Source organism: Modestobacter lacusdianchii (assembly GCF_054177765.1).
Genome location: NZ_JBJJTJ010000016.1, coordinates 1 through 85,073 on the forward strand (window position 1 = coordinate 1; position 85,073 = coordinate 85,073).

77 protein-coding genes, 3 tRNA genes and 1 pseudogene are annotated in these 85,073 nt (G+C 74.8%); 50 read left to right on the forward strand and 31 right to left on the reverse strand.

The annotated features are described in order from the left end of the window. Window positions 1-582, reverse strand: a 582-nt coding sequence (locus tag ACJTNH_RS12830) for an amidase family protein (protein WP_458176223.1), incomplete at its 3' end; no start/stop codon positions are given. 142 nt (window positions 583-724) lie between these two features. On the opposite strand from ACJTNH_RS12830, the gene kynU reads away from it, so the two are divergent. Next, window positions 725-1,990, forward strand: coding sequence for a kynureninase (gene kynU, locus ACJTNH_RS12835; protein WP_458176225.1), 1,266 nt, complete (start codon window positions 725-727; stop codon window positions 1,988-1,990). Between the two features lies 1 nt (window position 1,991). On the opposite strand, the gene ACJTNH_RS12840 is transcribed toward kynU, so the two are convergent. Continuing rightward, a complete protein-coding gene (locus ACJTNH_RS12840; protein ID WP_458176227.1) occupies window positions 1,992-2,864 on the reverse strand; it encodes an SCO6745 family protein in 873 nt (290 codons plus the stop codon). Next, on the reverse strand, window positions 2,861-3,469 hold the full coding sequence (locus ACJTNH_RS12845) for an HNH endonuclease (RefSeq protein WP_439957949.1): 609 nt from the start codon (window positions 3,467-3,469) through the stop codon (window positions 2,861-2,863). Before ACJTNH_RS12845 ends, ACJTNH_RS12840 begins: the two co-directional genes overlap by 4 nt. Window positions 3,470-3,603: 134 nt before the next feature. On the opposite strand from ACJTNH_RS12845, the gene ACJTNH_RS12850 reads away from it, so the two are divergent. From ACJTNH_RS12850 to ACJTNH_RS12870, 5 genes are all read left to right on the forward strand, one after another. Next, window positions 3,604-5,682: a prolyl oligopeptidase family serine peptidase gene (locus tag ACJTNH_RS12850; protein WP_458176229.1), complete on the forward strand. Its 2,079-nt coding sequence runs from the start codon at window positions 3,604-3,606 to the stop codon at window positions 5,680-5,682. A 320-nt stretch (window positions 5,683-6,002) separates the two neighbouring features. Then, complete coding sequence (locus ACJTNH_RS12855) at window positions 6,003-7,265, forward strand: MFS transporter (protein ID WP_458176231.1); 1,263 nt, start codon at window positions 6,003-6,005, stop codon at window positions 7,263-7,265. Next, the gene (locus ACJTNH_RS12860) at window positions 7,262-7,693 is read left to right on the forward strand and encodes a globin (RefSeq protein WP_458176233.1); all 432 of its coding nucleotides are present in this window, start codon (window positions 7,262-7,264) and stop codon (window positions 7,691-7,693) included. The genes ACJTNH_RS12855 and ACJTNH_RS12860 overlap by 4 nt, the downstream gene beginning before the upstream one ends. 101 nt (window positions 7,694-7,794) lie before the next feature. Continuing rightward, the gene (locus ACJTNH_RS12865; RefSeq protein ID WP_458176235.1) at window positions 7,795-9,321 is read left to right on the forward strand and encodes a glycoside hydrolase family 13 protein; all 1,527 of its coding nucleotides are present in this window, start codon (window positions 7,795-7,797) and stop codon (window positions 9,319-9,321) included. Between the two features lie 155 nt (window positions 9,322-9,476). Then, complete coding sequence (locus ACJTNH_RS12870) at window positions 9,477-11,000, forward strand: ATP-binding cassette domain-containing protein (RefSeq protein WP_458176237.1); 1,524 nt, start codon at window positions 9,477-9,479, stop codon at window positions 10,998-11,000. Between the two features lie 198 nt (window positions 11,001-11,198). Here ACJTNH_RS12870 and ACJTNH_RS12875 read toward each other — a convergent pair whose 3' ends face one another. Then, the gene (locus tag ACJTNH_RS12875; RefSeq protein ID WP_458176239.1) at window positions 11,199-11,567 is read right to left on the reverse strand and encodes a hypothetical protein; all 369 of its coding nucleotides are present in this window, start codon (window positions 11,565-11,567) and stop codon (window positions 11,199-11,201) included. Window positions 11,568-12,130: 563 nt separating this feature from the next. Here ACJTNH_RS12875 and ACJTNH_RS12880 point away from each other — a divergent pair. The 4 genes from ACJTNH_RS12880 to ACJTNH_RS12895 are packed head-to-tail and all read left to right on the forward strand — an operon-like array spanning window position 12,131 to window position 14,620. Beyond that, window positions 12,131-12,694, forward strand: coding sequence for a biotin transporter BioY (locus ACJTNH_RS12880; RefSeq protein ID WP_458176241.1), 564 nt, complete (start codon window positions 12,131-12,133; stop codon window positions 12,692-12,694). Beyond that, window positions 12,691-13,434: an energy-coupling factor ABC transporter ATP-binding protein gene (locus ACJTNH_RS12885; protein WP_458176243.1), complete on the forward strand. Its 744-nt coding sequence runs from the start codon at window positions 12,691-12,693 to the stop codon at window positions 13,432-13,434. Before ACJTNH_RS12880 ends, ACJTNH_RS12885 begins: the two co-directional genes overlap by 4 nt. Further along, window positions 13,431-14,090, forward strand: coding sequence for an energy-coupling factor transporter transmembrane component T family protein (locus ACJTNH_RS12890; protein ID WP_458176245.1), 660 nt, complete (start codon window positions 13,431-13,433; stop codon window positions 14,088-14,090). The genes ACJTNH_RS12885 and ACJTNH_RS12890 overlap by 4 nt, the downstream gene beginning before the upstream one ends. Next, entirely contained in the window at window positions 14,087-14,620 is a 534-nt protein-coding gene (locus tag ACJTNH_RS12895) for an MOSC domain-containing protein (RefSeq protein WP_458176247.1), read from the forward strand. The genes ACJTNH_RS12890 and ACJTNH_RS12895 overlap by 4 nt, the downstream gene beginning before the upstream one ends. 21 nt (window positions 14,621-14,641) lie before the next feature. On the opposite strand, the gene ACJTNH_RS12900 is transcribed toward ACJTNH_RS12895, so the two are convergent. After that, window positions 14,642-15,058, reverse strand: a complete 417-nt coding sequence (locus ACJTNH_RS12900; protein WP_458176249.1) for an acyl-CoA thioesterase — start codon at window positions 15,056-15,058, stop codon at window positions 14,642-14,644. A gap of 224 nt (window positions 15,059-15,282) precedes the next feature. Between ACJTNH_RS12900 and ACJTNH_RS12905 the strand changes: the two genes are divergently transcribed. Next, complete coding sequence (locus ACJTNH_RS12905; protein ID WP_458176251.1) at window positions 15,283-15,654, forward strand: protein-tyrosine phosphatase family protein; 372 nt, start codon at window positions 15,283-15,285, stop codon at window positions 15,652-15,654. Between the two features lie 123 nt (window positions 15,655-15,777). On the opposite strand, the gene ettA is transcribed toward ACJTNH_RS12905, so the two are convergent. Beyond that, window positions 15,778-17,448, reverse strand: a complete 1,671-nt coding sequence (ettA, locus tag ACJTNH_RS12910; protein WP_458176253.1) for an energy-dependent translational throttle protein EttA — start codon at window positions 17,446-17,448, stop codon at window positions 15,778-15,780. A 116-nt stretch (window positions 17,449-17,564) separates the two neighbouring features. Next, window positions 17,565-18,083 (reverse strand): single-stranded DNA-binding protein, encoded by a 519-nt coding sequence (gene ssb, locus ACJTNH_RS12915; RefSeq protein ID WP_458176255.1) that lies wholly within the window; start codon window positions 18,081-18,083, stop codon window positions 17,565-17,567. 251 nt (window positions 18,084-18,334) lie between these two features. On the opposite strand from ssb, the gene ACJTNH_RS12920 reads away from it, so the two are divergent. After that, window positions 18,335-18,407: transfer RNA gene (locus tag ACJTNH_RS12920), tRNA-Arg, on the forward strand. Window positions 18,408-18,434: 27 nt separating this feature from the next. Beyond that, on the forward strand, window positions 18,435-18,932 hold the full coding sequence (locus ACJTNH_RS12925) for a putative immunity protein (protein WP_458176258.1): 498 nt from the start codon (window positions 18,435-18,437) through the stop codon (window positions 18,930-18,932). 117 nt (window positions 18,933-19,049) lie between these two features. Here the strand turns inward: ACJTNH_RS12925 and ACJTNH_RS12930 are convergent, their stop codons facing one another. Next, on the reverse strand, window positions 19,050-20,102 hold the full coding sequence (locus tag ACJTNH_RS12930) for an LLM class flavin-dependent oxidoreductase (RefSeq protein ID WP_458176260.1): 1,053 nt from the start codon (window positions 20,100-20,102) through the stop codon (window positions 19,050-19,052). Window positions 20,103-20,246: 144 nt separating this feature from the next. Between ACJTNH_RS12930 and ACJTNH_RS12935 the strand changes: the two genes are divergently transcribed. The 3 genes from ACJTNH_RS12935 (at window position 20,247) to ACJTNH_RS12945 (ending at window position 23,642) form a co-directional block, all read left to right on the forward strand. Further along, a complete protein-coding gene (locus tag ACJTNH_RS12935) occupies window positions 20,247-20,549 on the forward strand; it encodes a DUF427 domain-containing protein (protein WP_458176262.1) in 303 nt (100 codons plus the stop codon). A gap of 101 nt (window positions 20,550-20,650) precedes the next feature. Continuing rightward, window positions 20,651-21,028, forward strand: coding sequence for an STAS domain-containing protein (locus ACJTNH_RS12940; protein WP_458176264.1), 378 nt, complete (start codon window positions 20,651-20,653; stop codon window positions 21,026-21,028). Window positions 21,029-21,296: 268 nt separating this feature from the next. After that, a complete protein-coding gene (locus ACJTNH_RS12945; protein WP_458176266.1) occupies window positions 21,297-23,642 on the forward strand; it encodes a putative bifunctional diguanylate cyclase/phosphodiesterase in 2,346 nt (781 codons plus the stop codon). 93 nt (window positions 23,643-23,735) lie between these two features. Here ACJTNH_RS12945 and ACJTNH_RS12950 read toward each other — a convergent pair whose 3' ends face one another. Further along, the gene (locus tag ACJTNH_RS12950; RefSeq protein ID WP_458176268.1) at window positions 23,736-24,431 is read right to left on the reverse strand and encodes a hypothetical protein; all 696 of its coding nucleotides are present in this window, start codon (window positions 24,429-24,431) and stop codon (window positions 23,736-23,738) included. A gap of 79 nt (window positions 24,432-24,510) precedes the next feature. Next, the gene (locus ACJTNH_RS12955; protein ID WP_458176270.1) at window positions 24,511-25,341 is read right to left on the reverse strand and encodes an SGNH/GDSL hydrolase family protein; all 831 of its coding nucleotides are present in this window, start codon (window positions 25,339-25,341) and stop codon (window positions 24,511-24,513) included. 101 nt (window positions 25,342-25,442) lie between these two features. Here ACJTNH_RS12955 and ACJTNH_RS12960 point away from each other — a divergent pair, with 101 nt between their 5' ends. Further along, window positions 25,443-26,228 (forward strand): transglutaminase-like domain-containing protein, encoded by a 786-nt coding sequence (locus ACJTNH_RS12960; protein ID WP_458176272.1) that lies wholly within the window; start codon window positions 25,443-25,445, stop codon window positions 26,226-26,228. Between the two features lie 7 nt (window positions 26,229-26,235). On the opposite strand, the gene ACJTNH_RS12965 is transcribed toward ACJTNH_RS12960, so the two are convergent. Further along, a complete protein-coding gene (locus tag ACJTNH_RS12965) occupies window positions 26,236-27,222 on the reverse strand; it encodes an NAD(+)/NADH kinase (RefSeq protein WP_458176274.1) in 987 nt (328 codons plus the stop codon). Window positions 27,223-27,225: 3 nt separating this feature from the next. Then, entirely contained in the window at window positions 27,226-28,650 is a 1,425-nt protein-coding gene (locus tag ACJTNH_RS12970; RefSeq protein WP_458176276.1) for a dihydrolipoyl dehydrogenase family protein, read from the reverse strand. Between the two features lie 26 nt (window positions 28,651-28,676). Between ACJTNH_RS12970 and ACJTNH_RS12975 the strand changes: the two genes are divergently transcribed. The 4 genes from ACJTNH_RS12975 (at window position 28,677) to ACJTNH_RS12990 (ending at window position 33,534) form a co-directional block, all read left to right on the forward strand. Then, window positions 28,677-29,186 carry a flavin reductase family protein gene (locus ACJTNH_RS12975; RefSeq protein ID WP_458176278.1) on the forward strand — a complete coding sequence of 170 codons (510 nt, stop codon included), beginning with the start codon at window positions 28,677-28,679 and terminating at the stop codon, window positions 29,184-29,186. Window positions 29,187-29,260: 74 nt separating this feature from the next. Then, complete coding sequence (gene bla, locus ACJTNH_RS12980; RefSeq protein ID WP_458176280.1) at window positions 29,261-30,154, forward strand: class A beta-lactamase; 894 nt, start codon at window positions 29,261-29,263, stop codon at window positions 30,152-30,154. A 257-nt stretch (window positions 30,155-30,411) separates the two neighbouring features. Next, a complete protein-coding gene (locus tag ACJTNH_RS12985) occupies window positions 30,412-33,012 on the forward strand; it encodes a bifunctional FO biosynthesis protein CofGH (protein WP_458176282.1) in 2,601 nt (866 codons plus the stop codon). A gap of 78 nt (window positions 33,013-33,090) precedes the next feature. Then, a complete protein-coding gene (locus tag ACJTNH_RS12990; RefSeq protein ID WP_458176284.1) occupies window positions 33,091-33,534 on the forward strand; it encodes a cupin domain-containing protein in 444 nt (147 codons plus the stop codon). 9 nt (window positions 33,535-33,543) lie between these two features. Here ACJTNH_RS12990 and ACJTNH_RS12995 read toward each other — a convergent pair whose 3' ends face one another. Then, window positions 33,544-34,545, reverse strand: a complete 1,002-nt coding sequence (locus ACJTNH_RS12995; protein WP_458176286.1) for a class I mannose-6-phosphate isomerase — start codon at window positions 34,543-34,545, stop codon at window positions 33,544-33,546. Between the two features lie 252 nt (window positions 34,546-34,797). On the opposite strand from ACJTNH_RS12995, the gene ACJTNH_RS13000 reads away from it, so the two are divergent. The 4 genes from ACJTNH_RS13000 to ACJTNH_RS13015 all read left to right on the forward strand — a co-directional run bounded on the left by ACJTNH_RS13000 (window position 34,798) and on the right by ACJTNH_RS13015 (window position 40,187). Next, window positions 34,798-35,760, forward strand: a complete 963-nt coding sequence (locus ACJTNH_RS13000; protein ID WP_458176288.1) for an ABC transporter substrate-binding protein — start codon at window positions 34,798-34,800, stop codon at window positions 35,758-35,760. Window positions 35,761-35,790: 30 nt separating this feature from the next. Beyond that, window positions 35,791-37,341, forward strand: coding sequence for a sugar ABC transporter ATP-binding protein (locus tag ACJTNH_RS13005; protein ID WP_458176290.1), 1,551 nt, complete (start codon window positions 35,791-35,793; stop codon window positions 37,339-37,341). Continuing rightward, on the forward strand, window positions 37,338-38,357 hold the full coding sequence (locus ACJTNH_RS13010) for an ABC transporter permease subunit (protein ID WP_458176292.1): 1,020 nt from the start codon (window positions 37,338-37,340) through the stop codon (window positions 38,355-38,357). The genes ACJTNH_RS13005 and ACJTNH_RS13010 overlap by 4 nt, the downstream gene beginning before the upstream one ends. 150 nt (window positions 38,358-38,507) lie before the next feature. Then, window positions 38,508-40,187, forward strand: a complete 1,680-nt coding sequence (locus ACJTNH_RS13015; RefSeq protein WP_458176294.1) for a DUF885 domain-containing protein — start codon at window positions 38,508-38,510, stop codon at window positions 40,185-40,187. Between the two features lie 54 nt (window positions 40,188-40,241). On the opposite strand, the gene ACJTNH_RS13020 is transcribed toward ACJTNH_RS13015, so the two are convergent. After that, window positions 40,242-40,460 carry a hypothetical protein gene (locus tag ACJTNH_RS13020; protein WP_458176296.1) on the reverse strand — a complete coding sequence of 73 codons (219 nt, stop codon included), beginning with the start codon at window positions 40,458-40,460 and terminating at the stop codon, window positions 40,242-40,244. A 447-nt stretch (window positions 40,461-40,907) separates the two neighbouring features. Between ACJTNH_RS13020 and ACJTNH_RS13025 the strand changes: the two genes are divergently transcribed. Next, entirely contained in the window at window positions 40,908-41,234 is a 327-nt protein-coding gene (locus ACJTNH_RS13025) for a WhiB family transcriptional regulator (RefSeq protein ID WP_458176369.1), read from the forward strand. A 98-nt stretch (window positions 41,235-41,332) separates the two neighbouring features. Next, on the forward strand, window positions 41,333-42,346 hold the full coding sequence (locus ACJTNH_RS13030) for an NADPH:quinone reductase (protein ID WP_458176298.1): 1,014 nt from the start codon (window positions 41,333-41,335) through the stop codon (window positions 42,344-42,346). A 110-nt stretch (window positions 42,347-42,456) separates the two neighbouring features. On the opposite strand, the gene ACJTNH_RS13035 is transcribed toward ACJTNH_RS13030, so the two are convergent. The 4 genes from ACJTNH_RS13035 to ACJTNH_RS13050 all read right to left on the reverse strand — a co-directional run bounded on the left by ACJTNH_RS13035 (window position 42,457) and on the right by ACJTNH_RS13050 (window position 48,412). Beyond that, a complete protein-coding gene (locus ACJTNH_RS13035) occupies window positions 42,457-44,706 on the reverse strand; it encodes a metallophosphoesterase (RefSeq protein ID WP_458176300.1) in 2,250 nt (749 codons plus the stop codon). A gap of 262 nt (window positions 44,707-44,968) precedes the next feature. Next, on the reverse strand, window positions 44,969-46,123 hold the full coding sequence (locus tag ACJTNH_RS13040; protein WP_458176302.1) for an acyl-CoA dehydrogenase family protein: 1,155 nt from the start codon (window positions 46,121-46,123) through the stop codon (window positions 44,969-44,971). A 2-nt stretch (window positions 46,124-46,125) separates the two neighbouring features. Then, a complete protein-coding gene (locus ACJTNH_RS13045; RefSeq protein ID WP_458176304.1) occupies window positions 46,126-48,120 on the reverse strand; it encodes an ATP-binding protein in 1,995 nt (664 codons plus the stop codon). A 136-nt stretch (window positions 48,121-48,256) separates the two neighbouring features. Further along, on the reverse strand, window positions 48,257-48,412 hold the full coding sequence (locus ACJTNH_RS13050) for a hypothetical protein (protein ID WP_222193808.1): 156 nt from the start codon (window positions 48,410-48,412) through the stop codon (window positions 48,257-48,259). Between the two features lie 98 nt (window positions 48,413-48,510). Between ACJTNH_RS13050 and ACJTNH_RS13055 the strand changes: the two genes are divergently transcribed. Then, window positions 48,511-49,041 (forward strand): ferritin, encoded by a 531-nt coding sequence (locus ACJTNH_RS13055; protein WP_458176306.1) that lies wholly within the window; start codon window positions 48,511-48,513, stop codon window positions 49,039-49,041. A gap of 46 nt (window positions 49,042-49,087) precedes the next feature. Here the strand turns inward: ACJTNH_RS13055 and ACJTNH_RS13060 are convergent, their stop codons facing one another. Continuing rightward, window positions 49,088-50,692 (reverse strand): carboxyl transferase domain-containing protein, encoded by a 1,605-nt coding sequence (locus tag ACJTNH_RS13060; RefSeq protein WP_458176308.1) that lies wholly within the window; start codon window positions 50,690-50,692, stop codon window positions 49,088-49,090. A gap of 62 nt (window positions 50,693-50,754) precedes the next feature. Here ACJTNH_RS13060 and ACJTNH_RS13065 point away from each other — a divergent pair, with 62 nt between their 5' ends. Continuing rightward, a complete protein-coding gene (locus ACJTNH_RS13065; protein WP_458176310.1) occupies window positions 50,755-51,351 on the forward strand; it encodes an SACE_7040 family transcriptional regulator in 597 nt (198 codons plus the stop codon). Between the two features lie 61 nt (window positions 51,352-51,412). On the opposite strand, the gene ACJTNH_RS13070 is transcribed toward ACJTNH_RS13065, so the two are convergent. Together ACJTNH_RS13070 and ACJTNH_RS13075 are read right to left on the reverse strand one after the other, a co-directional pair. Next, complete coding sequence (locus ACJTNH_RS13070) at window positions 51,413-53,455, reverse strand: hypothetical protein (RefSeq protein WP_458176312.1); 2,043 nt, start codon at window positions 53,453-53,455, stop codon at window positions 51,413-51,415. Window positions 53,456-53,570: 115 nt separating this feature from the next. Continuing rightward, entirely contained in the window at window positions 53,571-54,794 is a 1,224-nt protein-coding gene (locus ACJTNH_RS13075; RefSeq protein WP_458176314.1) for a hypothetical protein, read from the reverse strand. 139 nt (window positions 54,795-54,933) lie between these two features. Between ACJTNH_RS13075 and orn the strand changes: the two genes are divergently transcribed. From orn to ACJTNH_RS13095, 4 genes are all read left to right on the forward strand, one after another. Beyond that, entirely contained in the window at window positions 54,934-55,614 is a 681-nt protein-coding gene (orn, locus tag ACJTNH_RS13080) for an oligoribonuclease (protein ID WP_458176316.1), read from the forward strand. A 62-nt stretch (window positions 55,615-55,676) separates the two neighbouring features. Continuing rightward, window positions 55,677-55,752 (forward strand) — tRNA-His (locus ACJTNH_RS13085). A gap of 229 nt (window positions 55,753-55,981) precedes the next feature. Next, a complete protein-coding gene (locus tag ACJTNH_RS13090) occupies window positions 55,982-56,554 on the forward strand; it encodes a TetR family transcriptional regulator (RefSeq protein WP_458176317.1) in 573 nt (190 codons plus the stop codon). Between the two features lie 45 nt (window positions 56,555-56,599). Beyond that, window positions 56,600-57,142, forward strand: coding sequence for a DUF1353 domain-containing protein (locus ACJTNH_RS13095; protein ID WP_458176319.1), 543 nt, complete (start codon window positions 56,600-56,602; stop codon window positions 57,140-57,142). Window positions 57,143-57,196: 54 nt separating this feature from the next. Here the strand turns inward: ACJTNH_RS13095 and ACJTNH_RS13100 are convergent, their stop codons facing one another. Then, on the reverse strand, window positions 57,197-58,390 hold the full coding sequence (locus tag ACJTNH_RS13100) for a L,D-transpeptidase (RefSeq protein WP_458176321.1): 1,194 nt from the start codon (window positions 58,388-58,390) through the stop codon (window positions 57,197-57,199). A 194-nt stretch (window positions 58,391-58,584) separates the two neighbouring features. Between ACJTNH_RS13100 and ACJTNH_RS13105 the strand changes: the two genes are divergently transcribed. Then, window positions 58,585-58,660: transfer RNA gene (locus ACJTNH_RS13105), tRNA-Lys, on the forward strand. 70 nt (window positions 58,661-58,730) lie between these two features. Here ACJTNH_RS13105 and ACJTNH_RS13110 read toward each other — a convergent pair. Then, window positions 58,731-59,099, reverse strand: a complete 369-nt coding sequence (locus ACJTNH_RS13110) for an ANTAR domain-containing protein (RefSeq protein ID WP_458176323.1) — start codon at window positions 59,097-59,099, stop codon at window positions 58,731-58,733. 324 nt (window positions 59,100-59,423) lie between these two features. On the opposite strand from ACJTNH_RS13110, the gene ACJTNH_RS13115 reads away from it, so the two are divergent. Both ACJTNH_RS13115 and ACJTNH_RS13120 read left to right on the forward strand, forming a co-directional pair. Continuing rightward, window positions 59,424-60,218, forward strand: coding sequence for an enoyl-CoA hydratase/isomerase family protein (locus ACJTNH_RS13115; RefSeq protein WP_458176325.1), 795 nt, complete (start codon window positions 59,424-59,426; stop codon window positions 60,216-60,218). A 14-nt stretch (window positions 60,219-60,232) separates the two neighbouring features. Next, complete coding sequence (locus ACJTNH_RS13120; protein ID WP_458176327.1) at window positions 60,233-60,601, forward strand: hypothetical protein; 369 nt, start codon at window positions 60,233-60,235, stop codon at window positions 60,599-60,601. A gap of 7 nt (window positions 60,602-60,608) precedes the next feature. Here the strand turns inward: ACJTNH_RS13120 and ACJTNH_RS13125 are convergent, their stop codons facing one another. Then, entirely contained in the window at window positions 60,609-61,784 is a 1,176-nt protein-coding gene (locus ACJTNH_RS13125; RefSeq protein WP_458176329.1) for an MFS transporter, read from the reverse strand. 57 nt (window positions 61,785-61,841) lie between these two features. On the opposite strand from ACJTNH_RS13125, the gene ACJTNH_RS13130 reads away from it, so the two are divergent. After that, entirely contained in the window at window positions 61,842-62,390 is a 549-nt protein-coding gene (locus ACJTNH_RS13130) for a gluconokinase (protein WP_458176331.1), read from the forward strand. A 107-nt stretch (window positions 62,391-62,497) separates the two neighbouring features. Here the strand turns inward: ACJTNH_RS13130 and pruA are convergent, their stop codons facing one another. Together pruA and ACJTNH_RS13140 are read right to left on the reverse strand one after the other, a co-directional pair. Next, window positions 62,498-64,123 (reverse strand): L-glutamate gamma-semialdehyde dehydrogenase, encoded by a 1,626-nt coding sequence (pruA, locus tag ACJTNH_RS13135; protein ID WP_458176333.1) that lies wholly within the window; start codon window positions 64,121-64,123, stop codon window positions 62,498-62,500. 53 nt (window positions 64,124-64,176) lie between these two features. Beyond that, complete coding sequence (locus ACJTNH_RS13140) at window positions 64,177-65,109, reverse strand: proline dehydrogenase family protein (RefSeq protein ID WP_458176335.1); 933 nt, start codon at window positions 65,107-65,109, stop codon at window positions 64,177-64,179. A 134-nt stretch (window positions 65,110-65,243) separates the two neighbouring features. Between ACJTNH_RS13140 and ACJTNH_RS13145 the strand changes: the two genes are divergently transcribed. From ACJTNH_RS13145 to ACJTNH_RS13155, 3 genes are read left to right on the forward strand one after another with little or no spacing between them, the layout of a single operon-like run. Further along, window positions 65,244-66,425 carry a PucR family transcriptional regulator gene (locus ACJTNH_RS13145; protein ID WP_458176337.1) on the forward strand — a complete coding sequence of 394 codons (1,182 nt, stop codon included), beginning with the start codon at window positions 65,244-65,246 and terminating at the stop codon, window positions 66,423-66,425. Next, the gene (locus ACJTNH_RS13150; RefSeq protein WP_458176339.1) at window positions 66,422-67,135 is read left to right on the forward strand and encodes a biliverdin-producing heme oxygenase; all 714 of its coding nucleotides are present in this window, start codon (window positions 66,422-66,424) and stop codon (window positions 67,133-67,135) included. Before ACJTNH_RS13145 ends, ACJTNH_RS13150 begins: the two co-directional genes overlap by 4 nt. Then, entirely contained in the window at window positions 67,132-69,513 is a 2,382-nt protein-coding gene (locus ACJTNH_RS13155) for a SpoIIE family protein phosphatase (protein WP_458176341.1), read from the forward strand. Before ACJTNH_RS13150 ends, ACJTNH_RS13155 begins: the two co-directional genes overlap by 4 nt. A 43-nt stretch (window positions 69,514-69,556) precedes the next feature. On the opposite strand, the gene ACJTNH_RS13160 is transcribed toward ACJTNH_RS13155, so the two are convergent. Both ACJTNH_RS13160 and ACJTNH_RS13165 read right to left on the reverse strand, forming a co-directional pair. Next, window positions 69,557-69,838, reverse strand: coding sequence for a hypothetical protein (locus tag ACJTNH_RS13160; RefSeq protein ID WP_458176343.1), 282 nt, complete (start codon window positions 69,836-69,838; stop codon window positions 69,557-69,559). Between the two features lie 36 nt (window positions 69,839-69,874). Beyond that, window positions 69,875-70,921 carry an FAD-dependent oxidoreductase gene (locus tag ACJTNH_RS13165; protein WP_458176345.1) on the reverse strand — a complete coding sequence of 349 codons (1,047 nt, stop codon included), beginning with the start codon at window positions 70,919-70,921 and terminating at the stop codon, window positions 69,875-69,877. A gap of 122 nt (window positions 70,922-71,043) precedes the next feature. On the opposite strand from ACJTNH_RS13165, the gene ACJTNH_RS13170 reads away from it, so the two are divergent. Continuing rightward, window positions 71,044-72,018, forward strand: coding sequence for an ATP-binding protein (locus tag ACJTNH_RS13170; protein WP_458176347.1), 975 nt, complete (start codon window positions 71,044-71,046; stop codon window positions 72,016-72,018). Between the two features lie 37 nt (window positions 72,019-72,055). Here the strand turns inward: ACJTNH_RS13170 and idi are convergent, their stop codons facing one another. Further along, complete coding sequence (idi, locus tag ACJTNH_RS13175; protein ID WP_458176349.1) at window positions 72,056-72,610, reverse strand: isopentenyl-diphosphate Delta-isomerase; 555 nt, start codon at window positions 72,608-72,610, stop codon at window positions 72,056-72,058. A 158-nt stretch (window positions 72,611-72,768) separates the two neighbouring features. Between idi and ACJTNH_RS13180 the strand changes: the two genes are divergently transcribed. From ACJTNH_RS13180 to ACJTNH_RS13200, 5 genes are all read left to right on the forward strand, one after another. Further along, on the forward strand, window positions 72,769-75,339 hold the full coding sequence (locus ACJTNH_RS13180; protein ID WP_458176351.1) for an EAL domain-containing protein: 2,571 nt from the start codon (window positions 72,769-72,771) through the stop codon (window positions 75,337-75,339). A gap of 36 nt (window positions 75,340-75,375) precedes the next feature. Continuing rightward, entirely contained in the window at window positions 75,376-76,239 is an 864-nt protein-coding gene (locus ACJTNH_RS13185) for an alpha/beta fold hydrolase (protein ID WP_458176353.1), read from the forward strand. A gap of 172 nt (window positions 76,240-76,411) precedes the next feature. Further along, the gene (locus ACJTNH_RS13190; RefSeq protein WP_458176355.1) at window positions 76,412-76,975 is read left to right on the forward strand and encodes an MFS transporter; all 564 of its coding nucleotides are present in this window, start codon (window positions 76,412-76,414) and stop codon (window positions 76,973-76,975) included. A 74-nt stretch (window positions 76,976-77,049) separates the two neighbouring features. Beyond that, window positions 77,050-78,810: a SpoIIE family protein phosphatase gene (locus ACJTNH_RS13195; protein ID WP_458176371.1), complete on the forward strand. Its 1,761-nt coding sequence runs from the start codon at window positions 77,050-77,052 to the stop codon at window positions 78,808-78,810. 29 nt (window positions 78,811-78,839) lie between these two features. Then, window positions 78,840-79,919, forward strand: a complete 1,080-nt coding sequence (locus tag ACJTNH_RS13200; protein ID WP_458176357.1) for an NAD-dependent epimerase/dehydratase family protein — start codon at window positions 78,840-78,842, stop codon at window positions 79,917-79,919. 67 nt (window positions 79,920-79,986) lie between these two features. Here the strand turns inward: ACJTNH_RS13200 and ACJTNH_RS13205 are convergent, their stop codons facing one another. Beyond that, a complete protein-coding gene (locus ACJTNH_RS13205) occupies window positions 79,987-81,144 on the reverse strand; it encodes an acyl-CoA dehydrogenase family protein (protein WP_458176359.1) in 1,158 nt (385 codons plus the stop codon). Window positions 81,145-81,283: 139 nt separating this feature from the next. Here ACJTNH_RS13205 and ACJTNH_RS13210 point away from each other — a divergent pair, with 139 nt between their 5' ends. Next, entirely contained in the window at window positions 81,284-81,844 is a 561-nt protein-coding gene (locus ACJTNH_RS13210) for a copper chaperone PCu(A)C (RefSeq protein WP_458176361.1), read from the forward strand. A 105-nt stretch (window positions 81,845-81,949) separates the two neighbouring features. Here the strand turns inward: ACJTNH_RS13210 and ACJTNH_RS13215 are convergent, their stop codons facing one another. After that, window positions 81,950-82,804: an aldo/keto reductase gene (locus tag ACJTNH_RS13215; protein ID WP_458176363.1), complete on the reverse strand. Its 855-nt coding sequence runs from the start codon at window positions 82,802-82,804 to the stop codon at window positions 81,950-81,952. Between the two features lie 160 nt (window positions 82,805-82,964). Here ACJTNH_RS13215 and ACJTNH_RS13220 point away from each other — a divergent pair, with 160 nt between their 5' ends. The 3 genes and pseudogenes from ACJTNH_RS13220 to ACJTNH_RS13230 all read left to right on the forward strand — a co-directional run. Continuing rightward, window positions 82,965-84,227 carry an MFS transporter gene (locus ACJTNH_RS13220; protein WP_458176365.1) on the forward strand — a complete coding sequence of 421 codons (1,263 nt, stop codon included), beginning with the start codon at window positions 82,965-82,967 and terminating at the stop codon, window positions 84,225-84,227. After that, a complete protein-coding gene (locus ACJTNH_RS13225) occupies window positions 84,220-84,819 on the forward strand; it encodes a histidine phosphatase family protein (protein ID WP_458176367.1) in 600 nt (199 codons plus the stop codon). Before ACJTNH_RS13220 ends, ACJTNH_RS13225 begins: the two co-directional genes overlap by 8 nt. 70 nt (window positions 84,820-84,889) lie before the next feature. Then, window positions 84,890-85,073, forward strand: a pseudogene (locus ACJTNH_RS13230) (IS30 family transposase); the annotation flags it as partial.

Genomic DNA, 85,073 nt, shown 5'->3' on the forward strand with positions numbered 1-85,073 from the left:
CCCCCCCCCCCCCCCCCCCCCCCCCCCCCCCCCCCCCCCCCCCCCCCCCCCCCCCCCCCCCCCCCCCCCCCCCCCCCCCCCCCCCCCCCCCCCCCCGCCACTGGAACCACCGGCCAGCAGCGTGGTGTCCCAGGGGCAGCGGGCGGGACCGACCAGGCCGTTGTCGGTGTAGCAGGGGAAGCCGAACTCGGGGGTGTTCGTCTTGCCCAGGCTGATCGTGCCGGCCGCGGCCAGCGCGGTGACCACGGCGTCGTCCACGGCCGGGACGAAGTCGGCCAGCACCGTCGACCCGAAGGTGGTGCGCACCCCGGCGGTGTTGGCCAGGTCCTTGATCGCCGTGGGGACGCCGTGCAGCGGGGGCAGCTCTGCGCCGTCGAGCACCGCCCGGTCGGCGGCCGCGGCCTGGGCCCGGGCCCGGTCCGGGGTCACGGTGAGGAACGCGCCGACGGCGGCGTCCAGCGCCTCGATCCGGGCCAGGGAGTGCTCGACCAGCTCGGTGGGGCTCACCTCCTTCGCGCGGACCGCGGCCGCCTGCTCCAGCGCGGTCAGGTCGTGCAGCTGCGTGCCGGTCGGAGAGGTCACCCGCCGGACGCTAGTGCTCTGCTGCCCCCCAGGCAGCAGAGCACCAGCGTCCGCAGCGATCACGTCGAGGCAGCCGTCCCACCGTCCCGGGGTGCGCACGCTCGACCCGAGGTGATCACCGCCCACGAGGCAGGATCTGCCCGTGGACCTCTCCCGCGACGCCGCCCTGGCCGCCGACGCCAACGACCCGCTCGCCGGTCTCCGCGCCCGCTTCACCGGCACGGACGACGACGGCCCCGACCGGCTGATCTACCTGGACGGCAACTCCCTGGGCCGGCTGCCCCGGGACACCCCGGCCGCGGTCGCCCGGGTCGTCGAGCAGGAGTGGGGCGCCGGGCTCGTCGGCTCCTGGCGGGAGTGGGTGGAGCAGTCCCGGCGGATCGGCGACGCGCTGGCGGCCGGGGTGCTCGGTGCCCGGCCGGGCGAGGTGCTGATCAGCGACACCACCAGCGTCGACCTCTACAAGCTGCTGGTCGCCGCCGTCGACGCCCGGCCCGGCCGGGACGTGCTCGTCTGCTGCGCCGACGACTTCCCGACCGACCGGTACATCGTGGCCGGGGTGGCCGAGGCCCGCGGCCTGACCGTGCGCGAGGTCGAGGCGCACATCGACGAGGGGCTGGACCTGTCGGTGCTCTCCGCCGCCCTCGACGATCGGGTCGCCGTCGTCGTGCTGTCCCAGGTGGCCTACCGCTCGGGCGCGCTGGTCGACATCGCGGAGGTGACCCGGCTGGCCCGGGAAGCGGGCGCACTGGTGGTCTGGGACCTCAGCCACGGGGCCGGGGCCGTCCCGGCGGACCTCACCGCGGCCGGCGCCGACCTCGCCGTCGGCTGCACGTACAAGCACCTCAACGGAGGCCCGGGCGCGCCGGCCTTCCTGTACGTGCGCCGGGAGCTGCAGGACCAGCTCCGCCAGCCGATCTGGGGGTGGTTCGGCCAGCGCGACCAGTTCGCCATGGGCCCCGTCTACGACCCGGCCGAGGGCGTCGACCGGTTCTCCGTCGGCACTCCCCCGGTGCTCGCGATGGCCGCGGTGGAGGTCGGCGTGCGGCTGACCGCGGAGGCCGGGATCCACCGGATCTGCGCCAAGGCGCAGGCGCTCACCGGCCTGGTGGTCGAGCTGGCCGACGTCTGGTTGGCCGAGCACGGCGTCACCGTCGCCAGCCCCCGGGACGCCGCTCGCCGCGGTGCGCACGTGAGCCTGGCCCACCCGGCCGCCTGGCAGCTGACCCAGGCGCTGATCGACCGCGGCGTCGTGCCGGACTTCCGCACCCCCGACCGGCTGCGGCTCGGCCCGGCGCCGCTGTACACCCGGTTCGTCGACGTCTGGGACGCGATGGACCGGCTGCGGACCGTGCTGTCGGACCGGTCGTACGAGGGCCAGCCGGTCGAGCGCGCCCGGGTGACCTGAGTCAGGACGTCGTCCACCTCGGGTCGGGGACGCCGATCGGGTTGCGCTCGGGCCACTCCCCCGCCGCCACGACCGCCCGGCGGACCGGGAGCAGCAGCTCGGCCAGCCGTTCGCAGCCACTGGTGCCGAGTGCCGCCCACGGTCCCCGCGCGAGCCGGTCGGTGTCTGCCTCGACCTCCGCGCGCAGCGCCGCTCCCGGTGCGGTGAGCTGCCCGTCGGCGAGCAGGCCGTCCGCAGTCAGCCGCTCCGCGCACGCCGCCCACTGCTCCGGTGACCAGCCGCGGGCGCGCTGCAGCCACGCTGCCTCCGTCGTCCCGGCCGCGGCGGCCAGCACCAGGGCCGGCAGGCCGAGCAGCTGCCGGTGCAGCAGTGCAGCCAGGTGGCCGTCGCCCCGGTGCTCGCGGAGCGTGGTCAGCGCCTGCCACAGCACCAGGTGCGGCTCGGCCGGCCAGGACGACCCGGCGTTGGCCGCCGCGAGGGTGCGGCCCAGGACGTCGGCCGCCTCCGCCGCACGCCGGGCGAGCTCGGCGGCCTCCCGCGCTGCGGCCGACCCGGCGAAGCCCGGGACGACCCGGTGGACCGCGGCGTCCACCCCGGCCAGCCGGGCGGCGAGGGCGTCAGCGGGCGAGACCGTCGCCCACACCTCGGGGACCCGCCGGGCCACGAAGTCCGGCGCGAACGAACCGAAGGTCGCCGTGACCACCTCGGCGCCCACGGGACCGAGCGGCGCGGCCCGCCCGGCGAAGTAGCCGGCCCAGAAGCCGGTCAGGCCGGCGTCGGCGAAGGCGGTGCGCGCCTCGCCGGCGGAGTAGGTGAGCGCGTGGAACGGCTCGCCCAGCACCCACAGCCGCCGGGCGGTCCCGGGCGCGTTCACGCGCTCACGGAGTCGGGCATGCCCAGCCACTCGTGCCATCGCGGGTCGACGGTGCGGTGGCCGAGCAACCGCCACGCCGCCCCGCTGGGCGCCCCGGGCGGGTGCGGCAGCGACCAGCCCATCTCCGCCAGCGACCGGTCGGCCTTGGTGTGGTTGCACCGCCGGCAGGCCGCCACGACGTTGTCCCAGGTGTGCGTACCGCCCCGGCTGCGCGGCACCACGTGGTCGATGCTGGTCGCCGATCCCCCGCAGTAGACGCAGGTCGACCCGTCGCGGGTGAACACCGCCCGGCGGGACAGCGGCACCTGCACCGGGTAGGGCACCCGCACGTAGCGGGTCAGCCGCACCACGACCGGGACGGCCACGGTCACCCGCTCGGCGTGCACCTCGTCGTCGGTGACGTCGACGGCCTCGGCCTTCGCCGCCAGGACCAGCACGATCGCGCGGCGGCTGGAGACCACGCACAACGGCTCGTAGGTGGCGTTCAGCAGCAGGGTGGCGGCGGTGGTGGACGACGCCGGGGCGGGCGCGGGCGGACCGGGGACAGGGCCGCGCCGCGCACCGGTCGACCCCGGCGCGGACGACCCCAGAGCGGTGATCGACACGGGACACCTCCGAGTGCCCGTGGCCACCGACGGCTTCGACAGCCCACGGGCACCCTCATCCTGCCCTGGCGACGGCGGTCTCGGCCATCGAGTGAGCCGAGCGGTCCGTCGGTGCCCGCAGCTACGGTCGGCCCGTGCGCTACCCCGACGCCCCCCGCCTGGACCTGGTCGACGACCTGCACGGTCACCTGGTCGCCGACCCCTACCGCTGGCTGGAGGACCCCGACGACCCCCGCACCGCCGCCTGGGCCGCCGCCCAGGACGAGCTGGCCGCCGAACTGCTGGCCGGGTTGCCGGCCCGGCCGGTGTTCGCCGACCGGCTCGCCCAGCTGGTGCACGCCGGCGCGGTCGGCGTCCCGGTGTGGCGCCGCGGCCGCGCCTTCTCCACCCGCCGCGACCCGGGCCAGGAGCACGCCGTCCTGCGGGTCACCGAGCCCGACGGCAGCACCCGGGTGCTGGTCGACCCGACCGCGCTGGACCCGGCCGGCACCACGACGCTGGACGCCTGGCAGCCCTCCTGGGAGGGCGACCGGCTGGCCTACCAGCTCTCCGTCGGCGGCGACGAGGAGTCGCAGCTGTTCGTGCTCGACGTGGCCACCGGCCAGGTGCTCGAGGGGCCGATCGACCGGTGCCGCTACTCCCCCGTCGGCTGGCTGCCCGGCGGCGAGGAGCTGTTCTACGTGCGCCGGCTGGCCCCGGAGCTGGTGCCCGCCGGTGAGGAGCAGTTCCACCGGCGGGTGTGGCGGCACCGGGTGGGCAGCGACCCCGACACCGACGTCCTGGTGCACGGCGAGGGCAGCGACCCCTCCACGTACTTCGGTGCCCGCACCAGCGCCGACGGGCGCTGGCTGGTCGTCTCGGCCTCGGTCGGCACCGCCCCGCGGGACGACGTGTGGCTGGCCGACCTGGCCGGTGACGGCGTGCTCCGCGAGCTGCAGGTGGGCGTGGACGCCCAGACGTCGGCCTGGGTGGCCCGCGACGGGCGGCTGTGGCTGCACACCGACCGGGACGCCCCGCGCAGCCGGCTGGTGGTCGCCGACCCCGCCGACCCGGCCAGCTGGGCCCCGTCGGCCTGGCGGGAGGTCGTCCCGCAGTCCGACGACGGGGTGCTCTCCGACGTGGCCCTGGTCGACGGCCCGGACGGCGACCTCCGGGTGCTCGCGGTGCACGCCGTCGACGCCACCGACCGGCTGTCGCTGTGGGCCGGGGACGGCAGCGGCCGGCTGGCCGACGTCAGCGACCTGCGCCCGGGCAGCGTCACGGCGGTGAGCGCCCCGCCGGAGGGCGGCAGCACGGCGTGGGTCGGGTTCACCGACCACGCGACGCCGCCGTCGGTGCTCCGCTGGGACGCCGCCGAGCCGACCGCCCTGACGGTGCACGAGCAGGCCCCGGTGGCCGGCGACGTGCCCACGGTCCAGGTCGTCGAGGCGCACGCGACCTCCGCGGACGGCACGCCGGTGCACCTGTTCGTGCTCTCCCCCTCCGGCCTGCCGGACACCCCGCGGCCGACGGTGCTCTACGGCTACGGCGGGTTCAACGTCTCGCTCACCCCGGCGTACAGCGCGCAGGCGCTGGCCTGGGTGGCCGCCGGCGGCGTGTGGGTGGTGGCGAACCTGCGCGGCGGCTCCGAGCACGGCGAGGAGTGGCACCGGGCCGGCATGCGCGAGCGCAAGCAGAACGTCTTCGACGACTTCGCCGCGGCCGCCGAGCACCTGATCGCCGAGGGCTGGACGACGCCGGCCCAGCTCGCGGTGATGGGCGGCTCGAACGGCGGCCTGCTGGTGGGCGCGATGACCACCCAGCACCCCGACCTGGTCGCCGCGGTCGTCTGCAGCGCCCCGCTGCTGGACATGGTCCGCTACGAGCTGTTCGGGCTGGGCCGCACCTGGAACGACGAGTACGGCACCGCCGCCGACCCGGTGGAGCTGGGTTGGCTGCTCGGCTACTCGCCCTACCACCGGGTGGTCGAGGGCACCGCCTACCCGGCGGTGCTGTTCACGACCTTCGAGTCCGACACCCGGGTCGACCCGCTGCACGCCCGCAAGCTGGCCGCGGCACTCCAGCACGCCACCACCGCCGACGCCCCGATCGTGCTCCGCCGTGAGCTGTCGGTGGGGCACGGCGCCCGTGCGGTCAGCCGCACGGTCGGGCTCGCCGCCGACCAGCTGGCCTTCCTGGCCGCCTACACCGGGATGACGCCCGTCCCCGAGTGAGGCGTGGGCCGGACGGGGGGCCCACGCGCCTGCCCCTGGGCGTCGCTGCCAGGGGCAGGCGCGTGGGAGCCGGAGCCGGACACGGGCCTCACCTGCGCACTCTCTGGTTCCGGAACGCCCTCCGCTCGCCAGCGCGTCGTCGCGAGAGGTCATCGACCGGATCAGTTCCACCTGCCACACTCCTGCGTCATGAAGCGCGCACGGGCGGTCACTGCGGCGTCGACCGCCGCCGGCTCGGACGCAGGTCCACGCTGAGCCGCCGCCGTCGGGGGGCCGCCACCCCGGGCAGCCGGCCGGCCACCTTCGGCCAGGTCTTCGCGGTGCGCGAGTTCCGCCCCCTGTTCGGCTCCTACCTGCTGTCGACGATCGGCGACGAGCTGGCCCGGGTCGCGCTGACCGTGCTCGTCTACCAGCGCACCGACTCGGCGCTGCTGTCGGCGGTCACCTTCGCGATCAGCTACCTGCCGTGGGTGCTCGGGGGGCCGGTGCTGGCCGCGCTGGCCGACCGGCTGCCCCGGCACCGGGTGCTGATCAGCAGCGACGTGGCCCGCGCCGTCCTGGTCGCGACCATGGCCGCGCCGGGCATGCCGCTGCCGGTGCTGCTGGCCCTGCTGCTGCTGGTCTCGCTGTGCTCACCACCGTTCGAGGCGGCCCGCTCGGCGCTGATGGCCGACGTGCTGGAGGGCGACCGCTACGCCGTGGCCACCTCGCTCACCGGCGTCACCGCACAGGTGGCCCAGCTGATCGGCTTCCTGCTCGGCGGTGCGCTGCTGCTGCAGTTCTCCCCCGCCGCGGCGCTGCTGCTCAACGCCGCCACCTTCGCGGTCTCCGCCGGCTGGTTGGGCCTGGGGCTGCAGCGGCGTCCGGCGCCGGGTCTGGAGGACGCCGAGGAGGAGGTGCGGTCGATCTGGCAGGACACCGCCAGCGGGATGCGCTTCCTCGCCTCGGCCCCGCGGCTGCTGGCCATCGTCGGGGTGCTGTGGGTCGCCGCCCTGTTCGTCAACGCCCCCGAGGGCATCGCCACCCCGCTGGGCCTGCAGCTGCAGGGCACCACCGCCGCCACCGGCGTGCTGCTGGCCGCAGCGCCGGCCGGCACCGCCCTCGGCGGCCTGGTCGTGGGCCGGTTCTGCCCGCCGCACGTCCGCGAGCGGCTGCTCGCCCCGCTGGTCGCCCTCTCGCTGGGCGGCGTGCTGCTGGCCGGTCTGGTGCCGCTGTGGCTGGGCACCGGCACCACCGCGTTCGCGGCGGTCGTGGCGCTGTTCTTCGTGGCCGGGGTCGGCGGCGCCTGCTCCATCCCGCTGAACGTGGCGTTCGTGCAGGCCGTGCCCAGTGCCTACCGGGGGCGCGCCTTCGGGGTGGCGGCGGCGGGCCTGGCCGGGGTGCAGGGCCTGGGCGTCGTCCTGGCCGGCCTGGGCGCGGAGGTGCTGCGGCCGAGCACCGTGGTGGCGCTGTGCGGCGCGATCGGGCTGGTCGCCGTCGTCGTCCCGCTGGTGGCGCTGCACCGCACCCGCTCCCGTCCGGAGCACGGAGACGACGCCCACGTGGCCCCGCAGGTCTCCGCTGAGGGAACATCGCAGGCATGAGCGAGACGAGCCGGCCGCTGCCCGACGCGGCCACCTTCTACGCGGAGATCGGCGGGGAGCCCACCTTCCGCAGCCTCGTCGCGCACTTCTACGCCGCCGTCCGGGAGGACCCGGTGCTGCGGCCGATGTACCCGGCCGACGACTGGGACGGCGCGGAGACCCGGCTGCGGATGTTCCTCGAGCAGTACTGGGGCGGGCCGCGCACCTACTCCGAGCAGCGCGGGCACCCCCGCCTGCGCATGCGGCACGCCCCGTTCGCCATCGACGGCGCCGCCCGCGACGCCTGGCTGACGCACATGCGCGCCGCCGTCGACTCCCTCGGGCTCACCGCCGAGCAGGACGCGACGTTGTGGGGTTATCTGGAGATGGCAGCGCGCAGCATGCAGAACCGTTGGTCCGAGGACGCCGGCGGCGCGCTGGCCCCCTGAGCCCGCACCTCCACCCGCAGGAGCCTCCGCTGAGCCAGCACCCGACGCCCCAGCCCGCCACGAGCCAGGCGGCGGCGACTGCCGACTGGTGGCGGGAGGCGGTGTTCTACCAGGTCTACATCCGCAGCTTCGCCGACGGCACCGGCGACGGGGTCGGCGACCTGGCCGGCATCCGCGCGCACCTGCCGTACCTGGCCGAGCTCGGCGTCGACGCGCTGTGGATCACGCCGTTCTACCCCTCGCCGATGCACGACCACGGCTACGACGTCGCCGACCCCCGTGGCGTCGAGCCGGTGTTCGGCGACCTGGCCGGCTTCGACGAGCTGCTGGCCGAGGCGCACGGCCTGGGCCTGCGGGTGACGATCGACCTGGTGCCCAACCACAGCTCGCACGACCACGAGTGGTTCGCCGAGGCGCTGGCCTCCCCGCCGGGCTCTCCGGCCCGGGCCCGCTACTTCTTCCGCGACGGGTCGGGCCCGGACGGCGCCGAGCCGCCGAACAACTGGCCCTCGGTGTTCGGCGGGCCGGCCTGGACCCGGGTGCCCGACGGGCAGTGGTACCTGCACCTGTTCGCCCCCGAGCAGCCCGACCTCGACTACTCGAACCCCGAGGTCGTCGCCGACCTCGAGGAGACGCTGCACTTCTGGCTGGACCGCGGGGTCGACGGCTTCCGGATCGACGTGGCGCACGGCATGGCCAAGCCGCCCGGCCTGCCGGACATGGTCCCGGCCGAGGACACCGGCCTGTTCGCCGACGACGGCCCCGGCGACCTGCGCTTCGACCAGGACCACGTGCACGCGCTGCACCGCCGGGTCCGTGCGGTGCTCGACCAGTACCCCGACCGGATGGCGGTCGGCGAGGTGTGGGTGTTCGACGACGAGCGGTTGTCGCACTACCTGCGCCCCGACGAGCTGCACCTGGCGTTCAACTTCCGGCTGCTCACCGCGGAGTGGGACGCCGACGAGCTGCGCGCGGCGGTGGAGCACTCGTTGAACACGGTGGCGCCGACGCCGGCGCCGGCCTGCTGGGTGCTGTCCAACCACGACCGGCCCCGGCACGTCACCCGCTACGGCGGCGGCGAGGTGGGCACCCGGCGGGCGCGCGCCGCGGCGCTGCTGCAGCTGGCACTGCCCGGCGTGGCCTACGTCTACAACGGCGACGAGCTCGGCATGCCCGACGTCGACCTGCCCGACGAGGTGCTGCAGGACCCGATCTGGGAGCGCTCGGGGCACACCGAGCGGGGCCGGGACGGCTGCCGGGTGCCGGTGCCGTGGTCGGGCGACGAACCGCCGTACGGCTTCTCCACCACCGCCGACACCTGGCTGCCGATGCCGCCGGGCTGGGGGCCGCTGACCGCTGCGGCCCAGACCGGGCACCCCGGCTCGATGCTGTCGCTGTACCGGGAGGCGCTGACGCTGCGGCGCGGCCCGGCGTTCCGCGGGGACGGCGTCGAGTGGCTCCCCGCACCGGACGGGTGCCTGGCCTTCCGGCGTCCCGGCGGTCTGGTGTGCCTGCTCAACCTCTCGCCGGCGCCGGTGCCCCTGCCGGAGGGGCAGGTGCTGCTGGCCAGCGCACCGGTCGTCGACGGGCACGTGCCGGTCGACGGCGCGGTGTGGCTGGGCGTCTGAGCGGGGGTTCGGGGGCCTCCCGGGACCGGTCGTCTCGGGAGGCGCGCCGCCCCACGACCGGTAGCATCGAGGTAGTTGCACAGCGTCGCGGGAGACGCTGAGACCGCCGTCCACCGGCTCCGTCCGGGGACACTTCCCGGGGAGGCCTGCCTGCCATGGCGTTGCTGCAGGTCGACGGCCTGACCAAGTCCTTCGGGGCTCGACGTGTGCTGCGCGACGTGTCGTTCGCCCTCGAGCCGGGCGAGATCGTCGGGCTGGTGGGTGCCAACGGGGCGGGCAAGTCGACCCTCGGCGACATCCTCGCCGGCATCACCGCCGCCGACTCCGGGGCGATGACGCTGGCCGGCCACCCCTACGCGCCGCTGTCGGCGGCCGATGCCCGCCACCTCGGGGTCGGGGTCGTCGAGCAGCTGGTCCGGATCGACCCCGGGCTCACCGTGGCCCAGGCGGTGTTCCGCGGCACGGTCCAGGCCGGGCGGCCGCAGGCCGAGCTGCGCCGGCAGTCCCAGGTGCTGCTCGCCGAGGTCGCCCTGGACGTCGACCCGGACACCCTGATCGGCGACCTGCCGCACTTCGTGCACGGGGTGGTGGAGATCGCCCGCGTGCTCGCCGAGGACACCCGGCTGGTCGTGCTCGACGAGGTCTCGGCCGCGCTGCTGCCGGTCGAGGTCGAGGGCCTGCACGCCGTCGCCGGCCGGCTCAGCCGCCAGGGCCGCGGGGTGCTGTACATCAGCCACCGGCTGCCGGAGATGCTGGCCGTGGTCGACCGCGTGCTGGTGCTGCGCGACGGACGGATCGCCCTGGACAGCCCGGCCGCCGCGCTCGACCCGGTGCGGCTCGCCGCGGAGACCGTCGGCGAGCCGGTCGCGCTGCCCGCGCCGCGGGTCACCACACTCCCCCGGCCGGACGACGCCCCGGCGCCCGCGCCGCGGCCGGTCGGCTCGGACGACGTGACGCTGCAGGTGCGCAACCTGCGGGTGCCCGGCGCGGTCGAGGGCGTCGACCTGATGCTGCACCGCGGCGAGGTGATCGGGCTGACCGGGCACCGGTCCTCCGGGCTGGGGGAACTCGTCGGCGCCCTGTCCGGCGAGCTGCCGGCGATCACCGATGAGCTGCTGCTGCACGGCGAGCCCCGGTCGCTGGGCCCGACGCCCGGCCCCGACGTGCTGCGGGTGCCCGCCTACCGCCCCGACGACGACGCCTACGGGGTCGACCCCGGCGAGACGATCGCCCGCACGCTGACCCAGGAGCAGTGGGGCGCGCTCACCGACATGCGCAAGGAGATCGCCACGCTGCGCGGGGTGATCCGCACCGTGCACCAGATGGACGTGAAGACGCTGAGCATCCGCACGGTCTTCGGCGCGCTCTCCGGCGGCGACCAGCACAAGATCGCCCTCGCCCGGTGGATGTCCGCCTCCGCGCAGGACGTCGTGGTGCTGCACGAGCCCACCCGCGGCCTGGACGTGCGCGCCCGCCACCAGGTGCGCCGGCTGCTGGACGACGCCACCGCCTCCGGGACGTCGGTCGTCGTGGTGTCCGTGGACCCCGACGAGCTCGCCGAGTGCTGCGACCGCGTCGGGATCGTGTCCGGCGGCCGGGTCGCCCGGTGGATCGACCCCGACGAGGTCGCCGCCGACGCCTTCCGCGACCGGATCGCCGCGGCCACCGCTGCGGCCTGACCGGTCGATCGGCCCGCTCGGCGACGCCGTCCCCGCTCGGGCACCGCATCGCCCGAGCGGCGCCGTCCCCGCTCGGGTACCGCGTCCCTCCCCCGCAGCGGGCGGCGGCACCGCCCGCGTGGGGCGGTGCCGCCGTGGGTCAGGCGCTGACGCCCGTGCCGACTGCCGCGCTCTCGTGGCCCGCGGCGGGGACGGCGGTCAGACGCTGACGCTGCCGGCGACCGCGCGCAGCTTGTGCCGGGCCAGCGCCAGGTTCGCCGTCGTCCGGTCGAGCACCAGGTAGATGAACAGGCCGGCGTTGCCCTGGCCCTTGAGCACGTTGATCAGGTGGTACTGGCTCGCCAGCGTGATCAGGATGTCCTCGACCTCGTCCTTGAGCTCCAGGTCGGAGATGGTGCGCAGCTTCGCGCGGACCACGTTGGAGTTGCCGGCGGCCGCGACGTTGAGGTCGAAGCCGGGTGCGCCGCCGGTCGCGAGGGCCATGCCGCTGTCGATGTCGACGATCGCGGCGCCGTTGGCGCCCTCGATCGCGAGCAGGTCGGCGATGACGTTGTCGAGCTGTGCCACGGGTGGGGCTCCTGTCGTTGTCGGGCGGGGACGCAGCGGGGTGCTGCGCTCCGGACCAGGGGGCGGACCGGACGTCGGGACGGGCACGGGACTCCGGGGCGGCGGGGCCGCCTCAGCCCGGTGCCGAGCCCCCTGGTCGTCGGCGGGCGGGGCGTCGGCCCCGGGCGGCAGGACGGGCCGGGAGCCGTCGTCGGGCGCCCGGTCCGGCTGCTGCGCCGGTTCCGGCGAGGCGGGCTGCGGCAGGGGTCGCGTCCACGACCACAGCGATGCCCACCACCCGGTTGCCATGCCCTTGTTCCGCCTTCGCCGAGGGGCTCAGGGCCCCAGACAACACGCCTCCGGCGGACCCGGCAAACCGGCCGGCGTACCTGCAGGTGAGCGGGCAGCCACCGAGCGCGATCGGTCTCGGGACGACGTCGCTGACACCCCCGACCACCCCAGCCCACCCGCGCAGCCCCGGCGGCGGCGCTGCGGTGCGCGCCCGGGCGGCGGCCCCCGCGCCGCCCTCCGGTACCTTCCGCCCGGAACGCAGGCCCCCCGGCCCGCTGCGTGGAGGAGACGACGTGAAGACCCGCGACCTGGCCTACACGGCCCTCTTCGCCGCCATCATCGCGGTGCTGGGCACGCTGCCCGCCATCAACGTCGGCCCGGTACCGATCACGGCGCAGACCCTCGGCGTCATGCTCGCCGGCAGCGTGCTCGGCGCCCGCCGCGGCTTCCTCGCCGTCCTGCTGTTCCTGGTGCTGGTGGCGATCGGGCTGCCCTTGCTGGCCAGCGGCTCCGGTGGCCTGGCGCCGTTCGCCGGTGCGTCGGCCGGCTACCTGTACAGCTGGCCGATCGCCGCCGCCGTCATCGGCTGGCTGACCGAGCGCACCTGGCAGCGCTACAACGTCGCCCTCGGCATGCTGGCCAACGTGCTGGGCGGCATCGTCGTCATCTACGCGATCGGCGTCCCGGTGCTCAAGGTCGTCGCCGGCCTGCCCTGGGACACCGCGCTGTGGAGCGGCGCCGCCGTCTTCGTGCCCGGCGACCTGGTCAAGGCCTTCGCCGCCGCGGCGATCGCCGACGTGGTGCGGCGCAGCTACCCGGTGATCGAGCGTCCGCGGCGGGCCGCCGGCGCCCGGTGAGGTTCCGCCGTCCTGGTGTCGACGCCGCCCTCGGTACCGACGTCGCCGACCCCGGCCGCGGCATCGAGCTGCGCGGGGTCGGGCACCGCTACGGCGAGCGGGTGGTGCTCGACGGCGTCGACCTGACCCTGACCGAGCGGCGGGTCGGCGTGATCGGCGCCAACGGGTCGGGGAAGAGCACCTTCGCCCGGCTGCTGAACGGTCTGGTCGTGCCCAGTGAGGGGCGGGTGCTCGTCGACGGGCTGGACACCGGCACCCAGGTGCGCGCGGTACGCCGCCGGGTGGGCTTCGTCTTCCAGGACCCGGACGCGCAGATCGTGCACCCCACGGTCGCCGAGGACGTCGCCTACGGGCTGGAGAACCAGGGCGTGCCGCCGGACGAGCGCGCCGCCCGGGTCGCCGAGGTGCTCGCCCGGTACGGGCTGGCCGGGCACGCCGACCACCCCGCCCACCTGCTCTCCGGCGGGCAGAAGCAGCTGCTGGCCATCGCCGGGGTGCTGGTGATGCAGCCGGCCCGCATCGTCTTCGACGAGCCGACCACGCTGCTGGACCTGGTCAACGCCCGCCGGGTCGCCGAGCTCATCGCCGGCCTGGCGCAGCAGGTGGTCGTCGTGACCCACCAGCTCGACCTGCTCGACGGCTTCGACCGGGTGCTGGTGGTCGACGGTGGCCGGGTGGTCGCCGACGCCGAGCCACGGGTGGCCGTCGCCGCCTACCGCGCCCTGATGGCCGACCGGTGACCCTCGCGCTGTACGTGCCGCGCGGCAGCCTCGTGCACCGGCTGCCCGCCGGGCTCAAGCTGCTGGCCCTGGCTGCGCTCGCCGTCGTCCTGTTCGCCCTGCCGACGCTCACCGCCGCCGGGGTGGCGCTGGCCGGGGTGCTCGCCGTGGGTCTGCTGCTGGCCCGGCTGCCGGTCACGGTGCTGGCCCGGCAGGCCCGGGCGGTGCGGTGGTGGCTGCTGGCGCTGCTGGTCGTGCACGCGCTGACCACCGACTGGCGCACCGGCGCGCACGTGGCGCTGCGGCTGCTGACGCTGGTGCTCGCCGCAGCGGTGGTCACCGCGACGACCCGGGTCAACGCGATGGTGGCGGTGGTCGAACGGCTGTGCGCGCCGCTACGGCTGGTCGGCGTCCGGCCGGCCCGGGTCGGGCTGGCGATCACCATGGCGCTGCGGTTCATCCCGGTGCTGGTGGAGCGGGCCGACCGGATCCGCGAGGCCCAGGCGGCCCGCGGCGGGTCACCTCGCGGCGTGCGGGCGCTGCGGACGACGATCGCCCCGCTGCTGGTCCAGGTGCTGCAGATGGCCCACGACGTGAGCGAGGCCCTCGACGCCCGCGGCGCCGACGACGTCCCCCCGCCGCGCCGCCGGCGCTCCCCCACCCCGGAGGCATCGTGACCGTGCTGGAGATCTGGCGGACGCCGACGGCGGCGGGGCCGATGGAACGGGTGCCCGGTGCTCGGCTGCTGGCCGGCCGGGGGCTCGACGGCGACCGGTACGCCCTCGGCGGGGGGACGTGGGCGCAGTACCCGGACCTGGAGAAGCAGCTCACGCTGATCGACCGGGACGACGTCGCCGCGGTGGCCGCGGAGGCGGGCGTGCCGCTGACGCCGGGCGACACCCGCCGCAACCTGGTCACGGCCGGGGTGGACCTGCCGGCGCTGGTCGGCCGGTGGTTCACCGTGGGCGACGCGCTGCTGTTCGGCATGAAGCGCTGCCCGCCCTGCGCCCACCTGGAGCGGCTGACCGGGGCGCGGCTGGTGAAGGCGATGGTGCGCCGCGGCGGCATCAACGCGGCGGTGTTCGGCGGTGGCGAGGTCGCCGAGGGCGCCGTCGTCCGGCCGGTGTCGGAGGAGGAGGCCGCCCGGCGGGGGGCGCCGACCGGCGCCGACCGTCCGGTGCCCCGGATCGTCCCGCTGCCCGACTGACCCCCGTCTGGCCGGGTCGGGTCAGCTGAGGGTCGGCTCGTCCAGGTACTTGTCGAGGAAGACCTTCTCCTCGGGTGTGAGCCGGCGGGGCCGGTTGAGCGCGAAGTCGACCGGCACCAGCAGGGTGCTGCCGGTGACGGCCAGCTGCCCGTGGTCGAAGAGCTCGTAGTGGCAGGTGAACGCGGCGGCCCGGATGCCCGACACCCAGATCTGCACCTCCAGCGGCTCGGCGTCGTAGACGACCGAGCGCTTGTAGGTGATCTCGTGGGAGGCGACGACGATGCCCCGGCGCAGGCCGGTCTTCTCGTCGTGGGTGGGCTGGTCGAAGAACAGGTCGACCCGCGCCATCTCGAAGTAGCCGAGGAAGGCCACGTTGTTGATGTGCTGGTAGGCGTCCATGTCCGACCAGCGCATCGGGACGGCGACGGTGTGCCTCACGGCGGCCACCCTGCCGCATGGGCCCGGGCGGCACGACCGCGGGTGGCGGCCCTCGCCCTCAGGACCTCACCTGAGGACCTCATCCTGGGGACCCTGCCCGGTGGGCTCTCCCCAGTGGCCCTGCCCGGTGGGCCGGCCGCGGCGCGGGCGCGCAGACTCCTGGTGTGGGCGGGGAGTGGCCGCACGAAGCCCCCGGCGTGCTGACGTTGCCGTCGGGTCGCCGGGTGCGAGGCCGTGGGCTGCGCGCGCCGCTGCCGCCCGGCCCGCTGCCCGCGCTGGGCCTGTACCTGCTGGGCCGGCGGCCCGCGCCGGTGCCGTGGGACTCGGCGTGGGTGCGCTGGCCGGACTTCCGGCTGCCCCGGGACCCTGCCGCGCTGCGCCGGGAGCTGGCCGTGGTGTGGGAGCGGTCGGCCGGGGAGCGGGTGGAGGTGGCCTGCGCCGGCGGCACCGGTCGGACCGGGACGGCGCTGGCCTGCCTCGCCGTCCTGGACGGCGTGCCGCCGGTGGAAGCGGTGGCGTTCGTCCGCGCCCGCTACCGGCCGCGGGCGGTGGAGACACCCGGGCAACGCCGGTTCGTCGCACGGTTCGCCCCCTGAGACGCCGACGGCCGGCCGGAGCAGGTGCTCCGACCGGCCGTGGTGACGTGCTGGAACGGCCCCCTCGCAGGGGCCCGGCACGAGCTCGCGAGTGCTGGGGGGCGAGGGGGTCCTTCGACTTCCTCAGTCGCGGGTCAGCTTGCGGTAGGTCGCGCGGTGCGGCCGGGCCGCGTCGGCGCCGAGCCGCTCGACCTTGTTCTTCTCGTAGTCGGCGAAGTTGCCCTCGAACCAGAACCACTTCGAGTCGCCCTCGTAGGCCAGGATGTGCGTCGCCACCCGGTCGAGGAACCACCGGTCGTGGCTGACCACCACGGCGCAGCCGGGGAACTCCAGCAGCGCGCTCTCCAGGCTGGTGAGCGTCTCGGTGTCCAGGTCGTTGGTCGGCTCGTCGAGCAGCAGCAGGTTGCCGCCCTGCTTGAGGGTGAGGGCCAGGTTCAGCCGGTTGCGCTCACCGCCGGAGAGCACGCCGGCCTTCTTCTGCTGGTCCGGGCCCTTGAACCCGAACGCCGAGACGTAGGCCCGCGAGGGCATCTCCACGTTGCCGACCTGGATGTGGTCCAGGCCGTCGGAGACGACCTCCCACAGCGACTTGGTCGGGTCGATCCCCGCCCGGGTCTGCTCGACGTAGCTGATCTTGACGGTCTCGCCGACCTTGATCTCGCCGTCGTCGGGCTTGTCCTGGTCGACCAGCATCTTGAACAGCGTGGTCTTGCCGACACCGTTGGGGCCGACGACCCCGACGATCCCGTTGCGGGGCAGGGTGAACGACAGGTCGTCGATCAGCACCCGGTCGCCGAAGCCCTTGGTCAGCTTGTTGGTCTCGATGACCACGTTGCCCAGCCGCGGGCCCGGCGGGATCTGGATCTCCTCGAAGTCCAGCTTGCGGAACTTGTCGGCCTCGGCCGCCATCTCCTCGTACCGGGCCAGCCGGGCCTTGCTCTTGGCCTGCCGGGCCTTGGCCCCGGAGCGCACCCACTCCAGCTCGTCGGCCAGCCGCTTGGCGCGCTTGGCGTCCTTGGCCCCCTCGACCTTGAGCCGGGTCTGCTTGGTCTCCAGGTAGGTGGAGTAGTTGCCCTCGTAGGGGTAGGCCCGGCCACGGTCGAGCTCGAGGATCCACTGGGCGACGTTGTCCAGGAAGTACCGGTCGTGGGTCACGGCGATGACGGTGCCGGCGTACTTCTCCAGGTGCTGCTCCAGCCACGCGACGCTCTCCGCGTCCAGGTGGTTGGTGGGCTCGTCGAGCAGCAGCAGGTCGGGGGCCTCGAGCAGCAGCTTGCACAGCGCGACGCGGCGGCGCTCACCACCGGAGAGGACACGCACGTCGGCGTCCCCGGGCGGGCAGCGCAGCGCGTCCATGGCCTGCTCGATGCGGTTGTCGAGCTCCCAGCCGTCGGCGTTCTCGATGACCTCCATGAGCTCGCCCTGCTCGGCCAGCAGCGCGTCGAAGTCGGCGTCGGGCTCGCCCATCGCCTCGCTGACCTTCTCGAACCGGGTGAGCGCGTCGCGCAGGTCCTTGACCGCCTCCTCGACGTTGCCGCGCACGTCGAGGTCCTCGTTGAGCGGGGGCTCCTGCTGCAGGATGCCGACCGTGGCGCCCGGGGCGAGCATGGTCTCGCCGTTGGACGCCTGCTCCATGCCGGCCATGATCTTCAGGACGGTCGACTTGCCGGCCCCGTTGGGGCCGACCACACCGATCTTCGCGCCGGGCAGGAACGCCAGCGTGACGTCGTCGAGGATCACCTTGTCGCCGTGCGCCTTGCGGGCACGGACCATGGAGTAGATGTACTGGGCCACTGTGGGTTGGAGCCTTCCGTCAGGTGCGCGAGCGGGGGCGGGGCGGGGCAGCCGTCACCGGCGTCCACGGCCCCGCCCCCGGCGTTCTCAGCTCCGATCCTCCCAGTCGGGGAGGCTCACGTCAGCGCCGGCACCGCGGTGCGCTCATCGGTGAGGTCGGAGTCTGCCTCGTGCAACGCCTCCTCCCCCACCTGGTAATCCGTGGACCGCTCGGCGTAGGGGTCCTCGGCCGGCGCCTCCTCCGGCTCCCCGGCGGGCTCGGTCTGCGGAACCGACCGGGCGGACCGGCGGAACTCGGCGACGCCCCGGGTCAGGTCCGGCCCGACGTGGGCGGCCCGGACCTGCGGCCGGCTGCGCCGCCCCTGGTCGCTGTCCCACTCGTGCGTGTAGATCTCGCCCTTGACGACCACCGGGTCACCCTTGCTCAGCGTGTGGGAGACGTTGCCGCCCAGCTCGCCCCAGCACTCGACGTCGACGAAGAAGGTGCGGTGGTCGGTCCAGGCCTGGGTCTCCCGGTCGAACCGGCGGGAGGTCGAGGCCATCCGGAAGTTGGTGACGCTGTCCCCGCTGGGCAGCCGGGTGCGCTGCGGGGAGTTGACGATGTTGCCGACGACGACGAGATCGGTCTCGTTCACGGTGCTCCTCAGGTGGTGTGACCGGCGCTCCGCCGGGCTGGGACCACCGTGCTGGGCCGAGGGCACCGCAGGACAGGCGTCGACCGCGGTTGTGGACGACGGGGCCGGCTGGGGACGCCCACCCCCGGGCGGGCGCCTGCTGGGCTACGCCGCCGGTCCGGCACGCCCCTCACCCCTGGCGCCCTCTCCGACCACGTGGCGGCCTGGTCACCGGCGGGGAGCCCCGGTCCGGTGCGATGATCTGGCTACGAGCGCCCGTAGCTCAGCGGATAGAGCAGGTGCCTTCTAAGCACTTGGCCGCAGGTTCGATCCCTGCCGGGCGCGCAGGCGGAGCCGACAGGAGGTGCGGCGGTGATCCTCCCGGCCGCCCGTGACCCGCGGCTGGTGACGATCCGTCGGGGCGGCACGCTCACCGACGCCGACCACCACCTGCTCGCCCTCTGGGCGGCGGCCTGCGCGGAGCACGTGCTCCACCTCTTCGAGTCGGCGCGGCCGGCTGACCCGCGCCCGCGGGCGGCGATCGAGGCGGCCCGCGCCTGGGTGCGCGGGGAGCTGCCGATGATGCAGGCGCGCGCGGCCGGCGGACATGCCATGGGAGCCGCCCGCGACCTGCGCGGCGCTGCCCGGCACGCCGCCTACGCCGCCGGCCAGGCCGGGGTGGTCGCGCACGTCGCCGAGCACGACCTGGGTGCTGCCGCCTACGCCATCAAGGCGGCTCGTGCAGCGGTGCCGGACGCCGAGCGCGAGGCGGCCGGGCGGGCCGAGTGCCGCTGGCAGCGCGACCGGCTCCCGGACGCCGTCCGCGAGCTCGTCCTCGACGACCAGCGGCGCCGCAACGACCTCTGCTGATCGGTCTTCGACTGCTGAGGGCTCCGGACACCTCCGGGGAGTCGGCAGCCGGCGCACAGCGGGCACCCCGGTCGCCGTCCTCGGCCGGTCCTGCGATCGGGACGGCGGACCCGCCGGTCAGCTCGTGGTGCGCTCCCCCGCCGGCACCCAGCCGATGGCCGGCGCGACGTGCCGGGCGACGGTCTCCAGCAGGTGGGCGTTGTACGCCACGCCCAGCATGTTGGGCACGGTCAGCAGCAGCGTGTCGGCGTCCCGGACGGCGGCGTCCTTGGCCAGCTCCTCGGCGAGCTGGTCGGGCTCCCCGACGTAGCTCTTGCCGAACCGGGCCCGCACGCCCTCGAGGACGCCGACCTGGTCACCGCTGCCCCGCTCACCGCCGAAGTACTGCCGGTCCAGGTCGCTGGTGATCGGCATGACGCTGCGGCTGACCGAGACCCGCGGCTCGTGCGCCCACCCGGCCTCGGCCCACTCGGCCCGGTAGAGCGCGATCTGTTCGGCCTGCAGCTCGTCGAAGGGCACGCCGGTGTCCTCGGACAGCAGCGTGGAGCTCATCAGGTTCATCCCCTGCCGCGCCGTCCAGACCGCGGTCTGCCGGGTGCCCGACCCCCACCAGATGCGCTGCCGCAGCCCCGGGGACTGCGGCTGGACGGCGAGCCGGCCGGTCGCACCGCCGGTCATCCGCGGGTCGGCGTCCACGACGGTGGCACCGCTGATCGCGGCCAGGAACAGCGCTGTCTTCTCCCGGGCCAGCTGCGCGTCGTCGGCGTCGGCCGGCGGCACGTAGCCGAACGCCTCCGCGCCGCGCAGCGCGGTCTCCGGTGAGCCGCGGCTGATGCCCAGCTGGAGCCGCTCGCCGGCGAGCAGGTCGGCAGCGGCGGCCTCCTCGGCCATGTAGAGCGGGTTCTCGTAGCGCATGTCGATCACGCCGGTTCCCAGCTCGATCCGGTGCGTGCGCATCGCCATCGCGGTGAGCAGCGGGAACGGCGAGGCCAGCTGCCGGGCGAAGTGGTGCACCCGCACGTAGGCGCCGTCCAGGCCCAGCTCCTCGGCGGCCTCCGCCAGCTCCACGCTCTGCACGAGCGCGTCCCGGCCGGTGCGCACCTGCGACCCCGGGATGGGCTGCCAGTGCCCGAAGGACAGGAACCCGATCCGCTTCTCCACTGCACTCACCTCTCGTCGTCTCGGTCGGTCGCAGCGTCCGTGCGGTCCGCGGTGTTCCCACAGTCCCCCGCCGGGATGACGGCGGGCGCCGGCCGCGTTGCGGCGTGTGTCGGGCGGCACACCCGCCGCTCTGCCGAGTCAGGAGGACTGGACATGCGCGCCACCGTGGACGGAACGGTCATCGCCGAGGCCCCCGAGGAGGAGCTGGTCCGGATCGAGGGCAACTGGTACTTCCCGCCCTCGGCCGTGACCGACGGCGCCCTCACCCCGAGCCCGACCGCCTACACGTGCCCGTGGAAGGGCCCGGCCCAGTACTTCCACGTGGTCACCCCCGCCGGCACCCGCGAGGACGGCGCCTGGAGCTACCCGGACCTGAAGCCCACGGCGGTCGACCGGGTCGGCCGGGACTTCGCCGGCTACGTCGCCTTCTCCCCCGGGATCACCGTCGCTGCCTGATCCGCGCAGCGGGCGTACGGTCGGTAGTTGGTCGAACCACCGGCCGTACAGCCCGATCCGGGGGCGTGCGCGTCGGCACGTGGGCCCCGTGGGGGACCACCATGTCGCTGCTGCTGAGCACCGGACCCACCCGCTCGTACGAACTGACCGTCTCGGTCGACTGGGTCCACGGCACGGTCGTGCTGCGCGGTGACCTCGACCGGGAGTCCGCGCACCAGCTCGCCGGCGCCCTGACGGCCCTGACCGCGACCGACCACCCGCGCTGGGTGGTCGACACGGCCGAGGTCAGCTGGTGCGACGCCGGTGGCCTCCGCGCCCTGGCCGCGGCGCACGCCCTCGCGGTCGCCTCCGGCCGGGAGCTGCGACTGGTGCGGCCCAGCCGCTGCGTGGACCGGCTCGTCCGGCTCAGCGGGCTCCACCAGCTGATCACCGAGAGCACCCGAGGGGCCGACCGCGTGGCCGCCGCGCGGCGGGGCTGACCGGGCCCGCTCCCAGGCGTGTCCCCGCCGGCCGACAGTCGGCCCCAGGCCGGGAGCACCGCTCCGCCGCCCCGCCCGTGACCAGCGGTGCGCGCCAGCCACCGCACCCGGACGCGGTACGCCCTCCCCCCAGTCCGGCATCGTCGGGTGTGGCGCACTGCGGGCCGTGTGACCGGAGGGGCACTCTGTCACCGAACGTGACGGCACGAACACGCGTCACCCGGCCGAGTTGCGCGGCTGGGCGGGCTCGATGAGCCACCCTGTCCGGGTGACACTCTCCGCCCCCGAGTCGCCGGGCGCCTCCGGGCCCGCCCACGGTGCCGGGCGACGGCTGCGCGCGGCCGACGTGCTGCTGGCCGACCGTGGCCAGCTGTTCCGCGCCCTCTTCCTCTCCGCGCCCGTGCCGAAGGCCGTCGTCGACCCCGGCGGCCGCATGCTGGTGGTCAACCCCGCGCTGTGCGAGCTCACCGGCCGCACCTCCGGCGAGCTGGTCGGCCGGCACCTGGACCTGCTGACCCACCCGGACGACGTCCCGCTGGAGGACCGGGCGGCCGAGCACCTGCCGGGCACCCCGCTGCTGGACCCGCAGCTGCAGGTGGTCGGCGAGCGGCGGCTGCGCCGGTCCGACGGCGAGAGCATCTGGGTGCACCAGACGCAGGAGCTGGTGCACCGCAGCAGCGGCGACCCGCAGTTCGTGCTGCTCACCTTGCTGGACGTGACCGACCGCCGGCGCGTCGAGGAGGACCTCGTCCGCCGCGCCTACACCGACCCGCTGACCGGCCTGCCCAACCGCCGGGCGCTCACCGAGCGGCTGCAGCACGCCCTGGCCGGCGCCGGCCGGCGCGGCACCTCGGTCGGCCTGCTGCACCTGGACCTCGACCGGTTCACCGCGGTCAACGACTCCCTCGGCCACGAGGGCGGTGACCAGCTGCTCTGCCAGGTGGCCGACCGGCTGCGCTGGAGCACCCGGGTCGAGGACACCGCGGTGCGGTTCGGGGCCGACGAGTTCCTGGTGCTGGCCGAGGACGTCGAGGACGTCGAGGGCCTGCGCACCCTGGCCGACCGGCTGCTCGGCGTGCTCGACGAGCCCTTCCACGTGCACGACCGCGAGGTCACCCTGTCGGCCAGCGTGGGCATGACCCTCGGGTCCGACCTCGCGCCCGAGGCGCTGCTCCGCCAGGCGCACAGCGCACTGGCCCGGGCCAAGGCCAGCGGGGGCCGGGGCCGGGTCGAGGTGCACGACGGCGCGCTCGGCGAGGGCTACGTCGACCAGCTGCAACTGGAGACCGACCTGCGGCACGCGCTGGAGGCCGGCGAGCTGCGGCTGTTCTACCAACCGATCGTCGCCCTCTCCGACGAGCGGCTGCTCGGTTACGAGGCGCTGATCCGCTGGCAGCACCCCACCCGCGGGCTGCTGCCGCCCGGCGCCTTCCTGGCCGCCGCCGAGGACAACCGGCTCACCTCCCGGCTGGGCGCCTGGGTGCTGCACCAGGCCTGCTGGGACGCCTCCGGCTGGCCGTCGGACCTGCGCGTGCACGTCAACATCTCCGCCCGGCACCTGGCCGAGCCCGGCTTCAGCGAGCTGGTCGCCGACGCACTGGCCGAGTCGGGCCTGGCCCCGGACCGGCTGGAGCTGGAGATCACCGAGTCGACCGCGCTGTTCGCCGCGGACGCCACGCTGCACGCCGTGGACACGGTCACCGAGTCCGGGGTGACCCTGGCGCTGGACGACTTCGGCACCGGGTACTCGGCGATCACCGCACTGCACCGGCTGCCGATCCACACGCTCAAGATCGACCGCTCGTTCGTCGCCGACGTGGTGGCCCAGCCGGCCACCGCCGCCCTGGTCCAGGGGCTGCTGCAGCTCGGGCAGGGCATGGGCCTGCAGGTCATCGCCGAGGGCATCGAAGACGGCGAGCAGGCCCGGTGGCTGCGCGAGCACGGCTGCGCGATGGCCCAGGGCTACGCGTTCGGCCGGCCGGCCCCGCTGCCGGCCCGGGAGCTGGACGAGCTGGCCGGCCCGCCGGACCTGACCGACCTCGGCGCACCGCCGGCGGACCGCGTCACCGGCGTGCGCGACCTGGGCGGTGACCGCTCCGCTCCGGAGCAGGGCCCCCGGGGGGAGCAGGCCGGCCCGGACGACGAGGACCTCGGCCGGCTGCCGTTCGACCTGGCCGACGCGCTGGCCGAGCAGGACCTCGTCGGGCCGGCCCCCTCGGTCGGCTCCGCCGCCGTCCCGCAGCTGGACGCCTTCACCCTGCCCACCGAGGTCGCGGACGACGAGCCGGTCTCCGCTGCCGCCTTCGTCGAGCCGGACGACGAGCCGGACGAGGACGCCGACGCCACGCCGGACACCGAGCCCGGCGCCGAGTTCGACCCCGGCGTCTTCCGGCCGTCGAAGGAGTTCCTGGAGCTGCGGGCGCTGCTGGCGGCCAACGGGGCCCCGGACCTGGCCGCCGTCCCGGAGCCGCGCGAGGCGGCCGAGCTGGGCGACCTCCGGTCGATGACGGTCGACCCGACCGACCTGTCCGGCCTGCGCCCGTGGCTGGAGTCCTTCCAGCAGCGGCTGGGGCAGCCCCGCACCGGTGACCTGCCCGAGGTCGGCCGCAGCTGAGAACGGCACGAGCCGACCGGCTGCGCGCCGGTCGGCTCGTGCAACCGCCCCATCGGACGGGTCACCGCCCCACGGGGCGGTGAGGGGCCTCCGTCAGGAGGTCTGGACCGTGATGGTCGCGGTGCCGATGACGAACTCACCGGCGAGCGCGTCGGTGCCGAAGGTCGTGTTGAGCAGCTCGGCGGCCTCGGCGGAGAGCTTGACCGTCGTGCCCTGGAGCACGGCGGAGCCGTCGGCCTCCGTGGTCGGCGGGTTCAGCGTGCTGCCGTCGAGGTTGAACAGCGGGGCGCTGGGCACGGCGAGCTCGCCGTTGACCGAGACGTTGCCGAACAGCCGCGCAGGCTTGCCCGGGTCGATGGTGAAGTCGGTCAGCTCGACCGTGGTGTCACCGGCGGTCAGGCTCAGGCCGCTGCCCTCGTGGAAGAGGGTGCCCTGGACCCACGGGCGGTAGCCGCTCTCCCGGTCGTACAGCGTGACCTCACCGCCGGTCAGCGGGAAGGTGACGGTGCCGGTGGCGCCGTCCAGGGTCGCCCCGCCGACGGTGCCCGGGGTCAGCCCGAGCTGGGTCAGCGCGTCGGTGAAGCCGGTGTCCAGGGCGACCGCGGTGGTGCCGCCGGGGATCGCCGGAACGGTGGCGACCGGCTCCGGGCGGCCGTAGGAGACGCTCGAGCTGGAGGTGTCGGCGGCCTGGGCGGTGTCCCCGTCGCTGCTGCTGCAGGCGGAGAGACCGACGACCGCGGTGAGGGCAGCGGCGGCGGCGAAGGTGCGGGTGACGCGCGTGCTGTTCATGAGATCTCCCAGTCGTGTGGATCAGTGGTGCAACGACTGGTCTTCGGGGCTCACCCGCCCAGCGGTTCGGTGCGCTGTGTCACGCTTCGGTAACGGACGATCCGGTGGTGCGCAACGGAACGGGCACCGGGTGCTTGGCGACCCGCCCGTCGCCGGAGGACTCCCCGCGCAGCCGGCGGCCGATCCAGGGCAGCACGAAACCCCGCACCCAGGCCAGCTCCTGGGCGGCGACCTCCCGGGCCGGGCGCGGCGGCGCCGGGTCCAGCGGGGTGCGCCAGCCGGTGTCCTCGCCGTCCACCGGGACGCCGAGCGCGGCGGCCGCGGCCAGCGCCGTCCGGCGGTGGCCCTCGGCGGTCAGGTGGATCCGGTCGCCCGGGTCCCACATCCGGGCGTCCTGCAGCCACGCGGCGCCCCACTGGTCGAGCACCACCGCGCCGTGCCGGCCGGCGATCGACCACAGGTGGGCGTTGAACACCGCGACCCGGCCGCGGGTGCGCCGGATGATCGGGGTCTGCCGCGGGTCGACGCCGGTGGCCAGCAGCACGTCCGCGCCGGCCTCGCGGAAGGCGACGACGGCGGACTCGAGGTCGGCGGCCAGCCGGTCGGGGTCGACGCCGGGGCGGAGCAGGTCGTTGCCGCCGGCGACCAGGCTCACCAGGTCGGGCCCGGCGGCCAGCGCCACCGGCACCTGCTCGTCGAGCACCTGGGCGAGCAGCCGACCGCGGATGGCGAGGTTGGCGTATTCGACCTCGCCGGCCGGGGAGGCGGCGGCCAGGTGCCCGGCCAGCCGGTCGGCCCAGCCGCGGAAGGCGTCCGGGGTGCCCGGATCGGGGTCGCTGAGCCCCTCGGTGAAGCTGTCCCCCAGCGCGATGTAGCGCTGCCACGTCCGACGGTCACTGCCCGGTTGCACGTCCCCTACTGCACCACGTGCCGCTCGGCCGGCCGTGCCGGGGGTGCACAGCCGGCCTGGCGGCGAACCTGGCGGTAACACGGGCCCGTCAGGATGCGGCCATGCGCACCGACGTCGCCTGCTCGCTCACCGTCTCCACCCCGGTCCCGGCGCCCGCGCTGCTGCAGGTCGCCGTGGCGGCCCCGGCCGGCGAGCAGCTCACCGTGCTCACCGACGGGCACCCGGTGGCCGCTGAGGAGATCGCCGTCCCCGGCGCCCGGGTGCACCGGCTGCAGCTGCCCGCCGGGACGACGGAGGTCAGCTACTCCGCGCACGTCGACACCGCGGGCGACCCACGGCCGGTGACGGCGGCGGAGTGGGCCGAGTTCGTCCGCCCCAGCCGCTACTGCCCGTCGGACCAGCTGGAGGGCTACGCGTCGGCGGAGTTCGACCGGTCGCTCCCCCGCGCCGAGCTCGTCGCCGCGGTGGCCGCCTGGGTGCACCGCCGGCTGGTCTACACCGCCGGCGCCAGCCGCTCGGTCGACACCGCGGTGGACACCCTGCTGCTCGGCCAGGGCGTCTGCCGCGACTACGCACACCTGACCGTCACCCTGCTGCGCGCCCTGGAGGTGCCGGCCCGCCTCGTCGCGGTCTACGCGCCGGGGCTGTCCCCGATGGACTTCCACGCCGTCGTCGAGGCCGACGTGGACGGGGTGTGGCAGACCGTCGACGCCACCCGGCTGGCCCCGACGTCGTCCCTGGTGCGCATCTGCAGCGGGAGGGACGCGGCGGACACCGCCTTCCTCTCGCTCTTCGGCGGCCGCGCCACGCTGGACCGGATGACGGTCACCGCCACCGTCGACGGCGACCTCCCGGCGCCGTCGGAGGAGCCGTTCCCCCTGCCGTGAGGCCGGCTCAGCCGACGGGGTCGCCGGGCCCGCGGGCGCCCTGCGGAGCGCGCACCGGGCCGGTGCCGGGAGCGGGCACGCCACCCGGTGTCCGGCGGCGCAGCTCCTCCGGCACCAGCTCCACCAGCTCCTCGGGCAGCAGCGGCAGGTCCAGCAGCGAGAGCTTGACCCGGCTGCGGTCGGCGGCCAGCCAGTCGTCCAGCCGCACCAGCAGCCCGGCGTCCTGGCGGGTCTCGACGTGCAGCTCGTCGCCCGGGCCCAGCCGGCCGACCACCAGGCCGTCGACCTCCACCGCCGGGTGACCCGCCGTCTCCGGCAGCGCCAGGTGCAGCGGCTCGTGCAGGCCCAGCACCACGGTGCGGTCGATGCCGTTCAGCGGCGCGGACGGCGTGACCAGCACCCCCTCGGCCCCGGGCGACATGACCGGGCCACCGGCGGCGAAGTTGTACGCCGTCGACCCCATCGGGGTGGCGATGATCAGCGCGTCGCTGCGGTAGTGGCCGTAGCGGCGGCCGGCCACCGACAGGGTCGCGTCGACCATGCCCTCCCCCGGCACCCGGGCGAGGACGACGTCGTTGAACGCCACCGTCTCCCAGCCCGGCCCGCGCACCACCAGGCAGCTGCGCGACTCGATCGTCGAGCGCCCCTCGGCCAGCGCGGTGAGCGCGCCGTCCAGCTCCTGGCCCTCGACCTCGGTCAGGAAGCCCAGCCGGCCGAAGTTGACGCCCAGCACCGGAACCGGGTCGGCCACGACCATCCGCATCGCGCCGAGCAGCGTGCCGTCACCGCCCAGGGCGATGATCCCGTCACAGCTGGCCGCGAGCTCCGCGACGTCGACCGACGTCACCCCGTGCAGGTGCAGCCGCTCCACGTCGGCGGCCGCGGCGACCAGCTCCACGCCGTGCGTCGTCGTCCAGGCGAGCACCTGGGCCGCCGCACCCGCGCAGTCGCGGTGCGGGTGCAGCACCAGGCCGATCCGGCTGCCGTCGTGCACCCCTCAGCCCCGGTAGGTCTCGAGCAGGCGCAGCCAGATCTCGCTGATCGTCGGGTAGGAGGGGACGGCGTGCCAGAGCCGGCTGATCGGCACCTCACCCGCCACCGCGATCGTGGCCGAGTGCAGCAGCTCGGCCACCCCGGCGCCGACGAACGTGACCCCCAGCAGCACCTCGCGCTCGGTGTCCACCACCGCGATCGCCGTCCCGGTGTAGCCGTCGGCGAACACGGACGCACCGGCCACGCTGCCGATCGGGTACTCCACCACCCGGTGCGGCAGGCCGGCGTCGGCGGCCTGGGCAGCGGTCAGCCCGACCGCGGCGACCTGCGGCTCGGTGAACACCACGCTCGGCGTGGCACGGCGGTCGGCGGTGGCCACGAACGGCGACCAGTCGCCCAGGTCGACCTGCTCGCCACGGGCCCGGGCGACGATCGCGGCGCCGGCCTGGCGCGCCTGGTACTTGCCCATGTGGGTCAGCTGCGCGCGGCCGTTGACGTCGCCCACGCCGTAGAGCCACGGCACCCCGGGCACCTGCAGCGACTCGTCGACGTCGAGGTAGCCGCCCGGCTCCAGGCCGATGGTGTCCAGCCCGATCTCGTCGGTGTTCGCCGCCCGGCCGGTGGCGACGAGCACCTCCTCGCCGCGCACCTCGTCACCGCTCTCGCAGACCAGCACCACCTCGTCGCCCTCCCGGCGGGCGCTCCGGACGCCGGTGCCCAGCTGGACGTCCACGCCCAGCGCCCGCAGCGACTCCGCCACCGCCTCACCGGCGGCCGGCTCCAGGTGCGGCAGCAGCCGGTCACCGTGCTGCAGCAGGGTCACCGAGGAGCCCAGCTGCTGCCAGGCAGTGGCCATCTCGCAGCCCACGTAGCCACCGCCGACCACCACCAGCCGGCGCGGGGCCTCCTTCGCGCTGGTCGCCTCCCGCGGCGTCCAGGGCTGCACGTCGGCCAGCCCGTCGACCGGCGGCACCGCCGCCCGGGAGCCGGTGCAGACGGCCACGGCGTGCCGCGCGGTCAGCGTCAGCTCGGTGCCGTCGGCCTGCGCGACGACGACCCGCTTCTCCCCCGCGAGGCGGCCGCGCCCGCGGACCAGCGCGATGCCGGCCCCCTCGACCCACTCCACCTGGCTCGCGTCGTCCCAGTGGCTGGTGAAGCCGTCCCGGCGGGCCAGCGTCGCGGCGGCGTCCTGCTCGCCGGTGACCGCGGCGGCCGCGCCGGACACGGCGCGGGCCTCGGCGAGCACCTCCGAGCCGCGGAGCAGGGCCTTGCTGGGCATGCACGCCCAGTAGGAGCACTCCCCGCCGACCAGCTCGCTCTCCACCAGCACCGCGCTCAGCCCCCCGCGGACGGCGATGTCGGCGACGTTCTCCCCGGTCGAACCGGCGCCCAGGACGATGACGTCGTACTCCTGCTCCGCAGTGGTCACCGGGCCATTGTGGTCGACTGACCCCCGTGCCTGTCGATGCCGCGGAGTACTCCGCCGCCCTGCGCCAGTACGCGGCCGGGGTGGTGCTGCTGACCGTCCGCGACGACATCGACGACGTCGGGACGACGGTGACCTCGCTGATGAGCGTCTCGGCCGACCCGCCGCTGGTCGCGATCGGGCTGGCCGCCGAGGGGTACCCCGCCGAGGTGCTGCAGTCGATCGGGTCCTGCGCGGTGAACGTGCTCGGCGCCGGTCAGGCGATCCTGGCCAGCCGGTTCGCCTCGGCCGGCCGACCCAGCGCCCGGCACCTGCTGGAGGCGGTGCCCTGGCAGCGCGCCCCGGTCAGCGACGCGATCGTGCTGGACGGCGCACTGGCGGCGCTGGACTGCACGGTGCACTCGGTCGTCGAGGCCGGCACGCACGTGCTGGTGCTGCTGCAGGTCGAGGGCGTGCCGGTGCTCGGCGACGGCGACCCGCTGGTGCGGCTGCGCGGCCGCTGGACCGACGGCGCGGGTGCACCGCTGCGCCGTCCGTGAACCGGGCCGTGTCGCGGGTGCGCACCCGTCGGGGTCCCGGCCAGACCGGGCTCCCCGGCTGGTGCGCAACGGCGGTGCTGCTGATCGCGCTGACCGGCTGCGGGGGTGGTGCTGAGCCGACGGCGTCGGCTCCCTCGTCGTCCGTCCCGTCCCCGTCGGCCCCCGCCGCGCCACCGGCGGCCGATCCCGCGGCCGCCGCGGCGTTCAGCGCGCTGGAGACGGAGTTCGACGCCCGGCTGGGCGTGTTCGCGCTGGACACCGGCTCCGGCCGGGTCGTCGCCCACCGGGCCGACGAGCGGTTCGCCTTCGCCTCCACCCACAAGGCGCTGTCGGTGGCCGCACTGCTCGCCGCGACGACGGCCGCCGAGCTCGACGAGGTCGTCCGCTGGACCGACGCCGACCTGGTCACCCACTCCCCCGTCACCCAGCCGCACACCGGCACCGGCCTGCCGCTGCGCGAGGTGGCCGCGGCGGCGGTGCAGCACAGCGACAACACCGCCGCGAACCTGGTGTTCGACCGGATCGGCGGGCCGGCCGGCCTGGAGCAGGAGCTGCGCGACCTCGGCGACGACGTCACCTCCGTCGACCGGGTGGAGCCCGAGCTGAACAGCGCCGTCCCGGGCGACGAGCGCGACACCAGCACGCCCCGTGCGCTCGCCACCGACCTGCGGGCCGTCCTGCTGGGCGACGTCCTCGACCCGGCCGACCGCGACCTGCTCACCGGCTGGATGCGGGACAGCGCCACCGGCGACACGCTGGTGCGGGCCGGCGTGCCGGCCGGCTGGCAGGTGGCGGACAAGTCCGGTGGTGGCGGGTACGGCACCCGCAACGACATCGCCGTCGTCCACCCACCCGACGGCGCCCCGATCGTGCTGGCCGTCCTCTCCAGCCGGGCCGAGCCGGACGCCGACCCCTCCGACGCGCTCGTCGCCCGCGCCACCGAGGTCGCCGTCACCACCCTGCGCTGACCCGCGGCTGGCCCTGTCCCAGCGTCCCCGTCCAGCCATGTTGGCCAACATGGCCGGACGGGGTGAGCACGGGAACTGGCGCACGGGTGTCAGCTCTCGTGCTCGGGCGCCGTCCGGGTTGACCCGGTCCAGTTGGGGTCGAGCCGTGCCAGGATGCGGCTCAACTCCAGCTCACCCGGGTTGACCCACCTCATCGACTGCGCGGGCCGGAGGCCACGGAACGCGGTGGTCACGCCGCGGGGCTAGCGTCGTGGCCGATGAGCCAGCCCATCCCCGCCCCGTCCGACTCCGCCCTCCGCCGTGCCCTGGTGCGCGCCGAGCGCGGGGTGACGCTGGACGCCACCGAGGCCGAGACCCTGCTGCACGCCCGCGGGCTGCGCGAGGGCGAACCGCTCGACCGGCTGCTGACCGCCGCCTCCCGGGTGCGCGACGCGGGGCTCGCCTCCGCCGGCCGGCCGGGGGTGGTCACCTACAGCCGCAAGGTGTTCATCCCGCTCACCCACCTGTGCCGCGACCGCTGCCACTACTGCACGTTCGTCACGACCCCCGGCCAGCTGCGCGCCGAGGGCAAGGCGCCGTTCCTCTCCCCCGACGAGGTGCTCGACATCGCCCGCGCCGGCGCCGCGCTGGGCTGCAAGGAGGCGCTGTTCACCCTCGGCGACCGCCCGGAGGACCGCTGGCCGGTGGCCGCCGAGTGGCTGGAGGCGGCCGGCTTCGACTCCACGCTGGACTACCTGCGGGCGATGGCTATCCGGGTGCTGGAGGAGACCGGGCTGGTCCCCCACCTCAACCCCGGCGTGCTGAGCTGGGAGGAGATCCAGCGGCTCAAGCCGGTCGCGGCGTCGATGGGGATGATGCTGGAGACGACGGCGACCCGGCTGTGGTCGGAGAAGGGCGGGCCGCACTTCGGCTCCCCCGACAAGGAGCCCGCCGTCCGGCTGCGGGTGCTCGAGGACGCCGGCCGCTCCGCCGTCCCGTTCACCACCGGGGTGCTGCTGGGCATCGGCGAGACACACGCCGAACGGGTCGACGCGATCGCCGAGATCCGCGCCTCCGCGCGGCGGCACGGGCACGTGCAGGAGGTGATCGTGCAGAACTTCCGGGCCAAGCCGCGCACCGCGATGGCCGCGCACGACGACCTCGCCCTGCAGGAGTACGTGGCCGCGGTGGCGGTCAGCCGGCTGATGCTGGGCCCCTCGGCCCGGGTGCAGGCACCGCCGAACCTCAGCGACTCCACGGAGCTGGCACTGCTGCTGCGCGCCGGCGTCGACGACTGGGGCGGGGTCTCACCGCTCACCCCCGACCACGTCAACCCCGAGCGGCCGTGGCCGAACATCGACAAGCTCGCCGAGCTGACCGCCGACGCCGGCTTCACCCTGCGCGAGCGGCTGGCCGCCCAACCCGGCTACGTCACCCAGCCCGAGCCGTGGCTGGACCCGCGGGTGCGCCCGCACGTCTCCGCCCTGGCCGACGACGACGGCCTCGCCGTCGAAGGCCGGCTGCCCGTCGGGCTGCCGTGGCAGGAGCCGGACGAGGCGTGGACCTCGTCCGGGCGCACCGACCTGCACACCGAGATCGACACCGTGGGGCGCACCGGCGACCGGCGCAGCGACTTCGACGCCGTCTACGGCGACTGGGCCGAGCTCCGCTCCCGCACCGAGGCGGCCCGCGACGGCCGCTCCACCGCGATCGCGGCCGGCGACCCCGACGTGCACGCGGCCCTGCGGCACGCCGAGACCGACCCGGCCGGGCTCTCCGACGCCGAGTACCTGGCGCTGCTGGGCGCCGACGGCACCGACCTCACGGCACTCGCCGCGCTGGCCGACGCCGTCCGCCGGGACGTCAACGGCGACGACGTCACCTACGTGGTGAACCGGAACGTCAACTTCACCAACGTCTGCTACACCGGCTGCCGGTTCTGCGCCTTCGCCCAGCGGCGCACCGACGCCGACGCCTTCACCTTGTCGATGCAGGAGGTCGGCGACCGGGTCGACGAGGCGTGGGCCGGCGGCGCGACCGAGATCTGCATGCAGGGCGGCATCCACCCCGACCTGCCCGGCACCGCCTACTTCGACCTGGCCCGGGAGGTGAAGTCCCGCCGTCCCGACATCCACCTGCACGCGTTCTCGCCGATGGAGGTCGTCAACGGGTCGGCCCGCACCGGGCTCTCCTACCGCGACTTCCTGATCGCAGCGAAGGAGGCCGGCGTCGACTCCCTGCCGGGCACCGCGGCGGAGATCCTGGACGACGACGTCCGCTGGGTGCTGACCAAGGGCAAGCTGCCCGCGGCGGCCTGGCTGGAGATCGTGCGGACGGCGCACGAGGTGGGCCTGCCGACGACCTCGACGATGATGTACGGCCACGTCGACACCCCGGCGCACTGGGTCGCGCACCTGCGCACCCTCGCCGCGCTGCAGGACGAGACCGGCGGCTTCCGCGAGTTCGTGCTGCTGCCCTTCGTGCACCACAACGCCCCGATCTACCTCGCCGGCGTCGCCCGGCCGGGGCCGACGAACCGGGAGAACCGCGCGGTGCACGCGGTCGCCCGACTGCTGCTGCACGGCCGGATCGACAACATCCAGACCTCGTGGGTGAAGCTCGGCGACACCGGCACCCAGGCGATGCTCACCGGCGGCGCCAACGACCTGGGCGGCACGCTGATGGAGGAGACGATCAGCCGGATGGCGGGCTCGGGCAACGGCTCGCTCAAGACCATCGCCGAACTCGAGGCGATGGCCGCCGCGATCGGCCGCCCGGCCCGCCAGCGGACGACGGAGTACGGCACCCCGAGCCCCGAACGGATGGCCACCGCCCGCAGCGACGAGGGCCGCCGCGCCCTCACCCTCAAGCTCGTCTGACCCGCTGAGCGTCGTCCGCACCTGATCAACGCTGCCCGGGCCGGACCGGCGGTGGGCTGCGGCGGTAGCCTGCCGCGCATGGCGGACCAGGGCTTCCCCGACGACTGGCACCAGCCGCTGCGGCACGTCCGCGCCGGAGAGCTCTCCGCGGAGACCGCGCAGACCTCCGGCATGACCCGGCACGAGGCGATCTCGGCCACCAGCGTCGGCGCGCAGCGGCTCTGGATGGGCGAGACGCGGGTGCCCCCGCACACCGGGTCCGGCGACCACCACCACGGCGACTCCGAGACCGCGATCCACGTGCTGCGCGGCCACCCGGTGTTCGTCTTCGCCGAGCACGGCGAGGAGGTACGGCTGCAGACCGGCCCGGGCGACTACGTCTTCGTGCCGCCGTACACCCCGCACCGCGAGGAGAACCTCAGCGGCGAGGAGGCCGTGGTGCTGATCGCCCGCAGCAGCCAGGAGGCCATCGTGGTCAACCTGCCCAGCCTGCTCCCCCAGCCCGACCGCGCCGACGACTGACCCGGGACGTCACCCGGCGGCCGGCGGGCGGCACCACAAGCCCTCGACCTGATCGCCGTCCAGGATCAGCGTGCCAGCCTCGTGGGGCACCAGGATCGTCTGCCCGGCGGTGACCAGCAGCTCCGCGTTCCCACGCTCGGCCCGCAACCGGCCGCGCCCGCCGGTGACGACCACGACGCCGAAGCCCGCGTCCAGAACTGTCCCGGAAGCGATCCGGTCGACCCGGAAGAACTCCGCTGCCTGCCCGGGGAGCACCGGTCCGCTGCCCTGTGCACGCCGCACGAGCCGGTCGACCTGCTCGGTGGAGCAGGCCGCCAGGTCGGCGGCGTCCAGCGCGAGGTCGAAGCCGAGGCCGAGGTGCCCCTCGCGCTGACCGTCGATGGCGAAGCCGCGCCACTCCAGCAGGATGGACAGGTCCTCCGGCTCCTGGACCTCCACGAGGAAGACGCCCTCGCCGATCGCGTGGGGCATCCCGGCGGGCACCAGGACCGCGTCGCCCGGCGCGACGTCGATCCCGTGCATGGCTGCCAGGAGCGGCTCGACGTCCTGGCGCCGCACCAGCTCGTGCACCAGGTCCCGAGCCAGCTCTCGCGCGAAGCCCAGGTGCACGCTGCCGCCGCGCAGGACCACCCACGCCTCGGTCTTGCCGTGGGCACGCCCGAGGTGCCGGGCGGCGAAGGTCCCGTCCGGGTGGACGTGCACCGGGAGCCGCTGACCGGCATCGAGCAGCTTCGTCAGCAACTTGGTGTCGGCGCCGAACCGCGTCACGTGCGTCTGCCCCAGCCACGCCACGGGGTCGACGCGCACCGCGTCGCGCAGCAGGCGCCCGTCGGGCAGGACCGACAGCCCCAACGTCTCCTCCCCGTGCAGGGTGGTGGTGGCGCCGATCCAGTCCTCCGGCAGGTGGCCACCGGTCCAGGAGAGGCCACGGAACTCGGCGATCTGCTCCCCGCCTGCATAGAACCGATCTGGAGGTCGGTTGTCGGGCAGCACGATCGGTGTGAGGGGCATCCGGTCTCCTCGGTGACGGTGGTGGCGGTGTCGGTCCGACCCCACGCTCGTCCCGCTGCCGAGCGCGACGAGCGTCTGCTGTCGATGACCGCCCCGGCCGGCGACACAGGCGGTTCTTCCCGCACATGACATCGTGAGCAAAGCTATCTTTCACCCGCGGCCGGCACCTGGTCAGCCCACGGTCCACGGACCGGGCGCGACCACCCGTCCCCCTGCACGACTCGAGTCGATCCAACGGAGGAACAGACGATGATGTCCATCTCTCGAGCCAGGACCACGTCCACGGCCCTGGTCATCCTGGGCGCGGTGGCGCTGAGCGGCTGCAGCAACGGCGACGCCACCACCGGCGGTGGCGGAGAGGGTGGCGGCGAGGTGGAGAAGGTCGGGCTGATGCTCCAGGACATCTCCAACCCGTTCTTCGCATCGATGCAGAACAGCATGGAGCAGGCGGCGGACGAGCAGGGCTTCGACCTCAACGTGCAGGACGGGCGCCAGGACCTGGCCGCGCAGAACGACCAGATCGACGCCTTCATCCAGCAGGGGATGGACCTCATCCTGCTCAACGCCGTGGACAGCTCCGGGATCGCCTCCGCGGTCGCCAGGGCCCAGGCAGCGGGCATCACGGTCGTCGCCGTCGACGTGGACGCCGAGGGTGCCGACGCAGCTGTCACCACCGACAACGTGGAGGCCGGTCGGCAGTCCTGCCAGGCGCTGGTGGACGCCCTCGGGGGCCAGGGGAACATCTTCGTGGTCGAGGGCACCCCGACGACGGCTCCGCAGGACCGGGTGGAAGGCTGCGAGGAGGTCCTCGCGGAGAACCCCGGGATCACCGTCGTGGCCCGTCAGGCCGGCAACAACGACCGCGCCAGCGGGCTGGCCCTGACCACCGACATGCTCACCGCCAACCGGGACGTCCAGGGCATCTTCGCGATCAACGACCCCGAGGCCCTCGGTGCCGACCTCGCCGTCGCCCAGGCAGGACGCAGTGGCGTGACGATCGTCGGCGTCGATGGCTCGCCCGAGGCGGTGAAGGCCCTGGAGGACCCGGCATCGAACTTCGCCGCCAGTGCCGCCCAGGACCCGGGTGGCATGGCGCTGGAGGCGCTCGAGGTCGGCAAGGACATCGTCGCCGGCAACTCCCCGGCCGAGCGGGTGACCTTGCTGGAGCCGACGCTGGTCACCAAGGACAACGTGAGCTCGTACGAAGGCTGGTGACGGTGGCACCGGCTGGGGAGAGGAACGCTCGTGACTGAGTCAACGGCTCCGCTGCTGGAGGTCGAGGGGATCAGCAAGCGCTTCGGCGCGACCCTCGCCCTGTCGAACGTGAGCTTCGACGTCCGGGCCGGCGAGGTCCACGCCCTGATGGGGGAGAACGGCGCCGGCAAGTCGACGCTCATGAAGATCATCTCGGGCAACTACCAGCCGGACACCGGCTCCGTCAGGATCTCCGGCTCCCCGGTGGCCATGGCCTCGCCCCGCGACGCCATGGCCGCCGGGGTGGCCATCATCCACCAGGAGCTCAACACGATCCCGGAGATGACGGTGGCCGAGAACCTGGCCACCGGTAACGAGCCACTGCGCTTCGGGATGCTGGATCGGAAGACGATGGTCACGCAGGCCCGGGAGAAGCTGGCCCGGGTCGGCGCGGACATCGACCCCAACCGGCCCATCGGCCGACTCAGCGTCGGCATGCAGCAGATGGTCGAGATCGCCCGCGCCGTGGCGGAGAACGCGAAGATCCTGGTCCTGGACGAACCCACGGCCGCGCTGTCCCGAACCGAGAGCCAGCAGTTGTTCGCCCTGATCCGGTCGATGCGCTCGCGCGGGATGGGCCTGGTCTACATCAGCCACCGCATGGAGGAGGTCTGGGAACTCGCCGACCGGGTGACCGTCTTCCGCGACGGGCAGCTGATCGGCACCCGGGACATGCGGGCGACCGGGCCGGACCAGGTGGGGCCTGGCGACATCGTGCGGATGATGGTCGGCCGCGACATCGACGACCTGTACGTGCGCACCGCTCATCCGGCAGGTGACGTCCGGCTCGCCGTGCGAGACCTGACCGGCGCCGGGGGCATCGGACCGGTCAGCTTCGACGTACGCGCCGGCCAGGTCGTCGGGATGGTCGGCCTCATCGGTGCCGGGCGGACCGAGGTGGCTCGCCTCGTCTACGGCGCGGACCGTCGCACGGGGGGGACGGTCAGCCTGGACGGAGAGCCGCTGGACGCCCGCAACCCCATCGAGGGCATCCGGGCCGGGGTGGGCCTGCTGCCGGAGAGCCGTAAGGACCAGGCCCTCTTCCTGGACCTGTCGGTGAAGGACAACATCGGCATGTCCACCTTGAAGGACCACAGCAGTGCTGGTGTCGTCCGCGGCGCCTCGCTGCTCAAGGCCGTGCGGGGCGTGATGGACCAGCTCAGGGTGCGGTCCAACGCGTTGAAGCTCGAGTCGCGGGCGCTGTCCGGCGGGAACCAGCAGAAGCTGGTGCTGGGGCGGTTGCTGCTCCAGCGGCCCAAGCTGCTGATCCTCGACGAACCCACCCGCGGCGTCGACATCGGCGCGAAGAGCGAGATCTACCGCCTGATCAACGAGATCGCGGGGACGGGGGCGGCCGTGCTGGTCATCTCCTCGGACCTCCCCGAGGCCCTGGGCATCAGCGATGAGCTGCTGGTCATGCGCACGGGCCAGATCGTGGCGACCCTCGACGCCCGGCAGGCCAACGAAGAGACCGTCATGCAACACGCCACGGGCGTCTACGCCGACGCCGCCACGAACGAGACCGCTGGGAACGCCCGATGAACCCGATGATGGCCACGACCCCGGAGAACCCCGTCCCGGACACGAACGTCGAGCCCGCGGTGGCCCGACGAGCCTCCGTGATCGCCCACTGGTGGGACCGGGTCGGCATCTTCCTGGTGCTCTTGATCCTCATCGCGCTGATGGCGGTCCTGGCACCGAACTTCCTGTCGGTCGACAACGCCATCAACGTGGCGCGGTCTGTCTCGATCAACGCGATCCTGGCCGCCGGGCTCACCGTGGTCATCCTGACCGCAGGGATCGACCTGTCGGTGGGGTCCATCCTCGCCGTTGCCGGCGTGGGCAGCGTCCTGCTCGCGGTGGATGGCGTGCCGACGCCACTGGCCCTGCTGGGGGGCATCCTCATCGGCGCGATCGCCGGCGCCCTCAACGGCGCTTTCGTCGCCTGGCTGGCGCTGCCCGCCTTCATCGTGACCCTCGGCTCGATGACCTACCTGCGCGGCCTCGCCTACTCGCTGCTGGACGGACAGCCGCTGGTCGCCAGCGACCTCGGCTTCCGCGGCATCGGCAACGGCAGCGTGGCCGGCATCCCGCAGCCGGTGGTCGTGATGCTCGTCGTCTACGCCATCTTCTGGTTCCTGCTGGAGCGGACGCGGTTCGGCCGGCACGTCTACGCCGTCGGCGGCAACATGGAGGCGGCTCGACTGGCCGGCATCAACGTGAAGCGAGTGCTGCTGTCGGCGTACATGCTCGCGGGAGCGGCCGCCGGCGTCGCCGGCCTCATCTTCTCCGCCCGGGTGCTCTCAGCCCAGCCGACCGCTGGTGAGGGCTACGAGCTCGACGCGATCGCGGCAGTCGTGCTCGGCGGCACGTCGTTGGCCGGTGGCCGCGGCCGGATCTTCGGCACGCTGGTCGGCGCAGTGATCATCGGGGTGCTGTCCAACGGGCTGATCCTGCTGGACGTGCCCTTCTTCTACCAGCTGATCATCAAGGGCGTGGTGATCATCATCGCCATCGCGCTCGACGGCCTGAAGCGGTTCTCCCGCGCCAGCGCTTGACGACGGGCCGGTGGCCGCACCGCCCTGCCACCGGCCCGCCCGCGCTCATCGACGACGCCCGTCCGGATCCGCCGATCCGGACGGGCGTCGTCGCCCACGAGACGCGGCGGTCCCCGCCGCTGGGGCGTCCTCCCCGGCTAGCGTGCCGGCATGAGTGAGCCCGTGCGTCCGCCGTCCCCCCTCGACCAGCTGGCCGACCGCTTCGTCGACGCCTACGCCGCCGACCAGCCGACCGTGGCCACCTACATCGGCGTCCCCGGCCACGACGACCGGTGGCCCGACCTCACCCCCGACGGGCACGCGGCCAGCGCCGAGCTGCTGCGCCGCACCGTCACCGAGGTCGAGCGGACCGACCCGGTCGACCGGCGGGACGACGTCGCCCGCAGCGCCATGCTGGAGCGGCTGGGCGCCGAGCTCGCGCTGCACGACGCCGGCTGGACGCAGGCCTCGCTCAACAGCATGGAGAGCCCGCTGCAGGGCTTCCGCAGCACCTTCGACCTGATGTCGGCCGAGACCGAGGACGACTGGGCCACCATCGCCCGCCGGCTCAGCCGGATCCCCGAGGCGCTGGCCGGCTACACCGCCGGGCTGGTCGACGCCGCCGGGAGGGGGCGGGTGTCCGCCGTCCGGCAGGTCCGGCTCTCCGCCGGCATCGCCCGCCGCTGGGCGGGCGCGGCCGGGCAGCCGAGCTTCTACGCCGAGTTCGCCGGCCGGGCACCGGTGGGCGACGCGCTGCGCGCCGACCTGGACCGGGCGGTGGCAGGCGCGAACGCGGCCCTGCTGACCTTCGCCGACACCGTGGAGCGCGAGCTGCTGCCGCACGCGCCGGAGGCCGACGGCGTGGGCCGCGAGCGGTACGCGCTGGAGTCCCGGCTGTTCACCGGCATGGACCTCGACCTCGAGGAGACCTACGCCTGGGGCTGGGACGAGCTGGCCCGGATCGTCGCCGAGAAGGAGGCGGTGGCCGAGCAGATCGCCCCCGGGCAGGGCATCGCCGGCGCGGTCGCGGCCCTGGACGCCGACCCGGCCCGCCAGGTGCGCGGCCGCGACGCCCTGCAGGCCTGGCTGCAGGAGACCGCCGACCGGGCGATCGCCGCCCTGGACGGCGTGCACTTCGACGTCCCCGGCCCGGTGAAGCGGGTCGAGGGGCGGCTGACGCCGACCTCCGGTGAGGGGGTCTACTACACCGGCCCGACCGAGGACTTCTCCCGCCCGGGCCGCATGTGGTGGTCGTTGCCCGACGGGGTCACCGACATGACCACCTGGCGGGAGACGACGACCGTCTTCCACGAGGGCGTGCCGGGCCACCACCTGCAGATCGGGCAGACCGTCTACAACGCCGCGCTGCTCAACCGCTGGCAGCGGCTGCTCTGCTGGTGCTCCGGGCACGGCGAGGGCTGGGCGCTGTACTCCGAGCGGCTGATGGGCGAGCTCGGCTTCCTCGACGACCTCGGTGACCGGCTGGGCATGCTGGACGCCCAGGAGCTGCGGGCCGCCCGCGTCGTCCTGGACATCGGGGTGCACCTGGACCTGCCGATCCCACCCGGCCGGGCCGCCGGCAACCGGTGGACCTACGACGTCGCGCTGGCGTTCCTGCGCACGCACGTGGACATGGAGGACGCGATGCGGGTCGACGAGCTGCACCGCTACCTCGGCTGGCCGGGGCAGGCGCCCTCCTACAAGGTCGGCGAGCGGGTCTGGCTGACCTGCCGCGACGAGGCCCGCGCCCGCGGCGGGGCCGACTTCGACCTCAAGGCGTGGCACCGGGCCGCGCTGGACCTCGGGCCGCTGGGCCTGGGCCCGCTGGCCGCGGAGCTCGCCCGCTCCTGACGCCGTCCGCCAGGGGGCGGTTCGGCGGGCGTGCTCGCCGGGCCGCTCCCCCGGTCAGGCCGCGTCGCGGCGGCCGGCGCCGTCGCGGTGGCCCCTCCAGCGGAGCCACTCCCGGACCGCCAGCCCCGCCCATGCGGCGGCGAGGAGCAGCGACAGCCAGCCCCAGCCCTGCTCATCGGAGCTGAACCGGCTCCCCGCCAGGAACACCCAGACGAGGGCCAGGAGGGCCCACACGACCCCGCGGGAGGCACTCGGCCGACGGTCTCCGGTCATCAGCCGATCATGCTGGACGCCGGCGGGCGGCGCAGCGGTGCGGTGACCTCCCGCGGGACCGGCCGCCCGCGGCGCGGGCCCGCCGGTGCACCGCGGCGGCGTGCGGTCGACGGGGTGTCCGGCCGGTGACGAGGAGTCGACGGACCCGTGCGAAGACGTCCAGAGCGGTCTCGGCGGACAACTTGATCTGGACGAACCAGGGGTGGTCCGTCGGCAACACCTGACGCCTGACACGGCGTGTCGGTGGCGCTGCACCGGCTCGCTGGGGCGCCTGCGGCGAGTGGTGCTCCTGTGACTCGGCGTAACACGGTGGACATTTGACCGGGGCCGAACACCACCCGTGTAATTCCCTCGTCGTCACGAACGGTGACGGCGCGGCCACCGCACCAGCGGAAGCCGGAACGAGACGCAGGGGGACGAATCGTGACCATCGCCGACGTGACGTGGATGGACGACTACCGGGCAGCTGCCGTCGAGGCGACGCCGGTGAACTACGGGCAGGACGTGCTGGGCCTGGCGGACGTCTACGACGCCGGCTTCACCGGTCTGGACGAGGAGCAGGGCTGGCAGGAGCGCGCGCTGTGCGCCGAGACCGACCCGGAGGCGTTCTTCCCGGAGAAGGGCGGCTCGACCCGCGAGGCCAAGAAGATCTGCACCGGCTGCGAGGTCCGCGCCGAGTGCCTGGAGTACGCGCTCTCCAACGACGAGCGCTTCGGCATCTGGGGCGGCCTGTCCGAGCGTGAGCGCCGCCGCCTCCGCCGCCGCGCCTCCTGAGGAAGGACCCCCTTCCTCCCCACCCTTCGCACGCTCAGGGCGGGTCCCGGGAAGGGGGCCGATGATCGGGGCGCGCTTCCCTGGGTAGGAGAACCATCGTGCGAGCGATCACCTACACCCAGCCCGGCGGTCCCGACGTCCTGCAGCTCGTCGCCCGCGCCACCCCCGAGCCCGGCCCCGGTGAGGTGCGGGTGCGCCTGGCCTTCTCCGGCGTGAACCCCACCGACTGGAAGTCCCGCAGCAGCGCGCAGCCCGGCCCCGAGGGGCAGGTCCCCAACCAGGACGGCGCGGGCACGATCGAGGCCGTCGGCCAGGGCGTCGACCCGGTGCTCGTCGGTGAGCGGGTCTGGGTCTGGGAGGCCGCCTGGCAGCGGCCGCACGGCACGGCGGCGGAGCACACCGTCGTCCCCGCCCGCCAGACCGTGCTGCTCGGCCAGGACCCCTCCTTCGAGCTCGGCGCCAGCCTGGGCATCCCCTTCCTCACCGCGCACCGCTGCCTGACCGTCGCCGAGTCGCTGCCCGACCGGCTGGCCCCCGGCTCGCTGAACGGCCGCACCGTGCTCGTCCAGGGCGGCGCGGGTGCCGTCGGCAACGCCGCCATCCAGCTGGCCCGCTGGGCCGACGCCACCGTGATCGCCACGGTCAGCTCACCGGCGAAGGCACAGCTGGCCGCCAAGGCCGGCGCCGACCACGTCATCGACTACAAGCAGCAGGACGTCGTCGCCGAGGTGCAGAAGATCGCACCCGCCGGCGTCGACACGATCGTCGAGGTCTCCGCGGCGCAGAACGCCGCCGTCGACGCCCAGGTGATCGGCGCGCACGGGGCCGTCGCCATGTACGCCGACGACGGCGGCGCCGAGGTCACCATCCCGGTGCGCGCCCAGATGGGGCCCAACGCCCGCTGGCAGTTCGTGCTCGTCTACACCGAGCCCACCCGCGCCAAGGACCTCGCCGTCGAGGACGTCAACGCCGCCGTCCTCGACGGCGCCGTCCGGGTCGGGGAGGACGCCGGGCTGCCGCTGCACGTCTACCCGCTGGCCGAGACCGCGGCCGCCCACCAGGCCGTGCAGGACGGCGCCGTCGGCAAGGTGCTCATCGACGTCACCGCCTGAGGGAGGACCCGAGCTCGCGGCGGGCCCCTGGAAGGGGGCCGGCCGGACAGCAGGACGCCCCCTCCCCCGGCACGGGCCGGGAGAGGGGGCGTCGACGTGCTCGGGTCAGCTCACCGCCCGCGGACGGTGAAGGGGACGCTCACCGGCTCGGCGGTCCGGCTGCCCATCGACTGCTGGGCGACCAGCTCGTGGGTGCCGGGGCGGAGCGTGCCGAGGTTGGCCCGCCACACGCCGTCCTGGCCGACGGTCACCGTGCGGGTGATGCCGGCCTTGACGGTGACCGTGGCGCCGGGGGTGCCGGTGCCGCTGGCCGTGACGGTCTGCGGCAGGGTCGCGTCGGCGGCCGGGGTGGTGACGGTCAGGCCCTCGATGTCCACCCGGGCGGTCAGCCACTGGTCCTGGCCGATCGGGTGGTCGACCACCCGGGTCTCACCGATGCAGCCGTTCCAGCCGTTGGTGGCCTGGTCGTCGACCCAGTCGGTGCCGAACAGCCACGGCATCGCGCCGTCCAGGCCGTGGCCCACGGTGTTGGAGGCGTTGCGCAGCACCGGCGCACCGTCGACGTACATGGTCGTGGTCGCCTTCACCGGGTCGTTGACCACCGCGACGTGCACCCAGGTGTCGACCATGATCTCGCCCGACCACGCGGTGCGGTCACCCTTGGCGGTGTCGATCGGCACCTCGGTCCACTGGAACTCCTTGAGGTTCGACAGGCCGAGGGCCACCGGGGAGGCGGTCCAGTCCCAGCGGGTGCGCGGCACGCCGATCTCCGAGCGGTTGCCCGAGCGCACGATCGCCTTCATCCAGGCGTTGTCGCTCTGGGTCCAGCTCTCGTCGATCTTGAGGAACGTCTCGATCGTGTAGCCGCCGGCGAGGGCGGCGGTGTTGACCGGGGCGTCCGGACGCGTCGTCAGGTAGCTGTACCGGTCGGTCTGCTTGCTCGCGTTGGAGAAGCAGACCGCCGCGCCGTCGGAGGAGAACGGGTTGGCGTCGTCGGTGAACCGGACGTCGCCCAGCTGGGCCGTGGGCGAGCCGGACTGCGCGATCGGCACCCGCGTCAGGTTGTTCCGGTTGTTGCCGGCGACGTCGCGGATGACGCCGCCCTGGGCCACCACGCCGTTGCGCCCGTTCATCCGCCAGTGGGCCAGGGTGCCCTCCACGACCGGGTAGTCGGTCGTGGAACCGGGCAGCGAGGTGGTGATCGGGTCCGGGGCGACGAAGCCGTCGAGCAGGATGTCGCGCGCCGCCTGGGTCAGCGAGGGCTCGTCGGCGGAGCCGGCGGTGAACGCGGGGTTGAACCCGCCGAACCGCTCCGAGAAGTCGATGTCGATGGTGAACTGCTGGTTCGGGCCCTCGAGGAACGCCTGGTCGTAGGCGGTCAGCTTCTCCGCCGGCTTGGCGACCACCCACGGCGAACCGGTCTGCGCCGTGATCGTGTCGTTGGTGAGGTCGAACTCGAACAGGCCCAGGTAGCCGTTCCCACCCTCGTAGGCCATCTGGTAGTCCATCAGGACCTGGGTCACCGCGTGCCCGAAGTCGTTCTGCTTGACCAGCTGCGTCGCGCCGTGGAAGTGGCCGTTCAGCGTCATGAAGACCTGGTCGTTGCTCTTGATGAGCTGGTTCCACAGCCGCAGGCCGTGGTCGGTCTCCTGCGGGGAGACCCCGTCGTCCTGGACGGCGATGATGTCGTGCGAGGTGAGGATGACCGGCACGGTCGGGTGCGCGTCGATCACCTCGTTCGCCCACCGGAGGGTGGCGTCCGAGGCGCGCCAGGACAGCGCCAGGACCATGAACTGCTGCCCCTCGGCCTCGAAGACGTGGTACTGGTTCATCCCCGTCGGGTCGCTGCCGCCGTAGGTCGACTGCTCGGCGGCGCGGTCGGGGCCGAACCAGCGGAGGAAGGGCTCGGCAGCCAGGTCGTACTGGTCGTCGTACCAGTTGCTCGCGGAGTTCCGGACGTCGTGGTTGCCGGCGAGGATCGAGTAGGGCAGATCGGCGTCGTCCAGGGTCTGCATCGCGGCGTCGGCGACGCGCCACTCACCCTCGGTGTTCACCTGGTCCACCACGTCGCCCAGGTGCGCGACGAACGGGATGTTCAGCTCGTCGGCGTGCTCGGCCAGCCAGCGGGTCTGGGCGGCGAAGGGGTTGTTCCCCTCGCCGTAGCGGTCGGGCCGCTCGAACTCGGACTTCGCGTAGCGGGAGTAGAACTGCGTGTCCGGCAGCACGGGGAAGGTGAACCGGGAGGCCGGCTCGACGGCCTGCGCACCCGTCTCCGGTGCCGCCTCGGCCGGCGCGGCGGTGGCCAGCCCACCCGCGGTGACCAGGGCCGCCGCGGTGGTGACCACCCCCAGGCCGGCCACGGCGCGCAGCCGTGACCTCCGTCCGGGTCCGTCCGCGCGGGGCGCGGGCCGTGAGCTGAGCAGGAGCATGGGTGCTGTCCTCCGACTGGCGTGGGTGCTGGTGGGTGGTCCCACCGCGCACGACGCTGTCGAGCGGCTGTGGCCGGCTGGTGTCGCAACTGTGTACGGCACGCCAGGCCGACGTGAAGGTGTAGTCACTCCACGTTTCGATCCTGATCAGGGTCGTTGGCCCCGCCCGGCACGCGCCCGGCGGGGCCGGCGCTCAGCCCAGGCCGAGGGAGCGGGCGATGAGCATGCGCTGCACCTCGCTGGTGCCCTCACCGATCTCCAGGATCTTGGCGTCCCGGTAGAACCGGCCGACCGGGAACTCGGTCATGAAGCCGTAGCCGCCGTGCACCTGGGCGGCGTAGCGGGCGTTCTCCATCGCCATCTCCGAGCTGTACAGCTTGGCGATCGAGGCCTCCCGCTTGAACGGCTCGCCGCGCAGCATCTTCTCCGCCGCCCGGTAGTAGGCCAGCCGCGCGGTGGAGGCCCGCACCTCCATGTCGGCGATCATGAACTGCACCGCCTGGTTGCGGCCGATGGTCTGCCCGAACGCCTCCCGCTCACCGGCGTACTTCACCGACTCGTCCACGCACCCCTGCGCCAGCCCGACGGCGAGCGCGGAGATGGCGATCCGCCCTTCGTCCAGGATCGACAGGAACTGCGCGTAGCCCCGGCCGCGCTCCCCCACCAGGTTCTCCACCGGGACCCGGACGTCGTCGAAGGCCAGCTCCCGGGTGTCCGAGGCGTTCCAGCCGACCTTGGCGTAGCGCTTGCCCACGGTGAACCCCGGGGTGTTCGACGGCACGATGATCGTGGAGATCTCCTTGCCGCCGTCGGGCTTCGTACCGGTGACCGCGGTGACGGTGACCAGGTCGGTGATGTCGGTGCCGGCGTTGGTGATGAACGCCTTCGAGCCGTTGACCACCCACTCGCCGTCCTCGAGCCGGGCGGTCGTCCGGGTGGCCCCGGCGTCGGAGCCGCCGCCGGGCTCGGTCAGCCCGAAGGCGCCCAGCGCCTCACCGGCGCACAGCCGGGGCAGCCACTGCTGCTTCTGCTCCTCGGTGCCGAACCGGTAGATCGGCATCGCCCCCAGCGACACCCCGGCCTCCAGGGTGATGGCCACCGAGCTGTCGACCCGGGCCAGCTCCTCCAGGGCGACGCAGAGGGTGAAGTAGTCACCACCCGAGCCGCCGTACTCCTCGGGGAAGGGCAGCCCGAACAGCCCCAGCTCGCCCATCTGCCGGACGATGTCGGTCGGGAACTCGTCGCGCTCGTAGAACCCGCCGATCTGCGGGGCGATGACCTCCACGGCGAACTCGCGGACCACCTTCCGCAGCGCCTCGGTCTCCTCGTCGAGCCGGTAGTCCAGCACTGTCACTCCCCCTCGCCGGGCGCCGGTGGGGTCACCACGGCCACCCGCTCGTCCAGCCGGACCGAGTGGCCGGCCGTCACCGCGAGCTCGGTGACCGTCCCCGCGACCGGGGCGGTCAGCACGTGCTCCATCTTCATCGCCTCGACGACCAGCAGCGGGGTCCCCGCGGCCACCTCGTCCCCGAGGGACACCTGCACCAGCGTCACGGTCCCCGGCATCGGGGAGGTGACGGCACCGTCGGCGCCGGCAGCCACCCCGGTCGGGGCGAGCCGCTCGTGCTCGCGCAGCGCGGCCACGTGGCCGTCCACGGCCAGCCAGACCGTGCCGCCGGCGTGCACCACGGTGTAGCGGGTGGTGACGCCGTCCAGCGTCACGCCCAGCTCGCCGCCGTGCCGCTCGACGCGGGCGGGCACCGGTGCGCCGTCCCCGACGGCGACCTCCGCGGCGTCGGAGCGGCCGCGGACCCGCACGGTGACCGGGTCACCGCCCGGCGCCTGCAGCCGGCGGACCGTCCAGGCCGGCTCGCCCAGCCGCCAGCCGGAGGTGTCCTGCCACGGGTCGACCCGCGCTCCCACCGGCTCGGACTCCAGCAGCAGGGCCAGGCCGGCCACCGCGTAGACGTGCGGCGGGGGCGGCTGCAGCTGGGTGAGCGCCTCACCGCGACGCTCGATCAGGCCGGTGTCCAGCCGGCCGGCGACCACGTCGGGGTCGTTCAGCAGGTCACGCAGGAAGGTGGTGTTGGTGACCACGCCCAGGACGGCGGTGTCGCCGAGCGCGGTGACCAGCCGGGCCCGGGCGGTCTCCCGGTCGTGGCCCCAGGCGATCACCTTGGCCAGCATCGGGTCGTAGTCGGCGCCGACGACGCCGCCCACCCGCAGCGAGCTGTCCACCCGGACGCCGGGACCGGACGGCTCGAGCAGCCCCACGACCTCGCCGGTCTGCGGCAGGAAGCCGCGGGCCGGGTCCTCGGCGTACACCCGGGCCTCGATCGCGTGCCCGTCGAGGCTGATGTCGTCCTGGTCGACCGGCAGCCGCTCACCGGCGGCGACCCGCAGCTGCACCTCCACCAGGTCCAGGCCGGTGACGGCCTCGGTGACCGGGTGCTCCACCTGCAGGCGGGTGTTCATCTCCAGGAAGAAGAAGTCGCCCGGCGAGTCGGCGTCGACGATGAACTCCACCGTGCCGGCGCCGGTGTAGCCGACCGCCCGGGCCGCGTCGACGGCGGCGCTGCCCATCGCCGCCCGGGAGGCCGCGCTCAGCAGCGGGGACGGCGCCTCCTCGATCACCTTCTGGTGCCGGCGCTGCAGGCTGCACTCCCGCTCGCCGAGGTGGACGACGTTGCCGTGGGTGTCGCCGAACACCTGCACCTCGATGTGCCGGGAGTGGCCGAGGTACCGCTCGACCAGCAGGGTGTCGTCGCCGAAGGAGCTGCGCGCCTCGCGCCGGGCGGCGGCGATCTGCCCGGCCAGCTCGGCCGGGCCGCGCACCACCCGCATGCCCTTGCCGCCGCCACCGGCGCTGGGCTTGAGCAGCACCGGGAAGCCGACCTCGACCGCGGCCCGGGCGACCGCGTCGTCGTCCATGCCGGGCTCGGTGCGGCCGGGCACGACCGGCACCCCGGCGGCGGCGACGGTCTGCTTGGCCCGGATCTTGTCGCCCATCGCCTCGATGGCGGCGACCGGCGGGCCGATGAAGACGATCCCGGCGGCGGCGCAGGCCCGGGCGAAGTCGACGTTCTCGGAGAGGAACCCGTAGCCGGGGTGCACGGCCTGGGCGCCGGTGCGGCGGGCGGCGTCCAGCACGCGGTCGATCGACAGGTAGCTCTGCGCGGCCGGCGCCGGGCCGATCGGGACGGCGACGTCGGCCAGCCGGGTGTGCAGCGCACCGGCGTCGGCGTCGCTGTGCACGGCGACCGAGCGGATGCCCATCGCCTTCAGCGTCCGGATGACCCGGACGGCGATCTCGCCACGGTTGGCGACCAGGACGGTGTCGAACACCCCTCAGCACCCCCCACCGACGGCGAGCGCACGCTTGTTCGCGCGAAACCGCGCGCGCGTGTTCGCGCGAGACCGCGCGCGCGTGTTCGCGCGAGACCGCGCGTGCTCTCGCGCGGACGAGCGCAAGGGTGCCGGGTCAGGCTGCCTTGGCGTCGACCTTGACCAGGCGGCGCTTCTTGACCGTGTAGCCGGGCGGGAGGGTGCCCTCGGCGAGCGCACGCAGCGGGCACCGGCCGCAGCGGGGCTTGTCGACGCAACACTTCTTCTTGGGCATCTTGGCCGACTTCCCCACGAGGTGAGGTTAGCCATGCCTTCCCCGGCCGTCCACGCGGCGGGCGTGTCGCCGACTACGGTGCGGAGGACGTCACCCAGCGACCCACGGGAGCCACGATGGCCGCCGAGCCCTTCATCGACCTGCTCAACGCCCAGATCGGCCACGAGTTCGCCGCCCACCAGCAGTACGTGGCGATCGCCATCTACTTCGACGACCTGACCATGCCGCAGACCGCGCAGCTCTTCTTCGACCAGGCCGCCGAGGAGCGGAACCACGCGATGATGATGGTCCGCTACCTGCTCGACGCCGACGCCCCGGTGCAGATCCCCGGCATCGCGGCGCCGATCAACCAGTTCGCCGACGTGGTCGCCCCCGTCGCCCTGGCCCTCGAGCAGGAGAAGCGGGTCACCGAGCAGATCAACCAGCTCACCGCGGTCGCCCGGGCGCACAACGACTTCGCCTCCGACCAGTTCATGCAGTGGTTCATCAAGGAGCAGGTCGAGGAGGTCAGCAAGATGAGCGACCTGCTCGCCGTCGTCAAGCGCTCCACCCACGACCTGGAGACGATCGAGGACTACGTGCTGCGCGAGGTCAAGCCCGAGGGCGCCGACCCGACGGCCCCCGCCATCGCCGGCGCCGCCGACTGACCCGCCCGTCCGGCCATGTTCGCCAACATGGCCGGACACGGGGGCCTCACATCCGGAAGACGCCATAGCCGACCTCCTCGAGCGGGGCGTTGGCGCACGCGGAGAGCGCGAGCCCGAGCACGGTGCGGGTCTGGGCCGGGTCGATCACGCCGTCGTCCCAGAGCCGCGCCGTGGCGTGGAACGGGTGGCCTTGCTCCTCGTACTGGGCCCGGATCGGCGCCTTGAACGCCTCCTCGTCCTCGGCGCTCCAGTCGTCGCCCAGCCGCTCGCGGCGCACCGTCGCCAGCACGGAGGCCGCCTGCTCCCCGCCCATGACGGAGATGCGGGCGTTGGGCCAGGTGAACAGGAAGCGGGGCGAGTACGCCCGGCCGCACATCGAGTAGTTGCCGGCGCCGAACGAGCCGCCGATGACCACGGTCAGCTTGGGCACCCGGGCGCAGGCGACGGCGGTGACCATCTTGGCGCCGTGCTTGGCGATGCCACCGGCCTCGTAGTCGCGGCCGACCATGAAGCCGGAGATGTTCTGCAGGAAGAGCAGCGGGACCTTCCGGCGGTCGCACAGCTCGATGAAGTGCGCGCCCTTGAGCGCGGACTCGGCGAACAACACGCCGTTGTTGGCGATGATCCCGACCGGGTGGCCGTGCAGCCGGGCGAAGCCGGTGACCAGGGTCTGCCCGTACAGCGGCTTGAACTCGGCGAACCGGCTGCCGTCGACCAGCCGGGCGATCACCTCGCGGACGTCGTAGGGCGTGCGGGTGTCGACCGGGACGACGTCGTACAGGCTCTCCGCCGGGTGCAGCGGCTCCTCGACCGGCTCGACGTCCCAGGGCCTGGGCTCGCGCGGGCCCAGGGTGCCGACGATCTGCCGGACGACCTGCAGCGCGTGCGCGTCGTCCTCGGCGAGGTGGTCGGTGACGCCGCTGACCCGGGAGTGCAGGTCGCCGCCACCGAGCTCCTCGGCGCTGACCTCCTCGCCGGTCGCCGCCTTCACCAGCGGCGGGCCGCCCAGGAAGATCGTGCCCTGCCCGCGGACGATGACCGCCTCGTCGCTCATCGCCGGCACGTACGCGCCACCGGCGGTGCACGAGCCGAGGACGGCGGCGATCTGCGGGATGCCGGCCTTGGAGAGGTTGGCCTGGTTGAAGAAGATCCGGCCGAAGTGGTCGCGGTCGGGGAAGACCTCGTCCTGCAGCGGCAGGAACGCCCCGCCGGAGTCGACCAGGTAGACGCAGGGCAGCCGGCTCTGGGCCGCCACCTCCTGGGCCCGCAGGTGCTTCTTCACCGTCATCGGGTAGTAGGTGCCGCCCTTGACGGTGGCGTCGTTGGCGACGACGACGACCTCCCGGCCGGCGACCCGGCCGATGCCGGTGATGATCCCGGCGGCCGGGGCCTCGTCGTCGTAGAGGCCGTGCGCGGCCAGCGGGGAGAGCTCCAGGAAGGGGCTGCCCGGGTCGAGCAGTGCGTCGACCCGCTCGCGGGGCAGCAGCTTGCCGCGCTCGACGTGCCGTTGCCGGGCCCGCTCACCACCACCCTGGGCCACCCGGGCCAGCTCGGCGGCCAGCTCCGCGGCCAGCGCCGCGTGGTGTGCGGCGTTGCGGGCAGCCGCCGACGGGTCGGTCGGCGGAGCGCTGGGGAGCACCGGTGCGTCCACGGAGTGAGGTTAACCACGGTTCACGCTGCCGGTCCATGGTCGGTCGCGATTAACCTCGCGGGGTGAGGTCGGAGCCGGACAGTGCGCTGCACAGCGACGTGGCGAACCCCTCCCGCCGCGAGCAGATCCTGCGCGCGGCCGCCCAGCTGTTCGCCGAGCGCGGCTCCCGGGCGGTCGGGGTGGACGACGTCGGCGCGGCCGTGGGCGTCACCGGGCCGGCGATCTACCGCCACTTCGCCAGCAAGGACGCGATGCTGGCCGAGATGCTGCTGCGGATCAGCGAGCGGCTGCTGGCCGGCGGCACCGAGCGGATCGCGTCGGCCGGCGACGACCCGGCCGACCAGCTGCGCGCCCTGGTCGACTTCCAGGTGGACTTCGCCCTGGACAACCCGGCGCTGATCACCGTGCAGGACCGCGACCTGGGAGCCCTCAGCGACCCGGATGCCCGCCGGGTGCGGCAGCTGCAACGCCGCTACGTCGAGGAGTGGGTGGCCGTGCTGGCCCGGCTGCACCCGGAGGCTTCCACCGCCGCCGTCCGGGCCCGGGCGCACGCCGTCTTCGGGCTGATCAACTCCACCCCGCACAGCGCCGGCCGGCTGTCCCGCCCGGCGACGGCCGCCCTGCTCGCCGACATGGCCCTCGCCGCCGCGACCGCCTGAGGAAGGACCCCACTGCCCCCCACCACTCGCGAGCTCGCGGCGGGCCCCTGCAGCGGGGCCGTCAGTCGCTGGTGGTGGTGGTGGCGGTGGGCAGCGACAGGGCCGAGCTGGCCAGGGCGTCGAGGGCGGACGTCGGGCCCGCCTCACCGGTCCAGGAGGTCTCCACGATGGTCACGGTGGTGTCCTGCTGGCCGCTGGCGTACTGGGCTCGGGACAGCGCGGTCGGGCCGCCGTCCCAGCTCACGCCCTCCCGGAGCAGGTCGCTGACGTTGCCGCTGCCGTTGGTGTCGGCGAGCGAGCGCAGCGCCTGGGCACTGGCGGCGTCGGGCATGGTCACCCGGGACAGCGAGACGACCGCGGGCTGGCCGCCGGCCTCCGCCGACCAGAGCGAGCGGTCAAGCCCGGCGCAGTCGGTGCGCTCGAAGAAGCCGGCGACCGCGCCGTAGGCGTGCTCCTGGCAGGTCGCGTCGACCTGGGTGGCCTGCAGGGTGAAGGGCACCCCGTTCACCACCTCGGTGCTCCCCACGGCCGGGCCGGCCGGGGTCGCGTCCTCGGCCGGGGCGCTGTTGCTGCTGCTGCCGGGGTCGGCGTCGGCGGTGCCGCCGTCGTCGCCGGCGAACGAGCGGACGCCGACCACGACGAGGACCGCGACCAGCACCAGGCCTGCCACGACCAGCGCGAGCACCCGCCCGCGACCGGTCCGCTCCCCGGCGTGCTCCGCGGCGCTGCTGCCCCGCGGCCCCGCGGCGACGGCGGACCGGCGCGGCTGCAGTTCGGGAGGGAGCTCGCGTCGCGGTGCCGGCGCGGCGTCGGGCGGGCCGCCGAGCAACCCGCCGAGACCACCGCCGGTGTCCTCCGCCGACGGCCGCGCTCGGTGCGGAGCGGCCGCCGGCGGTTCGGGGACGAGCGCCTGCGTGTCGCCGGCCCGCGCCGTCGGGAACACCGTGCTGCGCGGCTCGCCGGCTCCGGCGACCGGTCGGACCGTGGGGAGACCGGTGGCCACCGGCACCGCGGGCAGGCGGCCGGCCGGCTCCTGGGTCTCGGCCCGCTCCACCGCCTGGTCCGGTCCGGGGACGTGGGCAGGTCCGGATGCCTGGTCCGGTCCGGGGACGTGGGCAGGTCCGGGTGCCTGAGCAGGGACGGACGTCTGGGCAGGGATGGCTGCGTGGGCAGGGACGGATGCGGTGGCAGGGACGGATGCCTGGGGCCCGACCGGCCCCTGCGCCACGGCGTGCCCGTAGGCCTGTTCCTGCTCCTGCGCCTGCACGGCTGCGGCCGCCACCCGGGCCGCGGCCGCCGGGTCCACCAGCGGCACGCCGGGCGCCTGCCGCGGCAGCTCGGTCGCGGTCGCCGGCGCCGGCGCGACGGCGGGCGCCGCGCCGGTGGACGGTGCGGTGAGGCGGCTGGGTGAGGCGTTCAGCGCCGCGGGGGTCAGCAGGTCCGGCCGGCGGAGCACGTAGGGCGAGTACGGGAAGCCCTCGCCGTTGAGCTCCTCGACCGAGGGGGTGCGCCCACCCACGCCGAGTGCCTCGACCGCCGCCCGGACGTCGGCCGTCGTCCAGAGCCGGGGGTTGTCGGTGCCGGCGTGCCGGCTGGCCCGGGCCACGCCGAGCAGCAGCGAGCGCGGGTCGAGCACCGCCACCTGGTCGCCCTCGCCGAGGTCGCCGTCGGCGGGCACCAGCCCGGTGACCGCGCCGGTGAGCACGGTCAGCCGGGCGACCCGCCCCGGCTCCAGACCGGCCTTGCGCAGGGTGACCGCCACGTGCATGCCGGCCCGCATCAGCCCGTCCAGCGGGGTCGAGCCGCCACCGGCCAGCTGCAGGACGTCGCCGGGCCCGTCGCCGGAGCCGATCGTCCAGGCTCCCTCCGGGGTCGCGGTGACCACGCCCGACTGACGCTCGACCTCGACGACCCGGACGACGGCGACACCCTCGGGGACGAAGAGCACGGCGTCGGACTGCCGCCGCTGCATCGGGCCCTCGACGATGGGCAGCGCGGCCATCAGGGCGCCGCGCACGCCACCGCCGGTGTCCCAGCCGGCCAGCTCGGCGAAGAACGCACGCTCGGCAGCCGTCTGGGACGGCGTCGGCGTGAGGATCAGCACGGGCTCTCCAGGGGCAGGCGGCGGATCGCGGCGGGAGGGCGTCGACCGCGGCGGGCCGCGGCAGCGCGGCGGCGGACCCGCTCGACGTTACGTCATCGACCGGCCCGTCCCGGGTTCACCGCGAGGACGCGCCGCCGCCCACCAGGAGTCCCGGCGTGTCCCCCGGCTGTTCCCGCCCGGGCTCGTCCGCCGCCTGCCAGCGGGCGAACGCGGCGGTGCCGGTCACCCGGTCGAGCCCGGCCCACAGCGCGGCGAAGCCGACGGCGATGACCGGCAGCGCGGCCCAGTTCCACGGCGGGATGTCGCCGACCGCCGACTGCGCCAGGGCGGCGGCGACCACTCCCCCGGCAGCCAGCGGGCCGGCCAGCCAGCCGGGCACCCGCCGGGTGACGGCCAGGTCGACCAGCACCGCCCCGGCCAGCAGCATCACCGGCACCACCGAGGGCGGGAAGCCCGTGGCGGTGAGCAGCCCCCCGGTGACCAGGCGGTAGGCGAGGTACGCCCCGGCGATGACGGTGGCGGTCCAGCGCAGCCCGACGGTCCGGCGGGCGACCACCAGGGCGAGCAGGCCCGCGCAGATCAGCCACGCCGGGTGCACCCAGGAGGGCACCGGCAGCATGAACTGGGTCGGGGTCTGCCCCTGGGAGGCGGCGAAGTCCAGCAGCGAGGGCTCGGCGGTGGTCCGCCCGGCCCGGTAGTCGGCCAGGGCCAGCACGCCGTACTCCTGGTGCTGGTTGGGGAACAGCACGTTCTCCACGAAGAACAGCCACAGCCCCAGGGAGACCAGGTCCCGCAGGCGGCCCGGCGCGGCGTAGAGCCACCAGCCGCGGATCGCGCCGGCCAGCATGATCGCCGTCCCCAGGTAGAGCAGCGCGTGGCTGGGGCTCCAGCTGGTGATGTCCAGGCCGTTGATGCGGTGGTTGAGCAGGTCGACCGGGATGGCCACCAGGAACGTGGTGATGCCGGCCTGCATCAGCCGCAGCGCCCGCCGGTCGACCCCGTGACCGCTGTAGCTGTGGAAGACGACGAGGGCGACGACCAGCGCCGTCCCGGCGGAGTTGAGCAGGTGGGGCGGGGCGAGGTCGTCGCGCAGCCACTTGAAGTGCCAGGACACGTCCCAGGAGGAGCCGAGCATCTTGAGCCCGAAGGCGACCAGCCAGGCCGTGTAGATCCAGCGCAGCTCGTCGGAGCTGGTCGACCGCCCGGGGCGGCCCGGCGTCATGTAGGCCTGCCACAGCCAGCGCAGCAGCGCGACCGGGTGCCGGAGACCGGCACCGAGGGAGGACGGCGCCGGTGCGACCGCACCGGCAGGCGGCGCGAGGGGCGTGCTGGAGGACACGAGCGACTCCGCGGGGTCGGTGCAGGAGGCCTGAGCGTAAGGGCGCGGACCACCCGTCCGGGCGACTTCCGAGACGCGACCGGCGGTTCTGGGGCAGGTGGGACGGGTGAGCCGCGCCCGGGTGCGTAGGGTCGCCCGCGTGGCGGACAGCGCAGCGAACAACCTGGTCTGGATCGACTGTGAGATGACCGGTCTGGACCTCTCCAGCGACAAGCTCATCGAGGTCGCGGTGGTGGTCACCGACTCCCAGCTCAACGTCCTGGACCCCGGCCTCGACGTGATCATCCACGCCGAGGACGCCGACCTGGCCAGGATGGCCGGCGTGGTGACCGAGATGCACGCCCGGTCCGGCCTCACCGAGGAGGTGCGCGCCTCGACGGTGACCCTCGAGGAGGCGCAGGCCATGGTGCTGGCCTACGTGAAGCGGTTCGTGCCCGAGCGGCGCACCGCCCCGCTGTGCGGCAACTCGATCGGCACCGACCGGGGCTTCCTGGCCCGGGACATGCCCGAGCTCGACGACCACCTGCACTACCGGATGATCGACGTCTCCTCGATCAAGGAGCTCGCCCGCCGCTGGTTCCCGCGCGTCTACTTCGCCCAGCCGCCCAAGGGGCTGGCCCACCGGGCGCTGGCCGACATCCTCGAGTCGATCCGCGAGCTGGCCTACTACCGGCAGACGCTCTTCGTGTCCGCTCCCGGCCCCAGCAGCGACCAGGCGCAGGCCGCGTCGGCCGAGGTCGTGGCGGCTTTCGCCCCGGTGCTCGAGGCCGGCGCGGCAGGCGCCGGAACGGTCACCACCCCGGCCTCGTCGGAGGGCTGAGGGTCTCCGGTATCGTATGCTCGTCCACTGGGCCGGCTCTCGCCAGCCGCCCGGTGTGCATGGTGGGTGTAGCTCAGCTGGTAGAGCGCCAGGTTGTGATCCTGGATGTCGCGGGTTCAAGTCCCGTCACTCACCCCACCACGAGGCCCTGGTCAGTTCGCTGGCCAGGGCCTCGCTCGTCGGGCTCGGCTCGGCACCCTCGCGCCCGGCCACCCTCGCGCCCGACCCGCCGATGGCGCGGGGCCCGGCGTCCTCACCGGTCCGGTTGACGCGCACTCCCATCCACCTGGCCCAGTGGGTGCGAACACCGAGCATGACGGCGGCCAGCACAGGTGGCCGAGCCCGCGATCGAGCTGAGGTGGCTGCTGTGCGCGAACGGGACCCGGAGAGCCGGAAGCGGCTCCTGCTGGACGCTGCCCTGACCGAGTTCGCCGCCCGGGGCCTGGCCGGCGCCCGCATCGAGCGGATCGCCGCCGGAGCCCGGTGCAGCGCCGGCCTGGTCTACGCGCACTTCGGCAGCAAGGACGCGCTGTTCGACGCGGTGCTCGCCGACGCCGTGGACCGGACGCTGCACCAGGTGCCCGTCGTGGCCGACGACCTGCCCGGGTACGCGGCCCGCCTCTACGACGTGACCGCCGCCGCGCCGGACGTCGAACGGCTGCTCGCCTGGCACCGCCTGGAGCGGGAGCCGCAGTCACCGTGCCTGCCCGCGGTCACCGAGGCGACGCGGGCGACCGTGGATGCCGTCGCCGCCGCGCAACGGGCCGGGGCCGTGCCCGACCGGTTCGACGCCCCGGAGCTCGTCCTCGCCGTGCAGACGATCGCCCGGATGTGGATCACCCCGCCGGTCGGCGTCCTGCCCGCGGCCATCGTCACCGAGGACCACGGCCACCGCCGCCGCGCCGTGCACGCCGCCGTGTCGGCACTGCTCGCCGCCTGAGCGGCACGCCGTGTACCCCGCCACCCGGCAGGGCAGGTGCCAGGCGTGCCCTTCGACTCCCCCGACCTGACCGTCCGCCGGGTCACCGACCAGTCCTGGGAGGTCCTCGAGCCGCTGACCTACCGCGGGCGCCGGGACACCTTCGTCGTCCCGGCCGGCTTCCGCACCGACTTCGCCTCCGTGCCGCGGGTCGCGGTGTGGCTCTTCCCCCGGTTCGGCCGGTACACGCTGGCCGCGGTGCTGCACGACTGGCTGACCGACGTGGGCATCGCCGCCGGGGCGGTCTCCGCCCGGGACGCCGACGGCGTCTTCCGCCGGGTCATGCGCGAGCTCGGGGTCCCGCCGGTGCGCCGCTGGCTGATGTGGTGCGGGGTGCGCTGGGCCGCGCTCGCCAACCCGGTGCGCCGGCCCGGCTGGTGGCTCGACGCCCCGCGGCTGCTGGGCCTGTCGGTGCTGGCCGCGCCGCTCGTCGTCCCACCGGCTGCGGTGATCGCGGTGGCCCTGGCCGGCTACACCGCCGTCGAGGCCCTGGTCAGCCGGCTCGTCGCGGGCGAGGGAGGCCGACAGGACCGGGGGCTGCGGCTCTGAGACGCACGAGAGGCCGCGACCCGGCGTGGGTCGCGGCCTCTCGTGCTGGGCCGATCAGGACAGCGCGCTGCCGGCCGTCCACTCGTCCCACGGGATGGCCCAGTCGTAGATGTCGCCGTCGGCGGCGGTCAGCGTGCCCCCGATGGAGTTGACCACCTCGACCACGTCACCGGGCTGGGAGAAGTCGTAGAACCACCGGGCGTTCTCGGTGGAGAGGTTGATGCAGCCGTGGCTCACGTTCGCCGAGCCCTGGTCGGCCACCGACCACGGGGCGGCGTGCACGAACTCACCGTTGTTGGAGATGCGCGTCGCGTACTCGACGTCGGTGCGGTACCCGCCGGGGGCGTCGACGGCCAGGCCGAACGTCGAGGAGTCCATGGTGATGTCGGCGAACTTCTCCAGCACAACGTGCGCCCCGTTGTGGGTGGGGTTCTCCGAGCTGCCGGCGCTCATCGGCCAGCTCTGCACCAGCTGGTCACCGTCGTAGACGGTCAGCGTGTGCGCGGCGGCGTCGGCGACGCTGACGTGCTTCTCCCCCACGGAGAAGGACACGGTGCGGTCCTTCTCGCCCCACACACCCTCACCGAAGTCGACGCCGTAGAGGTCGGCCTCCAGCGTGACCTCCGAGTTCGCCGGCCAGTAGGTGGACGGGCGGAAGTGCACCTCGTCGTCGCGCACCCAGTTCCACACGCCGTCGGTCGGGACGGAGGAGGTCACCAGCAGGTGGCTCTCGACGGCGGCCTTGTCGGCCACCGGCTCGTCGAAGAAGACCCGGATGGGCATCCCCACGCCGACGGTCGTGCCGTCCAGCGGCCCGATGCCCGGGGTGGAGAGCGTGCCCGGGGTGACGGTGGTGAAGGTCGACTCGGCGGTGGCCTCGTCGTCGGTCTCGTTCGTCGCGGTGGCGGTGACCGTGTAGCTGGTGCCGTAGGCGAGGTCGGCCTCCGGCGTCCAGACGGACGCGTCTCCCTCGCCAGCCGCCACGCTGCCGGGCACCGCGGCGCCCGTGCCGTCGACGACGGTGACGTCGCCGAGCTCACCGCCGGTGACCGTCACCTCCAGCGGGGTCGTGGGCGACACGTCGACCGCCTCGTCGGCCAGGCTCAGCGCCAGCTCCGCCGGCGGCGCCGACGACGGTGCCGCCGCCTCGCCCCCGTCGTCGGACGACGACCCCGAGCAGCCCGCGAGCAGCGCGAGCAGGACGGCGATGAGCACTGCGGCGATCCGTCTCGCCTGGTGCGACCCCACGAAGACCCTGCCTCCTGTACCGGCGCGCACCCGACCCGGGACCCTCCCGGTGGATGCGCCGCACTCCAGTGAACACGCTCCCGCCGACGGTTGGGTGTGTCCGAGGACATGTCGCGATGTCCGGCCCCGCCTCATCGCGGCGCCGGATCGGCGTGTAGAGTCCTCTCCTGTTGCCCGGTCGTGCCGAGCGACACGCGCCATTAGCTCAATTGGCAGAGCAGCTGACTCTTAATCAGCGGGTTCGGGGTTCGAGTCCCTGATGGCGCACCACGATCGACCAGCGGCTCCGTCCTCCGGGACGGGGCCGCTTCGTCGTTCTCGGGCCCGGTGGGCGCGACGGTCAGGTGGGCAGCGCGCCGGTCAGGGCGACGTGCTCGGCGACGTGCCGCAGCTTGCGGTTCTGCCGTTGGCTCGTGTCGGTGAGCAGCTCGAACGCGGCCGCCTCGCTGAGCCCCCGCTGCGCCATCAGGATGCCCATCGCCATGCCGATGACCCGGGCGGTCTTCAGGGCGATCTCCAGGTTCTCCACCTGCACCAGGGCCGCCTCGGTCTCCCGCCGCGAGAGCGCCGTCTCGGCCCGGGACAGCGCCGTCTCGCTGCGTGCCACCGCGGTCTCCGAGCGGGACACCTGGGTCTCCGCCCGCGAGACCGCCAGCTCCTCGACCGTCTGCGCCAGGCGCGCCTCGATGGTCTCGTCCGGGTCAGCCACGGCACGCGCCCACGCGGCCGATCCTGGCACGGATGTGGCGAGGGGCGCGAGATCGCTCCACGCTCGTCGGGCCTGGTGCCCTGCCTCGTCCGTGCAGTCGGACGCCGCGGCGGCCCTGGGCTCCCCCGGGTCGAGACGGCGGCCCGGTGGAGCCGACCTCCGAGGGAGCTCGAGGGATCGCGCCGCCCTCCAGGGACAGCGGGGACGGCGCGACCGTCCGGTGTTCGCACCGAGCGGTGCCGCCGGATGGGTGTGCGCCGCGACTCGGGCGGCGAGTCGCCCTCGGCCTGACCGGCACCCCGGCGAGAGGGCAGGATCGCGGCCATGAGCGAACCGCAGCGCCGCGAGTCGGGACTGGTCACCGAGACCCGGGGGCACGTCCGCGTGCTCACCCTGGACCGGCCGGAGCGCCGCAACGCGCTCTCCGGCGCCCTGCAGGCCGACCTGGTCGAGGAGCTGCTGGCCTGCGGCGAGGATGCCGACGTCCGGGCGATCGTGCTGACCGGCAACGGGCCGGCGTTCTGCGCGGGCTTCGACCTCAAGGAGATCCGGGAGGCCGACCAGCGCGGTGAGCCCTTCCGGCCGCCGATGAGCCGGCCGGGCCGCAACCTCTTCGAGGTGCTCGGTGAGACGTACGTGCCGGTGATCGCCGCGCTCGGCGGGCACGCGGTCGCCGGCGGCTTCGAGCTGGCCCTGGCCTGCGACCTCCGGGTGGCCGCTCCCGGCATCAAGCTCGGTCTGCCGGAGGCGACGATCAGCATGGGCGCCAACTACGGCTCGGTCGTGCTGCCCAAGCGCATCCCGATGGGGATCGCCCTGGAGATGCTGCTCACCGGCGAGTACGTGACCAGCGAGGACGCCGCCCGCTGGGGTCTGGTCAACCGCGTCGTCCCGGCGGAGGAGGTGCTGCCGACCGCGCTGGCGCTGGCCGAGCGGATCGCGGCGAACGCGCCGCTGTCGGTGCGGCGGATGAAGGAGACCGCGGTCAAGGGCGTGGAGCTGCCGCTGTCGACGGCGCTGCGGCTGGACGTCGGCCCGAACCCCTACCTCAGCGACGACCGCCGCGAGGGCATCGCCGCCTACCTGGAGAAGCGGGCGCCACGCTGGTCCGGGCGCTGAGGGACAGTGGAGGGGTGACCGCACCGTCTGACTCCCCCGCCGACACCGGCGCCCGCCGCGCCGCCGAGTACCTGCAGCTGCTCGCCGACGGGCGCACCGACGACGCCGAGGCCCTGCTCGCCGACCTGTCCGACCCCCGGGAGCTGGCCTTCATCGGGGCCGCCCTGACCACCACCGCCCGCCGCACCGGCCGCACGCTGCCCACGGCGATGCGGGCGCAGTCCAGCAGCCGGCAGGTGCTGCTGGGTCAGCTGCGCGACGCGAACCGCCGCGACGTCGACGGGCTGCGCTCGTGGCTGCGGGCGGCCGCCGAGGAGGTCCGCACGGTCCAGCGGCTCGCCGAGACGGTGCGGGAGCGGCTGGGCGACCAGGCCGCCGGCTGAGCGCGGCTCAGCCGGCGGTGCGCAGGGCGCGCGGCAGGGTGACCGCCAGCGGCAGCGCCAGGGCGAGCAGCACCGCCACCAGCACGTAGCTCAGCGGCAGCCCGACCTGGGCGGCGACCGCCCCGACGGCGAGCGCCCCGATCGCGGTGCCGCTGTCGTAGCAGGCGTTCCAGACGGCGCTGACCGTGGTGGTCTGCCCGGCACCCGCCCGGGCCAGGGCGATGACCAGGGTGAGGTTCTGCACCGCGCCGTAGGCGATGCCCAGCGCGAAGGCCCCGGCCAGCACGGCCGCAGCCCCGCCGGCCCCGGTGGCGCGCAGCCCCAGCGCGAGCAGCAGCAGGCCGGCCACCCCGCTGGCCATCGCCGCGGGCATGAGCACCCGCGCCCCCAGCCGGTCGACCAGCACCCCGGCGCCCCACCGGCACAGCGCCGTGCTCACCCCGAACACCAGCAGCGCGACCACCGCCAGCGCGCCGTCGGGCAGCTCGATCGGCAGGAAGGTGACCAGGCCACCACCGGCCAGCGTCACCACCAGCAGCACCAGGGACGGCGCAGCGGCCGCCCACACCGCTGCCCGGGAACCGCCCGGCGCCGTCGCCTCCGGTGGGCCGAGCGCCCGCACCAGCCCGGGCACGAACACCAGCGCCAGCACCGGGGCGGCCGCCGCTGCCGCCACCACCGGGAAGTGGCCGGCGAGGGTGAGCGCCGTCCCGCCCGGCACGGCGGCCAGCGTCGGCACGGAGATCGCCAGCCCGTAGATGCCGATCGACTCACCCCGCCGCTCGGGCGGCACCGCCTGGGCGGCGACGGTGGACCCGAGCACCGTGAGCACCGCGAACCCGACCCCGCGGACCACCGAGACGACGGCGAACCAGCGCACGTCGTCGGCCAGCAGGTACAGCGGCGACGGCGCCCCGATCGCGACCAGCCCGGCGGCCAGCACCGGCCCGATGCCCAGCCGGGCGACCAGCGCCGGGACCGCCGTCTGGGCGAGCACCGTGGCGACCAGGAACACCGTCGTCACCGAGCCGGCCGCGGTCAGCCCGGCGCCGAGCGAGGCGGCATGGGCGGGCAGCGCCGACAGCAGCAGCGAGTAGCTCAGGAACCCCAGCGCGTTCAGCGCGAACAGCGAACGGACGGCCGGCAGTCGCCACAGCGAGGCCCGTCGTCCGACCGTCGTCACGCCCGCTGCCCCCCGCCCCGGTTCACGTCCAGGCCCACGACTGCCTACGGTCAGGCCATGGAATCCACGCCCAGCATCCCGGCGACCACCTCGATCGTCGTCATGGGGGTCTCCGGCTCAGGCAAGTCGACCACCGCCACCGAGATCGCCCGCCGACTGCAGTGGGAGTTCATCGAGGGCGACGACCTGCACCCGCCGGAGAACGTGGAGAAGATGCGCAGCGGCACGCCGCTGGACGACGAGGACCGCTGGCCGTGGCTGGCCCGCATCGCCGAGCTGATCGGTGAGCACGAGGCCGCCGGGACGTCGTTCATCCTCACCTGCTCGGCGCTCAAGCGCAGCTACCGCGACCGGCTGCGCGACGGGCACCCGTCGGTGTGGTTCGCCCACGCCAACACCTCGGAGGGGACCCTCACCGAGCGGCTGGCCAAGCGGAAGGGCCACTACATGCCGCCGTCCCTGCTGCGCAGCCAGCTGGACACCCTGGAGCCGCTGGGCGAGGACGAGCCGGGCGCCGTGGTGCCCGGCGAGGGCTCGGTCGAGGAGACCGTCGGCGACCTGCTGGCCGAGCTCTGCGCCGAGCGCCAGATCCCGCTCCCCGACTGAGCCCCGTGCCCTCGGTGAGTGGCGCAGACAGCCACTCACCGAGGGCGGCTCCTCGGCCCCCGTGCAGGGTCCCGCCACGAGCTCGCGAGCGGGGGCAAGGGGGGCCTTCAGGCCATGTGGGGGTAGCGGTGGTCGGTGGCGGGGACGAAGGTCTCCTTGATCGACCGCGCGCTGGTCCAGCGCAGCAGGTTCTGCGCGGCGCCGGCCTTGTCGTTGGTGCCCGAGCCGCGGCCTCCGCCGAAGGGCTGCTGGCCCACGACCGCGCCGGTGGGCTTGTCGTTGACGTAGAAGTTGCCGGCGGCGTGGCGCAGGAAGCGCTGGGCGTGCGCGATCGCCACCCGGTCCTGGGCGATCACCGAGCCGGTCAGCGCGTAGGGCGCGACCGACTCCATCTGCTTCAGCACGGTGTCGTAGTCGGCGTCGTCGTAGACGTGCACGGCGAGCACCGGGCCGAAGTACTCGGTGGTGAACACGTCGTGCCCGGGGTCGGTGCCCTCGATCACGGTGGGCCGGACGAACCAGCCCTCGCTGTCGTCGGCCGTCCCGCCGGCGACCACGGTCAGCGCGTCGTCGTCCTCCGCCGACTCCAGGACCTTCGACAGCTTGGTGAACGACTTCCGGTCGATGACCGCGCCCATGAAGTTGGCGAAGTCGGTGACGTCGCCCATCGGGATCTCCTCGACGGTGCCGATCAGGTCGTCGCGGACCTTCGCCCACAGGCTGCGCGGCACGTAGGCCCGGGACGCCGCCGAGCACTTCTGCCCCTGGTACTCGAACGCGCCGCGGATCATCGCGGTGCGCAGCACGTCGGGGTCTGCGGAGGGGTGGGCGACGATGAAGTCCTTGCCGCCGGTCTCGCCGACGACCCGCGGGTAGCCGCGGTAGCCGGAGATGTTCTCCCCCACCGTGCGCCACAGGTGCTGGAACACCGGGGTCGAGCCGGTGAAGTGGATGCCGGCCAGGTCGCGGTCGGCGAGCACCACGTCGGAGACGGCGACCCCGTCACCGGGCAGCATGTTGATCACGCCCGGGGGCAGCCCGGCGGCCTCGAGCAGCCGCATCGTGTACCAGGCCGCCAGCTGCTGGGTCGGCGCCGGCTTCCAGACCACCGTGTTGCCCATCAGCGCCGGCGCGGTGGGCAGGTTGCCGGCGATGGCGGTGAAGTTGAACGGGGTGACCGCGTAGACGAAGCCCTCCAGCGGGCGGTGGTCGACCCGGTTCCAGACCCCGGGGCTGCTCACCGGCTGCTCGGCCAGCACCTGCCGGGCGAAGTGCACGTTGTAGCGCCAGAAGTCGATCAGCTCGCAGGCGGCGTCGATCTCGGCCTGGTGGGCGGTCTTGCTCTGGCCGAGCATCGTGGCGGCGTTGAGCGTCTGCCGCCAGGGGCCGGCCAGCAGGTCGGCGGCCTTGAGGAAGACCGCGGCCCGGTCGTCGAAGGAGAGCTCCGACCAGCCCGGCGCCGCCTCCTTGGCGCACCGGACGGCGTCGGCGGCGTCGGCTGCGGTGGCGGCGGCCGAGGTGCCGAGCACCTGGGCGTGCCGGTGCGGGGCGACCACGTCGAACGCCGCACCGCCGGCCATCCGCTGCGCACCACCGATCGTGGCGGTCAGCTCGACCGGGGCGGCGGCCAGCTCGGTCAGCCGCTGCTGCAGCGCGGCCCGCTCCGGCGATCCGGGGGCGTAGTCGCCGACGGGCTCGTTGCGCGGCGCGGGTACCTGGGTGACGGCGTCCATGAGGTGCTCCTCGAGAGAGGGGCCAAAGTCGCGATTTTGGCCCTGGGGTGGGGTCAGGAACGGGTGGCGAGGGAGCGGAGGAAGAACTGCAGGTTGGCGGGGCGCTCGGCCAGCCGGCGCATGAAGTAGCCGTACCAGTCGGCGCCGTAGGGCACGTACGCGCGCACGGTGTGCCCGGCCCGGGCCAGCCGGAGCTGCTCGTCGGGGCGGATGCCGTAGAGCAGCTGGAACTCGTAGCTGTCGCGGTCGCGGCCGACCTCGGCGACCAGCGCGAGCATCCGGTCGATCATCGCCGGGTCGTGGGTGCCGGCCATCGGGTACCCGCCGCCGCGGACCAGCACCTCCAGGCTGCGGGCGTAGGCGGCGTCCACGTCGGCCTTGTCCTGGTGGGCCACCGAGGCGGGCTCCCGGTAGGCGCCCTTGACCAGCCGCACCCGCGACCCGGGGACGGCGAGGGCCCGGGCGTCGTCCTCGGTGCGGTGCAGCATCGCCTGCAGGACGGCGCCCGTGCCCGGGTGGTCGCGGCGCAGCTCGGCCAGCACACCGAGGGTGGAGTCGACGGTGCGGGAGTCCTCCATGTCCAGGGTCACCGTGGTGCCCAGCGCGGTGGCGGCCTCGACGACCGGGCGCACCAGCTGGAGCGCGACGTCGTCCCCGCCGACCGGCAGCGCCTGCCCGAAGGCCGACAGCTTCACCGAGACCTCCGCGGCCGGGCCCAGGCCCAGCGGGGCCAGCCCCTCGAGCGCGGCGAGGTAGGCGTCCCGGGTGCGCCGGGCCTCGCTGCGGTCGGTGACGTCCTCGCCGAGGTGGTCGAGGGTGACCGCGAGCCCGTCGGCGGACAGCGCGCGCACCACCTCGAGCGCCTCGGGCAGCGTCTCCCCGGCCACGAACCGGTCGACCACCCGCCGGGTGACCGGCGTGCCGGTGACCACCCGGCGCAGGCCGGGACGGCGAGCGGCGGCGAGCAGGGCCTTCTGGGTGAGCACGGCGCCTCCGCGGGCGACTGGTGACCGGTGGTGCCTGCGAACGCTAGGGACGCCCGTGCCCGGCGCACCAGCGACAGATGTCCGGACTCGCCGACCTCCTCTCGTACGATCGTCTGAACGGCGGGAGGAGCCCGGTGCGCGACGACCTGCAGGACCTGGTGGACGAGGTGTCGGCGCTGCTGGGCGCCCCCGCCACGCTGGAGGACCGCGACTTCACCCTGCTGGCCTTCTGCGCCCACGACGGCACCGGCCCGGCCACGCCCGGCGCCACGATGGACGCCGTCCGGGCCCGCTCGATCCTCGGCCGCAGCTCCACCCCCGAGGTGCGGGCCTGGTTCGAGAGCCACGGCATCGCCCGGGCCACCGCCCCGCTGCGGGTGCCCGCCGACCCCGCGGCCGGGGTGCTCACCCGGCTCTGCCTGCCGGTGCGTGCCGGCGACCGGCTGCACGGCTACCTGTGGCTGCTCGACGAGGAGCGCACCGACGTCACCGACCCCGACGCCCCGGGCCTGGCCGAGGCGGTCGCCTTCGCGGCGGAGGCCGGCCGGCTGCTCGCCGAGGGCCGGCCCGGCACCGCGGACCTGTCGGCCGCCCTGCGCACCGCGCTCACCGACCCGGCGCCGGGCCGGGCGGTGCGCACCCTCACCGAGGCGCTGGGCGCGAGCACCCCGGTCACCCTGGTCGCGCTGCTGCCGGCCGGGCCGGGGCTCCCGGCGGGGTGGACACCCCCGGGCGCCGGCGCCGTCCCGGCCGTGCTCGAGGACGGCGCCGTCGCCGTCCTGCTGCCGCTGCCCGGCCGCGGTGACCACCGGCCGGCCGGCGCGCTGAGCGGAGCGGCGCTAGGCGGCCTGCCGCCGGGCAGCACCGCGGGGGTGGCCGTCGCCCGGCACGGCTGCAGCGCGCTGACCGCCCAGTGGCACGAGGCCCGGACGGCGGCGCGGGTGGCCGCCGCCGACCCCCGGCTCGCGCCGGCGGCGTCGTGGGCGGAGCTGGGCGCCTGGCGGGCGGTGGCCGGCCTGCCCGGGCCGGACCCGGTGCTGGCGCCGCTGCTGGCCGACCCGGTGCTGACCGCGACGGCGGCCACCTGGCTGGACTGCGCCGGCAGTCCGCAGCGCGCGGCGGGCGAGCTCTGCATCCACCGGCAGACGCTGTACTACCGGCTCGGCCGGATCGAGCAGCTCACCGGCCTGGACCTCGCCGACGGGGCCGACCGGCTGCTGCTGCACCTCGGCGTGCGGGCCGCCCGACTGGCCGAGATCGGGTGGGCACCGCAACCGCCCCGGCCGCCAGGTGGCCTATCCTCGGTGCGCACATGACGGCAGGACAGAACGCGACACCGGCGCCCCGGGACGACGCGATCGACGACGGGGACCGGGTGGACGACCGAGACGTGCTGCGCCGCCTGCGCACCGACACCGCAGCGGAGCACCAGGCGGTCGAGGACACGCTCGACCTGCTCGACGCCGACCTGACCCGGGAGCACCTGGTCGAGGCGCTCACCCGGATGCACGGGTTCTGGCTGGCCGCCGAGGCCGGGCTGGACGCCTGGGCGCAGGAGCACCCGGCCGACGCCGTCGAGGTCGACTGGGCTGCCCGCCGCCGCTCGCACCTGTTCGCCGCCGACCTGGCCGCGCTCGGCGCCCCGGCGGCGGCAGACCGGCCCCAGCTCCCCGACGTCGCGGACACCGACGAGGCGCTGGGCCGGCTGTACGTGCTGGAGGGCTCGTCGCTGGGCGGGGTGTTCATCGACCGCCACCTCGCCACGCTCCCGCAGTTCGCCGACGCCGGACGGCTCGCCTGCTTCTCCCCCTACGGCGAGCAGACCGGCGCCCGGTGGCACGACTTCCGCACGGTGACCCGCGCCCGGGTGGCCGGGGGCGGGGACGCCGACCGGCTGGTCGCCGCCGCCCGCGAGACCTTCGGCACCCTGGCGCGCTGGTGCGGCGCGGCAGCACCCGAGCAGGCACCCTGGACACCGACGTCGTCCCGCGGGGGACACACCCGAGGGAACGAGGTCGTCGCGTGACGGACCAGTTGCAGGCCGGTCCCTGGCTCGCCCCCGGCGAGCCGGTCGACCTCACCAACTGCGAGCGCGAGCCGATCCACGTGCCGGGCAGCATCCAGCCCCGGGGCGTGCTGCTGGCGGTCAGCGAGCCGGACATGGTGGTCCGGCAGGTCTCCCGCAACCTCGCCGACCTGGTCGGCACGGCCTGGGACGACGCCCTGGGCCGTCCGCTGGCCGACGTCGTCGGAGTGGTGCCGGCCCAGGCGATCGCCCGCTCCGCCCGCGCCTTCGGTGACCTGCGCGAGCGCAACCCGGTCGAGCTGACGCTGGACTGCGACGGCACCCCCTGCCCGGTCGACGCGATCCTGCACCGCGCCGTGCACTCGGTCGAGGAGACCGTGCGGCCGTTCACCGAGCCCGGGCCACCGGTGAGCGGCGCCCGCCAGGCCACCGCGACCAGCACGCTGGTGGTGGAGCTGGAGCCGGCCTACGGCCCCCGCCCGTTCTCCTTCCCGAACACCTACCAGGCGGTGCGCGGCACGATCGGTGAGCTCAACCGCGCGACCTCGCTGCAGCAGCTCTACGACATCACCGCCGAGGCGGTGCGCACGCTGACCGGGTTCGACCGGGTGATGGTCTACCGCTACGACGCCGACTACAACGGCGAGGTGGTGGCCGAGGCCAAGCTGCCCGAGCTCAACTCCTTCCTCGGGCTGCACTACCCGGCCTCGGACATCCCGGCCCAGGCGCGGGCGCTGTACGAGAAGAACTGGATCCGGCTGATCTCCGACGTCACCTACACGCCGGCCCCGCTGGAGCCGGTCGACCTGCCGGCGACCGGGCAGCCGCTGGACCTCACCTACTCCACGCTGCGCAGCGTCTCGCCGATCCACTGCGAGTACCTGCAGAACATGGGCGTGCGCGCGTCGATGTCGATCTCGCTGCTGCGCGACGACAAGCTGTGGGGCCTCATCGCCTGCCACCACTACTCCGGCCCGCACGCCCCGCCGTACGCCACCCGCGCGGCCGCGGAGTTCCTCGGCTCGACCCTCTCGCTGCGGCTGGTCGACCGGGCCGAGGACGAGGAGCACCGCCGGGCGCTCCAGGTGCGCTCCACCATGGCCTGGCTGACCGCGGCCGCTCTGGACGAGGACCGCCCGCTGGCCGAGAGCCTGCTGGGGCACCCCGGCCTGCTCGACGTGCTGCCGGCCGACTCGGTGGTGGTGAACCTGCAGGGCAGCACCGGCAGCGCCGGGGTGCCGCTGCCCGCCGAGGTCGTGCGCGCCGTCGCCGGCTGGGCCGCCGCCCAGGGCGAGGACGTGGTGTGCACCGACCGGCTGCCGCTGGTCGCCCCGCAGCTCGACGTCCCGGCCGACCTCGCCTGCGGGGTGCTGGCGCTGCCGCTGCCCGAGGGGCAGTACGTGATCTGGACCCGCCCGGAGACGGTGCACTCGGTCGACTGGGGCGGCGACCCGCACAACAAGGCGATCGCCGAGCGCGAGGGCGACTCGGTGCGCCTGTCGCCGCGCAAGTCCTTCGACCGGTGGCGGGAGACGGTGCGCAACCGCTCGGAGGCCTGGACGCCGGCCCAGCTGGCCGAGGTCGGCGACCTGCGCACCAACCTGCTCGAGGCGCTCTACGCCCGGTCCCGCCGGGTGGCGCAGGCCGCGCTCACCCTGCAGCGCAGCCTGCTGTCCGAGCCCCCGGACCCCGACCACCTCGAGTTCGCCGTCCGGTACGTGCCGGCCGCCCGCGAGGCCCAGGTCGGGGGCGACTGGTACGACGTCTTCCAGCAGCCCGACGGGGCGACCGCGCTGGTGATCGGCGACGTCGTCGGGCACGACACCGAGGCCGCCGCCTGCATGGGCCAGCTGCGCGGGCTGCTGCGCGGGATCAGCTACGACAGCGCCGACAGCCCGGCCGGCGTGCTGTCCCGGCTGGACCGGGCGATGGACGGGCTCCAGCTGGAGACCCTCGCCTCGCTGATCGTGGCCCGGCTGGAGCAGACGCCAGAGGAGTTCGAGCAGGGCGTCACCCGGCTGCGCTGGTCGAACGCCGGTCACCCGCCCCCGGTGCTGCTGCTGCCCGACGGGTCGACCCGCGTGCTCACCGCCGACCGGGCGGAGCTGCTGGTGGGCGTGCACCTGGACGCGGTGCGCCGGGACCACGTGGTCACCGTGCCCCGCGGCTCGACGGTGCTCTTCTACACCGACGGCCTCGTCGAGCGGCGCGACCAGGTGTTCGACGTCGGCATCGAGGCACTGGCCGCGGAGCTCACCACCCTGGCCGGGCTGCCGATCGCCGAGCTGGCCGACCAGCTGCTGTCCCGGCTGCTCCCCGAGCGGGCCGAGGACGACGTCGCGCTGATCGCCGTCCGGCTCAACCCCCAGCACGACTGAGGGAGGGCCCTCCCGGCCATGTCGGCGACCCTGACCGGGTGGGTCAGCGGTCGGTGAACTCCGCGTCCAGGCCGTCGGCGTTGCCGCCGGCGGTGCCCTCGGCCGGCAGCGGTGCGTCGTCGGCCGCCGCTGCGACGACCGCCGGGGCGTCCTCGACGGCGGGCTCGGCGGTGCCCTCACCGGGCTTGCGCAGCTGCTCGAGCAGCCGCCGCTCGTCCTTGGCCAGCGGCCGGCTGTCGAGGTGGCCGGGCTCGCCCTCGTCGTTGCCGGTGGCCATGCCGGTGTCGGGCAGGCTCGGGTCGGGGTTCTCGGACTGCGCGCTCATGGCCCTCTCCTACCTGGTCCGGGCCTCGGACAACCCTCAGGCCGCGGCGTCGGCGGCCAGGGTGCGCAGCAGCTCACGGGCAGCGGACTGGCCGGCCCGGTTCGCGCCGACGGTGCTGGCCGAGGGCCCGTAGCCCACCAGGTGCAGCCGCGGCTCGGCGACCACCCGGGTGCCGTCCATGGTGATGCCGCCACCAGGGGCGCGCAGCCGCAGCGGGGCCAGGTGGTCCAGCGCCGGGCGGAAGCCGGTGGCCCAGAGGACGACGTCGGCGCGCACGTGCCGGTGGTCGGCGTCCCAGACCACGCCGTCGGCGTCCAGCCTGTCGAACACCGGCAGCCGGTCGAGCACCCCGCGGGCCCGGGCGGCGAGCACCGCCTCGGTCTCCACCAGCCCGGTGACGCCGACGACGCTGCCCGGCGGCAGGCCCGCGCGCACCCGCTGGTCGACCAGCGCGACGGCGGCCCGGCCGGCGTCCTCGTCGAAGCCGCCGGTGCGCCAGACCGGCTCCCGGCGGGTGACCCAGGTGGTGCTGGTGACCTCACTGATCTCGATGAGCTGCTGCACCGCCGACGTCCCGCCGCCGACGACCACCACGTGCCGGCCGCGGAACTCCTCGGCGCCGCGGTAGTCGGCGGCGTGCAGCTGCCGGCCGCGGAACAGCTCCCGGCCGGGGTAGGCCGGCCAGAACGGCCGGGTCCAGGTGCCGGTGGCGTTCACCAGCCCGCGCGCCGTCCACTCCCCCGCGCTGGTGTCCAGCACGAACCCGTCGTCGGCGCGGTGCACCGCCCGGACGGCGACCGGGCGGCGCACCGGCAGGTCGAAGCGGCGCTCGTGCTCGGCGAAGTACGCGGCGACCACCTCACTGGCCGGCGCCGACGGGTCGGCGTCGGGCAGCGGGAGGCCGGGGAGCGGGGCGATCCGGTGCGCGCGGTCCAGCCGCAGTGACGGCCAGCGGTGCTGCCACGCCCCGCCGGCGCCGTCCTCGGCGTCCAGCACGACGAAGTCCGCACCGGCCCGGCGCAGGCCGTAGGCGGCCGAGAGACCCGCCTGACCGGCCCCGATCACCACGACGTCGTTGTGCACGTGCTGCGCAACAGCGCCACCGGCTCACTCGTTCCGGGTGTGACCTCGGTGGCCGGATGTGTCCCGATCACGCTTCGGGGGCACAGGCACCCCGTCGGAGCAGACGACGAGGAGGTGCTCCCGTGACACAGCGCGTCGACGAGCACCAGCACCACGAGGAGCAGGGCTACCGCCACGTGGGGTACGTGCTCACACCCGGCGAGGACGTCGCGACGGTCGTGGGGCCGATCCTGCGCCGCGCCGTGGCTCAGGGCGAGCCGGTGGTGATCGCCTGCCCGGAGGCCGTCGCGTCGTCACTGACCGCCGTGCTCCAGGAGGCCGGCGACGTCCACCTGGCCCCCACCGAGCCACTGGCCGACCGCCCGCCCGCGGCGCTGGCGGCGATCGCCCGGCTGGTCGACGAGCGGGTGCCCGGCACCGGCCACCGCCTGCACCTGGTGACCGGTCCCGGCGGCCCGGACGCCGACCCGGCTGCCTGGGTGCAGACCGAGGCGCTGCTCAACCACGTGCTGGCCGAGCGGCCGGTCGACCACATCTGCCTGCTGGCCCCGCTGGCCGCGGAGGGCTCCGACCCGTGGGCCGTCGCGCGGGCCACCCACCCGTGGCTGCTCACCAGCGAGGGCGCCGTCCGCAACCCGGACTTCCGTCCGCCGGCCGAGCTGCTGCGCGAGGTGCAGCAGGCGAGCATCCCCGACCCGCTCGAGGAGACCGAGCCCACCCTGGCCATGGTCGACCTCGACGACATGCGGGCGCTGCGCCGGGCGCTGAACCGGGTGCTGGCCGAGAGCGCCCTGTCCGCCGACGCCGCCCAGGACTTCGTGCTGGCGATCGACGAGGTCACCGCCAACGCCACCGAGCACGGCGTCCCGCCGGTCGACGTCAAGCTCTGGTGCACGCCGGAGCGGCTGCTCTGCGCGGTGACCGACCGCGGCACGGCCTTCGAGGACCCGCTGGCCGGGTACGGGCCGGCGCACGGCGACATGGCGGTCGGCGGGATGGGCCTGTGGCTGGCCCGCCGGTCGGTCGACAGCCTGACCGCGGCCCCGGCGGACGAGTCCGGCGACGGCTGCACGGTGCGGCTCGTCGTCAACGCCTGACGGCCGCCCCCGCGCCGGCGGCGCCTGCGGCCGACGGTCAGGTGGCGGCCAGGCCCTCCAGCAGGCCGGCGGCCTCGATCAGCCGGGCCTGCTCCCGGCACCAGGGCGACCAGGCGTCGTACTGGGTGGTCTCCTGCCGGGCCCGGAACGCGGCCCAGTCCAGCAGCTCCCACTCCCCCACCTCGGTCGGGTCCGGGGCCGGGGAACCGGCGAACCGGCCCAGGTAGACCGGGCACACCTCGTTCTCCACGACGCCGCGGAACTCCGCCCGGTAGCGGTAGGAGGGCAGGGCCGGGCGCAGCCGGTCGACGGTCAGGCCCAGCTCGTAGTCGGCCCGGCGGGCGATGGCCTCGTCGTCGGCCTCACCCGGCCCCGGGTGGCCGCAGACGGTGTTGGTCCACATCCCCGGGAAGGTCGCCTTCGAGTCCGCGCGGCGGGTGACCAGCAGCCGCCCGGAGTCGTCGAAGAGGTAGGCGGAGAAGGCCCGGTGCAGCGGTGTGTCGCCGTGGTGGACCAGCGGCTTGGGCATGCTGCCGATCGCCGTCCCGTCCTCGTCGACCAGGACGATCAGCTCTGCTGCCGGAGACGCCACCACGGCTCCATCGTCCCCGACGCCGCCACCCGGTGCACCAAACACCCCGGCACCAAGATCGACTCGGATGGGTGAGGGGTGGTCGTCACGCTGAGCAACGGCCCACACACTGGCCGCGTCACCACGGACGGGGACCACGAGAGGCAGGCACAGCGAGGATGACCAGCACCGGGACGACGCTCGACGCCGCCCTCCCCGGCGGCGTGCTGCAGGTCGCGCTCACCGCAGAGCTGGCCCTGACCCAGACCGAGGCGACCCTCGGTTCGCTCGCACTGCCGGCACACCGGGTGCCGGCGACCACCACGATGGCGGCGCTGGACAGCATGTTCCGGCGCGATGCGACGCTGCGCTGGGTCGTCGTCGACGCGCCCGGCGCACCCCTGCTGGTCAGCCGGACGTGGTTCGAGGTGACCATGACCGGCCGGCTCGGCTACGGCCGCTTGCTGCACCAGCGGCGCCGGGTCTCCGACGGCGCGCCGCCGCCGGCCCTGGAGTTCCCGGTCGACTGCCCGGTGGCCCGGGTGGCCGCCGCGGTCATCCACCGCCGCGCGTCCGGTGACCACCTGCTCGACGGGGTGCTGGTCAGCTGGCCCGACGGGCGGCTCGGGGTCGCCCCGGTGACCGCCGTCTTCGAGCAGCTCGCCCAGCAGTACGCCTACCAGGCGCTGCACGACCCGCTCACCGGGCTGCCCAACCGGCTGTTCCTGCTCGAGCGGCTGCGCCAGGCCCACGCGGCGGGCACCCCCGGGGTGCTGTTCTTCATCGACCTGGACCGCTTCAAGGACGTCAACGACCACCTCGGCCACGGCGCCGGCGACGAGGTGCTGGTCGAGTTCTCCGCCCGGCTGCGCACCGTCGCCCGCACCGACGACCTCGTCGTCCGGCTCAGCGGCGACGAGTTCGCGGTGCTCACCGCGGCGCCGCTGACCACCGCGCAGAGCACGGCGCTGGCCGAGCGGATCGTGCTGACCGCCGCCGCGCCCTTCGTGCTCACCCCGCGCGGGACCGTCGAGGTCGGCGAGCAGCTGGTCAGCCTCGGCGCCAGCGTGGGCGTCGACGCCGGCGCGGACTCCCCCGACGCCCTGCTGCACCAGGCCGACCTGGCGATGTACCGGGCGAAGTCGCTCGGCCGGGGCCGGGTGGCCCACTTCGGCACCGAGCTGCTGGAGGACGCCGAGGACACCACCGCCGTCCGGGCCCGGCACGAGATGGAACGGCGGCTGCGCCAGGCCATCGAGGCTCGCTCGCTGGCACTGCACTACCAGCCGGTCGTCTCCCTGCCGTCGGCCCGGGTGACCGGTGTCGAGGCGCTGGCGCGCTGGGAGGACGACGAGCTGGGCCGGGTGCCCCCCGACCAGTTCATCCCGCTCGCCGAGCGCACCGGCCTGATCGTCGACCTGGGCCGCTGGGTGCTGCGCACCGCCTGCGAGGAGGCGGCCGGCTGGCCCACCGGCCCCTCCGGTGTGCCGCCGACCGTCGCGGTGAACGTCTCGCCGGTGCAGCTCGCCCAGCGCGGGTTCATCGACGACGTCACCCAGGCGCTCACCGACAGCGGCCTGGCCCCCGACCGGCTGTGCCTGGAGATCACCGAGACCGCGGCGATCACCGACCTCGCCGCCACCGCCGCCCGCCTTCAGCAGGTGCGCGACCTCGGCGTCCGGCTCGCGCTGGACGACTTCGGCACCGGGCACTCGGCGCTCAGCCTGCTGCGGGCCCTGCCGGTGCACCTGGTCAAGGTCGACCGCTCGTTCATCGAACGGGTCACCAGCGACACCGCCGACGCCGTGCTCGCGCGGCTGGTCATCGAGGCCGCGCACAGCCTGGGGCGCCGGGTCTGCGCCGAGGGCGTGGAGACCACCGAGCAGGCCCAGCAGCTGGTCGCGATGGGCTGCGACTCCGCGCAGGGCTGGCTGTTCGGCCGGCCCGAGCCCGCCTCCGCCCGGCTCACCGCCCTGCTCACCTCCCGGTCGCTGGCCGAGCCGCTGGCCGAGGGCGCCGTCCTGCCGCTGGGCGGCAACGACGAGCTCGTGCTCGTCACCACCCCCGAGCGGGTCATCACCTACGCCTCGGCCGGCAGCGGCCCCATCCTCGGCTGGCTGCCGCAGGAGCTGGTCGGCACGTCGGTGGCCCAGCTGCTGCACCCCGACGACGTGGCCCGTCTCGCCGTCGACCCGGAGTTCGCCGCCCGCCACGCGGAGGGCCGGGGCGTGCACCGGGCAGTGCACCGCGACGGCACGGTGCGCTGGCTGCAGAGCGAGACCCGCCGGCTGGTCGGCGAGGACGGCGCCGTGCGGGAGGTGCTGTCGGTGTCCAAGGACGTGACCGCCACGGTCGCCGCCCGCCGGGCCCTGGCCGACAGCGAGCTGATGTTCCGGCACGCCTTCGACGACGCCCCGATCGGCATGCTGCTGGCCCGCCCGGACGGCTCGCTGCTGCGGGCCAACCGGGCCATGGCCACCCTGCTGGGCACGCCCACCGAGCAGCTGCACGGCCAGCGGGTGCAGGACCTCACGCCCCTGCACGACCGGCCCACGCAGACCGCCGCCCTCAGCGAGCTGTTCGGGCGGGCGTCGGGCCGGACGCAGCTGTCCACCAGCTTCCGGCACGCCGACGGCTCGCAGGTGCCGGTCAGCGTGCGGGTCTCGGTGGTCCGCGACTCCGACGGGCAGCCCACGTCGGTCTTCGCCCACGTCGTCCCCGAGCCCGCGCCAGCGGTCGTCCCCGCCTGAGCGTGGGAGCTGCCCGGACCGGGCACACAGCCCGGCATGGACACCTTCCGCCGGGACGACCTGGTCTTCGACGTCCGTGACTCCGGCCCGGCCGGCGGCGAGCCGGTCGTCCTGCTGCACGGCTTCCCGCAGGACGGCGGGGCCTTCGACCGGCTGGCACCGGTGCTGCACTCGGCCGGGCTGCGCACCCTCGCCCCCGACCAGCGCGGCTACTCCCCGGGGGCGCGGCCGCCAGGACGGTCGGCGTACACGCTGCGCGAGGTGGTCGACGACGTGCTGGCCCTGCTGGACGCCGCCGGGCTGTCCAGGGCGCACGTGGTCGGGCACGACTGGGGCGGCGTCGCGGCGTGGGCGCTGGCCGCCTGGCACCCGTGGCGGGTCAGCACGCTGACCGCGCTGTCGGTGCCGCACCCGGCCGCCATGACGCAGGCGGTGCTGCACAGCGACCAGGGCCTGCGGTCGGGCTACATCGGGTTCTTCCAGCTGCCCGCCGTGCCCGAGGGCCTGCTGCTGGCCCGCCAGGGCGCGGTGCTGCGCCGGATGCTCCGCCGGGGTGGGCTGCCCGATGACCTGGTCGACCACTACGTCGACCGGATGCGGGAGCCGGGCGCGTTGACCGCGGCGCTGAACTGGTACCGCGCGTTGCCGCTGCCCGGCGCCCCGGTGGGCACCGTCACGGTGCCGACGCTGCACGTGTGGGGCGCCCGGGACGCGTTCCTCGGCCGCACGGCCACCGAGGCCACCCGGGAGTTCGTCACGGCCCGCTACGCGCTGGAGGTGCTCGAGGACGTCGACCACTGGCTCCCCGAGCTGGCCGCCGAGCGCGTCGGCGAGCTGGTCACCGCGCACGTGCGCACCGCGCAGCGGGGAGATGACCGACCCGACGCACCCCGCGGGTAGCGGCAGGCGATGAGCGCCGAACACCTCTCCGGCGACCCGCCGGCACTGACCCGGGCCGCCCGGCTCGACCGGCTGCCCTTCACCCGGGAGCACCGCCGCCTGGTCGTCGGGTCCGGGGTCGGGGGCGCTGTGGGCAGCGGGCACCGCGGGGCGCACCGCCGCGCTGTGGGGCGTGTGGTTCAGCATCAACTTCGCCTACTACGGGGCGTTCATCTGGCTGCCCACCCTGCTGGTGGCCAACGGCTTCTCGCTGGTGCGGTCCTTCGGCTTCACCCTGCTGATCACCCTGGCCCAGCTGCCCGGGTACGCCGCGGCCGCGCTGCTGATCGAGCGGTGGGGCCGGCGGCCGACCCTGGCGGTCTTCCTGCTCGGCTCGGCCGCCGGTGCGGCGCTGTTCGCCGGGGCAGGCGGGGAGACCGCGGTGCTGGTCACCGGGATGGTCCTGTCGTTCTCCAACCTCGGCGCCTGGGGGGCGCTCTACGCGGTGACGCCGGAGGTCTACCCGACCCCGCTGCGGGCCACCGGCGCCGGGGCGGCGGCGGGGTTCGGCCGGATCGCCTCCATCGCCGCGCCGCTGAGCGTGCCCCGGCTGCTCGAGGCCGGCGGCACGGGCCTGGTGTTCGGCACCTTCGCCGCCTTCTTCCTCCTCGGCGCGCTGGCCGCCTGGGGCCTGCCGGAGCTGCGTGGCAAGGTGCTGGAGGACACGCCAGCCGCAGCCGGCCGGGCTGCACCCTGACGGGCCTCCTACATGCTCGGCCCGGTTCGGCACGGTGAGCCCAGGCCCACCACCCCGACAGGACAGGAGCCGTCATCCAGCCACCCGCAACCGACTCCGTCACCGAGGACGCGCCCGCCGGCGGTGGTGCGCCGGCCTGGTTCCGCGCGCTCCACGACACGCCCCTGGCGCTGCTCGTGATCTGCCGCACCGACGGCACCCTCCTCGACGCCAACCGCGCGGCGTTCGAGGGCTGCGGGCTGTCCGCGACCGAGCAGATCGGCCGGCCGTTCTGGGCGACCGACTGGTGGGCCGGCGATCCCGCCGTCCAGCAGCAGGTCCGCGACTGGTGCACCCAGGTCGCCGCGGGAGGGCCTCCGGTGCGCGGCCGGACGCCGTACACCTGCGCCGACGGCACCGAGCGGCTGCTGGACCTGACCGTGCAGCTGGTGCACGACCAGGCCACCGGGGTCGGCTACCTGCTGCCCAGCGGCACCGACGTCACCGACCGGCAGGCCGCCGACCGCGCCGCCGCGCAGGCCACCGCCGCCGAGGCCGAGGCCGAGGCACTGCGCCGGCTGGACGCCGCCCGCTCCGCCGACCTGTCCGCCCTCCGCGCGGTGGAGGCGCAGCTGTCCCGGGCGCTGGAGCTGTCGGAGAAGGTGCTGGCCAACACCGCCGACGGCATCTACGGGCTGGACACCTCGGGCCGCGTCGAGTTCGTCAACCCCGCGGCGGAACGGATCACCGGCCGCAGCCGGGCCGAACAGCTCGGCGGCGAGCAGCACTCCCTGATCCACGGCCGCCGCCGGGACGGCTCCCCCTACCCGGTCGAGGAGTGCCCGATCTGGCGGGCGCTGCGCACCGGCACCCGGGTGGTGGCCGACGACGAGGTGTTCTGGCACCGCGACGGCACGCCGGTGCCGGTCGAGCTGGTCGCCGTCCCGACCGTCGAGGACGGCGCGGTGACCGGGGTGGTCGTCTCCTTCCGCGACCTGACCGACCGGCTGGCCGCCGCCGAGCAGGCCGCCGAGCTGCACCGGCTGGCCGAGCAGGCGGCCACCGAGCGGGCGCTGTCGGACCGGCTGCAGCAGGCGCTGCTCACCCCGCCGCCGGAGCCGGACCACCTGCACGTCGTGGTCCGCTACCAGCCGGCGGCGCACGGCGCCCAGGTCGGCGGCGACTGGTACGACGCCTTCCTGCAGCCGGACGGGGCGACCGTGCTGGTGATCGGTGACGTGGTCGGGCACGACAGCCGGGCCGCCGCGGCGATGGGCCAGTGGCGGGGGCTGATGCGGGCGCTGGCCTACGACCACGCCGGCGACCTGCCCGCCGTCCTCCAGCGGGCCGAGCGGACGGCGGAGGGCCTGGCGGTGAGCACCCTGGCCACCGCGCTGCTGGCCCGGATCGAACGACGGCCCGGCTCCCCGACCCGGCTGCTCCGCTGGGCCAGCGCGGGCCACCTGCCGCCGCTGCTGCTCTCCCCCGACGGCACGAGCACCCTGCTGGAGACCCGGCCCGACCTGATGCTGGGCGTGGCGCCGGACATCGTCCGGGCCGACCACGAGGCGCCGCTGCCCGACCACGCCACGCTGCTGCTGTTCACCGACGGGCTGGTCGAGCGCAGGGGATCGGACCTGGACGCCGGGCTCGCCGCGCTGCAGGCGGCGCTGGCCGACCTGGGTCGCGCACCGCTGGCCGAGCTCTGCGACACGCTGCTGACCCGCCTGGTGCCGGAGAACGCCGCCGACGACGTCGCGCTGATCGCGGTGCGGCTGTACCCGGAGGACCGGCCGCGCCCCGCGGAGGCCGGCCCGCGCCGGCTGCCGCCGACCCATCGGACCGGGGACGGGTGACTGCCGCGCCGCAGGGGTAGCGGTCCGGCATGGCTGAGACACCCAGCGGACTCCTCTCGGGCGCGACCGTGGCGATCACCGGCGCGAGCGGCAACGTCGGGACGGCGCTGCTGCGCCGGCTCGCCGACGCCGGCGTCACCGAGGTGCGGGGCCTGGCCCGGCGTCGGCCGCCGCAGACGGAGCCCTACGCCGGGGTGCGCTGGTACACCGCCGACCTGCAGTCCCCCGACAGCGAGGCGGTGCTGGCCGAGTTCCTGGACGGGGTCGACGCCGTCGTGCACCTGGCCTGGGCGCTGGTCCCCGACCGCGAGCCGGAGGTGCTGCACGCGGTGAACATCGAGGGCACCCGCCGGGTGCTGGCGGCCGCCGGCGCCGCCGGGGTGCCGCACGTGGTGCACATGTCCTCGATCGGCACCTACGCCGCCGGCCCGCAGACCCACCCGGTGGGCGAGGACTGGCCGGCCACCGGTGTGCCCAGCTCGCAGTACAGCCGGCAGAAGGTCGAGTGCGAGCGGATGGTGGCCGAGTTCGACGCCGCGCACCCCGACGTCACCGTCTCGGTGACCCGCCCGACGCTGGTGCTGCAGCCCGACGCGGCCAGCGAGATCGGCCGCTACTTCCTCGGCCCGATCGCCTTCCCGGCCGCCCGCGCGCTGCCCGGCGCCGTGGCCAGGCTGCTGCCGCTGCCGCTGCCGGGCTCGCTGCACCTGGGCTTCGTGCACGCCGACGACGTCGCCGACGCGATCGCCCGGATCCTCGACCGGCGGGCACCGGGGCCGTTCAACATCTCGGCACCGCCCCACTTCGACGCCGACGGGCTGGCCCGGGCGCTCGGTGTCCGGCGGGTGCCGGTGCCGGCCGCCGTGCTCCGGGCCGGCATGCAGGGGGCGTTCCTGGCCCACGTGCTGCAGATCGAGCCGGGCTGGCTGGACCTCGGGCTGGGCGTGCCGCCGCTGGACACCACGCGGGCACGCAGCGAGCTGGGGTGGCGGGCCACGCACAACGGCGGGGACCTGCTGCGCGAGTTCGTGGCCGCGCTGGGCAGCGGTCAGGGGCACACCGGCCCGCTGCTGCACGGCGGCACCGGCCCCGAGCACACCCCCGCCTAGCCCGCGGGCCGGCCCCCTCGCAGGGGCCCGCCGCGAGCCTGCGAGCGGTGGGGGGCGAGGGGGTCCTTCACCAGCTCCGGGGCATGCCGGCGGCGCGGAGCAGCGCGCCGCCGATGATCACCTTCTGCACCTCGCTGGTGCCCTCGTAGAGCCGGTAGAGCCGGGCGTCGCGGTAGAAGCGCTCGACCGGCGTGGTGCGCAGGTAGCCCAGTCCGCCGTGCACCTGCACCGCACGGTCGGTGGCCCGGCCGACCATCTCGCTGCAGAACAGCTTCGCCGCCGAGGGGCCCACCGAGGTGTCCTCGCCGGAGTCGTAGCGGGCGGCGACGTCGACGACCATGCTGCGGGCGGCCAGCAGCTCGGTGTGCATGTCGGCGAGCATCGCCTGCACCAGCTGGAACCGACCGATCGGCGCCCCACCCTGCTTGGCGGTGGCGGCGTAGGCGACCGACTCGTCGAGCACCCGCTGCGCCATGCCGACGCACAGCGCGGCGATGTGCAGCCGGCCGCGGGAGAGCACGGTCAGCGCCTTCGCGTAGCCGCGCCCCTCCTCGCCGATCAGAGCCGAGGCGGGCACCCGGGCCTCGTCGAAGAACACCTCCGCCGTCCAGGCGCCGGACTGGCCCATCTTCTTGTCCCGCGGGCCGACGGTGACCCCGGGGGCGGTGGCGTCCACGACGAAGGTGGAGATGCCGCGGCCACCGCGCTCGGCCGGGTCGGTGCGGGCGAAGACGACGAACAGGTCGGCGATCGGCGCGTTGGTGATGTAGCGCTTGCCCCCGCTGATCACCCACTCGTCGCCGTCCCGGCGGGCGGTGGTGCGCAGCCCGGCCGGGTCGGAGCCGGCCTCGGCCTCGGTGAGCGCGAAGGAGCCGATCAGCTCCCCGGCCGCCAGCCGCGGGAGGTAGGTCTTCTGCTGCTCCTCGTCACCGAACTTGGCGATCACCTGCCCGGCGATGCCGTTGTTGGTGCCGAACAGCGAGCGGAACGCCGGCGTCGTGTAGCCGAACTCGAAGGCCAGCTGCACGTCCTCGCTCATCGTGACGCCGAGCCCGCCGTGCTCCTCGGGCAGCGCGTAGCCGAACAGCCCCATCTCGGCGGCGGCGGCGTGCAGCTCGTCGGGGATGCGGTCGTGGAGGTCGATCTCCTCCTCGCGGGGGACGACCACCTCCCGCACCAGCTGGCGAACGGCGTCCTTGACCTGGCGGAAGACATCGGTGTCCACGCCGACATGGTGCCGCGCCGGCACCGGCGGCGCACCCGACCTTACGAACAGATGACGTCGGGGCTCCCGTCGCGCCGGCCGGCCACCCGCGGGTACCCCACGGGCAGCCGACCGACAGAGGACGACGAAGAGGACGACGATGAGCGAGCACACCGCACGCCGCTGGGCCCCGGTGCTGGCGCTGGCCGCCGCGCTGAGCACCGCCGCCTGCAGCAACGACGTGCCCAGCGAGACCCCGGGGGTCGAGGTGCCGGGCGGGAACGCCATGGCCGACGAGCGGGTCAGCGAGGACGTCAAGGTCACCGACGTCGAGCTGCCCTACCCCCCGGACGGCGTCTGGGAGGCCGGCGCTGACGTCGAGCTGCAGATGGCGATCAGCAACACCGGCCCGACCGAGGCCCGGCTGGTCGGGGTGACCGGCGAGGGGTTCACCGACGTGCGGGACGCCGACGGCACCACCGGCGTGGACCTCACCATCCCGGCCGGCGAGACGGTGCTGCTCGGCGACGACGGGGTCGCGCGGCTCACCGTGGTCGGGCTGACCCAGAGCCTGCGCTCGGCCCAGGCGGTGCCGGTGACGCTGGAGTTCGCCGACGCCGGCACGGTCGACGTGGAGGCCACCGTCTCACCCGAGGAGCCGGACCCCGGCGACGAGACGGGCGTCCCGGAGCCGGGGGGCGTGACCACCAGCGGCGGCTGACCCGCCCGAGGACGCACACCGTCCCGGTGCCCGCGGCAGGAACCGCGACCACCGGGACGGTGTGGGACCGCCCCGCCGCCGGCCGGTGGGCGGCGGGGCCGGCGCTCAGGCCAGGGCGTCCAGCCGGGCGACCTCGTCGGCGGAGAGGGTGAGCTGCGCGGCGCCCATGTTCTCGGTGAGGTGCTCGACCGACTTGGTGCCCGGGATGGGCAGGATGACCGGCGACTTCTGCAGCAGCCAGGCCAGCGCCACCTGCGACGGCGTGGCGTCGAGCTCCTCGGCCACCGCAGCGACCGGGCTGTCGGGCTTGGCCAGGTCACCGGTGGCGATCGGGAACCACGGGATGAAGGCGATGCCCTCGGCGGTGGCGTAGTCCAGCACGTCCTGCGACTGCCGGTTGGTCAGGTTGTACAGGTTCTGCACGCTCACGATCTCGGTGATCTCGCGGGCTGCCTTGAGCTCGTCGACGGAGACCTCGGAGACGCCGATGTGCCGGACCTTGCCCTGCTCCTTGAGGTCGGCGAACGCGCCGAGCTGGTCGGCCAGCGGCACCTGCGGGTCGATGCGGTGCAGCTGGATCAGGTCGATCCGGTCGACCTTGAGGTTGCGCAGCGAGAGCTCGACCTGCTGGGTGAGGTACTCCGGGCGCCCGCAGACCGGCCACACGCCGGGGCCGGTGCGGGTCAGCCCGGCCTTGGTGCCGATGACCAGGCCGTCGGGGTACGGGAACGCCGCCTCGGCGATGATCTGCTCGCTGACCTGCGGGCCGTAGGAGTCGGCGGTGTCGATGAAGTCGACGCCCTGCTCGAGGGCGGCCCGCACGACGGCCAGCGCGCCCGCGCGGTCGGCCGGCTCGCCCCAGACGCCGGGCCCGGTGAGCTGCATGGCGCCGTAGCCGAGGCGGTGGACGGTGAGGTCGCCGCCGAGGTCGAAGGTGAGCGGCGTGGTGGCGGTGGTCATGGGTCCTCCTGAGGTCGACAGCCCCCGGTCCGTGCCGCGGGGGTCCTGTTGCGCACAAGCGACCGAGCCCACCAGTCCTTCCCGACACCACCCGCTGTGACCGGCTGCACAGCCCGGCCCCGCCGTCCTGACCCGATCCGGCCTGGAGGAAGGTGGACCGGTGCAACGAGGACGACGGCCCGGGACGGCGGCCCTGCCGCTCCTGCTGCTGGCCGGCGTGCTGCTGGTCGCGCTGAACCTGCGGGGCCCGCTGGTCGCGGTCGCCCCGGTCACCGACGCGCTGCGCGCCGACCTGCGCATCGGGGCCGGCATCATCGGGCTGCTGACCAGCATCCCGGTGCTGTGCTTCGGGCTGGCCGCGCCCCTGGCCTCGCTGCTCATCGCCCGCACCGGCGTGCACCGGGCCGTCGTCGTCTCGATGGCCGGGGTGCTCGCCGGCACCCTGGTGCGCTCGCTGGGCAGCCCGGAGGCGGCGATCGCCGGCACGGTGGTCATCGGGCTGGCCATCACGATCGGCAACGTCGTCGTCCCGGTGGTGATCGGCCGGGACTTCCCCGGCGCAACCAACGTGGTCACCGCCGCCTACACCGCGGCCCTCAACATCGGCTCGACCCTGACCTCCGCGCTCACCGCACCCCTGGCCGACCTGGTCGGCTGGCAGGCGGCGCTGGCCGCCTGGGGGCTGCTGGTCGTCGTCGCGGCCACCGTCTGGACCGCCGGCCTGCGCCGCCAGACCGCCCGGGCCGCCGCCGCCGAGGCGGCCGGCACCGCGCCACCGCCGCCCGCCGCGGTCGCACCCGGCCGGTCGGTGTGGCGCCAGCCGGCGGCCTGGGGGCTGACGCTGGCCTTCGCCGGCCAGGCGTTCAGCTACTACGGCGCGACGGCCTGGCTGCCCACGTTGCTGGCCGACGAGAACGGGATGTCCCGGGCGGAGGCGGGCGTCAGCTCGTCGCTGTTCCAGGTGCTGGCCGTCGTGGGCGCGTTCTCCGTGCCGGCGTTGGTGGCCTGGTGGGGGCGTCCGTCGCTGGTGCTGCTGGCCGTCACGGTCGTGTGGGCGACCCTCCCGGTCGGGCTGCTCGTCGCGCCGGCTGCATGGCCGCTGTGGTGCGGCCTGGCCGGGATCGCGCAGGGCGGCGGGATCACCGTCGTCTTCATCGCCATCGTGCGCCGCTCCCGCGACCTGACCGAGAACCGGCGACTGTCGGCGATGGTGCAGGGTGGGGGCTACGCCGTCGCGGCGACCGGTCCGCTGGTCATCGGAGCGGCACACGAGGCGACCGGCGGTTGGACACTGCCGCTGCTGGTCATCCTCGGCGCAGTGGTCGTGATGGCCGTCGCGGGCACCACGTCCGCCGGCGGCCGCACCGGGAACGAGAACGCGGGGCCGGAACCGGTGCCCGCAGGGGAGGCACGTCGTGGGTGAGATCGTCGTCGTCCGGCACGGAGCGACGGAGTGGAGCACGAGCGGCCAGCACACCGGCCTGACCGACCTCCCCCTGCTGCCCGGCGGTGAGGACGATGCCCGCCGGGTGGCACCGGTGCTCGCGCAGCGGGAGATCACCCACGCCTTCGTCAGCCCGCTGGTGCGGGCCCGGCGCACCGCGGAGCTGGCCGGGCTGTTCGACGGCGGCATCGAGACCGTCATCGAGCCGGACCTGGTCGAGGTCGACTACGGCCGCTGGGAGGGCAAGACCACCCCGGAGATCCGCGAGGAGCTGGGGTCGTCGTGGTCGCTGTGGGCCGACGGCACGGAGCCCGGCGACACCCCCGGGGAGTCGCTGGCGCAGGTCGCCGAACGCGTCGACCGGGTGCTGGCGAAGGCACGCCCGCTGCTGGCCGACGGGGACGTCGCGCTGGTCGCGCACGGGCACCTGCTGCGGATCCTCACCGCCCGCTGGCTCGGCTTCGGCCCGGAGCGCGGCGCGCTGTTCCCGCTGGCCACCGGCCGGTACGGCGTGCTCGGCTTCGAGCACGACTGGCCGGCGCTCACCGGCTGGAACACCGGCTGCCCCTGAGCTGCGCGCTGGTGATCAGGTGACTCGAGTTCAGGCGGTGCTTGCAACACCCTGATGGAGGGGTGTGCTGGTGGCGGTCACGCGGGAGAAGGAGCGGGCGTTCTGGCGGGCGGTGGTCTGGGAGGGCGCGTCGACATCGGCGGCTGCTGCTGCGGCGAGGGTGACGGGGTCGACGGCGCGGCGGTGGTTCCGGGACCGTGGTGGGGTGACGCCTTTGGACCTCGATGAGCTGTCCGGCCGGTATCTGTCACTGT

What these genes read in the sequence shown, in the direction of transcription:
- ACJTNH_RS12860 (WP_458176233.1), top strand. Translation starts at nt 7,262, where the DNA reads ATGAGCGAGACGAGCCGGCCGCTGCCCGACGCGGCCACCTTCTACGCG.
- ACJTNH_RS12870 (WP_458176237.1), top strand. Translation starts at nt 9,477, where the DNA reads ATGGCGTTGCTGCAGGTCGACGGCCTGACCAAGTCCTTCGGGGCTCGA.
- ACJTNH_RS12935 (WP_458176262.1), top strand. Translation starts at nt 20,247, where the DNA reads ATGCGCGCCACCGTGGACGGAACGGTCATCGCCGAGGCCCCCGAGGAG.
- ACJTNH_RS12940 (WP_458176264.1), top strand. Translation starts at nt 20,651, where the DNA reads ATGTCGCTGCTGCTGAGCACCGGACCCACCCGCTCGTACGAACTGACC.
- ACJTNH_RS12950 (WP_458176268.1), bottom strand. Translation starts at nt 24,431, where the DNA reads ATGAACAGCACGCGCGTCACCCGCACCTTCGCCGCCGCCGCTGCCCTC.
- ACJTNH_RS12960 (WP_458176272.1), top strand. Translation starts at nt 25,443, where the DNA reads ATGCGCACCGACGTCGCCTGCTCGCTCACCGTCTCCACCCCGGTCCCG.
- ACJTNH_RS12985 (WP_458176282.1), top strand. Translation starts at nt 30,412, where the DNA reads ATGAGCCAGCCCATCCCCGCCCCGTCCGACTCCGCCCTCCGCCGTGCC.
- ACJTNH_RS12990 (WP_458176284.1), top strand. Translation starts at nt 33,091, where the DNA reads ATGGCGGACCAGGGCTTCCCCGACGACTGGCACCAGCCGCTGCGGCAC.
- ACJTNH_RS12995 (WP_458176286.1), bottom strand. Translation starts at nt 34,545, where the DNA reads ATGCCCCTCACACCGATCGTGCTGCCCGACAACCGACCTCCAGATCGG.
- ACJTNH_RS13000 (WP_458176288.1), top strand. Translation starts at nt 34,798, where the DNA reads ATGTCCATCTCTCGAGCCAGGACCACGTCCACGGCCCTGGTCATCCTG.
- ACJTNH_RS13010 (WP_458176292.1), top strand. Translation starts at nt 37,338, where the DNA reads ATGAACCCGATGATGGCCACGACCCCGGAGAACCCCGTCCCGGACACG.
- ACJTNH_RS13015 (WP_458176294.1), top strand. Translation starts at nt 38,508, where the DNA reads ATGAGTGAGCCCGTGCGTCCGCCGTCCCCCCTCGACCAGCTGGCCGAC.
- ACJTNH_RS13020 (WP_458176296.1), bottom strand. Translation starts at nt 40,460, where the DNA reads ATGACCGGAGACCGTCGGCCGAGTGCCTCCCGCGGGGTCGTGTGGGCC.
- ACJTNH_RS13025 (WP_458176369.1), top strand. Translation starts at nt 40,908, where the DNA reads ATGGACGACTACCGGGCAGCTGCCGTCGAGGCGACGCCGGTGAACTAC.
- ACJTNH_RS13055 (WP_458176306.1), top strand. Translation starts at nt 48,511, where the DNA reads ATGGCCGCCGAGCCCTTCATCGACCTGCTCAACGCCCAGATCGGCCAC.
- ACJTNH_RS13115 (WP_458176325.1), top strand. Translation starts at nt 59,424, where the DNA reads ATGAGCGAACCGCAGCGCCGCGAGTCGGGACTGGTCACCGAGACCCGG.
- ACJTNH_RS13130 (WP_458176331.1), top strand. Translation starts at nt 61,842, where the DNA reads ATGGAATCCACGCCCAGCATCCCGGCGACCACCTCGATCGTCGTCATG.
- pruA (WP_458176333.1), bottom strand. Translation starts at nt 64,123, where the DNA reads ATGGACGCCGTCACCCAGGTACCCGCGCCGCGCAACGAGCCCGTCGGC.
- ACJTNH_RS13150 (WP_458176339.1), top strand. Translation starts at nt 66,422, where the DNA reads ATGACGGCAGGACAGAACGCGACACCGGCGCCCCGGGACGACGCGATC.
- ACJTNH_RS13160 (WP_458176343.1), bottom strand. Translation starts at nt 69,838, where the DNA reads ATGAGCGCGCAGTCCGAGAACCCCGACCCGAGCCTGCCCGACACCGGC.
- ACJTNH_RS13180 (WP_458176351.1), top strand. Translation starts at nt 72,769, where the DNA reads ATGACCAGCACCGGGACGACGCTCGACGCCGCCCTCCCCGGCGGCGTG.
- ACJTNH_RS13185 (WP_458176353.1), top strand. Translation starts at nt 75,376, where the DNA reads ATGGACACCTTCCGCCGGGACGACCTGGTCTTCGACGTCCGTGACTCC.
- ACJTNH_RS13200 (WP_458176357.1), top strand. Translation starts at nt 78,840, where the DNA reads ATGGCTGAGACACCCAGCGGACTCCTCTCGGGCGCGACCGTGGCGATC.
- ACJTNH_RS13210 (WP_458176361.1), top strand. Translation starts at nt 81,284, where the DNA reads ATGAGCGAGCACACCGCACGCCGCTGGGCCCCGGTGCTGGCGCTGGCC.
- ACJTNH_RS13215 (WP_458176363.1), bottom strand. Translation starts at nt 82,804, where the DNA reads ATGACCACCGCCACCACGCCGCTCACCTTCGACCTCGGCGGCGACCTC.